Origin of the sequence: Mangrovactinospora gilvigrisea (assembly GCF_001879105.1) — a bacterium.
Taxonomy (GTDB): Bacteria; Actinomycetota; Actinomycetes; order Streptomycetales; family Streptomycetaceae; genus Mangrovactinospora; species Mangrovactinospora gilvigrisea.
The window spans coordinates 1-115,343 of the sequence record NZ_MLCF01000002.1 but is presented as its reverse complement, the minus strand read 5'-3'; the positions used below and the strand labels follow the sequence as shown (position 1 = coordinate 115,343).

Genomic DNA, 115,343 nt, shown 5'->3' with positions numbered 1-115,343 from the left:
GCTCTAGTCTGGTCAACCGACCCCACTTTCACCTACCCGCGCGACGAAATCGGCAAATTTATCGACTCGGACTCGCTCCCGTCACTGTTGTTCCAGAGCCGATATGACTCCTACATGCGCGACGTCAGCTTGGTTGAGCCCGGCCAGGCCGTTGAACTCACACCGACGGGCCTCCGTAAGACATACCTGGATCAAATCTATCTTCAGAATCCCACCGGAGCATCCATCGACGAGGTAGCAAGGGATTTGGAAGAGCATGTGTCTCGTGCCGTCGGGTCACTCGGACAGCAGGGACGCACAGCAGTCGCGCTCAGCGGTGGCATCGACTCCTCAGTTGTACTCTCCGAAGCCGTCCGCCACTCCAGAGATATATCGGCATATCACTTTACGATGCAACAATCCGATGTTCGAGCCGACCTAGCCTCGGCTAGACAGGCGGCGAAGGAATATTCGGCCAACCTGGTCGAAGTTGATCTAAGCGATCTTACCGGACCTGATGGAGCATACGTGCTCTGCGGCAAGGAATGTGTAGCCTACCACCCACACCTTGGGCCTGAGCGAGCTCTCCTGCGCGCTGCAGCCGACAGCTCTCATTCTCCAGTCTCCATGCTTACGGGTCTACTGAGTGATGACCTGTTCGGTGGGGCAGCGGCAGACTGTATATCTTTCAACCCGTTGAGCTTGGACACGGTTTGGAACGGGGCCAGGCGACTCATTGCTGCGCGCAGCAGGTTTGGGCGTCGCATCGCACGCAGTGTGGCTAGAGGTATTATGCGCCCTTCATTTGGAATCCTTCCGATCACGCTGCCGTATCTTGAAACTTTTGGTGGCTCACTGATCCCCGACGAAGCCCGAGAAGAGGCTGTCCTCCACAGCCTGGATTCCGCAAAAAAAGTGGAGGAGCGACTGCACGGCGGGCAGGTGCAGTTCTCTAGATCGGATCGACTTCGCGCCTCGGCGCTCAGTGTTGTCGCCCTAGAAATGAACTCACTTGTCATTGGATCGGCAATCCAAGAACGCGAGATCCCATCTTCGAGCGCATGGCTGATGCCGTTTGCAGACCGACGACTGGTCGAGTATTGCTTGTCGATACCCCATGAGTACCGATCAGGCGAGGTGATGGGAGATCGAATCGAGAAACTGATCTGGCGCTACGCCTTCTTGTCGCGCGCCCCCAAGGCGGCTGTTCGACAGCAGCTCGGAAATGTGATCAACATAGCAAATAACGCCTTCGTGGAGAATAATGTGGGTCCTATATCCTCGATACTTAACTCGGACAGCCTCCTTCACGCTGCAGGTGCGCTGGATGGAAATGAGGCTGTTAAGGTCCTTCGCAACCCAATTTTGAGAGCAAATTATGGATCTGGACTACTTCAGGCTTACCGAATGGAATGCTGGTTGCGACGGCTCTAGCCTCCGGCCGGTTCGCCCCGGGGCCCCATCTCGACGTGCGGCAATCAAGGAGGTGCGGGCGTGTCCATCGATGATCCGGAGTTTGCAGAGGGCCGCCTGCTGGTGCGGTCAGCGGCGAATGGATGCGGGTGCGCCCGACGTCAAGGTGGGCAGGCCGTTCTGACGCGCCGGGTGATCTTCACAAGCGTGTGGGGTCCGCCCGCCGGATCCTGTGGGCGCGAGGTCGGCTTACCCGGCTTCGGGCCGGCGGGGGACACGCATCCGTCACCGATGGTGCCACAGGGACAGGACACGCAGATCGGCCACCACCCGCCAGAGCGCGGCCAGGTGCGGGTGAGCCGCTTGCCCAAGTCCCGCGAATGGATGGACAGTTGAAGTAGTACTAGTCGACTCCGCTTAGTTGCTGTATCCCTGAAATCAAAGTGCTGCAAATGCTTGCAGCACTATCCTCTAGAGGGAGCAGCACTGTGGTGTTCCGAGAGGTTCCTCTGGCGAACGGCCTGCGCACCGACCACCCCGTGCCGGGCCTGCCGTTTGTCGACGACTCCCACATCCCCCTGCCGGACCCCGAGGCCATCGAGGCCGTAGGCCGCCACAAGGGCCAGGGCATGTGGGGCCGCTACGACGACATCCACGATGCCGGCTGGCACGCCTTCACCACCGACCCGATCCGCCACGACCTGGGATGGTCGATCCGCCACCACCCCGAGCACGGCACCAGCGTGTGGCTGATGCGCGACGAGGACATCTCCACCATGCACTACCACTGGTCCAAGGCCCTGCTCTACCGCGCCGGCGGCTACTGGTTCGACGGCGCCCGCTGGTACCGGCCCCGGCAGGTGTGGGACCCGGCCAGCGACGACCACGAGCACCGCCCCGCCACCGCCGCGGTCACCGTCACCGCCGCCGACCTGCTGGACCGCGCCGCCGACGCCGACCGCGCCTGCACCATCAAGATCGCCAACTTCGCTGCGGACGCCCACCTCGACGGCCAGTGGAACGACCACCTGGCCCTGTGGGCCCGGCTGCGCATGCAGCGCAAGGACTCCCGCCCGCTGGATGCGTGCGCGGTCAACCTCGCCACCCCGGAACTGGCGGCCGACCAGATGCTCGGCATGCCGCAGTTCGCCGAACGCGCCCACCTGGCCGCCTCCACCCTGCGCGGCTACCTCGCCCGCAACCAGGGCGATCTGCCCATGCCGCAGGCCGAGATCGGCTCCCGCGCCGTATGGGCCAGGGCCGTCGTCGAGGACTGGATCGAGGCCCGCCACCGCTCCACCGACAGCGTCATGGCCGCCATGGGTGCCGGCGACCCCCACCAACTCCCGCCCGGCGCCGCCGCCCTGCGCGACCGCCTCGCGCAGTCCTTCACCCGCCAGCTGTGGGACCGCCAGGAGGTCCGCAAGCGCTGGGCACTGCGCCACCGCACCGAGCCGGCCGTCACCGAGGTCGCCGAGCAACTCGCCTGGAGCGTGGCCAGCGACCTGAAGCACATCGTGCCCACCGAGCCGCTGTCGGCCACGATGCGGCACGCCGTCCTGGACGCCTTCAGCACCTACTCCACCCTCAGGAAGTCCGCCGCCGTCCGCGCCCACCTGGAGGGCGAGGAGTCCGACGCCGACGACTGGCCGATCCTTGCCCTCGGCATCCCAATCGCCCAGATGCTGGACTGGATGATCCGCCACTATCCCGACACGGCCCAAGCCACCATCGGCGAGATCCAGTTCGAAGCCAACCGGCGCTGGGGCCTCCCGGCCGCACACACGGCGCGCGCCATCCGCCGCTCGCTGGAGTTGGACTCGAAACTGGACGAAGACATCCTGCGGGACTTCCTGGACCGGGTTTTGCCCCGTACCCGGTGACCGAGCAACCGCCCGGGCGGCGGCACCCGATCCTGCCGCCCAGGCCCCGCCCCCGACCAAGCCGAGAGGAAGGCCGGACATGGGCAGCAACGCAAACGTCTACCGTCGGATGGGCACCGACGCCCTCAAGCAGGGGAACAGCGGCTACAGCACTGCCGCCGCGGACCTCGCCGGCCGCGGGTGGGACCCCAAGCTGGTGGACGCCGGGCACGGCCAGATCGACCTCATGCGCGCGGAACTCCAGCGGCGCGGCGAGCTCGCCTGACGCAGCCCGGCGGCCGCGCCGATCGGTGCCCGGCCGCCGCCCGGATGCGCGGCGTGCTCGCGGGAGCCAGCATGGGATTCATGCCCGCAACGATCTTCAAGGGGAGCATCGCTTTCGGCCTCGTCAGCGTGCCTGTACAGCTGATCGCAGCCGCCGAATCGAAGCAGGTCACTCTGCACCAGGTGCACAAGGCGGACGGCGGCCGGGTGCGGAACAAGAAGATCTGTGAGCGGGATGAGAAAGAGCTGGCCAACGATGAGATCGCCAAGGCGTACACGGCTCCCGATGGGCAGGTCGCAGTCCTGACGGACGAGGATTTCGATCATCTTCCGCTCCCGTCGGCCCACGAGATCGCCCTGGAGCGATTCGTGGCGGTCGACGAGATCGATCCGGCGATGTGGTCGACGGCCTATCTGGCGGAGCCTGAACCGAAGCGTCCCGGCAAGCCTTACGTGCTGCTAAGGGACGCCCTTGCGGAGGCCGGTGTCGTGGGCATCGCACGGGTGGCGCTGCGGACGAGGGAGAGCCTGTGTGCGGTCAGGGCCATGGGGGAGCTCTTGGTTGTCCAGTTGCTGCGGTGGCCTGACGAGGTCCGGGACCGGTCGGGGATGCACGTCCCGGACGACACGCTGCACCGCAACGAGCTCCGCATGGCGATGGATCTGATCAAGGGCATGTCGCGCGACTTCAGCATGGACGATCTGCCGCCGGACCACTACCGCGAGGCGCTGGAGCAGCTTGTCGAGGCGAAGCTCGACGACGCCCCGCTGCCCGAGACGCCGAGTGCCGAGGCGCAGGGCGGTCAGGTCATGGACTTGATGGACGCACTGAAGAAGTCCGTGGCGGAGACGAAGGACGGCTCCGGACCGAAGAAGAAGACGCCAGCGAAGAAGACGGCGGCAAGGAAGCGGAAGGCGTCGTAGTCGCAGGCGCCATCACGCGACGACGCCCCGGCCGCAGCGGCTGGGGCGTCGGGGAACGGTCGCCGTCAGTGTGCCGTCTCTGCGACTTCCTTGACCTCGGCATCAGGCGCGTTCTTCTTGATCGAATCGATGCCGTTCAGGCACGCCGCCTTGGAGTTGTATGCCTCGCCGACCGCGATGATCTCTCCATTGCCTGCCTTGAGACGGAAGCGGTAGTGCCCGGACTTGTCGGTGTAGACCTCGAACTTCCCTGCCATGATCACTCCTTGATCGATCCTGGTCCCACCCGCATCGCGAAGGTAGGCACCGCCGCGCGGCGAGCGCTTGCGGACCAGGGCCGGACGGGCGATCCACGGCCCGGCGCCAGCGACCCGGGCGGTCGCCCTTCAACCGGGGCCGGGCCCGCCGCAGTCACCCGTGCTCGGCCCGAGACAGAGCACCTCCGTCTTCGCGCTCGGAAGCCGTGCGCGGCAGCGCCTCCGCCTTGCCGTTGGCGCCGGGCAGCAGAAGGCGGACGGTGCGCTCCCGGGTCGCGCGTCCGCGGCCGGCGATGTGGACGTTGGCAGAGCGGCCGGTCAGCTGTCCCCAGCCTCGGCCGAGGCCCTGCCAGACCGGCTCCGACACCCACCCGTTGAGGGCGGCTCCGGGCCAGGCCCCGTCGACGAGCAGGGCGCAGTTGGTGCGGCGCAGGACGGCGCCGATGCGGCGCGCGGTCTCCTCGCCCACCGCCGGGGGCGGTCCGAGGAGGATCAGGTCGACGCCTCCGGCGAGCGCGGCAATGATCTCCGGCCACTGCTCGGCGGGTTCGTCGACGAGCAGCAGCCGATGGATGCAGCTGGCGGTGGCGGCGTGGTCGACGGCGAGCAGCCCCAGGTCGGGCATGGCGACGACACCGGCCCATCCGTGGTCGCCGAGGGCGGCGGCGGCCAGGGCGACCAGCAGGGCGCGGTCACGGACGGCGGTGGCCGCGCCGACCGGCAGGCCGTCGGGCAGCACGCCGCGCAGCAGCTCGGGGACCGGCAGGCCCGGCGGCGGATCCTGGCGATGGCGGGTGGCCTCCTGCGCCTCGGCGATGCGGGCCTGCAGCTCCTGGACGTCAACGGCGGCCATCGGCGCCCCCTGCGGTGCGCGGGCGGCGCCAGGCCGGCACCTGTTCAGCGGCCCGGCGCGGCCGCGGGTCGGGCGCGCGCAGCGCCTCGACCAGGGCGTCGATCTCGGTGAGCCGGGCGGCGGCCTGCTTGCCGAGGAGCTCGTACAGGACGCGGCCGTGCTCGATCTCGCGCGGCTGCAGGTTGCCGCCGAGGTCCTCGGGCAGCTGGCTCCAGCCGTCGCGCAGGCCGGCCAGGATGCCGATGGTGGTCTTGCGGGCGATGTGGGCGGCCAGGAGGGCGTCGCGGCCGGGGCGGGCGCCGGCGGGGATGAGGCTGCACAGGTAACCGAAGGCCGCGTCCCGCCACCCAGGGGTCTCGGGCTGGGGCACCTGCTGCGGCCAACGATCTTTCATGGTGGCCATGCTGCCACGTGTTCGAATTTATGTTCGACCCGGTGAGCGGACCTTTGTCACAGGCGCGCGGTAACCTCCCCACGCCGCCGACAGCGCCTCGGACGCCGTCTGCCCCACGAACGGGTGATGCCGTGCGCGGCTGCTGGTGATGGATGATGCCGGAGTGGACATGGACGGCGACCGGTGGGAGCGGCTCGCCGCAGCCGGTTCCCGCGTCCGCGCCGTCCTCCTCCGCGCCGACGCCGTCCTTGCCCGCCTCCGCGGCGAGGCACCACCGGTCATCGAGTACATCGGCGGCAGCCTGGACGGCCGCCGCTGCGTGGTTCCGCACGATGCGACGCTGCTGCCCGAGGTCCGGCATGCCACCGGCGTCGCCGACACCGACGACCCCTGGCCGGCCCCGACCGCCGTCGACGTCTACGCCCTCGACCTCGCCGACGGTGCGCCCGCCTACCGCCTGGTCCGGACCGAGGGCCCCTGCGCCTGACACCGCCGCGCCTGCCCACGCGTGTCCGAGGAGGGTCGTAGCCTGCCGCCGTGCCCGAGACAGATGATGTTGACTTCCCGCAGGAGCTGATCGACGCCCAGCGCACCTGGAACCAAGCGATCCAGACGGCGAGGGACTTCGCCGATGCGCACCGCGGTCCCGACGCCCCCTGGGGCGAAGCGGAGCGCGCCGAGTGGAAGAAGATCCAGCAGGACCAGGTGGAGGCGACGCTCGCCCTCCGGAAGGTCCGCGCCGGCACCGACTACGACACCTATCTGATGCGGCAGAAGCTCAAGGATCACGTTCACGCGGTGGACGGCACCACATCGGCCGAGGCGTAACCGGGCCGGAGGCCTGCGCGCTCCAGGAGCACCCGCTCCAAGGCGTCGCCGCGGGGGCGGGGTTTGCTCATGGTGTGCGGGAGCGCCTGCGGGGTGGATGCCGGACGGCCGCCCTGCGGATGCGCGGGCCGGCCGCCGCGGCCCAGGGTGGCGCTGTGCCCCTGGACCCGCCGCTCGAGCCGATGCTCGCCGCCGACCGCGGCGAGCTGCCCGCCGACGGCGCCCTTGCCGGCGGCCTGAGGTTCGAGCAGAAGGTCGACGGCTTCCGCGCCATCCTGTTCGCCCGGCCCGGCCGGGTGCTGCTGCACTCCCGCCAGGGCAAGGACCTGACCGAGGCCTTCCCCGACCTCGCGGCCGCCGCCGCCCGTCTTCGCGAACCGGTGGTCCTCGACGGCGAGCTGGTGGTCTACCACGACGGCCGCCTCGACTTCGCGCAGCTGCAGCAGCGCGCCCGCCGCAGCGCCCGCACCGCCACCCGGGCCGCAGCCGCGCACCCGGCCGCGCTCATCTGCTTCGACGTCCTCGAGCACGCCGGCACCCCGCTCCTTGCCCGGCCCTACCACGAGCGCCGCACCCTCCTGGAGGACCTGTTCGCCCGCCGGATCCTCACCCCGCCCTTCACGCTGTGCCCGGCCACCGCCGACCGGGAGCTGGCCCGCGAGTGGCTGGACCCGGCCTGGGGCGCGGTCGGCATCGAGGGCGTGGTCGCCAAGGGCGCCGAGCAGCCCTACCGGCCCGGCGCCCGCGGCTGGTTGAAGATCCGCAGCCGGTCGAGCGCCGAGGCCCTGATCGCCGGCACCACCGGCAGCCGGAGCGCACCGGCGAGTCTGCTGGTGGCCCGCTACGACGACACCGGCCGGCTGCGCCTGGTCGCCCGCACCACGCCGCTTCCTCCCGCCGCGCGCCGCGACCTCGGCGCCCGCCTGACGCCGGCCGGCGCCGAGCACCCCTGGCACGGACGGCACTTCTCCGCGGGTTGGGGCGGACGCGGCGAGCTTGAGGTGGACTTGGTCCGGCCCGAGCTGGTCGCCGAGTTCCTCGCCGACACCGCGAACGATGCCGGCCGCTACCGGCACCCGGTCCGCTTCCAACGGCTGCGCGAGGACCAACTCCCTGATCAAGTCGCCCGCTTCGACTCCTGAACCGCATCTGGGCCGGCGCCGCCGGCCCGGGCAGGGAGTGGCTGGACGCCGATGAGCAGGCCGCCGCCTTCGCCGACCTCCACGGCGGCGGCGAGGCGCCCGAGGACGCCCCGGAGCTGGCTAGGCCGCAGCGCACCTGGGGAACACCCAAGGCCGCCTCAGCACCCTGCTGCAGCGCTGGCACCCGACCCAATCCGAAGCGGACAATCCTCCGAACCTGTAGTGCGCGCTACAGGGAAGGAGTAGTGTGAGCTTCATGTCTGATGGTGTGCCTCCTGCCCTGAAGTTTGACTCGCTCGCGGACGACCCGGAGCTGGACCAGGCCCGCGACGCGCTGGCGGCCTACGCCCGCGCGCGGGCTCTGCTGGACCACCAGCGCGACGCGATCGTCGCCGGAGCGCTGGCCGCCGGCGTCAGCGCCGCCGAGATCCAGCGCACCACCGCGGTCGCCCGCACCACCGCGGCGGCGATCGCCCAGCGCGCCCAGGCCGCCGGCAGTACGGTCGCCGCCACCGCCTCACCACCGAAGCTGGAGCTCGTAGCGGTGCTGCGGCACCGGGCCGGCCGGCGCGCACACAGCACCGACCACACCGACGCCGGCTACGTCGCCGCATGCCAGTTCGCCGCGAACAGCTTGGAGGCCGGGCTCTCGCCGGAGGTGACCATGGTGCCCACCGAGGACGCCGAACTGCTGACGATGGCGGCCGCCTACCGCTACGACATCGAGCGGGACGCCGGCTACGCGGGGGAGCCGCGCGAGGCCCGCGCCCGCCGCGCGGGGCAGATGGAGGCGATGCGGCAGATCGTCGCCGACCTGGACGCCATCCGCGCCCTGGGCGATGCCTGGCCGCAGACCCTGCCCGAGGACGAGCAGCAGGCCCTCGCCGAGAACGCCGCCCAGGTCAGCCTCCACCTCAAGGCCACCGCCACCGGCCGCACCGTCGCCGAGGTCGCACAGATGAGCCAGGAGGAGTTCCTCGCCGCCCTCGGACCGGACGACCACGACACCGACGACGGCTACGGATCCACCGCCCAGGATCTTAAGGAGCGCGCCTGATGCCGACCGCGAACCCCGCCCCGCACCCGGACGCCGCCGGGGCCGATCCCCAGATGCAGTTTCTCGCGGCCGTGCGGCAGGCGCCGACCGCGCCCGTCTACCGCGCCCGCATCGAGGCTCTGCTGCTGGCCGCCGGCGCCGACCGGCACGCCGAGCAGGTCTGCGCGCTGGCCCGCCGCTACGGCACCACGGCACCCGCGCGGGCGACCGCCTGGGGGATGCTGCAGGTCGCCTCGGGCCTGACCTTTCATGCCCTGCACCGGCACCTGGCGGGCAGCCACCGCCGGGACGCGCTCGCGCTCCTGGCCCCCATCTGGGACCCCGAACGGGCCTGGCACGACCCGACGATGGTCCATGCCGCAATCGGCCTGCGCCGCACCCTGGCCCCCTGCGACCCCGGAGACCCCCGCGACGCCCTGCTGCACGACCTCGCCCGCTACAGCAGCGCCGAGGACCCTGCCGCCTGGCACGCCCGGATCGCCGCCGACGGCGCGCAGTGGCTGCTGCACACCCACCACCCGCACTGGCCGACGCTGAACGATGCCGCCGGCACCGCCCTGGACCACCTGCTGAACCGCACCCCCGGAGGCCCGGTGTGAGTGAGCACGCCCTCGAGACAGACGTCGACCTCGAAGAGGAAGACGACGAAGAGCAGCTGGACCGCGACCAGATCCGGTGGCTCCGCAGCGCGCTGCAATCCTTGCGCGGCGACGCCTACTACCAGCAGCGCATCGAGGCCCTGCTGCTCACCCTCGCCCGCGCCTTCCCCCACGACCCCAGCAGCCGCATCGCGCCCGGCGCGATCCTCCACCTCGCAAGCCGGCTGGCCACCTACGCGTCGGGGCAGGCCGGCAGTATCGACCGCGGCCTGCCGATGGTCGCCTCCGGCGCCGTCTACTACGCCCTGCGCGCCCGCCTGGACGCCACCGATGCGCCCCGTCAACTCCGCACGCACCTGGAAGACATGTCAACCGTCTGGGAGGTCGGCCAACGCGGTCGCGCGCCGGCCGCCCAGCGGGCCGCCGCCGCCCTGCACCGCCTCCGGCCCCGCCTCGCGGACCCGGCCGATGCCCACCTGGTCGCCACGATGAGCCTGTACGCGATCGCCGACAGCCCCCTGGATTGGCACCGGCGGCTGGCCACCGACGGATGGCGGTGGCTGGATGCGCGCGACGATCGCAGCGATGTCGACCGGAAGTTCGCCGACGAGGCCCGGATCGGCCTGCAGCGGCTGCTTAAGGCGACCGGCACACCGTGCGGCCCGTGGCGCGCCGCCGCCCCCGGGACCCGGCCGACGCAGCGGCCGGATAGAGAAGGCGCCGCCGATGAATGCTGACAGCCCGGAGCAGGGCTCCACTGCCGGAACAGGGACTTCGGGGTCGCGCGTGAAGCAGGCCCGCGCGGCCGCTCAGCCGTGCACGGTCTGCCATGAGCGTCCGCCCGTCGCACTCGGCATGTGCCTGCGCTGCTACAAGACGGCTCGCAAGGTGGGCGGGGCCGCCCACGCGCGCCGGATCTGGGACCAGCAGCAGAGCATCGGCCGGCCCGACGGCCACGGCCGGTTCGGAATCCTCGATGCCGACCAGGACGGGCAACAGGTGCTGTGCCACGAGTGCGGCCGGTGGGTGCGGGGACTGGGTGCGCACGCGTGGATGGCGCACGGGATATCCGCTGCGGACTACCGCGCCGCCCACGGCCTTGCCCGCGGCCAGTCGCTGTCGGCCCCGGCGACCCGGGCCACCCAGTCCCAACTGGCCCGCGCACGTGTCGGGAGCGCGGGATGGCGCCGGCTGGAGGCGGCCCGCGATCCCCACGCGGCAGCCGCAGCCCGGGACTTCACGACGCCGATGGCAGCAGCGACGCGCCGCGACGCCGCTCCGCGGGCCGCGCGCAACGGTGAGGCGGCCCGGAAAGGCCGGGTACGGGTCTGCCCGGTGTGCGGCGCGCGCTGGTGCCCGCTGCCCGGCGGCTACCAACGCACCACGTGCGGGGCCACGGACTGCCTGCGGACGCTGGCCGCACGAAACGCACGGGCGGCCGCGCAGCGCCGCACGCCCCCGATCGACCAGGACCGGGCGGCACGGCTGCAAGACGCGCGGGGCGAGGCGCTGGTGGCCGAGGCACGCAAGGTCCACGGCGCCGGGCACAGCCTGGCCCAGATCGCCGCGGTCCTGGGCATCGGCCTGGCCACCGCGCACCGGCTGGTGACCGGCGGGGCGGTGCCGCGGGCCTACCGCACTCCGCCGGCCACGCGGGATGCGGGCACGAGAAGGAAGGAGAATCCGGCGTCGGCTGCTGCGGACCAGGGTTGACGGGACGTCAGCCAAGCCTGAGGATCTTGGTGGTCGGAGAGCGGGGCGCCGCCGGGGCTGCCGATCCCCGCCACCAGGACACCGCCCCGCACTCCGGCCGCGGTCCGCGCCCGACCCGCAGCCGGGCCGGACACCGCGACACCCGAGGCAGTCGGCCAGCCGGCCGAAGCCGGCGTAGAACTCCACCATCTCCCCAGCGGCCGCGTGCGCCTGAGCGATTGCCTGCCGACCGGCAGCCAACCGGCGTACGGTCCCTGACAAGACCCCCATCCTCCGCATGACGGAGCGACAGGAGGCGGTCACCGTGCGGGGAGAGGGGCACAGCGATGGGGCGTGCGGCCACCTACCGGTTGTGGCAGGAGCTCGCCGCCGATCCGGACCTTCCCGAACAGGCACTGGAGGCGGTCCTCGACGCACTGGCGACCCCGGATGTCGGCCGCGACGGCCCGCAGCCCGAGAGGTGGCGGCGCGCCGCCCTCGCCGACGCGCTCCCCGCCCTGCTGGGCCGCACCCAGGAACCCGCGTTGCGCCGCCGACTGCTGGAGCAGACCGACTGCGCCCAGCTGGCCGAGTTCGCCGCCGAACGCATCGTCACCTCCGCCGACCTTCCCACAATCCTGGCCCGCCACCCGGTCACCTCCGGCCTGGTGATCGGCCTGGCCCGGCACCCCGACCAAGTCGCCGACGCCATCAGCCTGCTGCCCGCCCTGGGCGAGCGCGACCTGACGCGCCTCGTCACTGAGTGGGACCCGAGCCGGCCCTTCCCGCACGGCCCGCTCGACCCGCCCGTCCCCGGTCCGCTGATGGACGCCCTGCTGACCCGGATCCTGACCCCGCTGGCCCGCGTGCTGGCCGACCCGGCTGCACCCGAGTGGGGCGAGGTATTGAACGTCGGCCCGGACTACCTGCACCTGCCGCGGCTCTTCGACGACGGCCCAGCCTGGCACATCCTGCAGTCCTGCCCCGAGCGGTGGAAGGACCTGGTCGCTCATCCCGTGCTGGGCACCGCCGTCCAGCACCTGCTCCTGGACCACGCCCAGAACCACGCCGACCCCGTCTCCGCGGACCCGTCCACCAGCGGGAAGAAGGTCGCGCCGAAGGCGCTGGACGAGCAACTGCTCAGGACGTGCCTGCCCGCGCTGTACCTGACTGAGATGGCCAACCTGCCCAAACCGGGCCTTTCCCAGCGGATGCGGCTGCAGCGCATCGCTGAGAGGGTGCGCACCGACCCGCGGCTTGTCGCCCTGGCCGGCGCCCGGCTGGAGGAGGCCGTCGAGGCGTGCGTGCGGCGCGGACGGCTGCTGAACACGGTCCGCGTCGCCGGCGGCGCCCGCAGGATCATCGAGACCGCGCAGACGCTTGCGCTGCTGGGCGCCCACCGCCCCCACCTGCAGCGGGCGTGCGTGCGGCTGGCCGAACTGGAGCCGCCCACCGTCGTCGCCGCCCCCGCCGGCCGGGACTTGACCCGCTGGCACACCGGCACCGACATCGATGCCGCCCACGTGCTGCTGGAGCACCACCAGCAACACGTGCGGGTCCGCACCCTGCTGCAGCTGGCCGCCAACCCCTACACCCCCCGCACCGCGGTGCTGGCCGCCCTGGAGCGCCTGCACCCGATCGAGATGGTGTGGCTCCACCACCAGATCAACACCCCGGCCTGGCTGCGCCCTGAGCTGGACCGGCATCTTCCCGCGGACGAAGCCGCCGCCGTCACCCGGCTGCTGTCGGACGAGGAACTGGACCGCCACCCCGACCCGATGGCCGTGCTGCAGTCCTGGCTGGACGCCCCCGACGACGCCCGGCGCCGCGGCGAGATCTACCGCACGATCCGCGCCTCCCGCCACCGCACCGTTGCTCATCTGCGGCAGTTGCCGGCCCGCGAAATCACCGGCAGCCCCGAGATCGCCCGCCCGCTACTTCTCGCCGCCTGCGGCACCGACCCGGCCCGCTGGGCGGCCCTGCGCATCGCGTTGTCCAGCGAGGACGAGGATTTGACGTTCGGTCAACTGCTGGACGCCCTCGACGCAGAGTCCTCACCCGAACGCGCCCCGGCCGCCGCGGAACGCTAGTCGTCACCTGCAGCGTCCGTCTGCGTCAAGCTCAGGCGCGCCGCTTTTGATGGCGCTTGCCCCTCAGCTTCGTTCTGGCCGGCCAGGACGAGCCCGTACCGGCTGATCGACCAGGCTTTCCGCATCGCCTGCTTCGGTGTCGCGGACGCCGGCCCCAAGGGATCCTGTGCGCACCCAGCGCAGACCCAGGATCCGCAGTGAATCGGGCGGGTGGGTGCGCAGACCCGCGGTCCGCTTCCACACGGCGCGGATCCCCCTGGCCCGCGGCGCGGCTCGGCTGCGCCGCCAGTGCGCCAGGCTTGCCTCCCGGCCCGCGTAGCGGGCGGAGGCGCGGTCGCAGGCCAGCTCGGCCCACCACCGGCGGGCCACCGCGGCTGCGGTGGCGGCGGCCACCACAACCAGGCCGGCACGCAGCGGCAGAACGGCCAGGGCGGCCAGTGCCGCCGACCAGAGCAGCGTGTCGGCTATCAGGTCGCGCAGGTTGTCGTAGCGACGCAGGTGGGCGAGTTCGTGCTCCAGGACCACGGGCAGGTCCTGCCGTTGGGCCGGCATGAACCAGTGGAACCCCAGCGTCATGCTCGCGCGCCGGCCCCACCGCAGGGTGTCCGCGTCGTCGAGCTCGTCGAACTCCTCGACCCCGCCGATGGTGATCCAGACCCGGTCGATGCGATGGCTGCGGCACTCCTGCTCGGCGCGATCCCGGGTCTGCCGCAACGCCGTCCGGATCCAGGCCGTGCGCGGATCGTCGTCGGCCGTGGGACGGTCCGGGTCGGGCAGCCTGCCCAAGGTCATGTCCTGGGTGATCGGCGCCGTGCCCAGATGGCGCTGGATCCGGTCGACGGCCAGCAGTTCGCGCAGCAGGATCAGCACAACTGCTCCTGCGGCCGCCGCCGGGTTGGGCCCGGACGGATGGAGGAGGTAGCGGTCGATGCCGACCAGGGCGACGGCAGCAGCCGAAAGGACCTGCGGCAGGAGCCATTTGGCCGCTGCCGGGCGCTCCATGGTGTCCACGCCCGGCACCGTAGTGAGCGGCGCAAGCGGCGGGCAAGTGAGGCCGGCGCTCTGCCGCGGACCTCCCGGGAGCGGTCGGAGCGAATGCCCTGGGCAGTCCCAGCGGACACGCCTATGCGCCAACGGCTGCGCCGGGGCGGCCTCGTTCGCGGTCCATGCCCCGCCCCGGCCGGCGCGAAGAGCTGCGGACTGCCGACGTCGCCTCGGCCGGGCCCGGCCCGTTCAGGCGGGAGATGCGGGGAAGGGGGTCCCCGCGATGATGCTGTGGGCCAGCTCGCGCAGCGGCTGGCGGCGGGAGCGGGCATGGCCGCGCAGCAGCAGGAACGCAGCGTCGGGCGTGATGCGCAGGCGCTCGGCGACGATCCCCTTGGCCTGCTCGATCAGGACCCGCGAGGACAAGGCGCCCTCCAGCTGACGGCATCTCTCGAGCGCGGCGTGCAACTGCTGTTGGGCGTGGAGCCCGGCCGCTGCCGCCTGCGCGAGAAGTTCCGCCGCGGCCCGCTGAACCGGGTCGGGGGGCTGCGGCTCCGCGCTGAGGACGGTGATGGCACCCAGACCGGCGCCCCGGTGGTGCAGGACTAATCCGGTCGCGGCAGTGAAGCCGTGTTCCTGGGCGCGGCGGCTCCAGGTCGGCCAGCGCAGACGGGCCAACGGATGATCCAGGTGGGCGGCGGGTTGATGGTGCTGGGCGCGCAGGCAGTCGCTGGCGGGCCCGCGCTGCGTTTTCAGGTCCGCCTTCGCCAGGTGGTGGGCGTGCGGGGTGGTGCCGGCCGTCACCGCCGGCCGGGCAGCGTGCGGGGCCAGCAGGCCGCAGGCGGCGGCCGCCCCCAGCACGCGGCAGATCTGGAGGCAGGCCTGCAGCAGGTGGGCGGCGGGATCCGGTTGCGGCTGCGCGAGCTCGAGGGCTGTGGCGGTCAGCTGGTGGGCGGGGTGGACGGGCATGGGCTGGGCCCCCAACGGTGGTTCGGCGGTGGTGGCAGGGGATCGCAGGAGACGGCGGATCCGTGCTGCTGCGGGGGCCGGGCAGCAACGGGTGCGCAGGAACAGCAGGCGCGGGGCTGCTGTGCTCTGCACACTAGGGGGTATCCGCGGCAGTACACATCACTGGACTTGTGAAGGGGTGGCTGCGGTGGATGCACGGTCGGAGTTCGAGCCGCGACTGGACCTGCTTCTTGCCGAGGTGGACACCGCGCCCGGCGGGATTGCGGGACTCGATCGGATCCGGGCGAAACGGTGGGCGGTGCTGGGCATGGATGGCCTGGCCCTGTCGCTTCTGGGCACCGGCCGGCCGGAGTTGGTGTGGTGGCGCGACGAGGGGTGCGACCCGGCGGGGTGGGAGGACGCCCAGTACTTGGTGGGCGAGGGCCCCACCGCGGACGCGGCGGTCAGCGGCTGCCCGGTGGTGGTCGGCGACGTGCAGGGGGAGGCGCAGCGGCGGTGGCCGGTGCTGCTGGCCGATGCCCGGGCCCGGGGGCGGGTGCGCGCCGTGGTGGCGGTGCCCATCGTGTTGGCGGGCACGGTCATCGGGGTGCTGGCCGGGCAACGGCTGCGCCCGGGGCCGGTGGATCCAGACCGGGTGCGAGCGGTCCGTGCGGTGGCGGAAGCGATCGGGGGCCTGGTCGTCCGTTCTCCTGGTGAGGTGCCGCCGCTGCATCGGGCGGTGGTGCATCAGGCCGCGGGGGCGGTAGCAGTGCTCACCGGGCTGCCGATGGAGGCGGCCGCCGATCGCGTCCTGGCCCACCTGTTCGCCACAGGACAGGAGTTGATAAGAGGATCCGCCCGCATCCTCCAGCACCCAAACGTCGCGTGAGCGGCGGGTTCCGACACCGGAATCCCGAGCCGACGGCCCTGCACGGTCGTGGCAGACGTGGCCGGCGCAGGGAGCGAACCGCCGTCGACCGTGCCGACCGTGTGGCCCGACGAGGAAGGGGCAATTCCGTCGGGAGACGAGGGGAACGGGCCGAAGCCGATGCGCCGGCCGCCGGCCGGCACGGCCCGCAAGGCGGCGACGTCGGCCTTGAGCAGTCCAGTGCTCTGCTGGGCACTCGCGCACCGGCACGGTCACGGCCAGGTCGGCCGGCCTGCGCGCGGTGCTCAACCTCGGCGGCTACCGGCGGTCGGCGTCACCCGGCTCGTCGAGGTGGGTGGCATCCGGTGCGGCCTGTGCGACGGCCTCGTCCAGCGCCTCGCGGCGGCGGACGTCCTTGGTGATGATCCGGCCGACCTGCACCTCGGTGATGCCGAGGATGGCAGCCGCCTTCACATTCCCGCCCCGCGCAGGACCGGCGACCTCCCGCATCAGGTTGGCGTAGGTACGCTGCCAGCGGGCATCCAGGCGGGTGACCAGCTCCCGCTCCCTCTTGATCTGGGCGGCTGCCGCGGCCGGGTCGGCGGGCAGTCCTAGGCGGAGGATCGCGGTGTACTCGTCCATGACGTCCTGGTCGTTCTCGGACCGGTCGTGGTCGCCGTCGTACCACTCGGGGTTCTCGAACCGGTCCTCGACCATGTCGATGTAACGGTCGAGGAGTTCGGCGGCCCCCTTGGGGGTCAGCTGCTCGATGGTCCAGCCCGCGACGTCAACGGGTTCGCCGTCCCAGGCGTACCAGACCGTGCGGGTGGCCGGGGCCAGAAGCAGCAGGTGCAGGTCGTCATCCATCTGCGCGGCGAGGGCAGTCAGAGGCTCGGCGCCGTCGCCGGCGTGCTCGGCCAGGTAGGCCTCGGCCTCGTCGCGGTCCGCGACAGATGTCGTAGTGACGGGGGCTTCAGTGCATGTCATGTCGGGTCTCCTCCGCTCGACGACACTCGCTAATGTAACCCACCCAGGTTACATTTTCCAACCCGGATGGGTTAGAAACTGAGGCGAGCGGCAAGTCCGCCAGCGGCCAGGCGAGTTGAAGGGGCGGACCGCTGCGGACGGGGCACGCGGCAGTCCGACGCGCCACGTGGTTTGAGGCGGTCGCTCGATCGGGGCGAGCTGGTCCTTCGTCCGGCGCCTTCCGGAGGAAGGCGTCAGACCTCGTTCCTCCCCTTCCGGGTCTGCGCGTGCGTCTCGTCGGCGAGGAACATCAGCTGCATGGCCTGCTGCTGGAGCCCGTCCACGACCCGTGCCAAGCGCCGCTCGCGCTCCGCGCCGCCACCGGTGTCGTCGTCCAGGACGATGTTGGCGATGTACTTCGTCAACCGCTCCAGCGCGGTCGTCGCCAGGGTCATCTGATCGGCCGGCTCCACGTCCTTGGGCACGACCGTGCCGTGGACCTGGTCCAGCCGGAGCAGGGCGGCGTGCAACCGGCCCAGGTAGACGCTCTGCGCGGCCGGGCCCGGCTCCCGGCCGGGGCCCGGCGCGGCGTCACCGGGAAAGCCCAGGACACCGGGGCCCAGCAGCTCGACGACATCCTCGGTGCACTCCCAGACATCGCTGACGCCGCGCTCGTCAGGCTCCAGCAGCAGCTGGAACTTGTCGCCGCGCCCGGCCAGCATGGTCCGGGCCGGGAAGTGGCGGACGACCGTGGCCGAGGCGCCGAACTCGCGCACGACGGCCGCGTAGAAGCTCTCCGCCATGTTCACCAGCCCGCCGCCGAGCATGTAGTCCGTGCCGATGGCCAGGTGCCCGCCGCCCCGGGTCGGCCACACCCGCAGCCTGACGTGGGTCAGGTGCCCGAGCGCATTCGTGAAGGGCCACACGTGCGCGTCGTACGTCGGCATCAACCGGACGGGCGACGGCAACTCGACTTCGGACAACCGACATTCCTCTCACCGCAGGGACGGGATCACCGGCCACGCTAGCCAGAAACCCGGCCGTACAGGGACGAACACCAGGAGTCCCACCCGGCAGTGCCCGGCGAGCCGCCTCCTCGGGCCGCGCACGGGTCCGCAGGACGCGGCCGGAGGCCTTCCACCGTCCGCTGCGCATACGTCAGGTGCCGCGGGGGCTCCGTCCGGAGACGAGGGCGAGAACGCCGAGGTCGGTGCGCCGGCCGGCGTCCAGCACGCTCTGCAGGGCGGCGATGTCGGCCTCGGGCAGTCCGGTGCTCTGACGGGTGGTGAGGCGCTCGCGCACCGGCGTGGTCACGGCGAGGCGCCCGCCGGGGGCCAGGAGAGTGAGAAGGCGGGCGCGGCCGAGGTCGGTCAGGAACGTCCACACCAGGCGACAGACGATCACCTGGAAGTGGGGGCGGGGCAGGAGCGCGGGATCCTGGGTGTCGGCGTCCCATTGCACGAAGCTGGGGCCGTCGGGGCCGGTGGCTTCCTCGGCGCGTTTGACGGCCACGGCCGACAGATCGGCGCCGGTGGCCTTAAACCCGGATGTGTGCAGATGGCGGGTCAGGTCACCCGTGCCGCAGCCGAGATCCAGCACGGTCCGTCCGGCGGGAGGCCCGAGGTGGTCGGCCAGTGCGGCGCGCTCCTTGTCGGTGATGGGGGCGAAGCCCTTGCCGGCCGCGAACCAGGTGTCCCAGCGATCCACCGCGATTCGTGCCATGACGGCACGCTAGCGGCCGCCACCGACACCCGCCCCGTGTTGCGCCAATCGCCACTCGGACGTGGAGCGGCCCCGGGAGCCTGCTGCAAGCTCCCGGGACCGCCGCTACTGGATGACTACCCGTCGACTACTCGCGGGTCAGGGGCTGTCGACGCACCCCTGGTGGCACTGCGTACAAGTGCCGCCGCCGCCCGACTCGTTGCAGTCCGCGCCGTGCGCGGCCCACAGGTCCTCGTCCACCGGGTAGCCGGTGGCGGCCAGCGCGACCAGGGTGCGCTGCTGCACGACGAGCGGGTCCTCCAGTGGGCGGCCGTCGTCGGTGGGCGCGTGGTGGACCATGCCGCCCAGCGCCCGCTCGCAGAACCGGGAGTACTCGGCGGTGTAGAGGATGAAGGTGTGCCAGCCGATGTCGACCAGCGCTGAGGGGGCGATCGGCTTGCCGCGGTGGGCGCGGTTGCGGGCCGCGGCGACCAGGAAGACCAGCGCCTGCTCGACGATGCGCTGCGCGAGCTCGTCGGGCATCGCGTTCTCGCGTGCCACCCGGCCGGCGAGCCGGGCGAACAGGGGCGCCTCGATCAGGGCGCGAGCGGTGGTGTGGTGCAGGGTCGGAGTGGCCATCATGCCTCCGGCTGGGCTGAGGCGGCGCTGCCCGGGGTTCCGGGGCCGGCCGCACGGTCCCGGATCGGGGCCGCACCACCAGCACACCGCTGGCGTGACCGGGCGTCATTGCCGCACCCGCCGGCGGCTATTGCGGGTGCGCCCGCAATGCATGCGCTCTGCCGATCACCTGCGGGGCCGGGCTACCGTCCAAGGGACAAGCGCCCTCACCGACCCTATCGGGGGTGGCCATGGGGAGTGTGACCCGCGCCCGTCGCATCCAGATCATCCGTGAAGCCGCGCAGATCCGCCGCTGCGGGCAGCGCGACGGCCATGCTGTCGAGCGGATCGTCACCGTGCTGCGCCACAGCGTCCCGGAGGTGACGGCGCTGGAGTCCTGGCGTCTGGCCCTGGGCTGGACGCGGCACGAGACCGTCACCGCGGTCGGACAGCTGTACCGGCAGGACGGGCTGCATCCGCCGGGGCTGAGTGAGGCGATGCTGTGCCGCTGGGAGCACGGCGAGGAACGTCCCGGCGCCGAGTACGCCGAGGCGCTGACCCGCGTCTACGGGGCGACGCTGCGTCAACTGGAGCTGGCGCGCCGGTGCGCCGGGTGCGATTGGGCATGCCCACCCGGTGACAGCGGGTACGGTGCGCTTGGGAGTACCGCACCGTCCCCGGGAGCCGCCGCCGTGACCACCGCCCAGGGCCTGCCTGCCGTCGCCGAGTCCCTGCAACTCGCGGTCGCCGACGCCCCGCGCGGCGGCCCGGCCGTCGTGGCGATCGCCCAGGCCGCCGTCGACCACTACAGCCTCGAATACTCCCGCCACGCCCCCGAGTCGCTGTTCACCGAGGTCCGGCGCGCCCGGCACAGCCTCGCCGGCCCGCTGGCCAACCCCGACGACGAGCAGCTCGCCACCGAGCTGCGCCGCGCCGCCGGATGGATGTCGGCGCTGATGGGCAACCTCGCCCACCATCTCGGTGATCCGACCGGCGCGCGGGTCCACCTGTGCCTGGCCGCCGCCCTGGGCGACCATTGCGGCGACGCGCGGCTGGTCGCCTGGACCCACGGCGCGCTGGCGATGACCGCCAACGCCGCCCGCGAGCACCTGGCCGCCCTCGACCACGCCGAGGCCGGCCTGGCCCGCGCCACCAGCCCGCTGCAGCGCGCCCAGTTGATGGGGTGGGCGAAACTCCCGGCGCTGGCCCAGATGGGCCGGGCTGATGCCGCCCGCGCCACTTTGAACGAGGCCGACGCGCTGCTGGAGACCGCAGGCGATGAGCCGGGGCGGTTCGGCTACGACCGGGCCGAGCATCTGCTGCACACCGCCGAGGCGCAGATGGCGCTCGGACACCTCCATCACGCCGCGGCCGCGGCCGAGGAATCCATCGGCCTCAAGCAGCAGGAGAGTCCGGGCTGGGCTGCGGCGGTGCTCAACCTCTGCCTGGCCGAAGCGGTCCGGGAGCCGGGCGATGCCGCCGGCCGGGCGCTGGAGGTCTTGGACCGCGTGCCCGTTTCCCACCTGCGCATCACCTCCCGAACTCGCCTGCGCCGGTTGGAGCAGACGCTGTCGGCGGATACTGAGGCGGTGCGGGATCTGCGCGAGCGGGTCCGGGCGCTGCCGGCGCCGGTGGATGTCCACGGCCGAGCCGCAGGCTGAGCAGTTCACCGGCGTGCGACGCCTCCGGGGTGCGCCACAGTGCCACGGCTGGCGCCCGGATCCGGTGCTGGAGGTCCCGACGGATGCGGGCCCTACTGCAGTCAGTGGGACGACCCGGCCCGCTCGGTGACCGATTCCCTCGAGATGTTCGACATCGGAGACCTCACCAAGCGAGGCGGTGGCTACAGGGTGTCGAGGGTGACGGTCGGCTGGTCGCCGCTCCAGGAGACGGTGGCGGTGCGGTCCTCGGCCCAGGCCCGCCAGCCGTGCATCCCGGTGTCGAAGTAGGCCTCGACGTCGATGGTCTGGATCCGCACCGGCCGACCCGAGTCGTCGGCCTGAAGGATGGCCAGGACCGGGCGTCCGTCCAGCAGATGCCGGCCGGGCACGGCCACGAGCGTGCCCCAGTCGGCCATCACGCTCAACTCGATGCGCGGCGGCGCGGCGTACTCGACCTTGTAGGAGAAGGTGGCGTGCGGGCCGCGGCGGGCCGGATCGGCGTCGGCGCGGATGTCGACGATGGCGTGCGGGACCTGCGGCACCGTGGTGGCATCGTGGCCGCGCCGGTCCGCCTCGCGGTTGGAGGCGGTGAACGCCGGCGGCGGCACTGCGGGCCCGGCGCTGTGGTGCCAGGCTGCAAAGCCGTCATGGACCAGCACAGCCAGGGCCCGCCCGATTTCGGCGCGCACCGTCGCAACCCGGCGGGGCGCCAGGCCCGGGACGGGGCTTCGACCCGGGACGCGGCGCTCCAGGTGGTGCGCGAGGGTGTCGGCGTCCAGCAGGCTGGCCCAGTCGCCGCCGGCCGGCGGGGCGAGCTCGTCCTCCAGCGCCAGCTCGAAGGACAGGTCCGCGGCCCCGGCCAGCAGAGCGAGCATTCCCGCGCGGTGCCGCACTCCCAGACCGGCGGTGCCGGAATCGGCTTGGGCGGCCGCGGCCAGGTAGCGGCGGGCGGGCTCGGAGACGGTGCAGCCGTGGGAGCGCCAGAACGCCACCAGCTCCCGTCCGACCTCGGCCCGGTTGGCCGGCTCGCCCGCAGCGGGCAGAGCCAGCAGCATCTCCTCGCCCAGCCAGGCGAGCATGCTCAAGCCTTCGCCATCAAGGCTGCGGTGGGGGAGCGCCGGAAGCGGTTCGGTGGAACGCAGCGGGTCGGCGCCCCAGATGTCCATCACGTGCTCAAGGACCTTCGGCAGGTCGAAGTGCCGCACCTGCTCCGCAGGGAGCGGCTCGCCGCGTCGGTAGGGGACCAGCAGGCGGCCGTCCATCAGCGCCCGGACGTGCCCGCCGGCCGCGGCGAGTTCGGCGGCCGCGCGTTCGGCTCTAAACCGGGCGTGCGCAGGCGAGGCGGCGCCACCGCTGGCGTAGGACTGGCGGCCGCGGCCCACGACCGGCCAACCCAACTCCCACCGCCCGCCCGGCCCGCTGGTGGCGCCGGGAAACAGCGCGTCCATCTCCTCGCCATCGTCGTGGCGGGCCGCGACGATAGCGGCCCGCACCGGGGCGAGCGCGCCCGCCAGTGGCACGTCCGCCTCTTGGCCCGCGCCCTCGACGGCGCCACGCCAGGCGAGCGCGGGGGGAACCGGATGCGCGCAGGCCTCGGCGAGCACGATGGCCGCCAGCTTCAGCTGCTCGGCCACCGCCCCGCCCACCGCGCCGGCTTGAGGAGCCGACCATGTGCCTGGATCCGCGGCGGCCGCGGCACTGACCTGGTCGGCGATCAACGCGTCCAGCATCTGCTCGTCGCGGTGCCAGTCCTCGACGCGTCCGAAGGCGGTCGAACCGCTCCGGCGGGTCGCGGAGTGGCGCAGCGCGCGCAGGCGGTACTCGGCCAGCAGGCGCGGCACCGCCAATCCGGCGGCGACCTCGCGCAGCTGATGGGGTGCCAGGCCGGCGGCCAACTGCTCGATCCGCGCCACCAGCATCCGGCCCGCAACAACCGGCGCTCCGCCGCCATCCTGGTGCCCGTCGTCCTCGTCCGGGGCGAGCAGAAGCCGCCGCTCGATCGTGCGGGGATCGGGATCGGCGGGCAATTCCTCGAAGGCCTCCAGCAGAGCGCCCAGCAGCAGTCCGGCGGCGCCGCGGTCGGCCAGTGGAGGCAGCCCGGCATACGGCACCAGCGCCTGGACCACATCCGTGCCGCTCTCGGCGCCAAGTACCTGTCGCCACCGCTCGATGCGCTCCGTGCGCGTCATCCGCCCCGCCTTCGCCCCCGCCGCCCGATTCCACCGGGCCGCCGCCCGATCCCAACGGAACCAGCATTCCACCGAAATGCCTGCGCCACGGGCCGATCAGCAGGCAATCCGCCGAACCTGCGGTGATCGCCAGCCAGTGCCCAGCCCGCTCGCGTAGCGTCAGAGGCGCTGCCCCCGGTCCGGCACCCGCAACCCGGGCCGGGGGCGCGCGTCGCTCGGCCTGGTTGCACGCGCCTCCACGCGACGCCCGGCAATCAGGACGGTTCCCACCGGGCAAAGACGACGAGCACGCTCAGCACCAGCGCGGCGGCCAGACCCGTGGCGAGGTCCTGACCGAGGCCGGCGAGGGCATGGGAGGAGAACAGTGCCTGCACGAGGCCGCCGGCGAGGCCGCAGGGCACGGTCCACGCCAGCGTCCGGGCGGTCCGGCGCGCCAACTGCGCGAAACTGCCGGATCGATGCGGCTCCACCTCGTCCGCGGCGTCGCCGCGCCCTGCCAGGTCCCGAAGGAGGCGGTGGGAGCCGATCAGATCGGTATCGTGGGCCAGGGTGGTCGCAAGGTGCGGTCCGGCCCACTGCGCGAGGACAAGGACCAGCTCGCGGGCGTCCTCAACCTCGTGGCCGACGCGCAGGTAGGCGCCGACGGGCCCGGCGATCTGCGCCCTGCGCGCCGCAGCGGTGCGGGCCGTGCCGGAAGTGATGTCCTCGGCGAGGGCCGCGACGACCTGCATGACGGTGGGGCCGGCCGGATGCGGGTGCTGCTGGTCGGCGCACACCAGGTCCCCGAAGGTGCACAGCCACCGCTCGAACCGCGCCGCGTCCCAGTTGTACTGCTCGAAGGCGGTGCTGCACAGCGCGATCGCCAACCGCCCGACGAGCACCAGGACGTCCCTCTGCAGCGTCCCCGCGGCCTGCCAGGCCTCCAGCGCGTCCGTCACCCGGGCCCGCAGCTCGGACAACTCTGCTGTATCGGCTTCGCCGCTGCGGTGGCGGGCTGCCGCGTCCAGCGCGGTGGTGCGGATCAGGTCGCATGCCAGGGCATGCGGGGCGGGGTGGTCGGTCACCGCGGGACCCCTTCCAGTCCGTGATCTGCGCGCCGCTCGCCTCCGGATCCCTGCGCGGCGCGACCGGCACTCTAGCCTGTCCCACTTGACGCACCGTCGACACGTGCAACCGCGCCCCGTAGGGGGCATATGGCCGCCCCGTCCACGCCGGCCGAGCGCGCGCTTACGGCGCAGGCGGGGCCGACGGAGCGGCCGGCGGCTGGCACCGGCGTCCTCCTCGGAGCGGCGGGCCGACTCGGGGCTGTTCCCGGTGGAGCGGGGAGAATCGGCCGAGGCCCTGCGGCGGTCGGGATGGGATGGGCAGGATGTGCTCCTGTGGAGGAGCCTGAGGAGGATGCCGTCGCGGTCTACTACCGCGCGGAGGTGGCGGACGCGCACAGCAGCTATCGCCTGGTGCCTCCGCACAAGCACCTGGAGAGCGCGCAGGGGCGCTGCGAGACGAACCTGGGCCTGTCCTATCCGGGCGCCGAGGCGGATCTGGAAATCCGGTGGGTCGCCAATGAGGCGGTGCCGCCGCGCAGTTGGCGGATGGAGGTGCGGACTCCGTTGTTGGAGGGGCGGTTCGTGGCGGTCGGCTACTGGGTGACGGTGGTCGGTTCGGCGCTCGAGGGCGTGCCCAAGGCGCTGCCCCGGGGCCCCGCCGGACCGTGACGGCCGCCGGACCCGGGCGCGTCGGCCGGGGTGCGGGCGCCTTGCGCAGCCATCCGGGCTGGTGGTCGGCCTGCCACGCACGGTGCGGCCCCGGCCGACGGTGCTGCGATCGGCCGGGGCCCGGGCCCGGTCCCCGTTGGTTGGCCCAACGCACCCGGAGGAACGTTGTGCCCGACAGGGGGTTGGGTCGGGCTGCCCTTCCGGGGGAGCCGCAAGGGGCCGGTGCCGGGGAGCCTCCGCGCGGGGGATACGGGGGGCTTCAACCGTGGCGGGCCCAGGTGCGGCTCTGGATGCGGACCTTGTGTGGACGCTACACCCGGATCGGTCAACTCATGCCGGATTGCGGGAGTTTCGGCAGTCTGAGGGGCGACGGCCGGACGCATCCGCCCCGATAGGCCGTCAGGCACGGAGCTCCGGCTCTCCGTGCAGCGGGTCGAGGCTCACGCCGATCGCCGCACGCCGGGGCACCGGAATCGCGATCCACGCGATGCGGCGCAAGCCCGAGGGAGCGCGCGGGCGAATTGGAAGTGTCTGCGCCGGCGGACCGGCAGCAGTGATGTCCGGAAGTAGCCCGTGTGCGCGGCCGGGTTGGGGACAGACGCCCGGAGGCTGCCAGCTCCTGGACCCCGAGCGGCGGCCGCGGTGGCCGGGGCCGTCTCGGGGACGCCCGGCCACCGAACAGCGGCACCAGCTCGGGGACGGTGTGCGGCCGCGGCGCCCCCCGAGGGTGCACCACACGCGCCGCGGCCGCGGCGGATGGCCGCATTGCTGGATCCGCCACTGGCGATCCGCCAAGGGTTGGTGACTCTGAACGTCTCCGCGGTCGCCGACGCCTGCCCGGCGCCGAGCCCGAGATCGTGGACTTCGCCCGGACGCTCCTCGCCGTCGACCGCCAGGTTCTGTATGTCTATCCGAGCGCCGGGCGGCGCTGTCATCGCCGACCGCAGACGCCGGGACGGCTGACGGTCGCGTCCGCCCGCGCCCGGCCGCGGCCTCGGCTGAAAAGCCCCAACGAGCGGGAAGCGTCATCGGCTCAGATGTCGGCGTACCACTGGCGTGCGGCGCCGGTGCTGCACACGCCCAGGCTGACATGGTGGATCGACCCGGACCCGGCCACGAGGCAGGTGCCGGTCGACTTGTTGACGAGCTGGTAGCCCAGTCCCACCACGCTGTGCAGGGTCCACAGGGCCGCCTTGTCGCCGGCCACGCAGGTGCGCATCACCGGAACCCCGTTGCGGGCGACCAGGCACAGCCGGTTTCCAACGTTCTGGCGCAGTTCTCCGGCGGTCTCCGGGTCGGTGGCCATGAGCCAGGTCTGGTAGGGGCCCTGGTTGCAGGTGGTGGTGTAGGGGCCGTAGTCGGCGCGGTAATCGAGGCATTCGTTGGTGTTGGCGTAGTTCTCCAGGTGGCGGTAGGTCATCGATGCGGCGTTCGCGGGCGCGGTGGCCAGCGCCCATGCGACGGCGACGGCCGCACCCAGGGCGGCGAGCTTCTTCAGCATGGAGTCCTCCTTGTAGCGGGCGCGCGCAGGCTAGCAGCGGGTGGTGCGGGCGTGGCGGTGCCGCGCCCAAGCTATGGCCGGGCTCCCGGTCCTGACGTCGGGCCAGTGCAGCGAATGGTCGCGAGAGCCGGCCGGGTCCCCGCTCGGGGCGACGGCCCGTCAGAACCCGCGGCTCGCCTCGGTGCCCAGAACCTTGCCGTCCTCGGCCGGGCGCGGGCCGCTTGTTTGCCGGGGCCGTCACCGGTCGGCAAGAGTGCGCCGGTGATGGCGGGGGGCGGGGTCAGGAGCAGGTGTCGAGCATCGAGGAGAGCGCGGTCTTCTCGGGGCTGGTCACGTGGAGCTTCCACACCGACTTCACGTGGGTGTAGTCCTCGGCGTAGGTGCACCAGAAGGCGGTGTTCTTGGGCTTCCACTGGTCGGGGGAGCGGTCGCCCTTGCTGCTGTTGGAGGACTCGGAGGCGATCAGCAGTTGGGGGTCGGTCAGGTCGTTGCCGAAGGCTTTGCGCTGGGCCGCGCTCCACTGGTCCGCACCCGAGATCCACGCGTTTTCCAGCGGGACCATGTGGTCGATGGTGGCCTGTGCGACCACGGTGACCGTGGAGCCGTCGTAGGCGGAGTACCACGAGCCGGACGTCGGCTGGCACCCGTTGGAGCCCTCCACCACGTTCTTGCCGTCGCGGGAGAGCACGTCCTGGCGGGTGGTGCAGTGGTCCGGCTGGGTGGCCCAGATGTCGAACGCGTCCCGGGAGTAGCCGGAGGAGGAGTCGGGGGTGGCCACCGTCAGCGCGGCCAGCTCGGCGCGGGCCGTGGACAGGGAGGGCGGGGCGGGCGGGTCGGCGAGCGCCGGGGCGGCGGCCAGGCCGGTCAGCAGGCCGGCGGCGGCGGTCAGCGTCAGTAACGTGCGGGTGCGGGTCATGTGCTCTCCCCAGGCAGGTGGGTGAGGGGGTGTCAGTCTGGCGTGGGATCCCCTCCCCGAAGCTACGCGCGTTGAAACGGAACATGACAACTCTGCGGTTGGGTCGCCGGCGCCCCGCATCGCCCCGCGGCGGACCCCGGGGTGGTGCGTCGCCTCCTGGCGGTGCAGCAGAAGGCGGTCACCGCCCGCCCCGGCCTGGCGTTCCCCGGACGGTCTAGCGGGCGGCGGTGTGCAGCCACCGGGTGACCGCGGCGACGGCCTCCGACCCGGCCAGACTGAGGGCATCGACCGCCGCCCGGTCACCGGCTTCGGGCGGGACGCCGGCCACGACCAGGGCGGCGTACAGGTCCGCCCGGCGGGCATCGGCCAGCAGGTGGTCGGCGCCCGGCAACTGCACGGTGACGACCCGGTCGGGATCGGGCTCCGGCCCGTGCTCGGTGGCATCCATGCGCTGCCCAACTCCTCGGGCGTGGGCGGGACACGCGAATGCCCCGGCCTCCTACCCAGACGGAGACCGTCCGCCCGCCCGCGGCGGCCCGCACCAGGATTGCGGCGACGTCTCCGAGCTCCTGCTCTGGGCGCAGGGGGCGCCCCTATGGGTTTCGTCAAGGGGAGCCGTGACTGTGGGGCGGCCAGCTGGCAGTCTGGTCGACGTGGAGAATGAGCTCGTGTCGGCGCCTGCAGATGAAGGCATGCGGCCGTGTGAATTCTGTGGCCACCCGGTCGCTGTGAACTCCACCGACGAATACGACTGTCCGGTCTGCGGGGATCCCGAGTCTCGGTGACTCAGGCGGAACCGGCAGGCCGGGAGCCCCATTGCGGGGCCACCAAGAAGGTAATTGGGGGAGCGCCGTGGGACCGCCTGGTTCGGTCATGGCGTGTTCGGCCCGAAGCGGGCGAACAGGGCGGGCAGGAACTGCTCCAGGACTGCCTTGGCGCGGGCGGGGTCGGCGAGTTCGTCGTGGCCGAAGCGGAAGACCTCGTAGCCGGAGACCTTCAGGTCGCGGTCGGCGGCCACCATGCTCGCGTACCTCTCGGTGTCGGCAATGAGCCGCTTGCCCTCGCGGCGGGCGTAGTGCTGGGCGCCGTCGACCTCCAGGACGACGCGCTGATCGTGCGGCAACAGGAGGAGGAAGTCCATGCGAAAGCGCAGCAGGGCTTCGCGGCCCCGCTGTTTGACCGTCTTGGGGTCCCAGTGCAGCCACACCTCGGGCAGCAGCGCCGGCAGGTCGTAGACGGCGTCGCCGAGGATCTGGTGGTACAGCAGGAACAGGTGGCGCTGGCCGGCGGACTCCTTCGGCAAGCAGTTCAGGAGCCGCTGGTAGAGGATCGTCTTGGCCTCGGCCGCGTCCGCAATGCCGCGAGTGTCCTGGAACCAGTCCTGCAGATCGCGCCAACGCAGCCCGTCGCGGCCGATCGGGTGGTCATAGGCCAGGTATGTGTCGGGGTCTCCCATGATCTCGATGTCGTTGTCGAGCGCGTTGGGAAACCGGATATCGGGCTTGGTGGGGGCGGCGAAGATGACGTTCTTGGGCTGCCGGTTGTGTGCCAGGCGCGTGGAGACCAGCCCGAAGCACGGATAGCCCTCCTCGGTGCCCGTCTCGCGCAGTTCGATCCCCGCGGCGCGCAGATGGGCGTTGATCGCCTCCACGAGCCGGCGCTGCCGTGACTCGTCCAGCAGCAGCTCCGCGGAGACCGCGGCCTCCAGGAACCGGGCGAACCGGGCGTCGCTGGCCTCGAAGGTGCCCAGATGCTCGAACAGCTCCTCGCAGGACCAGTCGCCGCGATTGCGGAAGACCTGCTGGTGGATCTGCTGCCGCAGATCCGGTGGTACACCGGAGACCAGCCAATCGAACTGGAAGTGCTGGTGGTCGAGGAGGAAGAAGCGGTCCAGGAGCGCGGTGAACCGAGTCTCGTCCCGGGCCAGGTCCTCAAGGTCGAGGGATTGGGCGAGCTCCCGCCGGATCCGTTTGGGGATGTGGGGCGTCGAGTGCGCCCACAGCAGGTCCTCGACGGCGTTGCGCATCGGCGCGTCGACGAGCTTTTGGGCCAGGATGTTTCCTGCCACCCGGGGCAATGCCTCGTCGGCCACTCCGGCCAGGCTCTGCTGGACGCGCTGGGACTTGCTGCCGGCTTCGGCGGGCACCGGCGGCATCCCCAGTTCCGCGAGCGCGTCGTTGAGCGTGGCGTGCGTGTTGAGGTCGCCGAACGGCGCCACCACGGACTCGATCAGTGTGCGCAGGGCTGAGAAGTCCTTCGCTGCGGTCACGGCCCCTCCCCGATGGTGCGACTGGTGGTCGGATTGCTTCAGCCGAATGGGCGCGCGACATGGAGCGGTGTCCGCTCCGTGTCCCCTGGGGCGCTCGGCCGGCACGGTCAGCCGGAATCTGATCCGGCGGTGGTGGACTTGATGCGGCGGGTGACGGCCTCCAGGACCACGGGGTGGGCCGGCGCATCGAAGCCCTCTTGACGTAGGCGGAAGCGGTGCAGCTTGCCGGGGTCTGCCGGCGTGCCGCCGAAGGTCCGGCCGGTCTGGGCGCTGCGCATCAAGTCGATCTCGACCTCCAGCAGGCCGTAGCGGCGCAGCGCCGCGTGGGCGCGGTAGGCGTCGCGGCCCACACCGAACTGCAAGCGGCGCTCGACTTCGGTGGCGAACACTGGGCCGAAGCCGCGGCGCGCGTGCAGGCAGGCGACCATCAGCAGGAAGACGAGCTCGCTGTCCTCCAGCACGTGGATCCACCCGTGGGTGAAGAGGTTCACCGGAATCGACACCAGCGAGCCGCCCATGGGCGGCAGGTACGGATCCCGACCGTCGGCGTCGTCCAGCAGCCGGAAGTCCTCGAAGGCGCCCTTGGCCCGCGCCCGATGGGGGAGTTGGACCAGGCCCTCGCTGCGCATCCGGTCCAGGGCGCGGCGCAGCTGCTTCTGCTTCACCTCCCGATTGCGGGGGGAGCCGGATTCGGCGGTGGCGTGGGCCACCAGGTCGATCCAGCTGGGGTCCGGATAGCGGTTGATCGGCCACGGATTGCCGGGCCGTGACCCGCGTGGGGGATTCTGCGCCACCAGCAGCGCGGTGAGGTACGTCTGCAGGGCGATGCCATTGGGGGACAGCAGCCGGGCGGCGGGCGGCCGCTCCCGGCGGCGAGGCAGGCTGCGGGTGCCGGAGGTGTCGGGCGCCTTGGTCGGACGCCGCACGAAGCCCTCCCGCAGCACGAAGCTCTTTGGGACCAGTGAGACGAACTTCCCGGACGCTTCCTCTGCGGCCGACTTGACCAGTTCCAGCCGCCGTTGGCGCACCGTCAGCGACTTCACCTCAGCCTTACCCGGAGGCCCCTGATCCGGTGCGGGCCCGTACTCGGACGGCTGCACGAACTCCATCACCACCAGTTCCGCCCCCTTGACCCGCCGCCGCTTGACCCGCCCCAAATACATAAACATGTATGCGACACCGGCTGGTCAAGGGGCCAATCGGCCCCGCTGGACCTCGCCGTCCCGGGCGCCGACTCTGGGCTGCGGTGGCGAACACGCCGTCCCCGCATCGCAGTTGGGCGCCTCGATGCCCGCAGCGGCGGGCCGCATCCTGCCGCAGCCCGGCGGCCGTCAAATGAAAGCAGCAGACGAATGTCTACGCCTCCGACCGACCCGCAGCCGCCCGCCCGCATGCCGAGGCGCTGGGTGCTGATCGTTTTCATCGCAGCGGTCTGCAGCGTCCCGGCCGGCCTGCACAGCGGCCCGGCCGCCGCGGTGGCGGCCTTCTTCGTGGTCGCCGTGGCGCTGCACGTGATGGTGGAGTAACCCGGGTTCTGATCCCGCGCCCGGCTGTGGGCCGCGCCGGTGCGCGGCGGCCAGCATGCCGCGTGCCGCGCACCGATGAGGAACCAGCGCGCGGCACGGGACACGCGACACGCGGTGCGCCGTATGGGCCGCCGGCGAGGCGGTGCGGCGCTTCACGGGCTCCGACGGGCGGTCGGTACAGCTCGACGCAGTCGTAGCTAAAGCCGGAGGAGGGGCCATTCCGGAAAAGGACGGGCGCACACCAGGGCGAGTCGGAATCATGGCTACATGAGCGACGAAGATGAGGCGTGCGTCGACCCCGGGGGCGAGGGTGACGACCGCCCCGAGGCCCGGCCGACACACAGCAGCGCAGCCCGTGCCCGCCAGTCCCTAGCCGGCGGGAGCCTGGCGGACAGCTCGGCGCTCCGCTCGGCGGCGGCCGCAGGGGTGATGGGCAACTCCATCACCCAACGGTTCGTCAGCACCGGCTTCCTCGCGAGCGTCATGAAACTCAACGAGGAGACCCGCCGTCAACTCGTACGCCAAGCGCGGCTCGCGAAGACGGCCGACGACGTCCACCGGAGTGTCCTGAAGACTCTGCCGCCCCGATCCCTCGGCGCCTTCTCGCTGGCCCTCAGCACCCCGTCCTGGCACGAGCAGATCGCCGCGATCGTGCGGATGGCAACCCCGCCCAGCGCTCTGGTCCAGCGGCTGCTGACGAAGCCGTTCACGGACTTCCTCCCCAGCAACCTCCGCGATCTGACGCCGGATGAGCTGGAGGAGCTGTTCACCATCAGCCGGGACGACGGGCTCGGCCTCTCCTGGGCCCCCCACGCAGACCTGGTCAAAGACCTGCTGAAGCTCGGCACGCGCGACGAGCGCTTCACCCTGCTCCGCGACCGGCGCGAGGAGGTCTTCGACGACGTCGCCGCGAGCCTTCAGTCGGTCATCCACTCCGACCTCACCGACCTGGCGGCCCTGACCGCCGCCGCCATCGACGCCGCGCGTGCCGGTCACGACCAAGCTGCCCAGGCGCTGGCCTGCAACGTGCTCGAGACGGCGATGAAGGAGCTCGGCGGCACCTGGATCCGCGGCGCCTTTCCGGAGGTTCCCGAGGCCGGCCACCACAAGACCATCGCCGGGGCGCTCCCGAGCGGCCCGAGCTGGGGCGACCCCACGCTGCTCGAGGTCCGCCGCTACCTGGTGCTGGCGGGCATGAGCCAGGTCTTCGCCCCCGGCACCAGCAAGCAGGACACCCTCAACCGCCACCTCGGTGCCCACAGCGCCTCGGCGTGTTCCTACCGGCCGCAGTTCGTGGTGCCGGCGATCCTCCTCGCCCACGCCCTTCTTCGGCTGCTGGAGCAGGAGCTGGCGTAGGAGGCCGACATGACGGCGGCATCAGTTGGAAGCCGCCGGCCCGTGAGGGAAGGCCCGCAAGCCGTATGACCGCGGCCGGCTGCATTCATGCCGAGGCTCCGGGGTCGTCCTGGTGGCCGGTCACGGGACGGCCTTCGGACCAGTCGGTGATCAGCGGGCGGGCGAGCCGCTCGGCGCACCCGTCCAGGTGCGCGGCCGCAGCACGGATCGCTGCTCCCGCTCGTCCTCGTAGCCCTGGAGATTGCGGTGCTCAGGACCAGGGTTGAGCTCCTGGACGGTGCAGACGGTGTCGGTGACGGCGGCCACCGCGTGGACCAGCGCGGCGGTGTCGGTAGCGGCGATGCCCGCGCCGGCCAGGATCCGGTGCAGGGTCAGTTGGGCGTTGCTGCCGGTGTTGCCGTGCTGCCCGGTACCGGCGGCGATGTACGCGTCGACGCCGTCAGGTCCCTGTCCAGTGCCTGCCTCGATCATGACGGCACCTCCATGCCGGCCTCGGCGAGTGCGGCGCGCTGATCATCGGTCAGCTTCGCTCGCCGCGCGGGGGACTTGATGTTGGAGGCCCATACTCCTAGCCGGATGGTGACGGGTTCGGAGCCGTCGTCGAGGACGACGTGTTCTTCATGGTGACGAGGAATCTTCGCGTTCCCGGTGCGGGCGGTGTACTGGCGCAGTGCGGCCAGGCCCCGCTCAAAGGCGCTGAGCGCCTTCGAGCGGCCGTTGCCGCCGTCGGTGGGCTCGGGTTCCGTCGGGGTGATGCCGAGGCCCTGGAGCAGCTGCTGCTGGCGGTCCGTCAGTGTGTCCCAGACGTCGGGGCGTTGCTGGCGGGTGATCCAGGTGCCGATGTCGTCGCCGAAGACGGTCACCCCCGGCAGCAGCACCTCCAGCTTCTCGCCGTCGTCGATCAGGTGCTTGAGGTGTAGTGGCGCTGCCAGTCCGCCGGCCAGCCCGGGTTCCAGTCCTTGTCGATCGCGGCCAGGGCCTTGGCCCGGTCCGGGTAGCCGTCCAGGGCCCCGGCGCGCCGCAGATTCGACAGAAAGTGCCCGACCTTGACTCCGTCGACCTCGGCGTCCCTGGGGGCTGCGAGTGTCCCGTGGACGTCGCGGTAGGCGCGGGCGGCGGCCAGGCTGCGGTGGAAGCGGGTGTCCGCGACGGACCAGACCATGCCGAGCTCGTCCAGCAGTTCGGCCCGCCAGGCCTTGAGGGCGCCGAGTTTGAAGGCGCGGCGCTGCTCGCTCACCCACGCCCCCAGCGGATACGTCTCGGTGACCGTCGCGTCGATGTCGGCCTCGTCGCGGGCGGTCGCCCCGAGCGGGACGACGGCATCGAGGGGCACTTCGGCGGTGTTGTGGTCGGCGACGAAGTGGCGCAGCGCGTTGTAGCCGGCCAGCCAGACCTCGGAGTCGGGGAACAGGACGCGGGTGCGCAGGAAAGAGGCGATGACGTCGGGGTTGCGGGGCAGGGAGAAGCGCAGCAGCGGCACCGACGGCCTGCGCACCCGCGCCTCCGCACCGCCGCGGGAGGCCGCGGCGTGGCCCGGGCCGTCGCCGGCCGCAGTTTCGCTCGGATCGCCCTCCTCCTGGGCCTCGTCCGCCGCCTGGGCGGCCGACTCGCCTTCCCCTTCCGGTCCTTCACCGTCCGGCTCCTCGTCGTCGGGGCGGTTGGGGTCGAGGGCGAGGACGCCGGTGGCCTGGCCGCCGGCGCCGCGGGCGGCGAGCACCATGGACTCGATCGCCCGTTCGTCGTGCGCTCGGAGGCCTTGGAGGAGGGCTACGACGGGTCGGTAGCTTGGGGAGGCCATCATGTCCTCGGGGTCCTCGCCGGGCTTGAAGAAGACGGGGATGATCAGGCGGGCGACCTTGCCCTCGCCGGGGTTTTGGCGCAGGCCGCGGCCGATGATCTGGACGATCTCCACGGGCGAGCAGCGCGGGTCGGCGAACACCACGCCGTCCACGCCGCGCCTGCCGCGGATGTCGACGCCCTCGCCGAGGACCCGGCAGGAGGCAAGGACGCCGAAGTCGACGACCCAGCCGTCTTCGTCCAGGCCGTCGGCGAACCGGGCGAGGACCTTGCGCCGCTCGGCGGCGGGGTGTTCGCCGCACAGCCAGTCGGCGCCGACCCGCTTCGGGTAGGTGTGCGGGTCGGTTGCGTGGAGTTCGGCGGCGGTCTCGGGCAGGGCCCGGGCGAAGGCGAGGGCGTCCAGGGTGCGGGTGTGGAAGGTCATCAGGGAGCGGGCGCCGACGGTGTCGGCGTGTTTGAGGAGGGCGGCCTGCAAAGCGGCGAGGCGCCGGCCGCGCACCAACTCGGGATCCGCGTCCGGCCCGGGGGCCTGCGGGTCGCGGATCTCCAGGACGTCGATCTCGAAGCCGGCAAGGATTCCGCGCTCGCACGCCTCCATGAGGCCGAGTTCGTGCAGTACCGGGCCGTACACCGCAATATCGTCCATGGAGGCCACCAGCCCCGCCGGCACTCCCGAACCCCCCTCTGGAGCGGCGGACTTGGGCGCCACCCCCGCCAGACGCCCACCGCGGCCGCCGCGGCGCCGGCCTTCCTCCCGCTGCTGCGCCTGCTCGGCGACGCCGGGAGCCGCCTTCCACAGCCGCGGGGTGGCGGTCATGTACAGCCGCCGCACCGCGGGGATGCGGGTCTGGTCGTGGACGGCGGCCCAGGCCTTCGCGGCGTCGCCGGAGGACCGGTGCGCCTCATCGATGATCAACAGGTCCAGCGGGGGCATGCGTTGGCCCCAGGTGCCGCGCGGCGCCTGCTCCAGCACCCCGGGCCCGCCGCCGGCCTCTCCGGGCTGTTCCTCGCCGCCCTCGGCCTGGGGGACGAGGCTGGCGTAGGTGGCGATCACGATCATCGGGCCGCCTGCGGCGGTCCAGAGGGCGAGGCGGGTGGGGTGGGTGGTGCAGCGCACGTCCAGCTGCTCCAGGTAGGGGTCGTCGCCCAGCGAGCAGACGGCGACCATCGGGGCGGTGTGCCCGGCGAGCCGCCACTGCGTCACGGTCTGGGCGATCAGGTCCAGGGTGGGGACGATGATTCCGACTACGCCGCGGGGGACCAGACGCTTCGCGGCGACGGCGGCGGTGACGGTCTTGCCGGTGCCGGTCACCGAGACCAACTGCCCCCGCACGCCCTCCTCCGGTACCCGGCCGCCGGCGGGGAGTTCCAGGCCGCGCACGATCGCATCGATAGCGGCCGGCTGATGCGGATGCAGCCGCAGGCGCGGGCCGATCATGTGGTGCTCCCGGTGGTGCTGGGCGTCGACGGATTGCGGGCGGGGCTCCATTATCGCGGGCCGGGCTGCGGGCCCGGGGGCTGCCCGGGAGATGCCCCGTCATCTGAGGCGGCGTCGGCGTTCGCCGCGGGGCAGGCCGCTGATGCCGCGGCTCCCGCGGCGAGTTTGCGGGCGAGCATCTGGTGCTGTCTGTTCCGTAGCGGTCGGATGATCACTGCGGCTAGGGTCCGGTCGACGTTGCGCGAGGTGAGGAGAGGGCTGTGGCTGCGGAGACTCTGGTTCTGCCGAATGTGTACGGGCTGATCAAGCGTCCGGGTGGTGGGTCGGTGTTGATTCAGCGGCGCTGGAAGCCGGAGAGCGACCCGGACAACCTCGGCAAGTGGGAGCTGCCCGGCGGCAAGTGGCGGGCGCAGGAGACTGCGGCCGAGTGCCTGCGCCGCGAGCTGTTGGAGGAGTGCGGCATCGGGGCCGAGGCGATCGAGGGCCGGTTCGTGCAGCGTGTGCACGGCAGCGAGACGGTCGAGACGTCCTCGCCGACCCTGTTGGTGCAGATGGTGGCGGGCGGCTATCCGTCGCTGCTGGTGGTGTACACCGGGTATTCCGAGGAGCAGCCGGCGGCTGTGGGCGACGGCGCGCGGGATGCGGTGTTCATGGACACGGTGGAGGTCAAGCGGCTGCTGGAGGAGGAGCCGGAGACGTTCACCGCGTTGACCTTCGCCGCCCTGGGCGAGCTGCTCGAGCGCGGCCTGCTGTAGCCGCGGCAGCTGTCTGCCAGAGCTGTGCCTGCTCGGCTGAGGCCCAGGCCGGTCTTGGCAAAGCCGATGTACTGACGGGGCGTCATCTGCGAACGGTATGCACCCCTGCGCGGCGCCGACTGCTGAGGGCCGTACCGCGCTGCAACCGCCGGCGGTGAAGATCGCGTCTCTCGCGCCGGAATGATCAATCGGACGTGGCGGTCCGCCGGCTGCGGTTCGTCGGCGAAGCCGGCTGTCGGGCAGCGGGGCTGGGTCCCGAGTCAGGGAGACGATGGATGACCGAGCATGCGGGTGGGGTGTCGGCTGCGGAGCGGATGGGCGAGGCGCTCCAGGCCGTCGTGGACGGCGGGGGCACTCCGGGTGGGGTGCTGGCCTACGGCATGGTCGATGAGGAGCCCTGGTTCACGGCGTGCGGCCGGGTGGCGCCCGCCGATCCCGACTCCATCCGCCCCGGCCCGGACACCCGCTATGACCTGGCGTCGCTGACGAAGGTGGTGGCGACCTGGCCGCTGGTCGGAGCCGCGGTCACCGGCGGGCTGATGGAGGTGGACAAGCTGGTCCGCGACTACCTGCCGCCCATGGCCTCCGACGCCCCGGGTGGTGCGGCGACGGTGCGTCAGCTGCTGTCCCACACCGCGGGCTTGTGCGCTTCGACCCGGCTGGACCGCTACCGCGATGCGGCTCTGCCGCTGCACGAGCGACCTCACGACCCGTCAAGTGGGCCACGAAGGCGGTGTGCGTGTCCTGGTGGGGCTTGTGCCATGCGGCGAGCTGCGCGGCGAAGGCCGTCAGGGCCTGCGGGTCCGGCTCCTGGTGGTGGGTGTCCAGCCACAGCAGCCTGGCCAGGACCGCGGTGTCGTCGCCGCACGCTTGACTGATCTTCACCCGCGGGAGCCTAGCCGTCAGCCGCAGTCCACCGCCCCGCGGTCTCGTCTCCCGCGCTGTCGGCCGTGGCCTCGGCGGGGCATGCCAGGTACAGCAGCGGCCGGCCGCCTTCCTGGCGCGTGTGGCGGTGGGTGAAGCCCAACCGGGCGGTGAGGCGCAGGGAGGCGGCGTTGTCCGGGCGGACGGTGGCCCAGACTTCGCCGACGGCGCACGCGGTCGCCTCGGCGAGGACGGCCGCCGCCGCCTCGGCAGCCAGACCTCGGCCCTGGTGCGGCTGGTGGATCTCGTAGCCGATCTCCGTGACGGTCGGGCCGGAAGGTCCGGGGAACAGGCCGCAGTTGCCCACCAGCTGCCCGGTTCCTTGGAGGCGCAGCCCGTACCAGGCCAGTCCGGTGTCCGCGAACGCCTGCATCCGGCGCTCGATCCACCGCCGGGTCTGTGCGGGCTCGGTGAAGGCGCCGCCGGTGAAGGTGCGGGTCAGCGGGTCGCTGAAGATCGCATGCAGTTCCTCGGCGTCCCGCGGGCGAAAGCACCTGAGCTCCAGCCGCCGGGTGGTCAGTTGCTCCCGCATCGCCGCATGCTCCTGCCGGCGTTCATGCTCCGGACCGACCTCCATCGAGATGTGCATCGTTGACGGCCGCGGCGCGGCGGCGCGTGCCGCACGCGGACACCGCCGTGTCGTGCAGCACCGCTGTAGCGCCGCATGGTTGATCATCCAAGCGGAGATGCGGCGCGGGAACCAGCCGCCGCCACGGATCGACAAGGCAGCAGCGGCGGCTCCACAAGACCGAGGCGCCGGTTCTCCCCGCTGGTCAAAGGCCCGCCCAGCCGGAAAACCTGTCGTGCCCCACCCGCATCTCTGGCACCATTGGTCACTGCCTCAACACTCCATGCTGAAGAAGGGCTGTGTCGTCATGCTGCGCATCGCCGTCCCCAACAAGGGTTCGCTGGCTACCCAGGCGCAGGCGATGCTGCATGAGGCCGGATACCGGCAGCGCACCGCGCAGAAGGAACTGATCGTCACCGACCGCGCCAACCAGGTGGAGTTCTTCTACCTGCGGCCCCGCGACATCGCCGTCTACGTCGGCTCCGGCCGACTCGATGCGGGCATCACCGGCCGGGACATGCTGCTGGACTCGGCAGCGGCCGCCGAGGAGGTCCTGGCCCTGGGCTTCGCCCGCGCCGCCTTCCACTTCGCTGCGGACCCGGGCACCGCCGCCGACGTCGCCGACCTGGCGGGCAAGACCATCGCCACCTCCTACCCCGGCATCGTGGAGAAGCACCTGGCCGAGGCCGGCATCGCCCCGGCCGGCATCGTCGCCCTGGACGGGGCCGTGGAGACGGCGCTGCGGCTGGGCGTGGCCCAGGCGATCGCGGACGTGGTGGAGACTGGCACCACGCTGCGCCACCTGGGGCTGACCACGATCGGCGAGCCCATCATGGAGTCCGAGGCGATCGTCGTGCGGCCCGCCCGCACGGACCCGGCCACCGACTTGGCCGCCGAACGGCTGCTGCGCCGCCTGCGCAATGTCCTGTTCGCCCGCGACTACGTCCTGGTGGACTACAACATTGAGGTCGGCCGGCTGGAGGCGGCGATCGCGCTGACGCCGGGCATGGAGTCCCCGACCGTCTCCCCGCTGCACAGCGACGGCTGGGTGGCGGTCCGCGCGATGGCGCGGGTCGAGGACTGCCACGCCGTCATGGACCGGCTGAGCGCGGCGGGAGCCAGGGCCGTCCTGGTCACCCGGATCGAGGCGTGCCGCATCTGACGGCGCGTCCGTGCGCCACGGTGGCGGTGGTGGGTGCCGCGGCCGCGTGTGGGTCTGCCCGGGGCCGCCTCGGCGGGGTGCGGTTGGATGACTGTATCCGCGAACGGCCCAGGCGCCGTCAGATACAGCGAGGAGTGCGGCCGGTGGAGCAGGTGCATGAGGTGCTGGCGGACAATCGCTACCCGGGCCGGGGCGTGCTGTGGGCGCGCACCCGCGGCGGACTTCTGTGCGGCGGCTATTTCCTGACCGGGCGCAGTGCGGCCTCCAAGGAGCGCTTCCTGCGTCAGGAGGAGCATGCGCTGAGCGTGGTGCCGACCGGAGAGTCCGGCCACGATGCCCTTCGCCACTACCTTGCGGCGCGCGAGCGCGGCGGGTGGCTGGTGTTCGGCAATGGCGAGCAGGTGGCCGTGGTCTCGGACCGCCTGCATCAAGGAAACGGCCCCTATCAGGCGATGGAGGGGTTGGAGTACGAGCCCGACCCGCCGATCTGCACACCCCGCATCACGGTGGTGGCCGACCTGCGCACCGAACCGCATGCCTGGTTCGGCGCCGCGCGGCGCCCACGGGGGCATCGGACGGGGGCCGACCTGCTGACGCTTGCGGTCCGGGAGCTGAAGCCGGGGGATGCCGTGCTGATGACGACCTACCGCTCCGACGGCGAACGGGTCGAGGCCGTCGCGCCGTTGGTGGAGGCGCGCACCGAGGCGGGCGACCGGCAGGAGCTGCTGGCCGAGGTGTGGGCCGGCCTGAGTCCCGAAGTGCGGGTGGCGGCGGCCGTCTTCGAGCCTGGGCGCCTGGCCGACGCGGCAATCGTCCACCAGCGGTCTGGCACGACGCAGCCGGTCTAGTCAGCCCGCCCGGACCGGCCTGGTCCGCTACCGCTGACACTCCGTCCGGGACTGCGGTCAGGAGCAGCATCACCGGATGGGAGCGACAAGGCGGGGCGGGCCCAATCGATGCTTTGAGGGCCGATGGGCTGGGGGGTACAAGCCGATGCCGACAAGGTTGCGACCCAGCTGTTTCCAGCATGGCACCACGGCACCTGCGGCCGAGCGCGCATCTGTGAAGACGCCTCGTGCCGCGACGCCGCCCCCCAGACTCACGGCCAACCCCACCCTCGGAGGCGTCACATGCGTACCGTCTGGACCCTGGTGGCCCTGCTGTGATGGTTCCTGTCCATCGGCGGAGCCATCAGCGCCATCCATCGCACCGACACGGTGAGCGCCGTCGGCGACGGAAGCCTCGCCCTCGCGCTCACCATCGGCGGCGCCTTCGCCTGGAGAGCGGCGACCCGGCCGAAGCCGGACCCGAAGTAGCAGCGACCCCTCGGGTGGCGAACAGCGCGGGGCCAGGCGGCCAGAAGCCTGCGGACACCGCCTGCGGCATCCTCGGCCCCGGCCGATCGATCTCCAGGTCCATGACCACACCCTGACGAGGGCATGCAACGTTCGAGCCCCCGTTCTTCGGCCCGCCAGACACGGGGAGCTGGTCGGACATCAGGCATGGTGCATCGCCGTGCCGTTGAGGCGGTGGGTTGCGATTGGCGGCGCGAGCATCCGCTTCGAGTGTGGCCACCGGATGGGACTCGCGCGTTCGCCGGCGCCGAGCCGCTGGCATTTTCGTCACCGCATCGGGTCGACGAGGATGAGGTGGAGGGAGCGCCCGGGAGCCGGCCGCCGTGCGCGATCACACCAGTTCGGGGAGGAGGTTCCGCACCTCATCGACGACGCCGGTGCGGTCCCCGGTCGCGTCCACCCTGCGCACCACGCCGGCGATCCGGTCGCGGACCTCGGCCTCACCGAGGCGGGCCAGCGAGTCGGCTCCGCCACTGCGCCTCTGCGCGGCGAGGTGGCGGGCGAGCACGGCATAGACGGACGCGGTGGCGCCCCGGGCGCCCCACATGCTCTTCGCGTGGCGCCTGAGCCGGTACTGGCCTCCCGGCAGGTTGGCGAGCTCGCCGACCTCGTCCAGGCGCAGCCACAGGTCGTAGTCCGAGGCGTATCGGAACGCCGGCCGGTATCCGCCGACCCGCTCGAGCGCGTCACGGCGGAGCATCACCGACCCGCCGATCATCGGGTTGCGTCCGGGGAGCATGGCGCTGATCTCCTCCGGCGTGCACGGGTGGTGGGCGTGCGGCCATCCGTCGGCCGGGCGGCCGATGGCATCCGAGTCCTCGTCGATCACCACTGAGGTGATGCCCACCGCGCTGATGGCCGGGTTGTCCTCCAGGAAGCGGAACTGCTCCTGGAGCCGGGTTGGTGTCGAGACGTCATCGGCGTCGTGCCGGGCGATGTAGCGTCCGCTCGCGTGGGTGACGCCCAGGTTGATGGCGGCGGCCACGCCGAGGTGCGGGGTGGCCACGACGGTTGCTCCCGCACGGCGGGCGACCTGTGCCGAGTCGTCACTGGAGCCGTCGTCGACGACGATCAGCTCCATGGCCAGCGTCTGCGTCGCTATTCCGTCGAGCGCCTCGGCCAGGTACGGCATGCCGTTGTGGACGGGCATGACCATCGATACGTCGACCATGGTGGTGTCGTGTGTCCTTTGCGTGAAGGGGCCGCCCCCCCCGTGGGGGCGTTGCCGGGGCCGGGTGGCGGGCAGGGGTGGTGTGCGGGAGTGGTGGGGTCCGGTCGGGGTGCGCCGGCTAGGTGTAGGCGCGTTCCTGCAGGCCGTACAGGTCGGCATACAGGCCGCCGTTGGCCATCAATTCGGCATGGCTGCCGGCTTCCGCGATGCGGCCGCCGTCCAGGACGACGATGAGGTCGGCCATCCGGATGGTGGAAAAGCGGTGCGAGACCAGCAGCGTGATGCCGCGGGTGGAGTGCCGGTAGGTGCGGGCTGCCGCCGCGTACTGCTGGTAGACGGCGTGTTCGGCGGCCGCGTCCAGGGCAGCGGTCGGCTCGTCGAGCACGGCCAGCAGCGGGCGTTCGCGCAAAAGTGCGCGGGCCAGGGCGAGTTTTTGCCACTGCCCTCCGGACAGCTCCGTGCCGTTGCCGAAGGTCGTGCCCAGCTGTGTCTCGCCGCCGTGGGGGAGTTGGTCCACAACGGGGGCGGCGCCCACGCGGGCGGCGGTCCTGGCGATCGCCGCGGTGTCGTGGATGCGGGGCAGGTCGCCGACGCCGATGGTCTGGCGGGCGCGGAACTCCCAGCGGGAGAAGTCCTGGAAGGCCGCGGTGGTGCGCCCGCGCCAGGCGGCCTGGTCCAGATCCTCAAGCGGGATGCCGTCCACGGTGATGCTGCCGGTGGTCGGCCGGTAGAGCCCGCACAGCAGTTTCACCAGGGTGGTCTTGCCCGATCCGTGCTCGCCGACCAGGGCGACGGTGCTGCCGGCGGGGATGGACAAATCGATGCCGTCCAGGACCTTTGGTCCGCCGGGGGTGTAGGCGAAGCCGACACCGGTCAGGGTCAGACCGTCGGTGAGGCGGGCGGGCACCGGGGCGCCTGCCGTCTGCCGGCGTGCGGGGTCCGGGGTCTGGTCGAGCAGCCACCGGTAGGCGTCGAGGGAGTCCATCGCCTCCAGGGACCGCCGCAGCCCGGAAAGGATCGCGGCCATCTGGCCGCGCAGCTGGCTTCCGAGGCCGGCCACCAGCAGCACGGTGCCCGGGCCGGTCGCCCCGGCGCGGGCCAGCTGGTAGGCCAGGGCGGTCGCCGCGGTGCAGCCGGCGGCGAACACCAGCCAGCCGGCGGACTCCCGCCGGGCCTGGGAGAGCCCGGCCCGCAGCATGCGGTCGGCCGTGCGCCGCAGGCGCTGCTCCCCGCGGGCGCGGACCAGGCCCGCGCCCCCGCCGAGCGCCAACTCCTTGGCGGAGGAGGGGGCCAGGGCCGCGTCGAACAGCCGGGTGGCCATGCGGGTGTCCTCGGCCACCTGGGTGCGCACGGCGCGCATCGCGCGCTCGCCGCGGCGGGCCAGCCACAACGAGGGCAGCGCGGTCAGCGCGAGCGCGGGCAGCCACCACGAGGTGCGGGCCAGCAGGATCAGGCTCAACAGGACCTGCAGCCCCAGCGGGCCGACCTTGAGCAGCAGCAGGGCGCCGCTGACCATCCGGATGCCGGGGACCCGCGCCTGCTCCAGGCGGTGCAGTTGACCGGGATCCTCCAGCGCCCCGTACGGCAGGGCCGTACTATGCCGCAGGACCTGGTGTTCCATTGCGGCGCCGACCGCTTCGGCCAGTACCGCGTTCAGTGATTCGGCGACCCGCCCGCCCATCGAGGACAGTGCCAGGGACACGGCGCCGACCAGGGCCCCGGTGACGGCCGCGGCGGTGTTGTGGTGGGCCAGGCCGTCCACCAGGTCGCGCATGCCCACACCGATGCCGAGGGAGGCGAACGCGCCGAGCACGCCCAGCAGCAGCGACCATGTCAGCTGCCGCGGGGCGATGCGACGGCACAAGCCGAGTACGACACCCAGCAGCCGGAGGTTCCTCATCGCGTCGCCTCCGGGACCGCGGGGGTGGGTTGGGTTTGGTCGAACTGGGCGGCCTGGAGGGTGAACATCTCGGCGTAGGTGCCGCCCGCGGCCAGCAGGTGCTCGTGGGTGCCGCTCTCGGTGATCCGGCCGCCGTCGAGGACCACGATGCGATCCGCCTTGCGGACGGTGGACAGGCGGTGGGAGATCAGCACGACGGTCGCGGTGCCCCGGGCGGCCACGATCTGCTCGTAGGCGGCGAGTTCGGCGCGGATGTCGAGGTTGGCGGTGGGTTCGTCCAGCACCAGGACGCGTGCGCCGTGCTCGGCTGCGAGTGCGGCGCGGGCCAGGGCGATGCGCTGCCACTGGCCGCCGGACAGCTCCACCCCGCCCGTGTAGCCGCGGGCCAGGATCGTCTCCCAGCCGTGCGGCAGCGAGTCGATCAGGGTGTCGGCGCCGACCAGGGCGGCCGCCCGGCGCACCTGGGCGTCGCCGGCCTCGGCCGCGGCGATGCGGATGTTGTCCGCGGCGGACATCTCCAGGTGCGCGAAGTCCTGGAAGACGGCGTGGACCTGACGCCGCCACCAGGTCTGCGGCAGCTCCTGCACCCGGGTGCCCTCGACCGTCACCCGGCCGCCGGTCGGCTCGTACAGGCCGGCCAGCAGCTTGGTGAGGGTGGTCTTGCCGGCCCCGTTGACCCCGACGACCGCCAGTACCTCGCCCGGGACCAGCTCCAGGTCGACGCCGTGCAGGACCTCCCGCGGTGCTCCGGGGTAGCCGAAGCGCACGGCATGGAAGCGGATGCGGGGCGGCCGGGCCGCAGCCGCGCCTTCGAGGGCGGCCGGACGGCGCCCCTTGTCCTGGGCCGCGCGGGCCCGCATCCGGTCGAGGGCCCCGACCATCGGCAGGGCGGCCTCGATGCTCAGGGCGCTGCCGAGGCCGAACCCGGCGCCGATCATGGCGGTCGCGGCGCCCAGCACGGTCGCGATCCGGCCCAGCGGCACCGCACCGGCCAGCCCGGCACCAGCCACGGTCAGCTCCACGGCCACCACGACGGCCAGGCAGACCGCAAACCGCCCGGCCTGGGTGCGGACCATGGCCTGGCGCTTGGCCAGGAAGGCGGCGAGGCGCTCGGCCTGCGCCTCGTCCGAGCGCTCAAGCAGCCAGTCCCCGAGGGCGAAGACCCGCACCTCCTTGGCGTCCCGGCGGCCGGCGATCAGCTCGCCCCAGGCCCGGGTGCGGCGGGTGGCGGCCCGGTGCGCGGTCTGCAGCCGCTCGAAGCCGATGACCTCGCGCTCGGTGCCGATCCGGATGCCGATCGAGATCAGCAGCAGTGCCGGGCCCCACCACCAGGTGATGCCGCTGAGGACGGCGGCGGGCAGCAGCAGCGCCGGGTAGTAGGCGGCCTGGCCCAGCTGCGCCAGAGCGCCGCCGCCGATGCCGGAGTTCATCCAGGCAATCGCCCCGGTGCGGAACTGCGCCAGGTCGTCCTGGAGTTGGGGATCCTCCAGGCGATCCAGCGTGGGCAGCGCGTCCACCAGGACGGAGATCTCGGCGCGCAGCACCAGGTCCACCCGCCGCTCGGCGAAGGCCGTCAGCGGGACCTGCAGCAGCTGCAGCACCTGCTGTCCCAGCAGGGCCGCGCCGATCGCCGCAAGGAGACCAAGGACCGCCCCGACCTCCTCGCCGCGGACCAGCCGGGTGACCAGCATGCCGAGCGCGACGGAGCTGACGGTGGGCAGGAGGACCTGGCCGAGCTGGCAGGCGGCGACGGCGATCAGCAGGGCGGGCCCGGCGTGCCGGGCCTCGCGCAGCAGCCGCCACCGGGACGGCGGGCGGCCGCCGCCCCCGGAGCCGATGTCCCTCACGCACCGTCCCCCTTCACCGGCCGGATCCCGCACGAGTCCGCGGGCCCGGGATCCGGCCCGCCGCGCGCACCACCGGCGCCGGCCGTCGAGGGGACCGTCCAGCCCTTTGCCGCCCGGCCGGCGATCGAGGCGCAAGCGGCTGCGGCGGCCGACGGGGCGCCACCCCGTGCCACGGTGCGACGACGGCGGAGGCGAACGCCGAGGAAGTGTCCGGTCATGCGAGCGAGATTCGCGTCCGCCGGCAGAAGGAATCAAGAAGGACCCGCGGCTCCTTCCCCTGCGGCCGCGGTGGAGGCGCGCACCGCCAGCCGGGGCCGCACCCACACCTGCTGCACCTCCGCGTCCGGCTCCGCCAGCCGCCGCAACAGCGCCTCCACCGCCAGCCGGCCCAGCCGGAACTTCTCCGGCACCACCGACGTCAACGCCACCGATCCCGTCACGGCACGCCAGTCCTCGCAGGCGATCACAGACAACCCGCCCGGGATCGCCAGCCCGGCCCGCCGGGCCGCTTCGATGACCATCGTCGCCTCGTTGTCCCCGAAGCAGACCGCCGCCGTGGCGCCCGCCGCCCGCAGCACCCGCAGTGCCCGCTCGCCCAGCGGCGCCAGCGTGGGCATGTGCCCGGTCCCGAACCGGCGCTGATGCTCGATCTCCACGACGGCCACCGCATCCAGCCCGAGCTCGGCGGCCCCCTTGGCGAACCCCCGCACGATCTGCGCACTGGGCGGCGCACCCGGCCGGCACACCAGCCCCACCCGCTGGTGACCCAGCGCGGCCAGGTGCTCCAAGGCGATGAACACCCCGGCCACCCGATCGGTGGACACATGCTCACTGGGGTCCCCGGGATCCACCGGCGCACGCTCCAGCAGCACATAAGGCAGCGTCAGCTCCCGCAACCACCGAGCCCTGTCGGCAAGGGCGGGCCCGGAGCCGCTCGGATGCGACAGCACCAGCCCGTCCACGCCCTCCAACCGCGCAAGCAGGTCCTCCAACCGCTGCCAGCCCCGCGCCCCGTACCCCGTGCAATGCACCTGCAACGCCACCCGCCCCCGGGCCGCGGCCGCCTCGATACCCTCCAGCAACGGCGGGAAGTACCACTGACGCTCCGGCAGCACCGCCGCAATCCGCCACCGGCGCCCGTGTGCCGCGCCCGGCACCGCCCGCACGAACGTCCCCGCGCCCTGCCGCCGCTCCACCCACCCCTCAGCCGCCAAAACCTCCATTGCACGCCGCACGGTGTTGACCGAGACCGCGTGCGAGGTAGCCAGACCCGCCTCGGTCGGCAACTGCGATCCCGGCGGCCACACCCCGTCGCGGATGCCGCGCTGCAACTCCTGCGCCAGCGCCCGATACTTCAGCTGCCCCATGCGGGCCATTCTCCGACCCGGGAGTGATCTTGGGAACCCTCGCCGGAGCAGCGAAAAGCCTGGGCGGCACCGGCCGCACGCTGCTGGAGCGCACTGGCCTCCACCTCAGCTCCGCGCTCAAACCGCCGAAGCCGTTGACAAGCAGCCTGCACTGATCGACACACCCCTCGGGATCGCCCCACTCGGTCACGGCGACTGTGCGATCCAGACAGACGTTCATCATTGGCGTCCCCTGCCCGATCGAAGCCAACCGCGCGCCGCACACGGCCTGACTCAGACTCAGGTCGCAAGCGCGCTCGAGGTGCGGGTAGCTACCGTGCAGGCCTGGGGGGCGGGACGGACCGAACCACGAGGTCCGCAGCGCAAGGCCTACGCCCACCTCCTGACCGAGCTCGTCGACCTCTATCCGGCCGCGCGGGCCCCCGGCCGCGGCGCTGGAGGAACTGGCGGACCGCAGCGGGGCTCATGTCGCGAGCGCGGAGGGGAGTTCGTCGAGGGAGTGGATGACGCCGATGCCGTCCTCGGCAGTCTGCCCGCTGCCGGTCCTCGCCCGGTCGAGCCAGTAGGCGTGCAGGCCCGCGTCGTGGGCTCCCTGCGCATCGAGGGTGTACTTGTCCCCGACGTAGGCCACTTCGTGCGGCGGGAGGCCGAGGGAATGGCAGCCGGCGAGGAAGATGCTCGCCGCCGGCTTGGCGGCGCCGTGCTGCTCGGAGCAGACGAGCGTGTCGCCGAGGTAGGGCAGCAGGCCGATGGCGTGGAGCTTGGCGCGCTGGTGGTCGGCCGAGGAGTTGGAGACGATCCCGAGCCGGTAGTCGGACGCGAGCGTGCGCAGGACGGGTTCGGCGTCGGGAAAGGCCGCCCAGGCGGCGTTGCGGTGGGCCTCGTACGCGGCGAACCAGGCGGTGACCTCGTGGTCCGACAGGCTGTGGCTGTCGTGCCCGAGGTGGGCGAGGAACTGGCGGGTGCGTGCGCGCCGCTGCTCGGTGAAGGTGATCTCGCCGTTGAGGAAGCGCGCGTACTGCGCCTCCATGATCTCCCGCCAGAGGGCGAATGCCGTCGCAGGGTCGGGGAACCGGTTGAGGATGCCTTGTGCCCGCAGGTGGGCGAGCACGCCGACCTCCTCGGAGGTCGAGTAGTCGAACAGCGTGTCGTCCACGTCGAAGAGCACACCCTGGATCGGCATGAGACCGTCCCTTCAGGCCGTGGTGGGAGCTGTTTCCCGCGTGGGTGATCATGCCATGGGCGGGGCATCGACCGTGGGCGGCCCGGCATTTGGACAAGGCAGCCCCCGCTCGCCGCGTCCGTGCCGCTGCGCACCATGGACGCGGCGGTGCTGTCCGCGGCCGCACTCCGCGCGCTGGCGCGTGCCCGGGGTCGCGGCATGGACGTCGCGGCAGCGCGATCTGGGTGTCCGGCAGCCTGCGTCGCAGGGCTATCGGTTCCGATGGGCTGCTGGAACGATCACCGGCATGGACTCTGGTGAGACAGCAGCCTGGCCCACCGTCGTGGAGACCGACCGCCTGCGGCTGCGTCCGGCCCAGGAGGAGGACTTTGCCGCCTACGCCGAGTTGTGGACCAATCCCGAGGTCCGCCGGTTCGTGGGCGGCCCGCTGGACCCGCAGGAAGTGACCAGGCGCCAGGAGACCTTCCGTCCTACGCCCAACGCCCAACGCCTTCAGCGTCGTGCTGCGCGAGCAGCAGACGGTGGTCGGGTCGCTCTCGATCGACTCGCCTTCGCGGTTCGAGGGGCGCCGCGAACTCGCGCTGTCCTTCCTGCCGGAGCACTGGGGCCACGGCTACGCCCGCGAAGCAGTGTCCGCGCTCATCGACTGGGCCTTGATCGCGATCCCCAACGACACCCCCACGGTCATCGCGGCGACCCAGGTGGCCAACCACCGCAGCCGCCGGCTGCTGGAGGCGGTCGGGATGAAGGAGATCGACCGCTTCGAGAAGTGGGGCGCTGCGCAGATCATGTACTCCACCGACCCCGACCGCCCCTGCGACCGAACAGCCGGCGCCGGAAACTCCAGCTCGCGACCGTAGCAGCGCGCCTTCACCTCCCCCTATGGCCCGGAGGATCATCACCCCGGGCCGCCGGGTTCACCGGCCGACCGCTCGGGAAGGACCAACCGTGACCGGCAACCAGGTACTGCTGTGGGACTTCGACGGAACCCTGGGTCAACGCCCCGGCCGCTGGTCAGGAACTGTCCTTGAGGTACTCGACGCCGAGTATCCGGGCCACGGCTACCAGCGGGCCCAGATCGCCGCGGTCCTTTCCTCCGGGTTCCCCTGGCACACCCCGGACACCGCGCACCCGCACCTTGCCGATTCACGTGCCTGGTGGCACCACCTGACCGGCGTCCTGTCCGAGGCACTCCTGCGCCTGGGGCTGTCGCCGTCCCACGCGCAGAGCGCGGCCCGGCTCGTACCCGTGCGCTACACTGACCCCGCCCGCTGGGAGGTGTTCGCCGACACCGTCCCCGCCCTCGCCGAGCTGACGCGGCAGGGCTGGCGTCACGCCGTCTTGTCCAACCATGTCCCGGAACTGCCCCGCATTCTTCAAGGCCTCGGCCTGGATCTGCACGTGGACGCGGTCGTCAACTCCGCGGTCACCGGCTACGAGAAGCCCCACCCCGAGGCGTTCCGCCTCGCCCTGGCCGCCACCGGTCACCCGGACCGGGTCTGGATGATCGGCGACAATCCCGCCGCCGATGTCGCCGGGGCCCACGCGGTCGGCCTCAATGCGATCCTGGTGCGCACCCCGAACCCCGGCGTCCCCCACTATGCACCCGACCTGGCCACGCTCCCTGCACTCATCGCCGCCACGGAAACCGAGGAGCCTTCCCGGCCGGAGCACTAACCCGGGAGAGAGACGATCTGCGGTCTGGGCCACCCGTCATCGTTGGCGGGAAGCGCGTATGCAGAGGTTTATGGTTTGTCTCTAGGATCAACCAGTGAAAGTTGGTAGTATGCAAGGCGTCAAGACTCAAGGTTCGAATAAAGTTGCCGTTCTGGTGAATGGCGTTCCTGGATCGGGTAAGTCTACCCTTGCTCGTGAGCTGTCAAATGTACTTGGCATCCCGCTGGCGAGCAAGGATGTCATCAAGGAAGCGCTTGCCGATACAATCGGCATTCGTCCTTTCGAGGACTGGTTGGGTCTGTACTGGAATAAGATGTACGGTGCGGCGGCGAGCGAGACCATGTGGTCGTTCCTGAGAGACTCTCCCTGCGGAATGGTTCTCGAATCTACGTGGCCCGGGGATGAGACTTGGAAGTTCGTCCAGCCTGGTCTTGAGCGCGCCGGCGTAGACTCGGTGTTCCAAATTTGGTGCAGCGTGCCGATCGCTCTCGCGCGATCTCGCTGTGAAGCCAGATTCTCATCCAGGCATAGAATTCACGGCCCTCTTATCGAGGGCGATGAATGGTCGAACCGGTGGGCCAAAGCAGAAGCCCTGCCGATCTCAGAGACCCTCGTGGTCGACACGTCGAAACCGGTAGATATAGATGATATTCTCACGTGGATTGAAGAGAATCATCCTTAGTGGTGGAGGTCAACCTCGGGCAGGCCAACCTGGACTGGGAGGACTACGCCAACGACACCGACCCGGACGGGGTCTACCGTCGGTCCACCTGACCGGCGGCAGGCACGCGGGCGCCTCACGCGAGCTCCAGGCCGGCCTTGGCGAGCGCGTCACGCTGATGTCCACGAGTCCTGAAGTTGATCAGACGTCACCGAGCTGACCTGGCCTGATCAGTTGATGGGAGTCGGTGGGCCGGCGTGGCGGGGGACTTCGGTCACTCGGTCCGGCTCTCGCTGAAGGTGTGGGTCCTGTGATCTGAAGATTGTTCAGATCCAGTGCGTGCTGCTCATGTTGGAGCAAGATGAGTGCGCGTTGATCAGCTTCATGGACCATTGGCATGGTTGCAGGCGCGGCTGGCGAGCGGCCGAGCTGGGCGGGGCCCTGGCGTCGACGTCGTTGCCCAGGTTGCGGCCGCCTCCATTGCGCGGTGGGATTGGCTGTCACCTCGGGAGGAGTGTCAAGGTGGCGGCCTGCGCCTGCGGCTGGAGCATGGGCTCCAGGTAGCTGCCGGCATAACGCCGGTACTTGAGCCGGTAGGCCTCGTCGATGGCGGCGACCAGGGAGGTGTCGGCCTCGACGAACCGCACGTCCTTGGTCAGTTCGGCGGCGCTGATGCGCCCGGTACGGGTGCGCTGGGCCGCCCGGTACCAGTGGCCGCCGGCGCCGCGCCAGGAGCGGACGTAGATGTCGTCGCCGACGCGGACGCCCCAGATGGTGGTGGGGGTGCGCAGCGTTGTGTCGCGGCGGTGGGGGGCGAGGCCCCATTCCTCGGTCTCTGCCAGCGCGGTGAGTTCCTGCGGGGTCCAACCGGTCATCGTGGCCTCACTTTCATGACCGTGGTGGGTGGGTGGCGTGGGCGGACCGGGGATGGGGTCCGGTGCGCTGTCGGCGGGTGTGTGCGGATGTGTCGGGCGCGGGCGGCTATCTCTGGGCGGCGTGCTCGGCCAGCCAGAGGGGGAATCCGGTCGCCGCGGGCCGGTCCGCCTGCTGGTAGGCGGTGATCCAGGCGTAGGGCAGGAAGTGCTCGAACCGCATCGAGGCGGCGTCGAAGGGGGAGCGGGGGCGGCGGAAGGCCACCCGGCCGTCGTTGAACGCGGCATCGGTGACCAGCCGGTTCTGAGCGCGCACCGGGTGCCTTGGGCGTGGGCGAGGGCGTCGGCCGCCTGGTGGAACGTCAGGTCGTGCGGGCCCTGCACTTCGCGGATCCCCTCGATGGCGCTGCCGGGGCCGGTGAGTTCCTCGGCGGCCGCGCGGGCCAGGTCGGCGGTGGCCACCAGCGGCAGCGGCAGGTCCGCGCGGATCGTCGAGGCGAGCATGCTGAAGCGGGCGACCGTATCGAGGTGGCCCAGGAAGTTCTCCATGAACCAGCCGCCGCGCAGGTGCACCTGGTTCAACGCCGTTTCCAACTGCTTGAAACCGTGCGTGGTAAACCGGTGCCGTGGGCGGCGCCGACATCCGACCTCGCGAAGTCTGCCGGCATCTGGGCATCGGCGCTGCCTGGTGAAGCCGCGGCGCAGCAGGTGGCGGGCGCGGCCGCATCATTGCGGCAGCCGGAGGAGGACATCCCGACCTGCGGGACAGTCCTGACCTTGTGTTTGCCCCGGTCTGACCCGGATGGCATGAGGCACCGTCTCCGCCGGGAAGGATCATGATGGGCAGCAGCTACGAGCATCCCCACGAGATCGGCGAGCAGCAGGTGGGGGCGGAAGTGGCGCGAACGCAGGAACTAGAACAGCAACTGACGGACCGTCAGATCGAGCGGACCCGGCGCGACGGCGCCGGCCTGGTGGGCCGCGACGGACTCCTGGGCGACCTGGTCAAGCGGGTCATCGAGGGCGCGTTGGAGGCCGAGATGGCCGACCACCTCGGCTGCGAACGCGGCGAACGCCCGTCGGCGGGCGGCAACATCCGCAACGGGAGTTCGAAGAAGACCGTGCTGACTGACGTCGGCCCGGTGGAACTGGACATCCCCCGCGACCGCGCCGGCTCCTTCTCCCCGAAGATCGTGCCCAAGCACACCCGCCGCCTGGAGGGCTTCGACCAGGCGGTTGTCTCCCTGCATGCCAAGGGGCTGACGACGGGTGAGATCCAGGCCCACCTCGCGGAGATCTACGACGTCGACGTCTCGCGCGATCTGATCTCCCGGGCGACGGAGAAGGTCAGCGAGGAGTTGGATGTCTGGCGGATGCATCCGCTGGACCGCGTCTACGCCGTCATCATGATCGACGCGATCGTGGTCAAGATCCGCGACGGGGCGGTGGCCAACCGCCCGGTCTACGTGGCGGTCGGCATCAACCTCGAGGGCGAGCGGGACGTTTTGGGCATGTGGGTGGGCACCGGCGGCGAGGGCGCCAAGACCTGGATGACCTGGCTGACGGAGCTGAAGAACCGCGGGGTGGAGGACGTGCTGATCGCCTGCTGCGACGGGCTGAAGGGGCTGCCGGACTCCATCGCCGCCATCTGGCCGCTGGCCGACATGCAGCTGTGTGTGGTCCACATGGTCCGCAACTCCCTGTAGTACTGCTCGACCAAGCACTGGTCGCAGATCGCCAAGGAACTGCGGACGGGCTACACCGCCCCGACCGCGGAGGCGGCCGAGGCCCGGTTCGCCGAGTTCGAGCAGGCCTGGGGCGAGCGGCATCCGGCGGCGATCGCGGTCTGGCGCCGCAACTGGGAGCACTTCACCGTCTTCCTGCGGTTCCCGCCCGAGATCCGCAGAATGGTCTACACGACCAACATGATCGAGTCTCTGAACTCCCGGTTCCGGCAGGCGACTCGGCGGCGGGGGCACTTCCCGGACGAGCAGGCCGCGTTGAAGGTGCTCTACCTGGTCATCCGGGACCGGCAGCCCAACCGGGTCAATCCGACCGGGCGGACCTACGACTGGAAGGAGGCGATCAACACCCTGGCCGGCTTCTACGGCGACCGCATCACCGACTTCTAGACACCACACCAGACACGGGGCACCCACAAAGAATCAGACACTCTCAGCCGGGAGGTAGAATTGTTCCGTCGCACGAAAAGACTCTGTGGTCCTGAATCCGTCGCTGGGGTATGGATGGTGGCGGTACTGAATGGGGATTCGAAAAAACTCCATCGCGTCAGCGAAGGTGATCGGCGGCTACTCAAGGAGCAGGTATATGTCGCCGCTGAAACCTTCACCAGCATAATGCGTCGACGATTCAAATCCCCGCCCGAGGCGGACGCCATCCGAGAGTTTGCCTGCAGAGTCGCCGAGCGTGCGGAGAGAAGTGGAGCCACTGTCGATCAGCGGCTTGCTCAAGGACTCATTCGGATCGCGATCACGGGAGAAGAGCCAGAGGACATCGGTTTTCCTTTGGTACCCTCTGCCGAAGCAATGCGAATTCACGTCATCGGAAGCTGTATTGGCACGGAAGATCTCGATCTTGACCGTGCGGCGCGAGCGGAAATCGTTTGTGAGGTAGAAGATATTCTTGCCGCCGATGGTGTGGAGCTCCTCAAAACGTAGGCGTTTCTCTGGGTAGGCCGCCGCCGAGTAGCACGGGTTCCAACATCACCTACACCTACCCCACCCAAGGCACGGCCGGCGACCAGGCCCACACCCTCATCAAGACCACCGCCACCGGCGCCAACGCGGATGCGCGCACCGCCAACTACCAATACGACGCCTCCGGCGACACCACAGCCATCACCACCACCGAGGGCACCCAGAACCTGAGCTGGGACAGCCAGGGGCAACTCGCCTCGCGGTACGAGCGCTGCGATGGTCCACCAGCCCCCACAAGCCCTGTCTGCGATAGGCCAGGCGTGGCCCGCGATACCTGCTCGAAGCCGCTCGCGGTCAGCTCCTCGGCCTTGGCCTGCTCCCGCTCGGCCAGGGTGAACCGGCCCGGATCGTAGGCGGGGCGCACCGTGTCCGGCGTGCCGGGACCTCGGCTATACCATCGAGCGGCGCCAGGCCGCCTACGACCTGGCAGCCGTGCGAGCCGACGTGGACCGCCAGCACCATCCGGGCGCCGCATGGATGAAGGGCAAGTTCCCCGACCCGGTCTGACGCTGCGGCACTTGTTGGCGGCCGCGGCTCAGGCAGGTGCTGGGCAGGCGGGGTGGGTGAGGTCGGCCAGGACGGCGGTGTGGTCGGAGGGCCAGGTGCCGTCGACCGGCCGGTCCCCGGCCCGGCGCACTGCGGTGACGTGGCCGAGGCCGCCGGGTCCGGGTGGGCCGAGGTGGATGTAGTCGATGCGGGCGCTGGGCTCGTGCCCGGCGGCGACGTGGGGGTTGGCCCGGTCCCAGGTCGCCGCGGTCTGGCCCAGGGCGGCGTACTCCCGGGCGTCGAAGAAGACCTGCCCGGGCACGGCCGGCGCGGTCTTGTAGCCGCCGAGCAGCCGGACCTCGTCGGAGTCCGGCCAGGCGTTGAGGTCGCCGGTGAGCACCGGGGGGAAGGCGGTGCCGGATTGGTGGGTGGCGACGAAGGCGGCCAGTGCGCGCACCTGTCGGCAGCGCAGCGCGGAGGCGTCGAGCATGGAGCTCAGCTGGGTGGTGAACATCGGCACCGCATGCGTGGGCGCGGCGATCTGCGCGTACAGCGCGAGCCGGCCGTCATCCTCCTGCTGCGGTGGGGCGGGCAGTTGCAGGACGGCCTGCTCGGTGATCGGCCAGCGGCTGAGGATCGCGTTGCCGATGTCGAGGCCGCCCTGGTCGATCCGCCGCTGCCATCGCCCGGGTGCGCGCGAGGGCGCCCACACGCAGTGCATGCCCAACTTCTCGGCGAGGTCGCGGGCCAGGTTCGCCCCGCCGTCCGCCCAGACCTCCTGCAGGCCGACGAGGTCGGGCCTCAGCTCGTGCAGCACGGCGCTGATGGCGCACCGCCGCTGCTGCCAGGGGCCGAAGCGCCACCACAGATTCCATGTCATGACCCTCATGCGGCCTCCGGCGTCGTCACTGCGCGCATCGTCACCGCCCCTGTAGACGCCCTACCCCGATGCAGGCGGGCATGGCCACCTACGAGGCCAACCTGCTGACCGTGCACGCTGATATCTGCGGCTGCCTGGAGTGTGAGGGACGTTTGTGTCGGGCACGGCTTGCACCAACGTCGGCCGTCTCCGCATCCGTCCCGGCACAAGCTGCTGGCTACGTTTGCCACGTGCCGACCGCTCCCGCTCCGCCCGCCTGTCCCTCCCGGCACGCCGCGCCGGCCGAACCGGCCCGACCGGAGCGCAGTCGGGCTGAGCGGTCCAAGGTTGCCTTCAGGTCAACTTAGACCCATGTATATGCCATGTCCCGGGCGTGCCCCGACCGGCTCGGGTGCGGAATGGTGCGCCTGGACCTGGAGTGATGTGGCATCACTTGTGGTGGCCGGGAAGCGCTGTGACGGTATGGATACTGTCTGGATGGCGAACGCATGTTCCAGTACGGTCCGGTGCTCGTGCGTGTACGGCGCACAGAAAGGGCACAGGTTCCGTGTCTTCACCTACCAAGCACCGCCACAGACGCCCCGTCAGTTGGGCCGCGGCCGCAGCGTTGATCGCGACGGCCGCCGCCACGGTGAGCACCGCGTCGGCGCACGCGACAACCCGCTCGGCAGACATCGCGCCGGGACCGATATCCCGGGCGATCGCCACGGCCAAGCACACGCACAAGACCGTCGCGCTTCCGCAGGCGACCACCGCAGATTCCACCACCGTCGTCAACCCGACCGGCACCCTGACGACGACGCTGACGTCCGGCCCCACGCGGCTGAAGCGGGCCGGCCGCTGGATTGCACTCGACCCCACGCTCCGCCGAAACGCCGATGGCGCCGTCACGCCGAGGTCGGCACCTGAATCGCTGTCTGTCTCGGGCGGCACGGGCACCCTTGCCCAGACTCCGTCTTCCTCGGGCCGTTCCACGGCTCCACTGGTCACCCTGGGACACGGCACCCAGAAGGTCACCATCGGCTGGAAGGGCCATCTTCCGAGCCCGGAGCTGCACGGGACGAGGGCGACCTACCGCAGCGTCGGACCCGGATACGACCTGCGCATCGAAGCCACCCGCACCGGCTTCGAGCAGTTCGTAGACCTCAACAAGCGCCCCGGAGCCGGGTTCTCCTACACGCTCCCCGTCGACACCGGGAAGCTGAAGGCCTCGGTGAGCAAGGGCGGGCAGGTCCAGTTCGCCGACGCCGCCGGCAGGGTCAAGGCCGCCCTGGCGGCCCCGAGGATGTGGGACACCCACACCAACAAGGCCGGCGTGCACGACCACACCGCACCGGTCACCGTGCGGGCGACCAACAGCCGGCCCGGCCACGTCGACCTCGTCTACACCCCGGACGCAGCCTTCCTCGCCGCACCCTCAACCCGCTACCCGGTCACCGTCGACCCCAGCACGCAGAATCTGGGCAACCTGGTCGACACCTACGCCCAGCAGGGCGAGAGCGGCGACAAGTCCGGCGAGACCGAACTGGACTTCGGCAACCCCGGCACCACCAACGCCGACGGCACCGCGCGCACAGCACGATCCCTGATCGCGTGGAACACCAAGCCGTTCGCCAACGCAGTGGTGGAAAGCGCGCAGCTGTCCCTGTGGAACTTCCACTCGGCCGCCACCGACGGCCACGGCCACCCCTGGGACGTCTACGCCACCTCCTCCTTCGACCACACCGCCAACTGGGCCAAGCAGCCCTCCTGGCTGCAGTCCTTCGTCACCTCCTACAGCACGCTCGGCAACCCCCCGTACAACGACGCGGGCTGGATCCACGCGGACGTGACCAACCTGGTCTCCTACTGGTCCGGCCAGCAGGCGACGACCGGCTACATGGGATTGCGGGCGACCGACGACAACACCATGTCCTGGAAGCGGGTCAACTCCTCCGAGGCCGCCTCGAACCCACCGACCCTGAAGGTCACCTGGGACTTTCGGCCCGGCAACGTACACGACCTCAAGGTCGGGCCGTCCGCGACGCAAACCAACGGCATCTGGCAGGTCAACTCCCTCACCCCGACGCTCCAGGCCACCATCGACGACGGGGACAACGACAAGGTCGACGGCACCTTCGTCATCGAGGACACCGCGAGTCCCGGAACCACTGTCGGCGGCCCCCTGGTCTCCTCCTTCGCCGCCGCCGGAACCCCGGTGTCGGTCCAGGTACCCGCGAACCTCCTCAAGGACGGCCACACCTACCGGTTCCGCGCCTCGGGCTACGACGGTGACCTGTACCAGACCGACTGGTCGGACTGGGCGCAGTTCCATGTCACCGCGGCGCCAACCGGCGGCCATGCCGTCGATCTGACCCTTCCCGACAGCAACGCCGCCGCCTCGGTCAACCTCAAGGACCAGGCACCGGACAACCAGTCCCACCCGCCCTACGACCCGGGGATCTCATCCCTCCGCAAGTCTGCGCCGCAGCTCGCCGGTCCTCAGCAGCAGCCGAAGTGCACCCCCAGCTCCGACGGTGGCAAGGACTGCGCCTGGTTCGAATACCCCGCGAAGAAGACGGGCGCCACGGACCCGCACCTCGCCAAGCCCCAAGCCGCTGCCGACTGGTGCTCGCCGAACATCCCGGACAACTACACCTGGCCGTGCGCGACGAGGCGTGCTCCTACCCACTGCTGAACCTTGCGCACGCCGACGTCGACGGGAATCTGACCACAGCGGTCTTCCAGGTCACGATCCGCGCCGTGCTCAGCGCGAACACCGTCACCACCGACTGGACCTTCCAGCCGAAGTCCGTGCCCGCCAGCATGTGGCCGATCGAGTTCCCCGGCCTCACCGTGTCGTGCCCGGACTGCTCCGTGGTCTCCGGATCGGGCTCGGGATGGGGCTCGACGCTCCCCAAGTGGACCTCCGCGGCCGACCCGTCCGCGACCTACCACGAGGTCCTGTCCTGGGACGGCGGCTCCGCCGCCGACGTGAACACCACCTTCCACCTCAGCGACGCCCTGAACGCACAGACCGCCCTCGGCGGCATGGACGTGAACTGGACGGACAACACCGAACTGTCGGAGATCCGCTGCGACACCGTCCTCAGCGGACCTCCCGGGAAGTGCGTGTTCGACAACTACGCGCCCACCTACACCCTCAACGCAGGCAAGTACCCGATGCCTGCCGCGCACGCATGGCTGATCCAGCACAAGCTGCCGAGCCACGACGGGCAACCCGGAGAGCCGGGCCAGGCCTCACCGATGTACTACCTGCCCGGCGGCGACAACGGACAGGGCAACAACCGGGACCTGATCTGCCCAAGTGGTTGGGCGGCTGCCAAGGGCAACCCCAACGCGACGCCCGCGGGCATTACGGACACGCTGAGCTGCGACGAGTACGCCTTCAACGCCTCCTACAACAGCGCGGGCATGCCGGCCAGCCTGGGCGGACTCAACGCGGTGGGCTCGGGTGACGAATGCGTTCAGACCTACGTGACGAAGGTGAACAACACCACCTGGCACCTGTACAACGACGAGCGCGACATCGATCCGACGTGGACCGAGAAGTGCGGCCGCTCGGTGATGTCCAGCAGCCAAAACAGCGGTGTGATGTCACCGTTCGGCGGCTTCATCACGAATATGCGGCTCCTCAAGGGAGACGCCTACTGGATGGACCCCAATCTCGCCGCCGACTGCTCAACAGACGCCCTGGCCGTGAAGTGCACGATGTCCGCAATTCTTCAGTGACGCGGGCGTAGTTGGAGGGGGTGGCGCCTCAAGGAGGCGCCACCCCGCAGCCGCTAGCGCATGAAGCTGGGAATGACCGCGGCAGGCAACTGCCCGTCGACGACCGACAGCCTGGGCACGGACAACCCGAGGTGGGCGCCTATCGCCGTGAACGCCTCCCGGGTCCAGGCGCGGCGCTTGGGCCAGTTGTCCCTGGGATCATCCGAGAAGTCCGGGCGATCGCCGAAGACGGCCCCGCCGGCGCGCATCGCCGCATCCAACGCGGCGACCTTCCCGCTGGGATCGGGGCGGGGCGGCCGGTAACCGGCGCGAAGACTCTCGCCGAAGTCGGCGGCGTGCCAGGTCTCGCCGTTGCCGGGACAGTAGGACAGCGCGGGGCGGCCCGCGGGCAGGCCCCGGTGGAAGCAGACGAGCTCCTCACCCTCCCGGCCGGCCGCGGATGCGTCACGCGCGATACTCAGCCAGTACCAACTGGCCGCCCCGATGCCCTCGATGACGTAGGACCACTCGCCGTGCGTGCCGTACATGCACAGAGAGTCGTCATCCTCCACAGGCCAACGCTCCGACGCCTCCCGGTAAGGAAGCTCCTGGTCGATCAGCTGCCGGTCGGCCCCGAGTCGTTCCAAAAAATCCGCGACTTTGGTTCCACGGAACGCGGTGAGAGAGATATCTCCGGACATTCCCGGACCGTGAGGGCTCTTCTCAAACCAGCTGTCGCCAACCCACGCAATGTCGTCTGCCATATCGCAGTCTAACTGGGGCGCCCGGCACTGCGGGGGCCGGCCGGTGCTGCCCCTGACCGTGCGTCACCACCCCGACGACGCCGGCGAAGGCCCGGCGCGGTGAACCCCGCCGGCAACCCCGGCCCGCTGCGGGCCGCCCGCCGCCAGGCCAGTATCGAGGCCCGCCACCGCGCCCGCACCGCCCTGGCCGCCCTGGAGGGCGCCGGCGAGCGCATCACCTTCTCTGCGGTCGCCCGCAAAGCCGGCGTCTCCACCTGGCTGACCTACCGCCCCGGCATCCGCGAGTACATCGACGATGCCCGCCTGCGCCAACAGACCGCCCTGCGCCCCCACACCCGATCCGGCGGCCCCACCGCCGCCACCCTGCGCACCGACCTGGAACACGCCCGCACCACCATCACCGCTCTGCGCGCCGAACGCGACGAATTGCGCACCGCCCTGCGACATCAGCTCGGCCGCCAACTGGACGAGGCCAGCCGCCCCGACCTGACCGTCCGGGTCGACGACCTGACGGCCCGCAACCAGCAGCTCGCGGACCAACTGAAGCAGGCCACCGAGCACAACACCGCCCTCGAGGCGCGGGTTCGCGCTCTGGAGGAGGACCTGACCGCGGCCCGCACCAGCCTGCGCCGCATGATCCGCACCGAGAACCGGCTCCGCTGACGCCGCGCCCGCCGACCCGCAGCGGTCCGCATCACTCCCGCAGCCCGACACTGCCGTGGCCGTCCGCGACTCCTCCGCATGATCAATTCTCTTGCGTCCTGGCTGCCGGGCTGGTTGACTCGGCGCCGCTTTCAAGATCGCAAGTGGGCCCTCCGCGGCAGCCTCCCGAGCGGAGAGGCCGGCTGCGGGGATGAGCCGGACGGAGCACTGGATGTCCCTGATCTACGTCACGGGCCTGTCGGGGACCGGCAAGTCGGCGGTGCTCAAGGAGCTTCGGGCCCGCGGGTTTTGTGCACGGGGCGTGGACGAGGACGCCTTCGCCGACTGGATCAGCCGGGCCACGGGCGAGCGCGCCGAACTGGACCGCGACGATCCCGACCTGGACCGGCACGTCTGGTTCGCCGCGCACGACTGGGTGCTGAGCGTGGAGCGGATCACCGCTCTGCACGCCGAGGCGCAGCGCTTGGGCGAGCCGGTGTTCCTGTGCGGCGTCGCAGCCGGCGACGACAAGGTCTGGCACCTGTTCGCCAAGGTGGTGGCCCTGGTGGCCGACGCGCCGACCGTGACCGCGCGCCTTGCGGCGCGCGGCGAAGGATACGGCAGCTCCCCGGAGGAGCTGGCGGCGATCCTGGGCTGGCACACCACCTTCGAGGCGAACTACCGCCGCTTCGGCGCCACCATCGTCGACGCCGTGCAGCCGTTGGGCCGGGTGGTCGACCAGGTGATCGCGGAGGCGTCGTCGTAGCGCGGGGGTATCAGCTCTGGCGGGGGTCCTGCGGATCGGCCGGCTGCCATCCGATGGTGATGCGGCAGCTGGGCCGCTCGATGACCGTCCCCGCAGCCGGGATGTCCGCGGCCGCGCCTGCGGCCGCGGTGTCGGCTGGGCGGGGGTGGACCTGGATGTGCGGCATCGTCTGGGCGCGGGGGCCGGCCTGCCATGCGGCGATCACTTCGGCGACGTGTTCGGCCAGGGCGGCGCCGGTAGGTCCGTGGCCGCGGACCCCGAGCTCGAACGGATTCCCCGCCGCGTCGCCCATGCCGCGCCGGTTGGTCAGGTAGGCGAGGCTGGCCCGGTCGTGGACGGCGGGTGCGCCCCAGCCGTTGAGCGGCGCGAAGGTGCCGTCGGCGACCCGCTCAGGCGTCATGACGGCCTTGCAGAAGCCCGGCAGACGGTCCGTCAGCCACCAGAAAAGGTGATCGTAGCTGGGCCCGTCACCCACGACGGCGCCGGTGAAGGCGGTGTGCCCGGCGTGGTCCAGGACGTCGGCGAGCGCGTCCTCGTCGAGCGCTGCACGGTCCTCGGCGACCAGGCGGATCGCGCCGTGGCCGGCGGAGACGATGCGACGGGGGTGGGCGGTCGATCCTTCCATCGCGATGAACCCGCAGGTCTGGTAGGCGAGGGCGTGCAGCACTCCGTCGCCGGCGGGGGAGTGCTGGAGCGTCAGGGAGGTGGGCCAGGGCAGGTCGGCGGGGACGATCAGGCGCCCTTCGGGGGCCAGCTGCTCGCGCCAGGCGGCGGGGATGTCCCAGGCGCCGGCGGTGACCAGGATGGTGTCGTAGGGGGCGCCGGCGGGGTGGCCGAGGGCCCCGTCGCCGGTGATCACCTGGACGGTGTCGAAGCCCGCCGCCGGGAGGGCGGTGCGGGCGCGCTGCGCGGTGTCCGGGTCGTACTCGATGGTCGTCACCCGGCCGGTGGGGCCGACCAGGTGGGCCAGCAGGGCGGCGTTGTAGCCGGTGCCGGAGCCGATCTCCAGGATGTGCTGACCGGGGCGGGGATCCGCCTCTTCGAGTTGGCCGGCGACCACGGAGGGGGCGGAGGCGGAGCTTATCGACCTCCCGGCCGCGTCGGTCTTGGTCACGTACGGGCGGGTCGGCTGGTAGGCGTCGGCCAGTGGCGCCTCGGGGATGAAGACGTGCCGGGGGACGCTGCGCATCGCCTCTTCGACGCGGGTGGTGCGGATGGCCCGGTACTTGAGGAGGGTGTCGACCATGGCGGCCTGGTGCTGCGCGGCGGGCTGGGTCTGTTCGCTGGAGGTGGCAGGCATCCGGGCAGACTGCCACCCGCCTACGACAAAGATCCGATGACCGAGGAGGCGGCCGACTCAGCCGAGTTCGAGGCCGGCCTCGGCGAGCGCCGCGCACTGATCGTCGGTCAGCTTCGCCCGCCGCGTAGGGGACTTGATGTTGGAGATCCAGACCCCCAGCCGGACCTCGGCCGTGGTGCCGCCGGCCAGGACGATGCTCTCCACGTGCGGGCAGGAAACCTTGGTCCTCGCGGTGCGGGCGGTGTACTGGCGCAGCGCTGCCAGGCCCCGCGCAAAGGCGCTGAGGGTCTTCCCGCGGCCGCCTCCGCCCTCGGTTACATAGCCAGGCCGATACCGCGGGCTTCTCGTGGTGCGTCCTGCTGCTGATGGTCAGCGGTGTGGTGATGGTCGTCCTGGCCAGATCCGGGGGCCGGCAGAGCAGGGGCTGGCGGGTCGTCAACGCCCTCTTCGGGCTGGCGTTCGCGGGGTACGGCGTCTATCTGGCCTTCGTCTTCCAGGGCGGCACCTACTTCATCTTTGTCAAGGCCTTCATCCTGCCGCTGCTGCTGGTCGTGAACTTCTTCCGCTCCCTGGCCGCCCGCCGCCGCGGCGTCGGCCAGCCGGGCTGACCCGCTCCCACACGGCGCCGGGCTCTGTTAGGGTCCGGCGCCATGTCGTTTCCGGTTCCGGTGCAGGACTTGTTGGAGTGCCACTGGCGGCTCCGCGATCCCCAGGTCGTCCCGCTGCGAGGTGGCATGAACTCGGTTGCCTGGGAGGTGCGGTGCGGCGGCGGGCATTGGGCTGTCAAGGCGGTGCCGGACGGCGCCGAGGCGGAGCGCTTCCGCCGCGGGCTTCGGTTCGCCCTGGATGTCGAGGAGTCCGGCGCCGCTGTCGCCTGCGGTGCGCCGGTGGCCGCGGCCGACGGCCGACGCGTCGTCTCCGCCGCCGGCCATGAGGTGGCGCTGCTGCGCTGGGTGCCCGGGCGGGAGCCGGACCACCGGAGCGACGCCGACCTCAAGGCGGCGGGCGCGACGCTGGGCCGCGTCCACCGCGCGCTGGGCACCGAGGCGGTGACGCCGCGTCAGGCGCGGCTGCACCTCCTCGGGCTGCTGCCCGCGGGCGCGGACCCCGCGGTGCTCGGCCTGCGCCCGTGGATCCGTCCCGCGCTCCGGCGGGTCGCCGACGACCTGGAGGCGATGCGGGCGGAGACGCTAACCTGGGGCCCGGTCCATGTCGACCCGGCGCCCGAGCACTTCCGCCTGGACGACGCCGCCGGTGCCTGCGGTCTCCTGGACTGGGGCTCGGCCGACCTCGGCCCGCGCGTCTTCGACCTCGCCACCGTGGTGATGGACGTGGGCGCCCCGCAGGGCGAGGCGGCCCCGCTTGTCGACGCCTACCTTGCCGAGGGCGCACTCTCCCGCGCCGAGGCGGAGCGCGCGCTGGAGGTGTTCCTGGACTTCCGGTACGCGGTGAACATGCTCTACTTCGCCGACCGGATCCTGCGAGGCGACGCCACCGGCCTGGACGATCCCGCCGGGAACGAGGAACGACTGGAGTTCGCCCGCCGCCGACTCCAGCGACCGGGCTGAGCGGGCGTCAGGTGTCCTCCTCCGAGGCGCCCCGGCTCCGGCGGGTTCAGGGTGGCCAAAAGCACCGTCAGGAGCGCGACCAGGCTCGCGGCTCTCGGGTTGGCGAACGCCTGGGGTGACGAAGCGAGCCCTGGAGGCGACGCATACCGCCGACTTCGTCCGCGCCATGCCCGACGGCCTGGATCCCCAGGTGGGGGAGCAGTGGGGCGGGGTGGGCATCTCCGGCGGGCAGTGGCAGCGCCTGGCGCTGGCCCGGATCCATCTGCGGCGGGCGCCGATCTGGATCCTGGACGAGCCCACCCCGGCGATCGACGCCGAGGCCGAGCAGGAGGTGTTCGCCGCACTGGGCCGCACCCGCACCCTGCGCCTCATGATCGTGGTCTCGCACCGGGCCTGGACGCTGTGGGCGATGGACCGCATCCACGTGATCGACGGCGGCCGGGCCTTCGCCCTACCGGTGCCTTGCTCAGTCCGACGCAGGGCGCCACTCGTCCTCGAGGATGCTGAACAGCTCCGAGTCGCGCCATCCGTCGCGGATCCTCAAGGTCTGGCGCATCCGCCCCTCGTAGGTCATACCGGCCTTGGCCAGGACGCGGGCGGAGCCGACATTGCGCGGGTCGCAGGTGCCCATGATCCGGTGCAGTCCCAACTGGTTGAACCCGATCTCCAGCAGCTGCTGCGCAACAGCGGTGCCGATCCCCTTGCCCCACACCCGCGGGTGGAGGCCGTAGGAGAGCTCCCCATGGCGGTGAGCCGCATTGCGGATGTTCAGCTCGGCGGTCCCCGCGGCTTGGCCGTCGACACTGACCAGATACGCGTAGCGGATCTGGGGCGCGGCCGTCCAGGCGGCGGCGGCTTCCGCGACGAAGGCCCGGGACTCGTCCTCGGTGTCGGGACCCCAGGGCTGAAAGCGGCAGTAGTCCAGAAGCCGGCCCCAGGTGTGCACCACCGGCCAATCGTCCGCCTCGAGCTGCCGAAGGGTCACCGACACTGCCGCCTCAGACTGATCACTAGTCACACGGGGAGTTTCACGGCCCGCTTCTGCCTGGTCAACCGAGAATCAACGGCGAGACCAACGCCTTCGACCCCCGCCAACACCTCTGCTGATTGACCGTCAGGCCTCCATGCGTCGGAAGGTTGCCAGCGGATGATCCAGAAGCCCAATGTCGTCGCGCTGACACCCGTCTCATCTCGTCGTCGCGCGAGCATGTACGGCGGATACGAAGATCGGCGGCGTTGGGGGGTTACCTTGCGTCTCCGGATGATCGATGATCGGGTCCATGGTGCAGCCATCGTCCTCGGACGACGATCCGACCTGAAGGCCCTGGCCCGGTACGGGCGTCGACGCGGCGCAGGTGCGCCGCCGACGCCTGTGCCGCGTGACCCCGGCTGAACCGATCCCCGCGCCGGCGGCCTGCGCGCCGCGTGGTGCGGGGCGGTCGGTGCTGCCGCGCCTGTAGGGCGAAACCGTCGCGTTGAGCCTGTTCGCATGCCGACCGCGTGCCGTGGACGGGCTCTGTCGGCACGCCGCTTCGGCGGCCTGCCGCTTCGCCGTGAAGCGGCTGGCTGCGGGTGCTTGTTTTTCGCCGGGTCACGTCATGAACCCCTCGCCTGTCGGCGGGCGCACGCGGTGCGCCCGCCGGCGCCTTCGTCGTGGATCAGAGAGGCAGTCATGCACACCTTCGTCCTGCGCGGACCGGCCGGAGCGGGCAAAACCACCCTGGGAGAGGCGCTGCGCGCCGAGCTCGGCTATCCCTGCGCGCACATCGACACCGACATGTTCAACTGGCAGACCGTGCCGGGCGAGTACAACAAGCGCGTCGTGTTCGACGCGATGCGCAGCCTCGCGGAGGTCTACCTCCGCAACGGCTACCACGTCGTGGTCAGCGGGCTGATCCTGTCCAGCGAGGACCACGGCGGCGTGGAGCTGCTCGCCGCCGCCTCCCGCTTCTACGGCCACACCTTCCACGACTTCTACTGCGGCATCGACCTGGGCACCGCGCTGGAGCGTGCCGGCGCCCGCGACCGCGAGGTTCCCGCCGAGAACATCGAGGCGTGGTGGTCGATGGCCGCCGACGACCTCGCCCGGATCCCGTGGAACGTCCACCGGCTCGACATGACCCGCAGCGTGAAGGCCCTGGTGGGCGAGGTCCTTGCGCACGCCCGCGGCCAGGGGTCCGCCGCGCGGTAGCGCGGCGCGGACCGGCCGCCGCTTCCCCTCTCCCCGCGTGCCGCATGGCGGCAGGGCCCCGTACCCGGGGGCCCTGCCGCCATGCGCGCACGGCCCGATCCCTCTTTTCCCTGTCTGCGAAAGGAGCGCCGACCCCTAATGTCAGCCAAGGCCTCCACGATGGTCTGCCGCCCAGGGTTTGCCGCCCTGCTGTGCGGCTCGACGATCTCCAAGTTCGGCAGCACCTTCACCGCCATCGCCCTGCCCGTCCTGTCGCTCACCGCGCTCCACGCATCCGCCTTCCAGGTCTCCCTGCTGACCGCAGCCGCATGGCTGCCCTGGCTGGTGATCGGCCTGCCCGCCGGAACACTGGTCGACCGGTCCCAGCCCAGGACGCTGATCCTGGCCTGCAGCGCCGCGGCCATGCTGGCGGTGGCTGCCGTTCCGGCCGCGTCCGCGACCGGCCGGCTGACGATGCCTTTGATCGTGTCCGTCGCCCTGGTCGCCGGGGCGTGCAGCGTGGTGTCGGAGACCTCCTACCAGGTGCTGCTGCCCCGCCTGGCCCAACCGGAGGCGCTGGCCGCGGCCAACAGCCGCATGCAGGCGGGGAACGCGGTGGTCAGCGTGGCCGGCCCGAGCGCCGGGGGAGCGCTCGTGCAGGCGGTCGGAGCCGCAGCGACCGTGGTCTTCGACGCCCTGTCCTACCTCATCGCCTTCGGCCTGGCCGCCCGGCTGCCCACGCTCGACCGGAGCCCGGCCGGGGCGGGAGCTGTCACCCCCCAATCCTTCCGCCGCTCCGTCGCGGACGGCGTCCGGATGATCGCCCGCGACCGGTACCTGCGCTCGCTGACCGCAGTAAGCGCGGTCATCAACGTCGGGCTCACCGCCTACCAGGCGATCCTGATCCCCTACCTGGTCCGCAGCGCGGGCATCGCCCCCGGGGTGATCGGAGGGGCGATGGGGATGATGAGCGCCGGCGGCCTGGCCGGAGCGCTGCTGGCCGGGCGGCTGGCACGCCGGTTCGGCTCCGCGCGGGCCCTGCTGGTCACGCAGGCGCTCGCGACGGCCCCCGCGCTCCTGATCCCGCTGACCACCTCCGCCTCGACGCTGCCGTTCGCCGTCGCCGGGGGAGCGCTGGCGGCCACCGGCCTGGCGAGCAGCAGCGTCATCAAGTCGACCTTCCGCCAGCAGTACTGCCCGCCGGAGCTGTTGGGCCGCGTCACGGTCAGCATGCAGTTCTTCACCTACGGCGCCACACCGCTCGGCGCGCTTGCGGGCGGTGCACTGGCCTCGGTGATCGGCCTGCGCTCCGCGGTGGCACTCGGCGCGATCTGGGTGACCGTCTCGTGGGCGCTGTTGTTGGCCGGCCCGTTCAACCGGCGCCGTGACCTGCCCAGCTCACCCGCGGCCGGCGAGCCGCCCGGTTCGGGCCCCGGGTAGGCACCGGGTGGGCCCTGGGCGGGCGGCTGCCGACCGGAGCCACGCCAGGGCACGAGCACCGGGCAGCGGGAATGCGCGGCCCGCCTCTTCTGTGGTCGTTGGCATGGCGGCGGGTAGGGGTTCGCGCTGTCGGGTGCGGGGGCCCGTCCCAGCTCCTTCGCTCACCTCAGCGGCCGCGGAGTGCCGCAGGCCAGGTGATGGCGAGTTGGGTGTGGCGTTTGGTGATGATCCGCCGGTCGGGTTGCGGGGTGATCCGGGCGGTGGCGGGGTGGGCGGTGTAGACCGGCCCGGGGCCGCCGCGCTGCTGCTGGTCCCAGCTCCGGACGTGCTCGGCGATCTCGCGGGCCAGGGCGGCGCCGTGCGGTCCCAGGGCGTGGGCGCCGAGCTCCACCCGCGGGCCGGCACCATTCGGCCGGCGCCGCCAGGTGAGGTAGCCGAAGGCGCCGCCGGACACGGCGGCCAGGCTGAAGGCGGGGCTGGCCGCGTCGACGAGGCCGGCATCGCGGGCCTGGTCGACGGCCATGGTGCAAAAGCCGTCCAACTGGGTGGCCAGCCACATCTGCAGCGCATCGAACGGCTCCTGCACACCCAGGCTCACCCCGGTCCACACCTCGGACCGGGACCCTGCCGCGGCGGCGCGAAGGGCGGCGGGGTCGGCGTCGGTCGCGTCGTCGAAGGCGAGGCTGACCCCGGGGGCGCCAGGGACCGGCAGGAGGCGGGTGGGGTGTGCGTCGCGGCCTTGCATCGGCACGAACCCGCACAGGTGCGCGGAGCGGCTCTCCAGGTGCCCGTCGCGGCGGGTGAAGGCGATCGAGCGGGTCAGGCCGCGCAGGCGCAGCGGCAGCACCAGGCGCCCGCCCTCGGCCAGTTGCTCGTGCCAGGCCGAGGGAATGTCCCAGGCTCCGGCCGTCACCACGATGGCGTCGAAGGGGGCGTGGTCGGGCAGGCCGCGGAAGGCGTCGCCGGTCGCCACGCGCACCGCCGGGTAGCCGTGCCGGGTCAGCAGCTGCTTCGCCCGGTCGGTGACGTGCGGGTCGATGTCGAGGGTGGTGACCTGGCCGCCGGCGCCGACCAGCTCCGCGATCAGCGCGGCGTTGTAGCCGCCGGATCCGATCTCCAGGACCCGCATTCCGGGTGCCAGGTCGGCCTGTTGGAGCATGAGCGCCTGGACCTGCGGCGCGGAGACCGAGCTGGTCGGGGTGCCGGCGGCGTCGAGTTTGGTGACCACGGCGTCGAAGGGGCGGTAGGCCCTCTCCGGGTCGGCCTCCGGCACAAAGGCGTGCCGGGGAACGGCGCGCATCGCGGCCTCCACCGCCGGCGAGGTGAGGTCCCCGGCGGCCTTCAACTCGCAGATCATTTTCTCGCGCAGGTCCGCCGCGTCCGCGGTCGTGGTCGACTCGGCCATCGAGGCTCCTTGGGATCGGGAAAGGACCCAGTATTCGGGCCGCCACCGACAACCCGGGAGGCTCTTGGTGGCTCGTGGCTCGTGGCTCGCGGCGAGGCCCGCCGCGGCAATGGGCGCGGCCGCCGGGTTGCGCCGCGCCGCACGTTGGAGCCTCAACGCGCCGGACTCCGCGGGCGGCCCGGACATCGGCCCCAGATACCCCCGCATGCGACCGGAGGGGCGCGCGGGGGCTGACCGGGAGTGCGGCTAGACCGCGCGCCACATGTCGCGGAAGGCCTCGCGGTCGGCCGGGCCGCGATCGGCCCGGCGGTCGGCGTACAGCACCCGCCAGGCCGTCGCCTCCACATCGCGCAGCCACAGCTCGCCCAGCTGCCCGGGCGGGTCGCCGCGGAAGTCGGCCTCCGCGAGCAGGCCCTCGCCGATCACCTCGGCGGCAGCCTTGCGCTGCGCCTGGTCCATCTCCTGCAGCGCCCCCAGCCACTGGCCGGCCAGCCCCGCCTCGCCGCGCAGCGCGTACAGCAGCAGGCCCTTGAGGTTGGCCGGCAGCAGCATCGCGGTGCCGGAGGCATGGAACAGCCGGAACCAGAACTCCTCCCGGTCGCCGCTCTCCTGGCCGTCGGCCTCGGGGGCCGGAAGGCCGGCCATCAGGTCCAGCAGGTGGCCCTGGTCGGCGTAGCGGGCGTTGAGGGCCGCTGACAGGGCGGCCACCTGGGCGATCTGTTCGACGGTCAGCTTCTCGGCCGGGTAGTCGACCGGGAGGTTCAGCTGGTGCCTCAGGTAGTACGCGAGCGCGTCCCGGTCGTGCGGGAGGTAGTCGGGCAGCACCATCATCGGCATCCTCGCCTTCTCGGGCGGGGCCCGTCCCCGCCCGTGCGCCGATCGTTCCAACTGCCGGAGGCCGGGCATCGCCGATCAGAGCTGATTGGCCGATGCGCGACGGACGAGGGCGCGTTCCCCGCCATGAGAGACACCCCGACAGCTTGCCCGCCGCACGGACGCTGCGGTTCGACTTGGACCAGGGCCGCGGCCACCCTGAGGGCACGGACCGGCGTGCACGGGGACACCGCCTGCCGCGCGGTTACCGCCGTGCCCACCCGCGCGATGGCCGATCTCCTGCTGCAGCGAGCGGAGCTGACGGACCGGCAGGCGGCGGGCCTGGGGATGGCCCCTTTCGGGCCGCTCGGTCGGCTCTGAAGGCCGCGGAGCCGCTCGCACGGGCCGGGCGCGGGCCTGAACTGCGGGCCGTGGTGCTGGCGCTGGCCGACGCCGCCGTCGGGCCCGTCGCGGCGCGCCCGGCCATAGCCGCGGCCGCGGCCGTACGCCTGGAGGCGGTGGCGTCCGCCCGGATGCTGGAGTGGCGCGCGGGCGACGGCTGGCACTGATCGAGCTCGCGCAGCCCCAAATCCACCTGCCGCGCGCTCCGGTCCGGCGGCTGCCGGCGGGGCTGCGGCCGGACCCGGAGGCGCTGGCGCGGGCCGTCGCCGCGACCGGCTGCGCTCTCGTCAGTGTGAGTGGACCCACCAGATGATGCCGGTGACCGCGGCGCTGCCCACGGTGCTCGCGGCGCCCTTGAGCGCGGCGCCCTCCATCTCGCGCAGGCGTCGGCGGATCCAGTCCGGAAAGTGACGCATCCTCATCTCCCATGTCCATCAGCGGGGTGGTGTCGCAACGGCTGTTGCACCACCAATGTGCAAGCGCCACGTCGGCCCCACCAGACCCCTGAACAATCCGCCAAGTTGGGCGGAGGCACTGGTTCTGACCTGGGACGACACCGGCCGGTGGGAGGACAATGCCAGAGCGGCTCCGGACGGATACGGACGGCCGCGGACACTGGGCCGAGGGGGCGCGAATGGGCAGGCGCGGCGAACTGAGGATGCCCAATCTCCCGCAGGGACCGCACCGCCGGTTCAACCGGGCGCTCCACCAGCTCCACCTGGCGGCAGGCCGTCCCAGCCTGTCCGCCATCTCCCAGGTCTGCGTCTACCAGCGGTCCGCGATCAGCACTGCGATGAGCAGCACAGTGATCCCCAGCTGGACGGTCGTCGACGCTCTGGTCACCGCGCTTGTCGAGCTGGCCCCCATCGCCCTGGACCGCGACGAGCACATCAAGGATCTGCACCAGCTGTGGATGGCGGCCGCCTCGCACCAGCACGGCGACCTCCAGGACGAGGACCCCCAGGACGACGACCTCGACGCGTCCGCAACAAGCCCGCTGGGGCGCGCGATGGCCCACGCCGACCCCCTCCTGACCGTCAAGCAGGTGGCCGCGCGTCTCGGCGTCGAGACGGCCCGCGTGAAGTGGATGCTGCTGCGGCACGAGCTGCCCTACTACCAGGTCAGCAAAAGGATCAAGAAGGTTGCCGAGTCCGCCGTGGACGACTACCTCCGCCGCCGCGATCTCGGCGCGTAGCGGGATCTTCTGACGGACACTCCGAGTGCCCGCCGCGACCGCCGCGCACTGCCCACCCGGCGCTGGGCATGACGGCCCACCACGTCCCCCGAGCCGACGTTCAAGCGCGGATCCGCCGGGAGAACGGAACCAGGGCGTCGCCGAGCAGCTCCTCAACGCCGCGCGCACCGGCGTGCCGCTGTGTCGACGGCCGCAGCCGCTTCCCGATGGCGCTGTCTTCGGCACCGACCAGACCACCGCACTGCGGAAGCCGGCCGACGGTGTCGAGGGGGGCTGGTTGCGTCGGCCCCGGGCTCGCCGCCGCATCCCGCAAGGGCGCCGACGGCATCGCGTCGATCGGCGCCACCGCGCGCCGCGAGGACGGGGATCCGCAGGTGATGGAGCAGCAGGTGCGCCGGGTCGCAGGCGGCTGGGACGGGGCCCGGGTCTTGGGGGCATCCGCTTGCGCGGCTGGGTGCTCGCCAGCGCGACGTTCTCCGGCCCACCGGCTGCACTCGCGGCTCTTCCGGTAGCTCCGTCGTCTCCGCCGGGTTCCAACTGGCCGGTGCGGTAGCGTCGTTACCGGGACGACCAGGACGCCGCTTCCGCACCGCACGCCACTAACTGTGACACAAGTCACAGGATGCGGATTGTCGGAAACTGGTCCTCCCAAGCCCGAAGGGCAGGAAGCACCCTTCGAGTTAGGAGACACCATGTCCGACACCATCAGCCGGACGCACACCCCGAGGACCTCTTCCGCGACCGGATCCCCGGTGATGCTGCATCACCAGGCCGCGCGGATCGTCGGCCCCAAGTTCTTCAGCACCGCCTTCGTCGCTCCCAACATCCACGCCGGGCTGATGGAAGCATCTGGCCTGCAGGAGACGCTCGCGCGCACCCTCCGCCCCTTCATCCAGTTCCAGGTGGAGCAGCGCAGGATGCTCGACGAGGTGTCGCGGATCGCCGAAGGACCCATCCGCGACATGATGAACTCCGGGATCGGCCGCCAGATGGAAGACATCTCCCGGACGTTCACCTCCCTGGCGCCGCTCGCCCGCTACCAGAGCGACCTGATGCGGATCCCCCGGCACCTGCAGGTCCGCAACCCGCTCGCCGAGTCCGTGCGGAAGTTCTCGCCCCTGCTGCTGCCGTCCAGGGCCTTCGTGCGGACCGTCCGACAGGCCGTTGACGTGGTCTTCGGGCCGGTTGCGGACATCGTGGCGAAGATGTTCTCCGGCGGGCTGCGGTTCGGGTGCCGCTGCTACCGCATCGCGTGTATCGCCTACCGCGCGCTGAACGATGACCCGGTGGCCGTCGAATGGTTGATCGCGGAGGTTCTGAATATCCGCGAGCCCAGCAGGGACGACGTGAGTGCGGTGGCGTTGGCTCTGATGGAGTTGATGCTCGCAGACTCGGCCGTCAACCCCTTCGATCCGGACGCCGTCCGGGCTGCGCTGCGCCGCCACATGACGACCGCGAGCGGGCACTTCCCGCTGCACGAGCGGCGCGCCGGAGGCCTTCGCACGCTCTCGCTGGACGGCCCCGGCTTCCGGATAGTGGCCGGCGCGGAGCGGACCGACGAGCTCGGCCTGCCGTGGACCGAGCGGTTCGACGACGACCGGATCCGGCTCGCCCTGGAGTGCCTGGAGCCCGACGAGTTCGAGATCGCCCGGAACTGGGCGGAGACCGGGGAGCGCTGGGTGAACCTGGAGCGGACCGGGGCCTGGGCGCCCGGGCGGGTGGAGCGCACCCGCCGCAAGCTGCCGCGGATCGGCGCCGACCTGCTGCGCAAGATCACCGAGGGGCAGGCGTGAGCTCCGCGGGCGGCCCGGGGCCGCTGCTGAGCGTGCGGGCCGCGGTGGTGCTGCTGTTCGCGGCGCTCGTCGGCGTGACAGCCGGCGGGCTGACCTGGTGGACCTCCCGATCGTCGGCGGCGGCCCTGCTGGCCGCCGGAGGCGCGGCGGGCGCCACCATCGCCCTGTCCGACAAGGTGATCGGCTGACGCCGGCATGACGACGCCGTCCGCTGCGCTAGACGCGGCGGACGGCGCTCATTCCGAGGCTCCGGGGCCGGCCTGATGCCCGGTCACGGGACGGCCGCCGGACCAGCCGGTGATCAGCGGGTGGGCGAGCCGCTCGGCGTACCCCCAAGGTGCGCGCCCGCGGCACGGATTGCCGCGTCCCACCCGTCCTCGTAGCCCGGGACACGGCGGCACTCGGGGCCGGGGCCGATCTCCTGGACAGTGCAGATGGCGTCGGTGACGGCGCCGGCCGCCACAGCGTTGACTAGCGCGGTGGCGTCGCGCTCGGTGACGCCCGCGCCGGCCAGGATCCGGTGCAGGGTCAGTTGGGCGTTGCCGCCGGTGATGCCGTGCTGCCCGGTACCGGCGGCGATGTACGCGTCGGCGCGGTGATCCTGTCCAGTGCCTGCCTCGATCATGACGGCACCTCCATGCCGGCCTCGGCGAGTGCGGCGCGCTGATCGTCGGTCAGCTTCGCCCGCCGCGCGGGGGACTTCACGTTGGAGGCCCATACCCCTAGCCGGATGGCGACGGGTTCGGCGCCGTCGTCGAGGACGACGTGTTCTTCATGGTGGCGAGGAATCTTCGCGTTCCCGGTTCGGGCGGTGTACTGGCGCAGTGCGGCCAGTCCCCGCTCGAAGGCGCTGAGGGCCTTCGAGCGGCCGCCTCCGCCGTCGGTGGGCTCGGGTTCCTTCGGGGTGATGCCGAGGCTGCGGAGCAGCTGCTGCTGGCAGTCCGTCAGTGTGTCCCAGACGTCGGGGCGCCTCTGGCGGGCGATCCAGGTGCCGATGTCGTCGCCGAAGATGGTCACCCCCGGCAGCAGCACCTCCAGCTTCTCGCCGTCGTCGATCAACTGCTTGACGTAGACGTAAGCGCGCTGCCAGTCCGCCGGCCAGCCCGGGTTCCAGTCCTTGTCGATCTTCCTCAGGGCCTTGGCCCGGTCCGGGTAGCCGTCCAGGGCCCCGGGGCGCCTCAGGTTGGACAGAAAGTGCCCGACCTTGACGCCGTCGACCTCGGCGTCCCTGGGGGCCGCGAGCGTCCCGTGGATGTCGTGGTAGGCGCGGGCGGCGGCCAGGCTGCGGTGGAAGCGGGTGTCCGCGACGGACCAGACCATGCCGAGCTCGTCGAGCAGTTCGGCCCGCCAGGCCTTGAGGGCGCCGAGTTTGAAGGCGCGGCGCTGCTCGCTCACCCACGCCCCCAGCGGATAGGTGTCGGTGACGGTCTCGTCGACGTCGGCTTCGTCGCGGGCGGTCGCCCCCAGCGGGACGACGGCGTCCAGCGGCACCTTGGCATCCCCGTGGTCGGCGACCCAGTGGCGCAGCGCGTTGTAGCCGGCGAGCCAGACTTCGGAGTCGGGGAACAGGACGCGGGTGCGCAGGAAGGAGGCGATGACGTCGGGGTTGCGGGGCAGCGAGAAGCGCAGCAGCGGCACCGACGGCCTGCGCACCCGCACCGCTTCCGCGCCGGCGGCACCGGCGCTCGAGGCGCTGCCCGACCCGGCGTCGGCCGACGGCGGCTTGTCCGCGTCGGCCTCCGCCCCGATGTCCTGCGCGGCCTGGCCCGGGACGGCGGTGTCCGACTCGTCCGCGGCGTCGGCCTCTTCGTCGTCGGGGCGGTTCGGATCGAGCGCAAGGACGCTGGTGGCCTGGCCGGCGGCGCCGCGGGCGGCGAGCACCATGGATTCGATCGCCCGTTCGTCATGCGCTCGTAGGCCTTGGAGGAGGGCTACAACGGGCCTGTAGGAGGGGGAGGCCATCATGTCCTCCGGGTCCTCGCCGGGCTTGAGGAAGACGGGGATGATCAGGCGGGCGACCTTGCCCTGGCCGGGGTCCTGGCGCAGGCCGCGGCCGATGATCTGGACGATCTCGACCGGCGAGCAGCGCGGGTCGGCGAATACCACCCCGTCCACGCCGCGTGTGCCGCGGATGTCGACGCCCTCGCCGAGGACCCGGCAGGAGGCAAGCACCCCGAAGTCGACGACCCAGCCGTCTTCGTCCAGGCCGTCGGCGAAGCGGGCCAGGATCTCCCGCCGCTCGGCGGCGGGGTGTTCGCCGCACAGCCAGTCGGCGCCGACCCGCCTGGGGTAGGTGTGCGGGTCGGTTGCGTGCAGCTCGGCCGCCGTCTCCGGCAGGGCCCGGGCGAAGGCGAGGGCATCGAGGGTGCGGGTGTGAAAGGTCATCAGGGACCGTGCGCCGACCGCGTCCGCGTGCTTGAGGAGGGCGGCCTGCAGCGCGGCGAGGCGCCGGCCGCGCACCAACTCGGGATCCGCGTCCGGCCCGGGGGCCTGCGGGTCGCGGATCTCCAGGACGTCGATCTCGAAGCCGGCAAGGATGCCCCGCTCGCACGCCTCCATGAGGCCGAGTTCGTGCAGCACCGGGCCGTACACCGCAACATCGTCCATCGACGCGACCAGCCCCGCCGGCGCCCCCGAACTCAGGGCCGAACCCCCGTCTGGCGCGGTGGACTTGGGTGCCACTGCTGCCCCGCGCCCACTGGGCCCGCCGCGGCGCCGGCCTTCCTCCCGCTTCTGTGCCTGCTCGGCGACGTTGGGGGCGGCCTTCCACAGCCGCGGGGTGGCGGTCATGTACAGCCGCCGCTTGGCGGGGATCCGCTGCTGGTCGTGGACGGCGGCCCAGGCCTTGGCGGCGTCGCCGGAGGAGCGGTGCGCCTCGTCGATGATCAACAGGTCGAGCGGGGGCATGGTTTGGCCCCAGGTGCCGCGCAGCGCCTGCTCCAGCACGCCGGGCTGCTCCTCGCCGCCTTCGGGCTCGGGTTGGGGGACGAGGCTGGCGTAGGTGGCGATCACGATCATCGGGCCGCCGACGGCGGTCCACAGGGCGAGGCGGGTGGGGTGGGTGGTGCAGCGCACGTCCAGCTGCTCCAGGTAGGGGTCGTCGCCCAGCGAGCAGACGGCGACCATCGGCGCGGTGTGCCCGGCGAGCCTCCACTGGGTCACGGTCTGGGCGATCAGGTCCAGGGTGGGGACGATGATGGCGACCATGCCGTGGGGGACCAGACGCGTCGCGGCGACGGCGGCGGTGATGGTCTTGCCGGTGCCGGTCGCCGAGACCAACTGCCCCCGCAGCCCGCCGTCGGGGACGCGGCCGCCGGCGGGGAGTTCCAGGCCGCGCACGATCGCGTCGACGGCCGCGGGTTGGTGCGGCTGCAGGCGCAGGCCGGTCATGAAGTTTCTCCCGGTGGTGCTGGGTGTCGGCGGCGATCGGGTCGAAGCCTTCATTATCGACGGTCGGAGCGCTGGCGCGGGCCGATGTGTCGGTTCGGTGAAATGGTGCGATCGGTCGCCCGAAGTCCACGACGCGGCCGCTGCGGAAGTGAGAACGCATGAATGCAAACCCTGCCTCCAGCATTTTGACCCGCCTGCTGACGGGGCGGTGCGGAGATTTCTTGGTTAGTTCAGGCGACCCCTAGCTACTCCGGCAACGCACGGTGCACATCGGTCCGTCTAATCTGTCTCGGCAACATCAGCACCAATATTGAAGTGATTTCGCGCAAGCGATCCTGAGTACCGGACCGTCTCTACCTGGAGCGACGTGCATATGTGCTGAACATGTCGGACATGCACGCAGGTTCTTCGGAATCTCTTCTGGGTAGCCTCTGCAAACGGTCTCGAACTCGATACCGGTGGACAGGAAATTACTGGAGGGGAACGACTTCATGGCGGTCGAGCGGTCAGCGGTCCCGGGCGCGGCGGAAAGCAACTCCAAGGACCTGCACCTGACGCATCCCGACACCTACCAGCGCTACTCCGAAAAACGCATCCAGCTCGCGGCTGAGGCGACCGCGGGGGAGTGGCAGACGGTCGACTTCCAGTGGCGCCGCTACAACACCGACGCCGAGTCGGGCTGGGTGCAGATCCCGGCTGAGGACCTGGCACCCAGGCCCGCCCAGTGGCCGGCGCCCGTGCTGCCGGCACCGGCCGATGATGGGCCCGGGGCGGCTGCTGGCGGCGTGGTGAGCCCGACCTACGACTGGGACGCGGTGCGCACCGTCCCCACCGACGGTCAGATCCAGGTGCGGGCGCGGTTCTTCACCGACGACGGCTACGATCCGGGGCCGGTCGCGGACGGCCACTGGCCGTTGACCGAAGGAACCGGGACGATCGCCAGCGACGTGATCGGCGGCAACAATGGAGTCCTCAGCGGCTCCGGCGCCAGATGGTCCACCGAGCGCGGCGGATCCATCGCGTTCGACGGCACCGGCGGCCAGGTCCTGACCAACACCACGGCCGTGGACACCACGAGCAGCTTCAGCGTGGCCGCGTGGATCAAGGCATTCGACCACAACGTCGAGTACGACTTCCTGACCCAGCCGGCCACGCACACCTCGGCATTCGCGCTGGCTCTCGGCAGGAGGGGGAAGATCCTCTTCTCCCGCCCTCTGCGGGATGTGCGGGACGAGCCGATGCCGACGGCCGAGTCCCAGGGCCAGGCGCCGTTGAATACCTGGATGCACCTGGCCGGCGTGTACAACGCGGACACCCGTGAGCTGTCGCTGTATCTCGACGGCGTCCACCAGCAGACCGTCGCCTACGACTCCGCCGGGTTCCCCTCCGGCTCGTTGACCCTGGGCCACACCATCGATGGCCTGTGGCCGGCGAAGGGGCTGATCAGCGATGTACGCACCTACCGCTACGCGCTGACGGCCGAGCAGGTCGCCGCTCTCGTCCCGGTGCCCGTCGCCGACGGGCACTGGCCGCTTGCCGAAGGGAGCGGAACAGTCGCCGGCGATACGGTGGGCGGCAACAACGGGACGCTCTCCGGCGGGGCGACCTGGAGCGATGAGCGCGGCGGGGCGGTCGCCTTCGACGGGACGGGCCAGATCGTCACCAATGCCCCGGCGGTCGACACCGCCGGCGCGTTCAGCCTGTCGGCGTGGATCAAGGCGGACACGGGTACCTCCGGCACCCACACCTTTCTGATCCAACCGGGCACCCACGTCTCGGGGTTCTACCTGGAGTACCGGTCCGCGGGGGAGTTCGTGTTCCTGCGGCCGCTGGCGGATCTGGTACCGGGCTCGGTGAGCGTGCGCGGGCCCTTCCAGGCCGGCCGCTGGACGCACGTGGCGGGCGTCTACGACGCGGCCGCCAACACCATGACGCTCTACCTGGACGGTGTCGCCCAGCAGACCGTGGTGTTCACCGGCACCGGGTTCGCCTCCGGGGCGTTGACGATGGGGCACGGCTTCGTCGACGACCAGGTCAACAACTGGGCCCACGGGTCGATCAGCGACGTCCGCGCCTTCCACTACGCCCTGTCCTCCGCCGAGGTCGCCGTCCTTTACGCGTTCCCCGATGCCCGGCCGCCCGAGGCACCGGGCGTCACGGACCCGGCGGAGGTGACCTTGGACCGGTTCGGCTTGGCGGACTCGCACGCCACCACGACGCTTGCTCCCGGTCGACTCAGCCTGCTGACCGGGGCGTTTGAGGTGACCGATCCGGATGTGAGCATCGGCAGCCACGGCGGTGGGCTGGCTCTGTCGCGCACCTTCGTCTCCGCCGATCCCGCAAGCCAGGAGTCGGGGCTGTTCGGCCCGGGGTGGCGCTCGATCATCAAGGTGCCCGGTGCCGGCGCGGACTATCAGGCGCTGACCGACACCGGACCGGGTGCGGTGACGATCCGTGAAGAGGGCGGCAGCATGCTGCCGTTCGTCCAGGAGACCGGGACGATGACGGGACCGGCCACGTACACCGGCGTGTCGGATGCCGCCTCGATGCACCTGAAGCTGTCCTTCGACGGGCAGCGCACCTACACGCTGACCGACCGCGGCGGCAACACCGTCACCTTCGTGCGCCGCTCCGGCGTCGGGCACGGCGGGCCCTCGGTGCCCGCCTACTTCCTGCCGCGCACCGTCACCCTGGCCGCCGCCGACGCGGCCGCCGCGGCGCTGTCCCAGGTCACCTACGACGAAGCCACGGGCTGGCCGACCGAGGTGGACGCCGCCAACCCGGCCGGCGGGCTGTGCAGTCCGGGAAGCTTCATGGCCGGCTGCCGCGCCCTGGTCTTCACCTACCAGGACCTGCCCGCCGGCAGGCGCTGCACCCGGGTGTCCTACAAGCACCAGGACAACGGTTCCGGTGGCGCCGCTCCCGCCCCGATCCTCATCCCGGTCGCCGAGTACGCCTACGACGACGAGCACGGCCGGCTGACCACGGCCACCGACACCCGCACCAGCCTGGCCACCGCCTACACCTACGACGACGGAGGCCGCCTGGAAACCGTGACCCCGCCCGGCGAGGCACCCTGGCACCTGCAGTACACGCCCGACCCGCAAGACCCGGACCATCACGCCCGGTTGACGAAGGTCGTGCGCACCCACAACGCCGAGCACGGCGGCACCTCGGAATCCACTGCCGTCGTCTACGATCTGCCGCTGTCCGGGCCCGGGCTGCCGGACCTGTCCGCCGCCTCGGTGGCCCGCTGGGCGCAAAAGGACGCGCCCACCGACGTCTCGGCGGTCTTCCCGCCCGGCCACAACCCGGCCGGCACCGCTCCGACGGACATCACCCCGGATGAGTTCAGCTGGGCGGACATCGTCGGGATCGATGTCAACGGCCGCGCGGTCAACCATGCCGCCTGGGGCGGCACGGCCGACCCCGACACCGGGGCGGAGATCGAACCCGACTGGCGGATCACCACCACCGAGTACGATGCGCGCGCCCTGGGCAACACCGTGCGCACCCTGAGCGCCAACAACCGCTACCGGGCACTGCGCGAGGACCCCGACGGCACCAGGGGAACCGCAACCCAACTGGACACCCGCCGCTACTACAGCGCGGACGGCAAGGAACTGCTGGACACCTACGGTCCCGCTCACCTGGTGGCCGACTCCCATCCCGGCCCGCCGCCGGCAACCGACCTGACGGGACGGTGGATGCTGAACGAGGGCGGCGGCCGCACTGCCTACGACGCCTCCGGGCTGGGACACCCCGGCACCGTGCACGAAAGCGTCGGTTGGCAGCACGACCCCGTCCGCGGCATCGTCGCCACCTTCCCCGGCTCGGCCGATGCTGCCGTGGTCATCGACGAACCGCTGATCGAGGCAGGACGGGACGTCTCGCTGACCGTGTGGGCCCGCCTGGCGCGCACCGACCGGGACGCCATCGTCGTCGGCCAGGTCGGCCAGCACAACGACCACCTGCGCCTGGGCTACTCGGCCGCGCACAACACCTGGGTGTGGTGCATGACCGATCGCGACGCATCGGAGGCGTCCAGCGCCTGCGCCATCGCCGCCGCCCCCGCGGAGGCCGGCATCTGGACCGGACTGGTGGCAACCTTCCGCGCCGCAACCGGCGAGCTGCACCTGTATGCCGACGGACGCCCGGGCAGCACCGGAGTCCTGACGGCGCCTCAACCGCGCACCGGCAACCGGTTCGAGATCGGCGGGCCCGGCTATGCGGGCGCGGGCTTCGCAGGCGAGATCAGCGACGCCCGCATCTACGACCGCGAGCTGAACCCCGGCGAGATCCCCCTGCTGCCCGCCGCCCCAGCCACCGGACAACCAGGCGTATGGGCGCGGGAGCACGCCCACACCGCCTACGACACCGGCACCGAGGAAGGCCACCCCACAGGCGGCAGCCTCCACCTGCCGCTTCGCACCAGCAAGGACGCGGTGGCCGCCAACCTCACTCCGCCCACCGGCTGGTGGCGACTGAACGACGGACACGACCACACCGCCCCCGACACCCTCGGCACCAACACCGCCACCACCTCCCCGCAGGGCGTGACCTGGTCCACCGACCACGGCGGCTGCGCCGTCCTGGACGGAAAGACGGGCCACATCACCACCCTTGGCCCAGCAATCACAACCAGCGGCTCCTACTCCGTAGCCGCCTGGGTGAAAACCAACACCGCCGACCCCCAAAACAGCTACCAGACCGTCCTGGCCCAACCCGATACCGCCACCTCCAGCGTCTTTGTGCTCCGCTACGCCAAAGACACCGACCGCTGGCAGTTCGGCCCCCCGACCGGCGAACACGCGGTCTCCCCGCACCCGGCCCTCACCGACACCTGGACCCACCTGACCGGCGTCTACGACACCGCCACCGCGACAGTCGCGCTGTACGTCAACGGCGCCCACGCCGGCAGCGCCCCGGCGCCGGCCCGCAGTGAGTCGACCAGCGCCATGGAGATCGGACGCGGCTTCCTCGACGACGCGTTCACCGACTACTTCCACGGGTCGGTCGCCGACGTCCGCGCCTACGACCGCGCCCTGACAGACGCGGAGATCGCCGCGCTCCCGGACGCCGACGGCGGAATCGGCCTCCCGGCGATCGGCGACCGCCAGGACAGCACCCGCATCTACACCCTGGGCACCGATCACTCCGGCTGGGCGCTGCGCACCCCGCTGGTGGCCACCTTCGACCCCGACGGACTGCGCCTGGCCACCACAACCACCTACAGCCCCAGCGGGCAGCTCGCCGCCGCCACGATGCCCGCGGCCAACGCCGTCGAACCGGTCGCCGATTCGCACGACCCGCGCACCACGCGCAGCAGCTACTACGGGGACGCAGACAGCACCGACCCCGACACCGCCAACCACCCCGCCTGGGGCGGCCTGCCCTGCAAGGTCTTCCGATCCGGGCAACCCAATGTCCCCGGGTTGCCCGACCTGCCCACCCACCACACCACGGCCTACACCGTCTGGGGCGCTCCCACCGAGGTCACCGACACCGTCACCGACGCCGCCGGCCGCGCCCAGCACCGCACCGCCACCACCACCTACGACCCGCAGACCTGGCGGATGACCCAGGTCACCACTACCGCCACCCTCGGCACGGCCCTGCCGGCAGTCACCACCCGCTACGACGAGGCCACCGGGCAGGTCACCGCGACCTCCACCACCGTCGACAAGGTCACCCGCACCATCACCCGGGCCTACGACGACTTCGGACGCCGCACCACCTACACCGACGCCGACGGCGCCACCACCGCCACCACCTACGACGCCGACGGACACGTGGCCTCGGTCACCGACCCACAGGGGACCCGCACCCAGACCTGGTCCAGCCAGGCCGAGCACCGCGCGTTGTGCACCCGCATCACCGACACCGGCATCGACGGTGCGTTCGCCGGCGCCTACGACCCCGACGGCAACCTCACCACCCAGACCTACCCCGGCGGCCTGACCTCCACCGCACTGACCGATGCGGCCGGACGCCTCATGCGGCTGGTCTACCACCGCGACGGCACCGTGCTGCTGGTCTTCACCCGCTCCTACGACGGCTTCGGCAAGGTCTGCGAAACCGCCTCCCGCGACTCGCGCCAGCTGTACCGCTACGACCACGCCGGCCGTCTGCAGACCGTCCTGGACACCGACACCACCAGCCCGGAACCCAAGACCATGGCCCGCACCTACAGCTTCGACGCCAACTCCAACCGCACCGCCCTGACCACCGCTGCCCCGGGCGCCAACGGCCAGGCCTCCACCACCTCCGCCAGCACCCAGCACACCTACGACACCGCCGACCGACTCCAGCCGCAAGGCTCCGACGCGGGCCTGGCCTACGACGCCTTCGGCCGCATCACCCTGCTGCCCGCCGCCGACTCCCCGACCGCCGGAAGCCCCGGCGCCGCCGACACCGTCCTCGGCTTCTACCTCAACGACCTGGTCCACCTCCAGCGGCAAGCCGGCCGCACCATCGCCAACACCCTGGACCCCGCCCACCGCCCGGCCCACCGCACCGACACGGCAAACCCCGGACGCACCCAGATCAACCACTACCCGGGCACCAGCGACTCCCCCAGCTGGGTGGAGGAACTGGACGGCACCACCACCCGCAACCTCACCGACCTGACCGGCAGCCTGGCCCTGACCGCCTCCAGCAGCGGACACCTGCTGCTCCACCTCGCCTCCCCGCACGGCGACACCACCGCCACCGCGGCCCCGGACTCAGACGAGCTGATCACCTATACCGAAACCACCGAGTACGGGCTGCCCCGCACCCCCACCACGCAGCCCGAGCGGTACGGCTGGCTCGGCGCCCACCAGCGCCAAACCGACACCCCCACCGGCCTGCTGCTGATGGGCGCACGGTTGTACAACCCGGCCCAGGGCCGCTTCCTGCAGACCGATCCCAGGCCCAACGGCACCACCGGCACCTACATCTACTGCGACGGCGACCCGGTCAACAGCCTCGACCTGAACGGACAGTTCAGCCTCGGCGGCCTGTGGCACGACGTCGAACACATCGCCTCCGACGTCACCAAGTACGCCAAGGCCGCAGCGCCGTTCTTGGACGTCCTCGCGCTCGCCACTGCGGAGATCCCGGTCCTCGATGCCGTCACCGGCGCGGCCGCGCTGACGGTGGACATCATCTCCGCCGCCGACGATGTCCATCAGGCACTGAAGAAGAAGAACCGGTCGAACCCCGCAACGTATGTCGGCCTGGCCCTCGACGCCTTGGGCTTCGTCGCAGGCCACGAGGACAGCGCGAGCGGCAAACAGCTGATGAAGGCGGAGAAGGAGCTGCAGAACCTGTTCTCGGCCACGCGGCGATCCCCCCGGGGCGCTCAGATCCTCGCCGCCAGGAGGCTGGAACAGGAAATCGCCCACCTAAGCCACCGACACGTCAACTGGAAGGCGTTCGACGTAGCAGCGACAGCGGCCGGCTTGTCCTGGGGCCTCATCCAGACGATCGAGGGCCACTGACGGCGGGTGGGCGCCGCTGTCGGAGGCCCGAGAGCGGCGACCACCCGAAACTCGGCGCGCGAAGGCGCCCGACATGGCGAACCGCGCCCTGAAGCTGGACCGATCTGCCAGCGACACAAGGACTCAATGTGCATTCTTCGGCTGCCCGGAGCGGGCCGTGACCTCGCACTCGGTCGCTGTTGTGAGGATGCCCCAGCGCGGTCGCGGCGGCTTGTGTGCGAACCGGCGTCGGCGGTGTTCCCAGTGCACCCCCGCGGCGGCCACTCGAGCCTCCCTGGCCAGCTCGGCGTCATCCAGGTGCGCTGCCCGCCTCGCCCGGCCCTTGATCTGCGCACCAATGACCTGGTCGATCCATGAGTGCAGCTGTTGCTGCATGTCCGTGGCACGTCTTCCACCGGGGCCGTCGCTCGCGAAGCTGTACCGGTTTCCGATGGGAACACTTACCGCTGTGATACGGGATCGGCGCAGCCGGCCGCGGCGGCCACACCAGTACAACCTCCCGGCCTCGACGCCCAGGACATCGCGGATCGGGACGCGGCGGGTCCACAGGTAATTCCTGATCACCACGGACCCGTCGGTGCTGTAGACGGCCGCCCGGGAGACCCGGATCCCCAGCACGAGCCCTGCCAGGACCGCGCAAAAGCCCCCGATCACCACCACAAGGACGCTGCCGTGCTGTCGCGCCAGCTCGATGGTCGGCAGCACGGCCACCACGAGCCCCACGGCCGCCGCCACGGTGTACCGGGTGGCCGCTGACCGTTCCAACCACAGCGGTGGCGTACTCACTGCTGGCCTCGTGCACGTGGGGCCAAGATCGCCGACCTCCGAGCTGAAGACTCATCCCACGGCACTGCAAAGAAAGAAGGCTCTGGGGCGATGGAGTGAGCACCGTCCGCACCAGGTGAGGAAAAAGGAGAGGGAGAGGCCAGCGCGAGGTCGAACATCCGCTTATCGTGCGCAGTAGAAGAATTGAAGTCAATTCCGCCCGCCGCTTGAGGCCCAAGCGCTCGGACTGGGCATGCCTTGTGGACATCCAGGACGTGCGACTGCTCTCCGCCAGCCCGGAGCGCATAGCTTGGCCCACGGATGGGTATTTCGCTCGACCTGGTTGGTGACCCCTATCGTCCTGCCCTGTCATGGCAGTCGGCGGTCTTGGTGCGCTCGGCGAAGCGACAGGCGTGGAAGACCCGCACGTGAGCGCCGAGGACGCGTGTGACACTCTGCTGCGCATAGTCGTTGGCTGTGAGCGCTGTGTAGATCGGACGGTCGGCGGCCGGGTTGCGCCAGCGGGGATCCATGTCGATGACCAGCACCCGGCGATAGCGGTGCCACACGGGTTGGAGCCGGGAGATGGGCCGTGAATACCCGGTGAGTGTGTCGGATCGGGCCGGCGACACTGCGAGCTGGACGTCCGCAAGGTGCGCGAAGGCCTGGGGGTAGTCCAGCTCGGCGAGCCGCATCCGGTCGGAGATGAACAGCGCAGCGTCACCGCGCTGCGCCTGCCGTGCGACGGTCGCGGCGACGGCGCGCACGTCGACGTCGCGGTAATCGGGCACCCGCACGCCCGCCTGCTGGGGCACGTGCAGCGCCACGATCGCGGCGCCGATTGCAGCCAGCGGAAGCGCCGAGGGCAGGCGGACGCCGGGTAGGTGCTGGAGTCCCGCTTGGATGCGCTCGGCCCCGCCGACGGCTCCGGCGCCCACCAGCAGAGCCAGTCCGGGCAGCGCGAGCAGGACGTACCGAAGTTGGTAGACCGGCGTCAGCCAGGAGGCCGCAAGCAGCAGCGCGGGTGGCAGCAGGCACCAGTTGAGGGCCACTGCTCGCAAAGACAGCGCGCCTGGGCGCCGATGCGGTGCCAGGGTCGTTCCCACGGCCGCACACCCGAGGGTGAAGATGAGAGCCGGACGGCCGGCGCCGGCGAAGGCGGAAGTCAGGTGAGCGATGTCCGCCCAGGACGGCGGGTGGATCCAGCCGACCTGGGCCGCTTCGGCCTGGCTGAGGAGGATCAGCGGAAGGGCGACGGCGACGGTCGTCGCGGCCGTGATGAGCCAGGGCCGCCAGACACGCCGTCCTGCACGGGAGGAGGCCAGCGCCGCGGCCATGACCGCGAGGATCGTGATCGAGAAGATGTGGAGGGTGACCGTCGCGCAGGTCGCCGCGGCCAGCGCGCCCCACCGTCCGGTGCTGTGCGGCCGCTCCACCGCACGGCACAGCAGCAGGACCGCGACTACGGCGCCGGCGGTGACCAGGGCGTAGGAGCGGGCTTCCTGCCCGTAGCCGGTCGCCAGGGGCGAGGCGGCATACGCCAGGCCGGCCGCCAGGCCGATCCGTCGACTGCCGAGCCGGCTGCCGATGGCTGCCGTTCCCGCGGTGGCTGCGACCAGGGCCGCGACGGACACGGCGCGCATCAGCAGCATCGTGCTCTCCACCTCGCCGAGTGTCCCTGTGGCCAGGGCGAGGGTGCGCATTGCGAGGTAGTAGGCGCCGTGGACGGCGTCGACGGTGCCCAGCATGCCCCACAGTTCGCGGTAGGAGCGGTGGATCGATGCATAGGTGTAGCTCTCGTCCATCCACGGGCCGCATCGGCCCAGATTCCATAGCCCGAGTGCCAGAGCGAGCGCAGCGGGGATCGCCGTGTTCCAGGGCCTGGAGCGATGCGGTCGTGGCAGAGCGGTTCGCGGACGGCGGTCCGGACCGAGTGTTGCCGTGGGGGTTGATGGGGGTTCCAGCACCCTTGGTCAACGCGCGAGGTAGGCGAAATGTAACGAATACTCGAAAAGTCATCTATGCGGGAGGCGACCGAGTCCGCCGGCCCTTCGGGGAGCCTCGGCCCGTCTGGGATCTTCAACCAGCCGTGATCCAGTCGGTCCTTCTGTTCGCTGGGCTGCAGACGCATCAGGAGGACGCCGAGCCCACTGATCGGACAACTCGGGACCGCAGCTCGGCCGGGATGGCCGTGAGGCTGCAGGCGTTTGAGCCTGGACGGCTGCCGCGAACCGGTCCGGCGCGCCGAGCAGTTGCTCGCCGAGGTGCGGCACGCCACCGGCACCCGCCACCATCCCGACGACGCGTGGCCCGAGTCGGCCGTAGTCGACGTCCACCATGCCGACCTGATCGACCAGCAGCCGTTCCACCGGTACGTGCGGATTGAGAGGATGCGGCCGTAGCGGCTGTCGCGGCGGCCTCCCGGCCTGGCATCCGAGCGGGGCGCGGCCGCGGCCCCCGGGGTGCACAACGTGGGGCCGCGTCCGCGCGGAACGGGGAGTCCCGTCCCGTCCGTGATCTCCAACTCCAGCCCGTGCGGAACCGTCACGCCATGCCACGCGAACGAGGCGCTCCGCTCCCGCGGTCGGTTCGTGGCGGATCCGGGGCGGCTGCGGTCCCACCCGGGGTTGCACGCCAGTGGGACCGCGGCCGCCCCGGATCGGCAATTGCCTTTCCGTCGCGGCCTGTCCAACCGCCGGCAGCGGGGAACCGTCACGCCGCTTCAGGCGAACGAGGCGTTCCACCGGCTCCGGGGCCCGGGAAGCCCCCTCCCTCCGCGGGGGCTGTTCAGCGGCGCAGGTCGGCTTTGCGCCGTCCGAGGGTGAGCTGGCCGACGAAGGTGGCCGTGATCGGGTGGCCGCCGCGCGCCTGCAGCCGGTGGTGCACCCGCTCTAGCAGCTCGGCCGAGCGGTCCGCGCCGAGGCTGCGGATGCCGGACTGAGAGGCGAGGTTGGCCAGGTAGTCCTCGGGCCGGTAGGTGCGGGCGAAGGGGTAGCGCGCAGCGACCACTTCGTAGAAGTGCTCTTCGGCTTCGGGCGGCAGGTGCCAGGGCCCGATCGCCTCGGGAGTGAGCATCTGACCCCCTTCGCCGCCAACAGCCCGGTAGTCGTCGGGGACTTCGAACCAGAAGGAGTCGGCGTCGGCCGGCCGCGCCCAGTGGCAGGTGCCGACGGCCAGGAGGCCGCCGGGGGGCAGGAGGGCGGCGGGTTTGGCGTAGCGCAGGTGGGGGTCGATCCAGTGCAGGCAGTTGAAGGCGGCGACCGCAGCGAACGGAGCGGCCTCTGCGGGCTCGAAGTCCTCGAACGCGGAGGTCACCACGGCGGCGGAAGAGAAGGGAGCCAGTCGGCGCCGTGCCAGGGCGGCCAGGTCGGCGCCCAGTTCGACGGCGGTGACAGCCAGCCCGCGCTGCGCCATGGGGACGCTCGCCTGCCCGGTGCCGCAGCCGATCTCGACGACGCGGTCGCCGGGGGACAGGCTCCCCGCGTCCATCAGGTCGTCGAACAGCTGCGGCGGGCACACCGGCCGACTCCGCTCGTACGCCTCCGCCGTCTCGTCGAACCCTGTGCGCAACCGCCGGCGCTGCCCGTCGTCGTCCATGCCGGCCATCCTTGCATCGCGGACCGATGGGGCCAGCGGTCTTCGGGATCCGGCTTGACCGCAGACGGCCCGAACCGCACGGCGGCCCCACCGGCACCGAGCAATGCCACCGTGCCGGCGACGGATCCCGGCGCCGCGGCAGGGCGTTCATCCTTGTGAGGGCCCGCACGCACGCCGTCCAGCTCCGCGCCCGCGCCGTGCAGGCCGCCTGCGCCGGCGGGCGTACCCGGTGGTCTCGATAACGCCGTTGCCCCGGCGGCGTGTTCATCGGGGGAGGGGGCGGCCGAGGTCGGCGAGCAGGCCGTCGGGGAGGCCGGAGCGCAGCAGGTGGTGGAGGAACGGCGGTTCCTGCAGCAGGCTGCGACCCAGGAGGGGGTGGGGCCACATGGCGGGGTCGGCGAAGGGCAGGCCGAGGAAGGCGGTGCCCGGCTCGTGGGGCCAGGTGGGGTCCAGGGCGGATCCGTCGGGGGTGGCGGCCCAGGCGTGCGGGGTGTGCAGGGCCTGGCCGGCGGCGATCGGGGCGCTGCCGTAGCCCTCGGCGTAGGTCAGCTGCAGGTCGGGGTGGTCGGTGGCCAGCTGGGCGGCGTTGGTGAAGCACCAGCCGGGGTCCAGCTGCTCGGTGCCGTCGGGCAGCGGGGCGGGGGTGAACAGGCGGCCTTCGCGCAGCAGCAGGTCGAACTGGCTGGTGTAGACCCAGCGTTCCTCGACGGCGCGCGCGGGCGGGCCGAGGGCGTCGGCTGTCTGGCGCAGGTAGGAGACCAGCTGCTCCTCGGCCCGGGTCAGGGATGCCGGTTGCTCGGTCGTCACGAGGCCTCCGTTTGATGGCCGACCGGCATCGACCGGTCCGGCGGCCCGGCCCCGCGACCGGGCCCGGGTTGCTGTGCGACCGCGGGGGTGAGGACTCGACGTCAGCCTCGGTGCCCATGCGGTAGTGCCGGCCGTGCCGTCCGGCTTTTTGCGGGGCACGGCTAGGTGGTGCGGGTCCAGGTGCGCAGGGTGTGGGCGATCTGGCGGACGCCGAGCGTTCCGCCGTGGGCCTGCTGCACCAGGCGGACCGCCTCCTCGGGCCGGTAGTCCAGACGGTGGCCGTTGACGGCGAGGAAGGCTGCGGCCGCGGCCCAGGCGTAGCGCAGGTTGGAATGCTCCAGGCACCAGACGCGGGCCAGCTCGTGCAGCAGCGCCGCGGCCTTGAGGTGGTCCGAGGCGTACACGTCCTGCCCCATGGCGTGCGCCGCATGGCGTCCGCACGCCCCGAACAGCACGCCGAGCTCGTCGACGGACGGATCGTCGGGCAGCGTCTCGGCCAGCCGCAGCAGCCACTGCACGTCGGCCAGGTGTGCGGTCACGCCGCGGCGCCCGGGTCCTTCGCCAGCGCCTGGGCGGCGCGCTGCTCGGCGGCCCGCAGGTGCGGGGTGCCGGCGCGGTCCTCGGGCGCGAGGTGGTCGAAGGCATCGCCGGTGAAATCGAGCGCCGCCAGCCCTGCGGCGGCGAACTGCTCGGGCAGCTGGTCGGCCACCCCGAGGGCGGCGTCGTGGATGAAGGCGCGCACGCTGACGCCCTTGTCGTGGGCGGCGCGCTTGACGCGCTCCAGCTCTGCGGGATCGAAGGGGATGTTCATTGCCTTGTCCGCCATGGCACCGATGGTACTGCCGGTACCTGCCTGTGGGAGGCGGATCCGGGCAACCGGCTCTGGACGGCTCCTGGTGCCAGGCTCGGGCGGGGTGCGGCGGCGCGTTCCGGTGCGGGGGCTGGAGGGCGTGCGGTGCGCCGCGAGCCGGCCGGCGGGTCAGTGCCTCCAGTCGCCGCGGTGGGTGTGGCGGTGCATGTGTGCGCGCAGTTGGGCCAGGGCGATGGCCTCGCGTGCGGAGCGGCCGTAGCGGTCGGCGAGCCAGGCGGTGAGGGCGGCCAGGGCCAGGAAGCCGAGGTCGGGGCGGTGGTGGTGGGCCAGGCCGTCGATGCCGGCCGCGGCGAACAGCAGGGCGGCGGCCAGGTCGATGGCCTGGATGCCGCGGGCGGCCTGCCAGGGCCAGCGGCCGGTGCCGATGCGGCGGTTGGCGGCGCGCCCGAGCAGGAGGAAGGCGAGCAGCAGGGCGGCGCCGGAGGCGGCGAGGGCGGGTATCACGAGCAAAATCCTTGCATAGGACATCTATTTGGGTACGGCGGGGCGGTCAGTTTCATCGGCGCAGTGGTGGTGGCGTGGTGCGGTGCGGCGGTGGGGCCGATCGCGGGAGCCGGCGGCGCCGGTGGGCGGTCCTCGGCCCGGTGCACCTGGATGTCCGCCGGCGGCCCGGGCGGGGTGCGGCCAAGGCGGCGCGCGCGGGTGAGTCCATGGTGCGCCGCGGGCGGCGTGGGGGGCCGGGTTCCGGCTGGCCGCCTGCGGTCGGTGGCCGCAGGCGGCCACCGCGGTGGCCTGCGACCTGGGTCTTTCGTGTCACCGGCGGCCGGTTGAGCGGGGGGCACGCCTGTTCGCTCCATGATGCGGGGGAGCGGGATGCAGGGAGTCGGTGGGGCGGGGGTGCCCGGCCGGGCCGCGGTGGCGGGACGGCCGGACACCCCGGGGGCGGGCTAGTTGATCTGCTGGTCGAGGGCTTGGACCTGGGTGGGGGCCAGGGTGTAGTTCCAGGTCTGGACGTCGCTGATCTGGCCGGGGAAGTAGTCGGTGGGGTTGGCGTCGTACTGGCCGCGGCCGAGGGCGAAGGGTCCGCCGGAGGTGAAGGGGGTGACCTGGTTGGCCACGCCCTGAAGGGTGCCGTTGACGTAGAGGTAGGCGGTCTGGGTGGTGGCGTTGTAGGTGGCGACCAGGTGGGTCCAGGTGCCGGCGGTCACGCCGGTGGCGGTGGCGTTGGCGAACTGGGCGTTGCTGGTGTCGGTCTGGGCGAGGGCGAAGTCCCATTCGGGGCTGCCGTTTTGGGCGTAGTTGTACTGCAGGTCGAAGGCGCTGTTGGTGGTGGCGTCCTGGCTGGCGATGGTGGCGTTGTGGGTGGGCAGGCTGGCGGGGTCGACCCAGGCGGAGAGGGAGAAGCTGCGGGTGGTGTCCAGGACGGGGCCGGCGCTTTCGGCGGCGCCTGTTTGTCCGTCGAAGGCCAGGGTCTGGCCGCGGGTGGTATCGCTCGTCCAGGTGGTGGTGCCGGACAGGGTCAGCGGGTTGGCGCCGACGGTGGCGTCGTCGGATCCGTAGGGGGTGCCTTGGGGGGCGGTGTCGGTGGCGGTGGTGAAGCCGGCTCCGTCGTCGAGGTTCCAGGTGTCGTGCGGGGCGAGCAGCAGGTTGGTCTCGGCGCCGAAGGCGGGGTCGGTGAGGTTGGCGTGGTCGCCGGTGTCCGCATTCGTGTGGAGTTTCTCCGCACCGCTGGTGGCATCGGTGACGGCGACGGTGGAATCAAGGTCGACGAAGTAGGACGGGACCGGGTCGAAGGGGGTGCCGAGGCTGTCGTCGGCGAGGAAGGCGTTGACGTCTTGGCGGTTGGCGTCCACGGCGGCGCTGCAGGGGTCGTTGGCCGACGCGCCGTCGCCGGCATAGCCCTGGCAGGGGGTCAGCGAGGCGTAGGTGGCGCTGATGTTCCAGCCCTTGAGCTGCTGGCTGAGGGCGGCGTAGGCGTTGCCGTCCAGGGCGCCGGGGTCGGCGCCGCCGAGCAGGTCCTCCAGGCCCTCGTTGACGATGACGCTGGAGATGCCGGGCTGGTCCAGGATGTCGCGGTCGATCCGGGACAGGGCGGAGGGGCCGCCGATGGCCGAGCCGTTCAGAGTCTGGGGGTTGTCGGTGGCCAGGTTGTTGGCCTCGATGCCCTCGGCGAGGGTGCCATACGGGTGGGGGGTGGTGGGTTCGGCGGCGGCCAGGGCTTCAGGGATGCGGTGGCCCCACAACACGGCCTTGGAATTGGGCTGGGCGGGGTCGATGAGTCCGTCGCCGAGGACGGCCTGGGTGGGGGTGCCGGCGCTGGTGACGTCCAGGCCGGTCAAAAGGTTGGTGTACCAGCCCTGGTAGGTGCCGCTGCCGGTGAAGGGGGTGCCGGTGGTGTCGGTGGTCTTGTCCCCGGATCCGGCGGCGCTGACGTATTCGTAGGCGCTGTCGGCGTAGGTGTGCTCCACCAGGTAGGGGGTGGAGCTGGCCAGTTGGTAGGAGAGCAGCAGGTAACGGTTGGCGGTGACGGGGAAGGAGATCGGGTCGCTGTAGACCGATCCGCCGGCGGGGATGGTCACCGCACTGCTGCCGCCGAACGTGAGCCCGGTGGGGGTGGCGGTGGGTTGGTCGGTGGGGGTGCCTTGGCTTTCGTTCATCACATCGGTGGCCACGGTGGCGTGGCCGATGCTCAGTTTGCTGGTGGCCAGGGCGTTGTCGAGCTTGACGCGCATCGTCGTCCCCGACAGCGTCGGCTTGAGGGCGATGCGGAAGGTCTGGTTGGAGAAGTTGCTGCCCTGGAAGTTGAAGCTGCCCTCGGTGGGATCGGCCCAGCTGCCGGTCCAGCTGGTGCCGCTGGCGGTGGCGGCCGAGGAGCCGTCGGCCTTGGGGGTGGCGGTGGTGGTGTTGCGGGTGCCCATGGAGAAGATGTGCAGCGCCTGCGATTCGGCCGAGGTGCTGTTGCCGACGTCCGGCAGCGTCACCGAGGCGATGGTCTTGGAGGAGTCGATGGGCACCGAGAAGGCGTAGAGCATGTGCGGTTTGGTTTCCTGCCCGCTGGTGTTGTTGCGGTGCGGGAGGGTGAGGGCGGCCAGCGACTGCTCGGGCACGGTCCAGCCCGGGACGGTCAAGTAGTACGGCGCGGTGCTGCCGTCGGTATAGGTGATGACGCCTGTGGAGGGGCAGTAGGCATTGGCGTCCGGTCCGGAGAAGCAGTAGGAGCTGGCCACCCAGGTGCCTGCGGGCACATAGGGGGCGGTGTAGTCGCCGTCGATGGCGCCGGGCGTGGTGCTGAGGTTGGACCAGGTGGAGGTGGCCAGGAAGGTCAGGGCCGAGCCGGACCCGGTGAAGTTGACGGTCTGGTTGTGGGCCAGAACGTTGTCGGCCTGGCCGGAGCCGAAGGCCGGCAGGGTGAAGGTGGTGCCGTTGATGGTCGCCTTGCCGCCGCTTGCCCAGCCGGCGCCTGCCAGGTCGGTGGCGGAGAAGCTGTCGCCGCTGCCGTCCAGGTCGGCCTTGCTGGGATCGGAATCGGGGCTGATACCGGTGTTGTCGTAGCAGCTCGCCAGGCTCGAGCAGGTCGTGCTTGCGTCGCCGGCGGCGACGAACCGGTAGGCGCTGGTGCCGGAGATATCCCCGGCGTCGTCCACCGCGTAGACCCAGACGGTGTGTGGCCCAGGCGACGGCGGGGTCTCGTACATGGCTCCGGCGTTGCCGCTGGCGAGGGTGACGTCGGCGTTGGGCGGGTTGGTGGTGGGCGGGGGGACGTCGAGGGAGAAGACGAACTCCTGCACGCGGGTGGTGCCGCTGGACTGGGCCGCGAAGTAGCCCTCGGTGCCGGCCGCGGCCCCCACGGCGCCTCCGTTGTCCGCGTCCGGGTACTTGCTGTCGTAGGAGCTGACGACCGGGGCGTCGGGGGCGGTGGGTTCGGCGGTGAAGTGGCAGGTGGGGGACTGGCCGTAGGAGGTGGTGGCCTGCCCGTCGGTGATCTCGAGGTTCCAGTCCACGGTCTGACCGTTGGTCAGGGAGGAGACGAAGCTGGCGGGCAGGGAGTAGGTGGCGTACGAGCCGCTGGCCAGGTTGTCGCCGCTGGTGCCGGTGTGCATCGTGGTGGTGCCGTCGATCCAGTACTGGAAGGTGGCCTGCAGCTTGTCGCCGTCCTTGTCGCTGACCTTGGCTTTGAGCACCGGCGGGGTGCTGGCGAGGGTCTTGCCCATGAACGGGTAGTCGCCGGAGGTCACGCAGGCGGCGTTGTCCGCTCCCGAGACCGCCGCCATCGTCGAGGAGGTGGGGGCGTTGGGGGTGTGGTTGTAGAACACCTCCAACGCGGGGTTGTCGGCAAAGCGGGCGAAGCCGGAGTCGTCGTGGCTGGACTCCAGGGAGTCCTCCGAGAGGGTGGCGGTGAACGTGGAGGCGTTCTCGGCGGCGTTGTGGGCGATCGGGCTGGTCACGCTCAGCCCGTGGCTGACCGTGCCGTTGCCCGAGCAGTAGGTGGGGTTGTAGGAGGGGCCGTAGGAGGCGGAGGTGGAGTAGCTGAGGTAGCCGGGCCGGTTGCTCCAGTCGGTGTTGGAGTGCAGGCCCCCGGACCAGTGCAGGTTGACGGTGTGGCTGCCGGAGCAGCCGGCGGTGTAGACCTCGCTGGCCTCCACGGTGGCGCTGTTGATGTGCGCGCCGTAGAGGGTGGAGGACAGGTTCCACTGGTAGACCGCGTGCTCCCGGCCGGTGTAGCAGTAGCCCTCCGGCCAGCCGTTGTAGCCCACCCCGAGCCGTCCGCCGTCGGCCAAGTCGCTGGTGCTGTTGTAGAAGGAGTTGCCGGGGCAGCCCTGCTTGACCTCGTCGAACGCGGGCGCGGACGGGTCGTAGGGATGCCAGTTGAACGTGGGGTCCACATACAGCGGGAACCGGGTCGAGGAGGCGGCCAGCAGCTTCGCGTTCGGGACGAGCGTGAGGGTATGGGCCGTCACCTTCGCGGCGACAGGGGCCAGATGGGCCGCGAGGCCGGGGTGGCCCGCATCGGAGGGGTCGGCGGCCACCTTCGCGGCGGAGGCCTTCTTGGCGGGGGTGGGCAGGGTGGTGTTGGAGTCCCACATCATCGGCGTGGGCGCGTCCATGATCTCCCGTCCCCGGTGGTCCAGGACGGCGAGGCTGCCGCCGCGGCTCGCGACCTGCGTGCCGCCGGAGACCGTGGTCGCCAGCCGGAGGTGTGCCAGGCCCGGGTCGTGGGCGGCCTTGGCCGAGGTGACCACGAGGGTGTCGGTGAATCCGCCGGAGGCGGTGGCGGCGACGACCAGGTTCACCCCCGGCAGCACCGCCGTGTAGGTCAGCCGGGCTCCGGAAACCGTCGGCTTGGGAAGCTTCGTCGGCCAGCCGATGGCCATGCCGGTCGTCCCGTAGCGGGTGGTGACCAGCGGACCGGTGCCGCCGGGGGAGAAGCGGACCGTGCCGTAGGCGGTGGCGGCCGGCGCCCAGCTGCCGTCGGCCGTGCGGTGCAGGCGGGTGTCGACCGGCTTCCACGATCCGTGCTGCTTGGTGCGGACCGGCTCGGGGTTGGCCCTCAACTCAAAGCCCCCGCCGGGCTGGGCGAGAACCTGCTGGACCGGGCTGGTCAGGTCGGCAACCGCGGTCGCCTTCCCGGTGGCGCGGGCGGTGGCCAACGCCTTGTCCATCGCGGCCTGCTGAGCGGCCGTCGGGCCGTAGCCGTTCGCCAGCGCCGCGGCGCTGGCCTTCGCAGAGGGACTGGCGCTTGAGCCGGATGCGCCGGCTTCGGCGGCGCCGGTGGAGTAGTGGGCCTGGGTGCCCGAGGGCGGGTCACCGACCGCAGCCCGGGCGGCGGTTGCCGGCGCGAGCAGGGCGATGAGCACGGCGATGACGCCGGTGATCGCAGTCGTTGCGGCTCTCGCGCCCATGCGCGCACGCCGGTTCATCGGATGGTGCCCCCCTCGTGGACTGGCCGGTGCATCCGGTCGGCGACGACGGTAAGAGCCTGATGCAGTCGAACACCAGGGGGAAAGTGGTGACGGAGGTGAGAATTCCGCCCTGTTGGGTTGGATTTCCACTCATGTGCCTGTGTAAAGGTTTGACCGACCATGCAAAGGTTTCCCCACGAAACTTCTTCACGCGGGGTCAGTGATCGTGCGGTGGCTGTAGTTTCCGCTCGGCTCGTGTGTTCGAACATCGATCGCACTGTTGAGTGGGGGCGCTGTGTCTGCAGGGAACGGCTCGGGAACCATGCACGTCTCGCCGCGCGGTCGTGCACGCATCCGGCCGCGAAGAGCTGCGTGGGACGTGATGACGGTCTTTGCCGTCCTGTTCGTCCTGCTCACCGGCTGGATGCCGGGGAGTCAGGGGGCGCAGGCGGCCACCGGCCACCACCAGCCCGGCTACAAGAAGACCAAGGCGATCCCCGTGCACGCCGTCGCCTCGCACTACCGCAAGCCCAAGGCGATGCCGCAATACCACTCGAACACGCCCACCTGGCCCGCCGGCACCGCCGAGGTCGCAGTGACCGCGCCCGCCTCACCCCGCACGGCACCTGCCCCGCAGCGGGCCGGCCGCCTTCCGGTCTGGCTCGCCCCCGCCAGGGGCAGCGCCGGCGTGCGGTCGGCGCGGGTTGCGGTCGGCTCCCGCTCGGCCGCGAAGGCCGCAGGCGTCAACGGCGTCCTGATCTCCCTCACCCCCTCGGCCGCCACCAGCAGCAGCCGGCTCGGGGTGAAGCTGGACTACACCCCCTTCGCCGACGCCTACGGAGGCGACTGGGCCACCCGCCTCCACCTGGTCGCCCTCCCCGCCTGCGCCCTGACCACCCCTCACCAGGCCGCCTGCCGCCGCCAGACCCCGCTCGCCACCCACCTGGACGCCGCCGCCCACGCCCTCAGCACCACTACGACCCTGCAGGGGACGGCGACCGGTCAGCCGGCGCCCGCCCTGACCGGATCGGCGCCCCGCAGCGCCCTGGGCCTTGCGGCCGACTCCACGCTGGTGCTCGCGGCGACCTCCTCGGCCGGCGGCGGGGGCGGCGACTACACCGCCACCTCCCTCAAGCCCTCCGAATCCTGGCAGGCCGGCGGCTCCGCCGACGCCTTCACCTGGAACTACCCGATCGACACCCCGACCGTCCCCGGCGGGCTGGCCCCGAAGATCGACCTGGACTACAACTCCCAGGCCCAGGACGGCCTGACCTCCTCCACCAACAACCAGGCCTCGGCGATCGGCGACGGCTTCTCCTACACCCCCGGCTTCGTCGAACGCTCCTACTCCTCCTGCCACCAAAACGCCGCAGGCACCACCAAGACCTACGACAACTGCTGGTCGGACAACAACCAGGTCACCCTCTACCTCGGCGACCACTCCAGCACCCTGGTCAAGGACGATTCCACCGGCACCTGGCACGCCGTGGACGACGAGAACGAGCGGATCGACTACAAGACCGGCGCCCCCAACGGCGCGCACAGCGGCGAGTACTGGGTCGTGACCACCGACAACGGCACCCAGTACTACTTCGGCCAGAACCAGCTGCCCGGCTACGCCTCCGGCGACGACGCCACGAACTCGGTGTGGACCGAGCCGGTCTACGCCACCGACTCCAGCCAGCCCTGCTACAACGCCACCTTCGCCGACTCCTGGTGCCAGCAGGCCTACCGGTGGAACCTCGACTACGTCGTGGACACCCACAAGGACACGATCTCCTACTTCTACGGCACCGAGACCAACTACTACGCCCGCGACCTCGGCTCCACCGCCGACACCAGCTACACCCGCGGCGGCTACCTGAAGAAGATCATGTACGGGCAGCGGGACGGCTCGGTCTACTCCACCTCGCCCGCAGCCCAGGTCTCCTTCACCTACAACGGCCGCTGCGACACCTCCAGCACCGGCTGCGACACCTCCACCCTCACCACCGCCACAGCCAAGGACTGGCCGGACGTCCCCTACGACCTCAACTGCGCCAGCGGCGCCTCCTGCTCGATCAACTCGCCCACCTTCTGGAGCGAGTACGAGCTGACCGGGATTCAGACCCAGGCACTGGTCGGCAGCACCGAGACCGACGTCGACGCCTTCGCCTTCACCCACAGCTTCCCGACCACCGGCGATGCCACCACCCCGGCGCTGTGGCTGTCGACCATCACCCGCACCGGCCAGGACACCTCCGCCGGCGGCTCCTCCTCCTCAATCGCCATGCCGCCGATCACCTTGACCGGCACGCCGATGTCGAACCGGGTCGACACCACCGACGGCTACCCGCCCATCACCCGCCACCGGTTGACGACCATCACCACCGAGACCGGCGCGATCGTGGACGTCGCCTACTCGGCACCCGGCTGCACCGCCAGCAGCACGCCGAGCGACGCCAGCAAGAACACCACCCTGTGCTACCCCTCCTACTGGACCCCGGACGGGCAGACCGCACCCACCGAGGACTGGTTCAACAAGTACATCGTCACCGGCGTCACCCAGCAGGACCCCACCGGCGGCGGCGTCAACGACACCATCACCACCCACTACACCCCCATCGGCGACCCCGCCTGGCACTACGACGACAACCCGCTCACCCCGGCGGGCCAGCGCACCTGGAACGAGTACCGCGGCTACAGCGGGATGAAGGTCACCGAGGGCACCGCCCCGGACCCGGTCACCGAGACCGACTACACCTACTTCCGCGGCATGGACGGCGACACCCTCCCGAGTTCCGGCACCCGCAGCGCCAGCGTCTCCGACTCCCGCGGCGACCCGGCCGTCACCGACGCCGACCAGTACGCCGGCCAGACCTACGAAGAGATCAAGTACAACGGCGCCAGCAGCGGCAACGCGGTGACCGACACCATCACCGACCCCTGGAGCTCGGCCGCAACCGCCACCCACGCCGTCTCCGGCCTGCCCGACCAGCACGCCTACCACACCGGAACGGCCAAGGAACGCATCTACACCCCGCTGTCGACCGGAGCCACGCAGGAGGCCGAGACCGACTACGGCCACGACGCCTACGGCCGGGTCACCCAGACCAACGACCTGGGCGATGTGACCACCGCCGACGACGACCGCTGCACCACCACCAGCTACGCCGACAACACCAGCAGCTGGATCATGGACGCCGTCGACGACACCGCCACGGTGGCCGTCAACTGCTCCACCACACCCAGCTACCCCGGGGATGCGGTCAAGGACGAGCGCACCTTCTACGACGGCGCCACCACCTTCGGCACCGCCCCCACCACCGGCGACGCCACCCTGGTCCAGGACGCCTCGTCCTACTCCGGCTCCACCCCCACCTACACCACCACCTCCACCACCACCGTCGACGAGTACGGCCGGCCGCTGACGGCCACCGACGGCGACAACCGCACCACCAAGACCGCCTACACCCCCGCCACCGGCGCCGAACCGACCTCGATCGCCGTCACCGACCCCAAGTCGCTGACCACCACCACGACCTACGACCCGCTCACCGACCAGCCGCGGCAAAAGACCGACCCGGCCGGCTACATCACCAAGCAGCAGTACGACGCCCTCGGCCGGCTGACCGCCGTCTACCTGCCCGGCATCACCACCGCCTCCGACACCTACAGCTACACCCTCTCCGCCACCGCCCCCTCCGTCGTCACCAGCAGCACCCTCAACGACGACGGCTCCTACCGCACCACCACCACCCTCTACGACGCGCTGCTGCGCGAGCGGGAGAGCCAGGAAGGCACCGAGGACGGCGGACGCGATGTCACCGACACCGTCTACAACACCGACGGGCTGAAGGCCAAGGAAAGCGACCAGTACTACACCACCGGCGCCCCCGACGGCACCCTGGTCCAGGCCCAGGACGGCGACATCCCCTCCGAGACCGGCTACCTCTATGACGGCGCCGGACGCCAGACCGCCGAGATCGCCTACAAGCTGGGCAGCGAAACCTGGCGCACCACCAGCAGCTACGGCGGCAACGTCACCACCACCGTCCCGCCCAAGGGCGCCACCGCCGAAAGCGTCTTCACCGACGTGCGCGGCAACCAGACCGCCCAGTGGCAATACCACGACCCCACCAAGGCCGACCCCGACACCGCCGCCCCCGCCGACTACTCGGCCACCACCTACACCTACACCCCCACCGACCAGAAGGCCGGCGAGACCGACGCCGCCGGCAACACCTGGTCCTGGACGTACGACCTGCTGGGCCGTCAGATCAAGGCCGACGACCCGGACACCGGCACCACCACCTCCAGCTACGACAACGCCGGGCAGCTGATCACCGCAACCGACGCCCGCGGCAAGCAGATCACCTACAGCTACGACACCGACGGCCGCAAGACCGCCAGCTACGACACCACCGGCGGCGCCACCGCCTCGGCCGGCAACCAAGTCGGCGCCTGGACCTACGACACCCTCAAAAAGGGCTACCCGACCGCCTCCACCTCCTACCAGAAGGGCACCACCAGCCCCTCGGTCACCAGCCAGATCCTGGGCTACAACGGCTACAGCAAGACCGAAGCCGTCCGCGAGACGCTCGCCAACCTGCCCTCCAACGAGGCCGCCCTGGAGCCGTCCGGCGGCTACACCACCTCCTACGACTACACCATCACCGCCAAGCTGCGGACCCTGGGCGACTACGCCGCCGCCGGCCTGCCCGCGGAGAACATCGACTACGGCTACGACACCTACGGCGACCCGGTCTCCACCACCAGCGGCGGCGCCTCCGGCGGCTGGTCCTACCTGACCGCCGTCGGCTACGACGACTACGGCCACCCCCTGCAGTACACCCTCGGCGGCGGCGCCCGATGGGTCGACCTCAACCTCACCTACGACCCCCAGACCCAGGACGTGACCGACTCCCAGGTCACCGACGTCAACGCCAGTACCGTCGTCGACCACACCCACTACGCCTACAGCAACAGCAGCGTCTCCCAGGGCGCCGGCCTGATCACCTCCATCACCGACCAGCAAAACGGCAACACCACCACCGACACCCAGTGCTTCGCCTACGACTACGCCACCCACCTGTCAGGCGCCTGGAGCGCCACCGACAACTGCGCCGCCACCCCCACCGCAGGCAGCAGCGCATCCGTGGGCGGACCCGACCCCTACTGGCAGTCCTTCACCTACGACGCCGCCGGAGACCGCAAGACCGAAACCGACCACGACACCTCGGGCAACACCAGCAACGACACCAACATCACCTACACCTACCCCACCCAAGGAACCGCCGGCGACCAGGCCCACACCCTCACCAAGACCACCGCCACCGGCGCCAACGCCGCCGCCCACACCGCCTCCTACGCCTACGACGCCTCCGGCAACACCACCGGCATCACCACCAGCAGCGGCACCCAGAATCTGACCTGGGACAGCCAAGGCCAACTCGCCTCCCTCTCCGACAGCGCAACCGGCGGCACCACCAGCTACCTCTACGACGCCGACGGCAACCTCGCCCTGCGCACCGACCCCGGCCAGGCCACCCTCTTCGTGGGCGATGAGCAGATCGTCGAAGACCTCACCAACCAGACCGTCACCGGCACCCGCTACTACACCCTGTCCGGCGACGACCAGCCCATCGCCGAACGCTCCAGCAACGGCGACGTCCAGTACCTGATCCCCGACCACCAGAACACCGACCTCCTGGCGATCGACTACCAGACCTTCGCGGTCACCCGCCGCCAGTACACGCCCTTCGGCCAAACCCGCGGCCAAGACGCCTCCGCCACCTGGCCCGGCGACAAGGGCTACGTCGGCGGCACCCCCGACGCCACCACGGGCCTGGAGAACCTCGGCGACCGCGAATACGATCCGGACACCGGACGCTTCCTGTCCGCCGACCCCGTCCTGGAGGCCAACGACCCCAACCAACTCGCCGGCTACGACTACGCCGGCAACGACCCCATCAACCAATCCGACCCCACAGGAGACAGCTACGCCGACCCCTTCGGAGGCCATGCCTGCGGCAACGCCCACGCCTGCGAGGACTCCGATCACGTCCGCGGCTACACCGACGGCCACGGCCGCGTCACCCACAAGGGCCGGGTGTATGAGCAGCAGGAACGCCGCTCCTACAACAGCTACCTCCGCTCGTCCTACTACCGCACACAGACTCGCGCGTTCTACAACTGGCTCTACCACCGTCCCAGTCACACGGTTCACATACGGTATTCTGCTGCTTCCTATAACCGCCCCTCACCGAAGCCTCACCGCTCCTTTTTCTCGTCGATAGTTCATTCGGTCAGCAAAGAATTTTCTAACCACTGGCGAGAAATCGCTTCAATAGCCGCAGGAGGTGTATTCGTTATAGCCTCGGGGGTGTGTGCGGCAAGCATCGTATGCGGAGTAGCCTTGGGTGTCGCGGGGGCGCTCGCCACCTATACGGCCTCCACTCTGCTTACGAAGAGTCGGTGGAGTTGGAGCTCTTTTACGCTCAACGGAGTGGGTGGTGGAATCATCGGCGGTGCGACTGTCGGAGTAGGAAGGGCTGCGAACATTCCGATCTTCAGAAAGCCTGTCGAGGTGGGTCTAGATGATACCCTGAATGCCTTGGGGAGGGCTATTGAGAAATAAATGTCGGCTTCGCGGGTGAACGACTCGGGCGCGACACTGCGCCGCTACAAGCACCTGGTTGAGAGGATTCTTTTGAAGGTCCGATGGCAGTTCGCGGCCGTCATCGCGACGTCCGCGTCCGCGATTGCAGGTGCTTACATGGCGGGCGATCGGGCTCTGGCGGCCGGCCTGGCGACCGCGACTGCCGTAGGCGTTCGAATAGCAGTCAGGCGTCCGCGCATGCCCGACGTCGAGAAATTGCGTCGATATTCGTCCGACGTGCGAAAGGTGCCGTGGTCCTACGCTCAGAGGTATCTAGTCAAGCATTTCCCGAAACATGGGAACATCGTCGATATTTTGCAGAAAGCTGCCGAAGCAAATGGTTTGTTCATCGCTACCGCCGAAAGCGAGGCTGGCGCGGGGCGGAGAGTCAAGTGCTACGTTCTCGCATTCATGGAAGATCGCGACCTTATGTGCTTCCCCGTACGCATTCCAAATTCGGTCTATCCGTGGAATGCTTTGAGGGTAGACTCGCGCGTGTTCGGAGACGCTATCCTTCCGTATGCCAAACTGCGCGCGAATATACGTCGTTAGTTAATTCTTGGTGCGCTACTGCGTGACGGTTTGGGCGATCAGGTCCAGGGTGGGGACGATGATGGCGACCATGCCGCGGGGGACCAGGCGGTGGGCGGCGACCGCTGCGGTGATGGTCTTGCCGGTGCCGGTGGCCGAGACCAACTGCCCCCGCACGCCCTCCTCCGGCACTCGGCCGTCGGCGGGGAGTTCCAGGCCGCGCACGATCGCATCGACAGCGGCCGGCTGATGCGGATGCAGACGAAGGCGCGGGCCGCTCATGTGGTGCTCCCGGTGGTGCTGGGCGTCGACGGAATGCGGGCGGAAGCTCCATTATCGCGACCCGGGCTGCGGGCCAGGGGGCTGACCCGGAGATGCCCCGTCATCTGAGGGCGGCGTCTACACCGCGTCGCCGGCATCCCCGGTTGGTGCTGCTGCCGCGGCGAGGGACTCAAGGCGGCGGATAACCGTCGGACCCTCGCCCCAGGCGTCGTCGGCTGCTTCCCACAGCAGCTCGAGGCGGCGATACCGCCGTGCCCGGGCGCGCACACCCGGGCCGGCGGGCCCGCGGTAGTGGCTCAGGAGGAGGTCGAGGAAGGACTGCCCGAAGTCCCCGGCGATCTTGGCGAAGTCCAGGGCGGGGTCATCAAGGGTGGCGTCCCCGAAGTCGATCACACCGACCAGATCGCCGCGGGCGTCGAGGTACAGGTGCTCGGCCCTGACGTCGCGATGGACGACCGCCTGCGGCACCTCCTGGCCTTCGAGGCTGCTGATCTCCTCATCGAGCCAGCCGCGCGCCGGTTCGGTGAGCAGGTCCCAGACGGTCGCGAGGTGCTGCCGGGCGTCCGCCGCGACCGGTGCACTGGTCATTGCATGGGATCGGGCGTCGCGGACCGGGAGATGGTGGAGGCCGGTGAGGAACTCGGCGAGCTGCCGGGCCAGCCGGTTGTGCTGCTCGCCGTGTGGAGGTGATGCCGGCGGCCGGCCGGCCACCCGGCGCTCCACGATCGCGACCGGCAGTCCGCCGGCGCCGGCGATGGCGAACGGATCGCGCGGCACCGGCAGTCCGCGGGCGGCCAGCGCGTGCAGGAGCGGCACCTCCCAGGAGCGCCCGCCGCGCCGCCGCCAGGGGTGGGGGAAGTCGCGGGCGACGCGCGCGACCCACGGTCCGGAGGGGTCGTTGATCTGGTAGGCCCGGGTGGCGATCCCCTCGCCGATCAGACACGCCTGCGCGAGGTCGGCGGCGGGCAGCCGCTCGAGGACAGCCGGGCGGAGGCCTGCAGGCAGCCGCTGCGCCTCGTCTGCCATCACCGCGGCACGCTAGCAACGTCGCCACTCGCGGGATAGGTGAGTGTGTATGCCGGGCGGCGGCCGGAGCGGCGGCGTCTGCCCTGTGGGGGGCGCCCGGGATCGGCCGCGTCACGGTCCGCTCTTGTTGAAGTACTGGTTCAGCGAGCAGGTGTCACCGAAGGCCGAGCTGCACAGTTCGGTTCGACCGTCGCGTTTGCGTACGTCGAGGTTGATCGAGCATGCGCCCACTGAACGTGCGTCGCCAAAGGTGATCCCCACGGAGATTCCCTCGGCGGCGGACGGATCGCCATATGCGTACTCTCCGTCGGCGCTCTCCAGGAAGAACTGCCACTGTCCGTCCTGCTCCTGGTTCGTGCAGGTCTCCATCCCCGGGGACCGTTGCGCCAGTTTGAGGTTGCCGGCGGTGAAGGTGCGGTCCTTGCGGAACACGATGCGTCCGCCGTCGGAGTCGGTCCAGGTGCCGACCAACCCGGGCACGGCGAGGGTTGCGTCGACGCCGTGGTTGGCGCACGCGGTCGCCGTGAGGAGAAGGCCCACCGCGATGGCGACAACTGGGCGGCGCCTTCGCCTGCTTGCCACGGTGATCCGCCGCGCGTCCGGGAACGCCGGGGAACGGCGCGCCGAGCGGGTCAAGCGCACGTCGGCGTCCGCGGCCTCGCGGCGGGCGTCGATCTCGTCGTCGTCCCCCATGGGGATGTGGCCGGGCGGCAGGGTCTCGGTCATCGGATCAACCTAGCCAAGATCCGAGGCGACCCACCCGATACCACGGCATAGTCGCGCGGGCGGGATGCCGACATGCGGACGCTGCCAGAGCAGGCCGCCGCGCATGCTGCGGATAACCCCTGTCGGCGACTACCTGGGCTCGCTCAAGGCCCTGGTGCGGGCGGCGTGGTTGCGGGTAGCGTGATCGCATGCTTTGACGCCCTTCCCTTTGGCCCCGCGGACCTCCTTCACCGGCTGAGCTGACGCGATCCCGTTCTGCGCAAGCCACCTTGTGAAGGAGTTTTTCGTGCGCCCGCTGTCCCTGGCCCTGTTGCAACTGGCCCCGGCACAGGCCGATCTGGAGGCCAACCTCGCCGCCGGCGAGGATGCCTGCCGCCGGGCCCGCGCGCTCGGCGCCGACCTCGCGCTCTTCCCCGAGCTGTGGAGCAACGGCTACGCGTCCGCCGTTCCCGACGGCCTGCACGAGGATCTGTTCCGCCACCCGCAGCGGTGGGAGGGCGTCGACCGGCTGCCGCCGGTGCCCGGGCCCGAACAGGTCTGGCGCGGTCAGCCGGTCGGCCAGGACTCGCCGTTCGTCCAGCACTTCTGCGCGCTGGCCGAACAGCTGGAGATGGCGATCGCCCTGACCTACCTGGAGGCCTGGGACGGCCCGCCGCGCAACACGCTCGCGCTGATCGATCGCCGCGGCCGGATCGTGCTCCATCAGGCCAAGGTCCACACCTGCGCCTTCGGCCTGCCTGAGGCGCTGCTGACGCCCGGCGAGGAGTTCGGGACGGCCACGCTCGACACAGCCGTGGGCGAGGTCCGGGTGGGGGCGATGATCTGCTACGACCGCGAGTTCCCCGAAAGCGCCCGGGCGCTGATGCTCGGCGGCGCCGAGCTGATCCTGGTGCCGAACGCCTGCGACATGGAGATCAACCGGCTCGCCCAGCTGCGCGCCCGGGCGTTCGAGAACATGACGGCCGTGGCGATGGCCAACTACCCCGGTCCCGGCTTCGGGCATTCGGTCGTCTTCGACGGCATGGCCTTCGGCGACGCCGGCTCCCGCGACATGCGCCTGGTCGAGGCCGGGGAGCAGCCGGGCATCGTCGTGGCGGAGCTGGACCTGGCCGCGCTGCGCGACTACCGCCGCCGCGAGACCTGGGGCAACGCCTTCCGACGCCCCACCGCCTACCGTGCCCTGACTGAGGATCGGATCGAGCCGCCGTTTGTCCGACGCGATCAGGACGGCCGCCCCTCGCCGGCCGCGCCCCGCACCCCCGTCGCGGCCCAGGCCTGTACGGATGCCCGGCCGACGCACCCGCACTCCGTCGTGCAGCGCTACCTCGACGAAATCACGCCGCAGATCGTCGAGGTCGTCACCTTCGAGCAGGGCGGCACCAATGTGCTGCGACTGCGCGACCGCGAGGGGGCCTTCAGCGTCCTGAAGTGGTACCCCGTCCAGCAGCGGTCGCTCGCCGAGCTGCAGGGCGCCGCGGATCGCGCGCGGCGGCTGCGCGAACTGGGCTGGCCCCTTCCGCGGATCCTGGCCGTGGAGGAGTTTGGCGGACTCGTCCTGGCCCGCGAGGAGTTCCTCGACGGGGAGCATCCGTCGCAGATCACCGAAGCCGCGCTGCACACCATGCTCGACCTCTCCCGCGCAGGCCGCGGCGCGGCCACCGAGCGCGCCACCGGCTGGCTCCGCTCCTTCGCCGACGACCTGCACACAGGTGGCCGCAAGGTGGAGCCGCCGGTGTTGACGCGGCACCGGTATGCCGCGTCCGTCCTTGCCCGCGCCCGCGCCGCCTTCGAGACTCTGCCTGCCGAGCCGCGCGCCTTCGACGACCTGATCCACGGCGACTTCAGCCCCGGCAACGTCCTCGTCCAAGACGGGCGGCTGCTGGGTGTCGTCGACTGGGAGGGCGTCACCGCCGGCGGCGCCGCCCTGGACCTGGTGACGCTGGAGTGGGACCTGGAGCTGTGGGGGCGTTCGGTCCGCCATGCACTCCCGTCCGTCCGGGCCGAGCTGGACCGCCTGGCGCCTGCGCCGCTGCGGGACGCCTACCGGCTCTACCAGACGTGCCGCAACCTCTCGTGGGCGCTGGGGACACCCGAGGAGGCCGACGTCGTCCGCACCGCCCAGCGGATCACGGGTGCCCTGTCGTGAGCGTCCGGCCGTGGGGGAGAAGCCGCTTGAACTGCGGGTGACTACTGCCTCTGGGGTCGGCGCCGGGTGATCGCCGATGCACGATCCGGCCGTGGTTCTGGACCTCCTCGATGTTCGGGATCCCCATGGGGCCATGGCCATCTACCTCGGGCCGGGTGGAAAGGGCGTGGCGGCTCGTCAGATGGCCGGGTAGGTTCCGGCGGTGACTTCGACGACGACATCCGGCCGCGCTCCGATGACCGACGGGGCGACGATTTCCTGGACCCGGCTGGAGGGGACCGTCGAGGCACCGCCGGTGGTGCTGCTGCACGGCGGCCCGGGCTTGGCGGACGGGCTGCGCGACGTCGCCCCGCTCGTGGAAGGCCTGGCGCCGGTCTACCGCTACGACCAAAGGGGCACCGGGGGCTCTCCCTGGGAGGGCCGGCACACCTTCGCCCTGCACATCGCCGACCTGGTCGAGCTGCTGGACCAGTGGGGCGCCGAGCGGGCCGTGCTGATCGGCCACTCCTATGGCGCCAGTCTGGCCAGCCGCTTCGTGCTGGCCCACCCCGACCGGGTCGCCGCGCTGCTGCTGCTGTGCGGCCCGAACGTCGGCGACTGGCGCGCCGGCTACCAGGCCGAGCGCGACCGCCGCATGACCGCGGTCCAGCAGGAGCGCCTCCGCACCCTGCAAAAGCTGCCGGAACGCACCGAGGAGCAGGAGACCGAGCTCCTCACGCTGTCATGGTTCACCGACCACGCCGACCTCGAACGCGGCTGGGAATGGGCCGCCCAGAGCGCCGCGACGCGCCGCGCCAACCGGCCCATGAACGCCGAACTCGGCAAAGAAGGCCACGCCGACCTGCTGGACGATCACCTCGACGAGATCCGCGCCTGTCTGCCGGCCAAGACCGAGATCCTCAGCGGTGTCTGCGACCCGCGGCCGATCGCCTGCCTGGAGGAGCTCGCGGCCCGCTGGCGGGTGCCGCTGACCCGGATCGAGGACGCCGGGCATGAGCCCTGGCTGGAGCAGCCCGAGACCGTGCGCGGCCATCTGCGCCGCTTCGTCCACACGGCGGTCACCGAATAGGGCCGCAGTTGTCGGCGGCCGTGCAGATGCCGTCGCAAGACCGGCACCGGCAGACGGCATGGCCGTGCCCCGTACTGGTGGTGATGCGGAAAACCGGTTCGCGTTCGCGGACGTCGGAATCTAGCCTCCGCGGGTGAGTCCTTTGGAATCGGTGAAGTACTCCGAGCGGCTCGGTGTGATCGAGCCCGCGCAACTGCAGGCGGTTGCCGAGCGGTTCGATCTCGGCCGGGTCACCGACGCGTGCCCCCTTGCGGGCGGCCTGTTCGGTCAGAACCTGATGCTGGAAACCACCCGGGGCCGGTTTGTGCTGCGCGGCCGTCCCCACGGCCCGGCGCAACTGGCCAAGGAGCGGCGGGTCGCGTCCCTGATCCATGAGCGCTCGTCGCTGCCGGCGCCGTGGCCCTACCGGGTCAGCGAGGACACCGCGGTGTTCGGCTGGAGCTACGCGGTCATGCCGATGCTGCCCGGCAGGTCCGGCCAGGATCTGTGGTCGGCCGCAGGCGAGAAGCAGCGTGTGGGGCTGGCTGGTTCCTGCGGGAGGGCGCTGGCAATGCTGCACGAGGCGGGCTGGGCGACGCCCGGCGCCTACGACGACACGATCGATGACTTTGTGCCGGTGAAGGACCCCGAGGCGTGGTGGCTGGCGCGTCTGGAGGCGGTCCGCGGCCAGTGCCGCGCCGTGGGCGCGCTGACGGTGGAGGACGAGCGGTTCATCGACGGCGTCCTGGAGCAAAACCGTGCGGCGCTGCGCGAACCCTTCCGGCCGGTGCTGGTCCACCACGACTTCAAGCCCGGCAACCTCAACTTCACCAAGAACGGCGACTCCTGGGAGCCGTCGGGCGTGTTCGACCTGTTCGAGGCCTATATCGCCGATCCGGACGAGGACCTGGTCCGGATGCTTCGCATTGTGGAGACCGAGGAAGAACGTCGGGCGTTCCTGAGCGAGTACGTCGGCGCTCGAGGCGGGCTGCGTGCCGGTGCGGCCGAGCGGCTCGAGCTGTATGCGCTGGCCGACTGGCTGGTGATCTGGGAGTACGGCAGGCGCAACCGGGTGTGGTTCGAGGGGGTCGCGTTCATCGACAGCGTCCGGCCCCACCTGGCCGCCGCACGGCGCGTCGTTTCCTAGAGCCGGGTCGGGGCCCCGCACGGTACGCGCCCGAATCATCGTGTGTCAGGAACGGAGGGGACTCTCGTGGAGGAGCCCTGGGAGTTTGTGAAGGACCGGACCGCTGCTGTCGGCGGCGCGGTGTGGCGCTCGCCCGACGGGCGCCGGTTCAAGCGCACCGGCGGCGCCGAGCTGCGCGTGGAGGCCGACTTCCAGCAGCGTCTTGAGCAGCTCGGCTACCCGGTGCCGCACGTCGCCGACGCCGGAATCGACGGTGAGGGGCGGGCGTACTTCGTGGAGGAGTCGCTGGGCGCCGCCTCGTTGCACGACGCGGCGCTGGCCGCGACCGGCGGCCGCAAGGAGCAACTTCCCGGGGCGGTGGTCGAGGAGGCGGTGGCGGTCGCGGGTCGGCTCCTTGCGGCCCAGGCCGCCCATCCGCAGGCGGCGCCGCCCGACGCACTGCGCGCGTGGTTCGACACGGCCGGGTTCACCGGCCACGTGTTCACGGAAAACCCCGACCTTAAGACCCCGCGCGTGCGGGACCTGACGGGCCGCGCGCTGCGGCGGCTTGAGGACGTGCCGCTGGTGTGGGCGCACTTCGACTACGGACTGCCCAACACGTTCCCGGCGGGCGTCATCGACTGGCAGCACCACGGGCTCGCGCCGCTGGGCTACGACGTCGTGCCGGCCCTGGAGGTCATCGCGTTCAAGGGCGGCGCCAAGGGCTACACCGCCGGCGCCGCGCAGCGTGCCCGCTACCTCGCCGGGCTCGACGAGGTGTCTCCCGGGCAGACCGAGCCCTCGATCCCATCGATGGCTCACGGCAACTCCAGCTCGGCCTTGGCGAGCGCGGCGCGCTGACCGTCGGTCAGCTTCGCGTCGAGGACTTTGACGTTGGAGACCCAGACCACCAGCTGATGGCCGCCTTCGACATGTTGGAGAGGTACTCGGGAGTGGCCGAAGCGGGCGGTGTACTGCCGCAGCGCGGCCAGGCACTTGTCGAAGGCGCCGAGGGCCCTCGTGTCGGCGCTCAGTAGATCCGAGCAGGCGGTATGTCTATGAGCTGTGACTGTTCAGGCTGATCGGCCCTGTAGAGCGCGTTGTTGAGTCAGTTATCCTGCGCAGTTAGGGGCAGCCCTGCCAGGACATTGCTCGGGTAGTTCGGCCAGTGGTGCAGCTTGGTGCTGGTGCGCAGTTTCGCTGGCCATTAGTAGGTGCTGGCCTATGGAGTGTTGTTGTCCTCCTCGGGAAGCCAGCTGGTGGGGATGAGTTTTTCTCCGTTGCGCCAGTTGTAGCGAACGGCTGCTTGGTACCAGTCGTGGGGGAGGTCAGCGTGGTCGCTGACGATCATCTGGAACTCGGGGGAGAGCTCGGCGACGACTTGATGCATGAGCCGGAAGAGGCGGGTCACGGCCACGCGGTCCTCGTCGTCGGCCAGGTCTTCGAGGCGACCGCCTCGCTTCGCCATGTCGGAGGGGTAGTAGGGCTGGGTCGGCTGGTCGAGCATGAGGAAGCGCGGGACGGGGCGATGGTTCGCGGCGAAGTACTGATGGAGGGCCAGGTGCGCGGCAAGGTGGTAGCCGACGTGGTTCTTCGCGCTGCCGATGCGCAGGAGTTCGGTGATCCCGGCTGGAGTGTCGGTGACGACGGTGAGCTTTTTTGGGTTCAGGCGGACCAGGCCGTCCCCATGCTCGAGTTTGAGGGCGCGGGCGTGATCGGTCATCTTGCCGCTGAGATAGCCGATACTGTGGGTTAGCTTTTCCTCGATGGCTTCGGCGTCGAGTTGTTCTTCGTGGTCGCGGACGAGCTGCCGGTAGACGGCGATATCAGATTCGAGGTGTTGAACGGCACTGCTGTCGGCCGTGGTGCTGATCTGGCCCAGGTAAGCGCTGATTCGACCGCGAGTGAAGGCCTGGGCTTCCGCCTGCCCCAGCAGTCCTGCCTCCCGGGTACGTTCCTCAGCGATGACACTGAGGGCTCCTTCGATTCCGCGGAGTTGTTCGCGCAGCTCTGCGGCGCGTTCCTCGACGTCGCGGAGAGCCTGCTCGCGGCGTGGTTGTACCGCCTGCACACTGTCGAGCTGGCCTTGAAGATCGGTGAGGGTGCTGTGCATGGCGGCGACCGTCGGATCGGGCTCGGCCAACTCGTTCCCGCACAGGGGGCAGCTGTTATGGGGCGACGCGGTGTCGGGTACGAGGCTGAGCGCTGACAAGCGGGAGATGCCGCGGGTGACAGCGCCTCTGTAGCCGGTGGCCTGGGCCTCCAGGTCGCTGAGGAGCTGGCGCTCTTCCGAGAGAGAGCGCAGTTGCCGGCGCAGGGTAGTTGCTTCCTGGCTGAGGATCAGCTCCTGGCGGCGTTGCTCCTCGTCACCGTCAGGTCTGGTGGGTTGGAAGGAGGAGGCCTGCTGGAGAGCCTCGATGACCGCGGTCCTGTTGGAGGTGTCAATGCCGTCCTCCGTGATCAACCCGTGGACGCGGGCTTCGCTGAGAAGGGACTGCAGGCGGGAGTCCGACCCTTCGGCGGTCTCTTGCAGGGCTTTGAGATCGTTCTCGGCTCTGCGCAGGGCTCTTTTGGCTTGGGTGAGCTGCTGTTGAAGAGATGCCTGGTCCTCAGGGACCGCGCCAAGGAAGTAGGGGAGAGTGGCCTTGAGGCTTTCAAGGATGCCGCGCTCGTTTTGTCTGTGGAACAGGACGCGCTTGGAGGCAACTTCGTCCTGGTTTTGAAGGCAGAGCAGGACGGCATGACCGAGGTTGGCGCTGAGCGGGGATGCCAGGCTTCCAGCGGGCGGCTCACTGCGTGCATCACCGATGCCGATCCGACGGCCGAGCTGCTGGCGTAGCTGTGTCGAGTCGATGTTGGTGCGCATATCGGACAATCCGGGGATACCGAGGTCTGCCCCGACCTCGAGCATAGCGGTGGAGACAGACCGCGCGCCGGGCGCGGGAGCGGGACGCGCCGCGAGAATGCGGGTGCCGGGCAGCTGCAAGATGACGGCATACCAGGCGACTGTGTTAAAGATCGGGCTGATCGGGAGCGTCGCTTCGTCTCTGCCGAGGCAGAAATCGACGATGTCGAGCAGCGCACTCTTGCCCGTCTGCGAAGTTCCAGTGACGATGTTGAGCTCGCCAAGCCGGAAGTCCAGGACGCGCTTCTCGCCGCTCTTGCTGTAGAGGATGACCGACCGGATCTGCACCCGCTTAGGGTCTCACGCCCAACAGCGAAAATACGGTGGAAGGGTTGTCGGAGCGTGCAGTCCAACGGCCAATGAGAGAAGCCGCCTTGATCAACTGCGCCAGCTCGCCACTGCTCCGGGAGTTCGCCACGGTACCTTTGAGGTGGCCCTGCTCCACGGCGAGCATCTGGTGGCGAAGGCCGAAGCGCAGGCCTTCACGTACGGCGGGGATCAGCGAGGCGCTACGGGCGGCGATGCCGGCGACGAGTGCGGGATGGTCGGCTATCCAGTTCGGCAGGTGAGTCCGTGTCGAGCTGGGTAGCGCCTGTCGTGTGGGTCTGTGCAGAACCATCGGAGCCACCAGGAAAGCCATGGGCCAGGGCATGAGCCTGCCGGAGGACTCGCGTTCGAAGTCCCGTGCTGCGGTGGCTTCGACCACAGCCACGAGCGCTGGGTTGAGGAAAGCGGCGCTGGCCTGGGGCCGCTGCGTCCAACTAGCCATGTGCGGCTCTGATCAGGCTCTTTACCCGCGCCTCGAAATCGGGATGCCAACCGACTCGGCCGCGGTCGGCTAGCTCATGGTGCTTGCCCCGGGAGAAGAACGCTTCGTCGTATGCCTCACGGATCCGATAGCGTGTCTGGTCCAGGGTCTTGCGAAGAAGAGCTTTGCCCGCCTGCTCCTGCTCCCGGTCGGTGGCACCATCCCCCAGCTCGTCCAGCATCCAGTCGAACTCCCGCTGCCATTCATCGGCCAGGTTTCCCTCGAACCGTGCCAGATCGTCGAGATCGACCAAGTCGTCCTCGATCCATGCCACGGTTTGGGTGTAGGCACGGTAGTAGTCCACCATCGCCTTGTTCAGCTGCCGATGGGCACCGACCCATCGCAACTGATGGACGAAACAGGAGTCCGCCAGCTCAGTTTCAGCCTCCGCAGAGAAGTCCTCACGCTCGACCAGCGTAGGTAGCCGGTCAGAGGTGTAGTCGTCCCGGATACGGCTGATGCGCTGCATGAGCCGGGTGACAGAAACACTGGTGTGCCTCTTCTGCAGCATGTCCACGGTCTGCTCGTACCACCAAGCCCAAAGCTGCCGCATGAACGAGTCAGCGTGCCCGTCCGGGAGCGCGGCCCTGAGCTTGATCCGGACCTGCTCGTCGAGATCGTCGATGGACGAGGCACCGTCGATGACTCTCATCCGTTTCACGAAGACGGCCCGCTGGGTCGCCGGAATCCCTAAAAACGCCCGTCGGGCGGCTCTCGTGTCCTTGTTTGTTGACTCCCGTGCTGCCGCGTTCAGCAGGGCCAGAGCCTCAGCCGGCGAGGTGACGGGACCTTTGAGTGCTGCCATGGCGCTGCCCGGCCGGGCATTTTGGGTGGTGACCAGGGTCAGCATCGGACCGTACTCATCACCGGGGGTGTGGGTGTCCATCCACGACTGGATGGTCCTCCACACGTCGTCGTCCTTGTCACCTAGCGTGCGAACACTGCGGATATGGTGCTTAACCTGCAGGAGTTCGACAGGCTGCCCGTCCTTCTCCCACGCCACATCGTCGTGGAGCTCCAGACTGATCGACCCGTCTGGCCGTTCCTCTCGCCCGCGCAGCAATTCAAGCAGGGCAAGCTGCGCCTGGAAGAGATACCCCAGAGCCGATGCTGATGCCTCGTGCGGGGAGGACGCCATGTCCACAGTCTCCGATCCCGATGTTGCTCTGTCCAGAACGGCACACTAATCAAACACGATTACGTAAGGCTGGCCAATCGCTGGGCGAGGCCCCTGCCTGTGGTGAGGGTTGGTGGTTGGGGTGGCGTCAGACTCGCGGCATTGGGGTGCCGCCACCGTCGAGCGGTGCATCAACCGCCTCAAGTAGTGGCGTGGCGGGTTGGTGGATAGGGCCTGGCCGAAGTGGTCGGGGGTGGGGCGGTGTCGTGGTGGTGGGTGTTTTCCGGGTCACGCTGGGCGGGGCGGGTTGATGCACGCTCCTGAGCGTGTGCGATCCGCCCGGCTTGTGCTGGATGATCGGTTCGGCGTCAGGGGGTTGGTTGTTTCTGCGTCGCGGTGGTGCGCGGGGTGGTGGGTGGGTGGTCCGTTTCTCGGTTTCGGGCGGGGAGGGGTAGTGGGATGGCCGGCGGTGTGGGCTTGCCGCTCGCGGTGGTCGGCGGGCCGGGGTGCCGGCGAGGGAGGAAACGCGGGCGGGGCCGATTCTCGGGTTGACACATCGCCAGGTTTTCATGATCACTGGTTGAACCAATTTTCGCCTTACGCGGGCGCCGGTAACGGAGCATTGTGTTACTGAGAGCAGTTCGGTTCGAGGTCGGCGCGGAGCGTCGGCCGATGCCGGGATCCGCTGCATGGCCAGTGTCTTGGAGGCGGACCGGCGGCTCGTTTTCCTGAGCATTGCTCAAGGCTGGCCTGTGACCGTCTAGTTAGCGACCATCCTGGCCGGCTTGTAGCCAGCCAGGCGCGTCTTCCGTAGGCGCGGAGCGCCGGAGGAAGACGCGTCGCCCCCGGAGGGGGCGGCATCCCGGCGCGCGTTAGCGCGCCACGGCTACGCCGCGTAGCGGCGTGCGCGGT

100 protein-coding genes and 4 pseudogenes (1 of these 104 running past the window's edge) are annotated in these 115,343 nt (G+C 71.0%); 51 read left to right on the top strand and 53 right to left on the bottom strand.

All coding sequences use genetic code 11. From position 1 onward, the window contains the following. From BIV57_RS00570 to ku, 4 genes are all read left to right on the top strand, one after another. A protein-coding gene (locus tag BIV57_RS00570; protein WP_175548614.1) for an asparagine synthase-related protein crosses the window boundary here: on the top strand, positions 1-1,413 show its 3' portion. It extends 264 nt beyond the left edge of the window; the window shows 1,413 of its 1,677 coding nt (coding positions 265-1,677); its start codon lies off the left edge, out of view; it ends in the stop codon at positions 1,411-1,413. Positions 1,414-1,880: 467 nt separating this feature from the next. Next, the gene (locus tag BIV57_RS00565; RefSeq protein ID WP_245797362.1) at positions 1,881-3,275 is read left to right on the top strand and encodes a hypothetical protein; all 1,395 of its coding nucleotides are present in this window, start codon (positions 1,881-1,883) and stop codon (positions 3,273-3,275) included. Between the two features lie 79 nt (positions 3,276-3,354). After that, positions 3,355-3,540 (top strand): hypothetical protein, encoded by a 186-nt coding sequence (locus BIV57_RS00560; RefSeq protein WP_071654563.1) that lies wholly within the window; start codon positions 3,355-3,357, stop codon positions 3,538-3,540. An 80-nt stretch (positions 3,541-3,620) separates the two neighbouring features. After that, entirely contained in the window at positions 3,621-4,463 is an 843-nt protein-coding gene (gene ku / locus BIV57_RS00555; RefSeq protein WP_071654712.1) for a non-homologous end joining protein Ku, read from the top strand. A gap of 65 nt (positions 4,464-4,528) precedes the next feature. Here the strand turns inward: ku and BIV57_RS00550 are convergent, their stop codons facing one another. The 3 genes from BIV57_RS00550 to BIV57_RS00540 all read right to left on the bottom strand — a co-directional run bounded on the left by BIV57_RS00550 (position 4,529) and on the right by BIV57_RS00540 (position 5,967). Beyond that, positions 4,529-4,720 carry a YegP family protein gene (locus BIV57_RS00550; protein ID WP_071654711.1) on the bottom strand — a complete coding sequence of 64 codons (192 nt, stop codon included), beginning with the start codon at positions 4,718-4,720 and terminating at the stop codon, positions 4,529-4,531. A gap of 154 nt (positions 4,721-4,874) precedes the next feature. Continuing rightward, positions 4,875-5,573 (bottom strand): hypothetical protein, encoded by a 699-nt coding sequence (locus BIV57_RS00545; protein ID WP_071654562.1) that lies wholly within the window; start codon positions 5,571-5,573, stop codon positions 4,875-4,877. Next, a complete protein-coding gene (locus BIV57_RS00540; protein ID WP_139275349.1) occupies positions 5,560-5,967 on the bottom strand; it encodes a hypothetical protein in 408 nt (135 codons plus the stop codon). The genes BIV57_RS00545 and BIV57_RS00540 overlap by 14 nt, the downstream gene beginning before the upstream one ends. A 148-nt stretch (positions 5,968-6,115) precedes the next feature. Here BIV57_RS00540 and BIV57_RS00535 point away from each other — a divergent pair, with 148 nt between their 5' ends. From BIV57_RS00535 to BIV57_RS00500, 8 genes are all read left to right on the top strand, one after another. Further along, on the top strand, positions 6,116-6,454 hold the full coding sequence (locus BIV57_RS00535; protein ID WP_139275347.1) for a hypothetical protein: 339 nt from the start codon (positions 6,116-6,118) through the stop codon (positions 6,452-6,454). Positions 6,455-6,504: 50 nt separating this feature from the next. After that, a complete protein-coding gene (locus tag BIV57_RS00530; protein WP_071654559.1) occupies positions 6,505-6,795 on the top strand; it encodes a hypothetical protein in 291 nt (96 codons plus the stop codon). 155 nt (positions 6,796-6,950) lie between these two features. Continuing rightward, positions 6,951-7,937 carry an ATP-dependent DNA ligase gene (locus BIV57_RS00525; RefSeq protein WP_071654710.1) on the top strand — a complete coding sequence of 329 codons (987 nt, stop codon included), beginning with the start codon at positions 6,951-6,953 and terminating at the stop codon, positions 7,935-7,937. 256 nt (positions 7,938-8,193) lie between these two features. Beyond that, complete coding sequence (locus tag BIV57_RS00520; protein WP_139275345.1) at positions 8,194-8,994, top strand: hypothetical protein; 801 nt, start codon at positions 8,194-8,196, stop codon at positions 8,992-8,994. Then, positions 8,994-9,593 carry a hypothetical protein gene (locus BIV57_RS00515; RefSeq protein WP_071654557.1) on the top strand — a complete coding sequence of 200 codons (600 nt, stop codon included), beginning with the start codon at positions 8,994-8,996 and terminating at the stop codon, positions 9,591-9,593. The genes BIV57_RS00520 and BIV57_RS00515 overlap by 1 nt, the downstream gene beginning before the upstream one ends. Then, entirely contained in the window at positions 9,590-10,330 is a 741-nt protein-coding gene (locus BIV57_RS24765) for a hypothetical protein (RefSeq protein ID WP_071654556.1), read from the top strand. The genes BIV57_RS00515 and BIV57_RS24765 overlap by 4 nt, the downstream gene beginning before the upstream one ends. A 49-nt stretch (positions 10,331-10,379) precedes the next feature. Then, entirely contained in the window at positions 10,380-11,306 is a 927-nt protein-coding gene (locus BIV57_RS00505; protein ID WP_175548613.1) for a MucR family transcriptional regulator, read from the top strand. A gap of 326 nt (positions 11,307-11,632) precedes the next feature. Next, a complete protein-coding gene (locus BIV57_RS00500) occupies positions 11,633-13,375 on the top strand; it encodes a hypothetical protein (RefSeq protein WP_071654554.1) in 1,743 nt (580 codons plus the stop codon). Positions 13,376-13,438: 63 nt separating this feature from the next. Here BIV57_RS00500 and BIV57_RS23740 read toward each other — a convergent pair whose 3' ends face one another. Together BIV57_RS23740 and BIV57_RS00490 are read right to left on the bottom strand one after the other, a co-directional pair. Further along, positions 13,439-14,377, bottom strand: coding sequence for a M48 family metalloprotease (locus BIV57_RS23740; protein ID WP_245797375.1), 939 nt, complete (start codon positions 14,375-14,377; stop codon positions 13,439-13,441). A 231-nt stretch (positions 14,378-14,608) separates the two neighbouring features. Then, complete coding sequence (locus BIV57_RS00490) at positions 14,609-15,328, bottom strand: ANTAR domain-containing protein (protein ID WP_079169883.1); 720 nt, start codon at positions 15,326-15,328, stop codon at positions 14,609-14,611. A 178-nt stretch (positions 15,329-15,506) separates the two neighbouring features. On the opposite strand from BIV57_RS00490, the gene BIV57_RS00485 reads away from it, so the two are divergent. Next, positions 15,507-16,196 (top strand): GAF domain-containing protein, encoded by a 690-nt coding sequence (locus BIV57_RS00485; protein WP_071654551.1) that lies wholly within the window; start codon positions 15,507-15,509, stop codon positions 16,194-16,196. A 297-nt stretch (positions 16,197-16,493) separates the two neighbouring features. Here the strand turns inward: BIV57_RS00485 and BIV57_RS00480 are convergent, their stop codons facing one another. The 4 genes from BIV57_RS00480 to BIV57_RS00465 form a co-directional block, all read right to left on the bottom strand. Further along, a complete protein-coding gene (locus BIV57_RS00480) occupies positions 16,494-17,162 on the bottom strand; it encodes a hypothetical protein (protein ID WP_071654550.1) in 669 nt (222 codons plus the stop codon). Positions 17,163-17,395: 233 nt separating this feature from the next. Continuing rightward, the gene (locus tag BIV57_RS00475; protein ID WP_071654549.1) at positions 17,396-18,124 is read right to left on the bottom strand and encodes a hypothetical protein; all 729 of its coding nucleotides are present in this window, start codon (positions 18,122-18,124) and stop codon (positions 17,396-17,398) included. Positions 18,125-18,299: 175 nt separating this feature from the next. Beyond that, positions 18,300-18,863 carry a class I SAM-dependent methyltransferase gene (locus tag BIV57_RS00470; RefSeq protein ID WP_079169881.1) on the bottom strand — a complete coding sequence of 188 codons (564 nt, stop codon included), beginning with the start codon at positions 18,861-18,863 and terminating at the stop codon, positions 18,300-18,302. 138 nt (positions 18,864-19,001) lie between these two features. Beyond that, positions 19,002-19,481, bottom strand: a complete 480-nt coding sequence (locus BIV57_RS00465; protein WP_071654709.1) for a glycine-rich domain-containing protein — start codon at positions 19,479-19,481, stop codon at positions 19,002-19,004. A gap of 230 nt (positions 19,482-19,711) precedes the next feature. On the opposite strand from BIV57_RS00465, the gene BIV57_RS00460 reads away from it, so the two are divergent. Beyond that, positions 19,712-21,121 (top strand): helix-turn-helix domain-containing protein, encoded by a 1,410-nt coding sequence (locus BIV57_RS00460; RefSeq protein WP_245797374.1) that lies wholly within the window; start codon positions 19,712-19,714, stop codon positions 21,119-21,121. 182 nt (positions 21,122-21,303) lie between these two features. Here BIV57_RS00460 and BIV57_RS00455 read toward each other — a convergent pair whose 3' ends face one another. Next, positions 21,304-23,310: a hypothetical protein gene (locus BIV57_RS00455; protein WP_139275343.1), complete on the bottom strand. Its 2,007-nt coding sequence runs from the start codon at positions 23,308-23,310 to the stop codon at positions 21,304-21,306. 254 nt (positions 23,311-23,564) lie between these two features. Next, positions 23,565-24,374 (bottom strand): hypothetical protein, encoded by an 810-nt coding sequence (locus tag BIV57_RS00450; RefSeq protein ID WP_071654546.1) that lies wholly within the window; start codon positions 24,372-24,374, stop codon positions 23,565-23,567. 315 nt (positions 24,375-24,689) lie between these two features. Between BIV57_RS00450 and BIV57_RS00445 the strand changes: the two genes are divergently transcribed. Beyond that, on the top strand, positions 24,690-25,025 hold the full coding sequence (locus BIV57_RS00445; protein WP_071654545.1) for a hypothetical protein: 336 nt from the start codon (positions 24,690-24,692) through the stop codon (positions 25,023-25,025). A 1,033-nt stretch (positions 25,026-26,058) separates the two neighbouring features. Here BIV57_RS00445 and BIV57_RS00440 read toward each other — a convergent pair. The 5 genes from BIV57_RS00440 to BIV57_RS00420 all read right to left on the bottom strand — a co-directional run bounded on the left by BIV57_RS00440 (position 26,059) and on the right by BIV57_RS00420 (position 30,874). Continuing rightward, entirely contained in the window at positions 26,059-26,526 is a 468-nt protein-coding gene (locus tag BIV57_RS00440) for an RICIN domain-containing protein (RefSeq protein ID WP_071654544.1), read from the bottom strand. A gap of 280 nt (positions 26,527-26,806) precedes the next feature. Further along, entirely contained in the window at positions 26,807-27,442 is a 636-nt protein-coding gene (locus BIV57_RS26300; RefSeq protein ID WP_071654543.1) for an HNH endonuclease family protein, read from the bottom strand. Between the two features lie 214 nt (positions 27,443-27,656). Further along, positions 27,657-27,890, bottom strand: coding sequence for a hypothetical protein (locus BIV57_RS00430; RefSeq protein WP_071654542.1), 234 nt, complete (start codon positions 27,888-27,890; stop codon positions 27,657-27,659). Positions 27,891-28,313: 423 nt separating this feature from the next. Further along, a complete protein-coding gene (locus tag BIV57_RS00425) occupies positions 28,314-29,711 on the bottom strand; it encodes an AbiJ-related protein (protein ID WP_071654541.1) in 1,398 nt (465 codons plus the stop codon). A 107-nt stretch (positions 29,712-29,818) separates the two neighbouring features. Next, positions 29,819-30,874: a hypothetical protein gene (locus BIV57_RS00420; RefSeq protein WP_139275341.1), complete on the bottom strand. Its 1,056-nt coding sequence runs from the start codon at positions 30,872-30,874 to the stop codon at positions 29,819-29,821. 189 nt (positions 30,875-31,063) lie between these two features. Between BIV57_RS00420 and BIV57_RS24760 the strand changes: the two genes are divergently transcribed. Both BIV57_RS24760 and BIV57_RS00415 read left to right on the top strand, forming a co-directional pair. After that, entirely contained in the window at positions 31,064-31,237 is a 174-nt protein-coding gene (locus tag BIV57_RS24760; protein ID WP_175548612.1) for a hypothetical protein, read from the top strand. Between the two features lie 267 nt (positions 31,238-31,504). Then, positions 31,505-32,593, top strand: coding sequence for a hypothetical protein (locus tag BIV57_RS00415; RefSeq protein ID WP_139275339.1), 1,089 nt, complete (start codon positions 31,505-31,507; stop codon positions 32,591-32,593). 150 nt (positions 32,594-32,743) lie between these two features. Here the strand turns inward: BIV57_RS00415 and BIV57_RS00410 are convergent, their stop codons facing one another. The 3 genes from BIV57_RS00410 to BIV57_RS00405 are packed head-to-tail and all read right to left on the bottom strand — an operon-like array spanning position 32,744 to position 35,828. Next, positions 32,744-33,064, bottom strand: coding sequence for a hypothetical protein (locus BIV57_RS00410; RefSeq protein ID WP_071654538.1), 321 nt, complete (start codon positions 33,062-33,064; stop codon positions 32,744-32,746). Further along, positions 33,061-33,471 carry a helicase associated domain-containing protein gene (locus BIV57_RS26590; protein WP_336444821.1) on the bottom strand — a complete coding sequence of 137 codons (411 nt, stop codon included), beginning with the start codon at positions 33,469-33,471 and terminating at the stop codon, positions 33,061-33,063. The genes BIV57_RS00410 and BIV57_RS26590 overlap by 4 nt, the downstream gene beginning before the upstream one ends. 23 nt (positions 33,472-33,494) lie before the next feature. Further along, entirely contained in the window at positions 33,495-35,828 is a 2,334-nt protein-coding gene (locus BIV57_RS00405) for a DEAD/DEAH box helicase (protein WP_336444819.1), read from the bottom strand. A gap of 260 nt (positions 35,829-36,088) precedes the next feature. Between BIV57_RS00405 and BIV57_RS00400 the strand changes: the two genes are divergently transcribed. Both BIV57_RS00400 and BIV57_RS26690 read left to right on the top strand, forming a co-directional pair. Beyond that, a complete protein-coding gene (locus BIV57_RS00400; protein WP_079169878.1) occupies positions 36,089-36,583 on the top strand; it encodes an NUDIX hydrolase in 495 nt (164 codons plus the stop codon). A 275-nt stretch (positions 36,584-36,858) separates the two neighbouring features. Next, on the top strand, positions 36,859-37,461 hold the full coding sequence (locus BIV57_RS26690; protein ID WP_071654536.1) for a serine hydrolase: 603 nt from the start codon (positions 36,859-36,861) through the stop codon (positions 37,459-37,461). Between the two features lie 17 nt (positions 37,462-37,478). Here BIV57_RS26690 and BIV57_RS00390 read toward each other — a convergent pair whose 3' ends face one another. Then, entirely contained in the window at positions 37,479-38,039 is a 561-nt protein-coding gene (locus BIV57_RS00390; RefSeq protein WP_175548611.1) for a GNAT family N-acetyltransferase, read from the bottom strand. Positions 38,040-38,382: 343 nt separating this feature from the next. Between BIV57_RS00390 and hisG the strand changes: the two genes are divergently transcribed. After that, positions 38,383-39,237 (top strand): ATP phosphoribosyltransferase, encoded by an 855-nt coding sequence (hisG, locus tag BIV57_RS00385; protein WP_071654534.1) that lies wholly within the window; start codon positions 38,383-38,385, stop codon positions 39,235-39,237. A gap of 143 nt (positions 39,238-39,380) precedes the next feature. Further along, positions 39,381-40,085 carry an IMP cyclohydrolase gene (locus BIV57_RS00380; protein ID WP_245797361.1) on the top strand — a complete coding sequence of 235 codons (705 nt, stop codon included), beginning with the start codon at positions 39,381-39,383 and terminating at the stop codon, positions 40,083-40,085. Between the two features lie 838 nt (positions 40,086-40,923). Here the strand turns inward: BIV57_RS00380 and BIV57_RS00375 are convergent. The 5 genes from BIV57_RS00375 to BIV57_RS00355 form a co-directional block, all read right to left on the bottom strand. Then, the gene (locus BIV57_RS00375) at positions 40,924-41,763 is read right to left on the bottom strand and encodes a glycosyltransferase family 2 protein (RefSeq protein ID WP_071654533.1); all 840 of its coding nucleotides are present in this window, start codon (positions 41,761-41,763) and stop codon (positions 40,924-40,926) included. A 118-nt stretch (positions 41,764-41,881) separates the two neighbouring features. Continuing rightward, the gene (locus BIV57_RS00370) at positions 41,882-43,663 is read right to left on the bottom strand and encodes an ABC transporter ATP-binding protein (protein WP_071654532.1); all 1,782 of its coding nucleotides are present in this window, start codon (positions 43,661-43,663) and stop codon (positions 41,882-41,884) included. Beyond that, on the bottom strand, positions 43,660-45,510 hold the full coding sequence (locus tag BIV57_RS00365) for an ABC transporter ATP-binding protein (RefSeq protein WP_079169875.1): 1,851 nt from the start codon (positions 45,508-45,510) through the stop codon (positions 43,660-43,662). The genes BIV57_RS00370 and BIV57_RS00365 overlap by 4 nt, the downstream gene beginning before the upstream one ends. Before the next feature lie 251 nt (positions 45,511-45,761). Then, positions 45,762-46,877: a GntR family transcriptional regulator gene (locus BIV57_RS00360; protein WP_175548610.1), complete on the bottom strand. Its 1,116-nt coding sequence runs from the start codon at positions 46,875-46,877 to the stop codon at positions 45,762-45,764. Between the two features lie 463 nt (positions 46,878-47,340). Next, the gene (locus BIV57_RS00355; protein ID WP_071654530.1) at positions 47,341-48,060 is read right to left on the bottom strand and encodes an HAD family hydrolase; all 720 of its coding nucleotides are present in this window, start codon (positions 48,058-48,060) and stop codon (positions 47,341-47,343) included. On the opposite strand from BIV57_RS00355, the pseudogene BIV57_RS26685 reads away from it, so the two are divergent. The 5 genes and pseudogenes from BIV57_RS26685 to BIV57_RS26680 all read left to right on the top strand — a co-directional run. After that, a pseudogene (locus BIV57_RS26685) lies at positions 48,059-48,466 on the top strand (GNAT family N-acetyltransferase); the annotation flags it as partial. The gene BIV57_RS00355 and the pseudogene BIV57_RS26685 sit on opposite strands and share 2 nt — an antisense overlap. A gap of 94 nt (positions 48,467-48,560) precedes the next feature. Continuing rightward, complete coding sequence (locus tag BIV57_RS26295; protein ID WP_071654529.1) at positions 48,561-48,920, top strand: GNAT family N-acetyltransferase; 360 nt, start codon at positions 48,561-48,563, stop codon at positions 48,918-48,920. Between the two features lie 88 nt (positions 48,921-49,008). Next, entirely contained in the window at positions 49,009-49,737 is a 729-nt protein-coding gene (locus BIV57_RS00340) for an HAD family hydrolase (RefSeq protein WP_071654528.1), read from the top strand. A 94-nt stretch (positions 49,738-49,831) separates the two neighbouring features. Then, positions 49,832-50,419: a P-loop nucleotide/nucleoside kinase family protein gene (locus BIV57_RS00335; RefSeq protein WP_139275335.1), complete on the top strand. Its 588-nt coding sequence runs from the start codon at positions 49,832-49,834 to the stop codon at positions 50,417-50,419. Then, positions 50,419-50,511, top strand: a complete 93-nt coding sequence (locus BIV57_RS26680; RefSeq protein WP_419185672.1) for a DUF6924 domain-containing protein — start codon at positions 50,419-50,421, stop codon at positions 50,509-50,511. The genes BIV57_RS00335 and BIV57_RS26680 overlap by 1 nt, the downstream gene beginning before the upstream one ends. A gap of 387 nt (positions 50,512-50,898) precedes the next feature. Here BIV57_RS26680 and BIV57_RS00330 read toward each other — a convergent pair whose 3' ends face one another. After that, the gene (locus tag BIV57_RS00330) at positions 50,899-51,273 is read right to left on the bottom strand and encodes a DUF2255 family protein (protein ID WP_071654526.1); all 375 of its coding nucleotides are present in this window, start codon (positions 51,271-51,273) and stop codon (positions 50,899-50,901) included. A gap of 106 nt (positions 51,274-51,379) precedes the next feature. Next, complete coding sequence (locus BIV57_RS00325) at positions 51,380-51,586, bottom strand: hypothetical protein (RefSeq protein WP_071654525.1); 207 nt, start codon at positions 51,584-51,586, stop codon at positions 51,380-51,382. 14 nt (positions 51,587-51,600) lie between these two features. Here BIV57_RS00325 and BIV57_RS00320 point away from each other — a divergent pair, with 14 nt between their 5' ends. From BIV57_RS00320 to BIV57_RS24405, 3 genes and pseudogenes are all read left to right on the top strand, one after another. Continuing rightward, the gene (locus BIV57_RS00320) at positions 51,601-52,110 is read left to right on the top strand and encodes a hypothetical protein (RefSeq protein WP_071654524.1); all 510 of its coding nucleotides are present in this window, start codon (positions 51,601-51,603) and stop codon (positions 52,108-52,110) included. Continuing rightward, positions 52,110-53,402: pseudogene (locus BIV57_RS25510) on the top strand (IS256 family transposase). Before BIV57_RS00320 ends, BIV57_RS25510 begins: the two are co-directional and overlap by 1 nt. Positions 53,403-53,516: 114 nt before the next feature. Continuing rightward, a complete protein-coding gene (locus tag BIV57_RS24405) occupies positions 53,517-53,948 on the top strand; it encodes a hypothetical protein (RefSeq protein WP_139275333.1) in 432 nt (143 codons plus the stop codon). Between the two features lie 574 nt (positions 53,949-54,522). On the opposite strand, the gene BIV57_RS00305 is transcribed toward BIV57_RS24405, so the two are convergent. Next, on the bottom strand, positions 54,523-55,362 hold the full coding sequence (locus BIV57_RS00305; RefSeq protein WP_071654522.1) for an endonuclease/exonuclease/phosphatase family protein: 840 nt from the start codon (positions 55,360-55,362) through the stop codon (positions 54,523-54,525). A gap of 622 nt (positions 55,363-55,984) precedes the next feature. On the opposite strand from BIV57_RS00305, the gene BIV57_RS00300 reads away from it, so the two are divergent. Further along, a complete protein-coding gene (locus tag BIV57_RS00300) occupies positions 55,985-58,030 on the top strand; it encodes a DNRLRE domain-containing protein (protein ID WP_139275331.1) in 2,046 nt (681 codons plus the stop codon). Continuing rightward, positions 57,997-59,085 carry a hypothetical protein gene (locus BIV57_RS00295; protein ID WP_071654520.1) on the top strand — a complete coding sequence of 363 codons (1,089 nt, stop codon included), beginning with the start codon at positions 57,997-57,999 and terminating at the stop codon, positions 59,083-59,085. Before BIV57_RS00300 ends, BIV57_RS00295 begins: the two co-directional genes overlap by 34 nt. 53 nt (positions 59,086-59,138) lie before the next feature. Here the strand turns inward: BIV57_RS00295 and BIV57_RS00290 are convergent, their stop codons facing one another. Continuing rightward, the gene (locus BIV57_RS00290) at positions 59,139-59,765 is read right to left on the bottom strand and encodes a hypothetical protein (protein ID WP_079169873.1); all 627 of its coding nucleotides are present in this window, start codon (positions 59,763-59,765) and stop codon (positions 59,139-59,141) included. 162 nt (positions 59,766-59,927) lie between these two features. Here BIV57_RS00290 and BIV57_RS00285 point away from each other — a divergent pair, with 162 nt between their 5' ends. Next, positions 59,928-60,491, top strand: a complete 564-nt coding sequence (locus BIV57_RS00285; protein ID WP_175548609.1) for a DUF6262 family protein — start codon at positions 59,928-59,930, stop codon at positions 60,489-60,491. Between the two features lie 211 nt (positions 60,492-60,702). Then, on the top strand, positions 60,703-61,236 hold the full coding sequence (locus tag BIV57_RS00280) for a hypothetical protein (RefSeq protein WP_071654518.1): 534 nt from the start codon (positions 60,703-60,705) through the stop codon (positions 61,234-61,236). Positions 61,237-61,246: 10 nt separating this feature from the next. Here BIV57_RS00280 and fxlM (BIV57_RS00275) read toward each other — a convergent pair whose 3' ends face one another. Together fxlM (BIV57_RS00275) and BIV57_RS00270 are read right to left on the bottom strand one after the other, a co-directional pair. Beyond that, positions 61,247-62,536, bottom strand: a complete 1,290-nt coding sequence (gene fxlM, locus BIV57_RS00275; RefSeq protein ID WP_071654517.1) for a methyltransferase, FxLD system — start codon at positions 62,534-62,536, stop codon at positions 61,247-61,249. Between the two features lie 57 nt (positions 62,537-62,593). Continuing rightward, positions 62,594-62,803: pseudogene (locus BIV57_RS00270) on the bottom strand (helicase associated domain-containing protein); the annotation flags it as partial. Between the two features lie 98 nt (positions 62,804-62,901). Here BIV57_RS00270 and BIV57_RS00265 point away from each other — a divergent pair. The 3 genes and pseudogenes from BIV57_RS00265 to BIV57_RS26675 form a co-directional block, all read left to right on the top strand. Then, positions 62,902-63,144, top strand: coding sequence for a hypothetical protein (locus tag BIV57_RS00265; protein WP_071654516.1), 243 nt, complete (start codon positions 62,902-62,904; stop codon positions 63,142-63,144). A gap of 42 nt (positions 63,145-63,186) precedes the next feature. Then, positions 63,187-64,104, top strand: a complete 918-nt coding sequence (locus BIV57_RS00260) for a phosphotransferase enzyme family protein (RefSeq protein WP_079169871.1) — start codon at positions 63,187-63,189, stop codon at positions 64,102-64,104. Between the two features lie 166 nt (positions 64,105-64,270). Continuing rightward, positions 64,271-64,393, top strand: a pseudogene (locus BIV57_RS26675) (ATP-binding cassette domain-containing protein); the annotation flags it as partial. 177 nt (positions 64,394-64,570) lie between these two features. Here the strand turns inward: BIV57_RS26675 and BIV57_RS00250 are convergent. After that, on the bottom strand, positions 64,571-65,089 hold the full coding sequence (locus BIV57_RS00250) for a GNAT family N-acetyltransferase (protein WP_245797360.1): 519 nt from the start codon (positions 65,087-65,089) through the stop codon (positions 64,571-64,573). A 162-nt stretch (positions 65,090-65,251) separates the two neighbouring features. Here BIV57_RS00250 and BIV57_RS24400 point away from each other — a divergent pair, with 162 nt between their 5' ends. The 3 genes from BIV57_RS24400 (at position 65,252) to BIV57_RS00240 (ending at position 67,714) form a co-directional block, all read left to right on the top strand. Beyond that, positions 65,252-65,497: a hypothetical protein gene (locus tag BIV57_RS24400; protein WP_139275329.1), complete on the top strand. Its 246-nt coding sequence runs from the start codon at positions 65,252-65,254 to the stop codon at positions 65,495-65,497. Between the two features lie 279 nt (positions 65,498-65,776). Beyond that, positions 65,777-66,295, top strand: coding sequence for an AAA family ATPase (locus tag BIV57_RS00245; RefSeq protein WP_071654513.1), 519 nt, complete (start codon positions 65,777-65,779; stop codon positions 66,293-66,295). Between the two features lie 138 nt (positions 66,296-66,433). Next, positions 66,434-67,714: an MFS transporter gene (locus BIV57_RS00240; RefSeq protein WP_175548608.1), complete on the top strand. Its 1,281-nt coding sequence runs from the start codon at positions 66,434-66,436 to the stop codon at positions 67,712-67,714. Positions 67,715-67,880: 166 nt separating this feature from the next. On the opposite strand, the gene fxlM (BIV57_RS00235) is transcribed toward BIV57_RS00240, so the two are convergent. Both fxlM (BIV57_RS00235) and BIV57_RS00230 read right to left on the bottom strand, forming a co-directional pair. Further along, positions 67,881-69,119, bottom strand: a complete 1,239-nt coding sequence (gene fxlM / locus BIV57_RS00235; protein WP_071654512.1) for a methyltransferase, FxLD system — start codon at positions 69,117-69,119, stop codon at positions 67,881-67,883. Between the two features lie 246 nt (positions 69,120-69,365). Continuing rightward, positions 69,366-69,956: a hypothetical protein gene (locus BIV57_RS00230; protein ID WP_245797359.1), complete on the bottom strand. Its 591-nt coding sequence runs from the start codon at positions 69,954-69,956 to the stop codon at positions 69,366-69,368. Between the two features lie 407 nt (positions 69,957-70,363). Here BIV57_RS00230 and BIV57_RS24750 point away from each other — a divergent pair, with 407 nt between their 5' ends. Beyond that, complete coding sequence (locus tag BIV57_RS24750) at positions 70,364-70,501, top strand: hypothetical protein (protein WP_175548607.1); 138 nt, start codon at positions 70,364-70,366, stop codon at positions 70,499-70,501. Positions 70,502-70,621: 120 nt separating this feature from the next. Here BIV57_RS24750 and BIV57_RS26290 read toward each other — a convergent pair whose 3' ends face one another. Further along, positions 70,622-70,750 (bottom strand): hypothetical protein, encoded by a 129-nt coding sequence (locus BIV57_RS26290; protein WP_265736973.1) that lies wholly within the window; start codon positions 70,748-70,750, stop codon positions 70,622-70,624. Positions 70,751-70,992: 242 nt separating this feature from the next. On the opposite strand from BIV57_RS26290, the gene BIV57_RS00225 reads away from it, so the two are divergent. Continuing rightward, positions 70,993-71,529 carry a helix-turn-helix domain-containing protein gene (locus BIV57_RS00225; RefSeq protein ID WP_071654511.1) on the top strand — a complete coding sequence of 179 codons (537 nt, stop codon included), beginning with the start codon at positions 70,993-70,995 and terminating at the stop codon, positions 71,527-71,529. Between the two features lie 100 nt (positions 71,530-71,629). Here the strand turns inward: BIV57_RS00225 and BIV57_RS00220 are convergent, their stop codons facing one another. Beyond that, positions 71,630-71,875 carry a hypothetical protein gene (locus BIV57_RS00220; protein ID WP_071654510.1) on the bottom strand — a complete coding sequence of 82 codons (246 nt, stop codon included), beginning with the start codon at positions 71,873-71,875 and terminating at the stop codon, positions 71,630-71,632. Positions 71,876-72,221: 346 nt separating this feature from the next. Here BIV57_RS00220 and BIV57_RS00215 point away from each other — a divergent pair, with 346 nt between their 5' ends. Together BIV57_RS00215 and BIV57_RS00210 are read left to right on the top strand one after the other, a co-directional pair. Continuing rightward, the gene (locus tag BIV57_RS00215; protein WP_071654509.1) at positions 72,222-73,322 is read left to right on the top strand and encodes a hypothetical protein; all 1,101 of its coding nucleotides are present in this window, start codon (positions 72,222-72,224) and stop codon (positions 73,320-73,322) included. After that, positions 73,319-73,510, top strand: a complete 192-nt coding sequence (locus BIV57_RS00210; protein WP_071654508.1) for a hypothetical protein — start codon at positions 73,319-73,321, stop codon at positions 73,508-73,510. Before BIV57_RS00215 ends, BIV57_RS00210 begins: the two co-directional genes overlap by 4 nt. Positions 73,511-73,623: 113 nt before the next feature. On the opposite strand, the gene BIV57_RS00205 is transcribed toward BIV57_RS00210, so the two are convergent. Both BIV57_RS00205 and BIV57_RS00200 read right to left on the bottom strand, forming a co-directional pair. Next, positions 73,624-73,947: a hypothetical protein gene (locus tag BIV57_RS00205; protein ID WP_071654507.1), complete on the bottom strand. Its 324-nt coding sequence runs from the start codon at positions 73,945-73,947 to the stop codon at positions 73,624-73,626. Then, positions 73,944-76,712 (bottom strand): DEAD/DEAH box helicase, encoded by a 2,769-nt coding sequence (locus BIV57_RS00200; protein WP_071654506.1) that lies wholly within the window; start codon positions 76,710-76,712, stop codon positions 73,944-73,946. The genes BIV57_RS00205 and BIV57_RS00200 overlap by 4 nt, the downstream gene beginning before the upstream one ends. 458 nt (positions 76,713-77,170) lie before the next feature. Between BIV57_RS00200 and BIV57_RS00195 the strand changes: the two genes are divergently transcribed. Continuing rightward, complete coding sequence (locus BIV57_RS00195; RefSeq protein WP_139275328.1) at positions 77,171-84,196, top strand: LamG-like jellyroll fold domain-containing protein; 7,026 nt, start codon at positions 77,171-77,173, stop codon at positions 84,194-84,196. Positions 84,197-84,319: 123 nt separating this feature from the next. On the opposite strand, the gene BIV57_RS00190 is transcribed toward BIV57_RS00195, so the two are convergent. Continuing rightward, the gene (locus BIV57_RS00190; RefSeq protein ID WP_139275327.1) at positions 84,320-84,931 is read right to left on the bottom strand and encodes a hypothetical protein; all 612 of its coding nucleotides are present in this window, start codon (positions 84,929-84,931) and stop codon (positions 84,320-84,322) included. 383 nt (positions 84,932-85,314) lie between these two features. Beyond that, positions 85,315-86,766, bottom strand: a complete 1,452-nt coding sequence (locus BIV57_RS00185; protein WP_071654503.1) for a hypothetical protein — start codon at positions 86,764-86,766, stop codon at positions 85,315-85,317. A gap of 402 nt (positions 86,767-87,168) precedes the next feature. Here BIV57_RS00185 and BIV57_RS00180 point away from each other — a divergent pair, with 402 nt between their 5' ends. Continuing rightward, positions 87,169-87,363: a hypothetical protein gene (locus BIV57_RS00180; RefSeq protein WP_071654502.1), complete on the top strand. Its 195-nt coding sequence runs from the start codon at positions 87,169-87,171 to the stop codon at positions 87,361-87,363. A gap of 385 nt (positions 87,364-87,748) precedes the next feature. On the opposite strand, the gene BIV57_RS00175 is transcribed toward BIV57_RS00180, so the two are convergent. The 6 genes from BIV57_RS00175 to BIV57_RS00150 form a co-directional block, all read right to left on the bottom strand. Next, positions 87,749-88,558 (bottom strand): methyltransferase domain-containing protein, encoded by an 810-nt coding sequence (locus tag BIV57_RS00175; RefSeq protein ID WP_071654501.1) that lies wholly within the window; start codon positions 88,556-88,558, stop codon positions 87,749-87,751. 264 nt (positions 88,559-88,822) lie between these two features. Continuing rightward, the gene (locus BIV57_RS23720) at positions 88,823-89,365 is read right to left on the bottom strand and encodes a hypothetical protein (protein WP_071654500.1); all 543 of its coding nucleotides are present in this window, start codon (positions 89,363-89,365) and stop codon (positions 88,823-88,825) included. 161 nt (positions 89,366-89,526) lie between these two features. Then, positions 89,527-89,904 carry a fic family toxin-antitoxin system, toxin component gene (locus tag BIV57_RS00165; RefSeq protein WP_071654499.1) on the bottom strand — a complete coding sequence of 126 codons (378 nt, stop codon included), beginning with the start codon at positions 89,902-89,904 and terminating at the stop codon, positions 89,527-89,529. Next, positions 89,901-90,191: a hypothetical protein gene (locus BIV57_RS00160; RefSeq protein ID WP_139275326.1), complete on the bottom strand. Its 291-nt coding sequence runs from the start codon at positions 90,189-90,191 to the stop codon at positions 89,901-89,903. Before BIV57_RS00160 ends, BIV57_RS00165 begins: the two co-directional genes overlap by 4 nt. A 153-nt stretch (positions 90,192-90,344) precedes the next feature. Continuing rightward, positions 90,345-90,680 (bottom strand): hypothetical protein, encoded by a 336-nt coding sequence (locus BIV57_RS00155; RefSeq protein WP_071654497.1) that lies wholly within the window; start codon positions 90,678-90,680, stop codon positions 90,345-90,347. Between the two features lie 443 nt (positions 90,681-91,123). After that, positions 91,124-96,076 carry a LamG-like jellyroll fold domain-containing protein gene (locus BIV57_RS00150; RefSeq protein WP_245797358.1) on the bottom strand — a complete coding sequence of 1,651 codons (4,953 nt, stop codon included), beginning with the start codon at positions 96,074-96,076 and terminating at the stop codon, positions 91,124-91,126. Between the two features lie 382 nt (positions 96,077-96,458). Here BIV57_RS00150 and BIV57_RS26285 point away from each other — a divergent pair, with 382 nt between their 5' ends. Together BIV57_RS26285 and BIV57_RS24395 are read left to right on the top strand one after the other, a co-directional pair. Continuing rightward, the gene (locus BIV57_RS26285; protein WP_071654496.1) at positions 96,459-102,695 is read left to right on the top strand and encodes an RHS repeat domain-containing protein; all 6,237 of its coding nucleotides are present in this window, start codon (positions 96,459-96,461) and stop codon (positions 102,693-102,695) included. A 15-nt stretch (positions 102,696-102,710) separates the two neighbouring features. Next, positions 102,711-103,268 carry a hypothetical protein gene (locus BIV57_RS24395; protein ID WP_139275324.1) on the top strand — a complete coding sequence of 186 codons (558 nt, stop codon included), beginning with the start codon at positions 102,711-102,713 and terminating at the stop codon, positions 103,266-103,268. Positions 103,269-103,283: 15 nt separating this feature from the next. On the opposite strand, the gene BIV57_RS00140 is transcribed toward BIV57_RS24395, so the two are convergent. The 3 genes from BIV57_RS00140 to BIV57_RS00130 all read right to left on the bottom strand — a co-directional run bounded on the left by BIV57_RS00140 (position 103,284) and on the right by BIV57_RS00130 (position 105,281). Continuing rightward, positions 103,284-103,529 (bottom strand): DEAD/DEAH box helicase family protein, encoded by a 246-nt coding sequence (locus BIV57_RS00140; protein WP_071654495.1) that lies wholly within the window; start codon positions 103,527-103,529, stop codon positions 103,284-103,286. A 117-nt stretch (positions 103,530-103,646) separates the two neighbouring features. Then, positions 103,647-104,555, bottom strand: coding sequence for an aminoglycoside phosphotransferase family protein (locus BIV57_RS00135; RefSeq protein WP_071654494.1), 909 nt, complete (start codon positions 104,553-104,555; stop codon positions 103,647-103,649). A 111-nt stretch (positions 104,556-104,666) separates the two neighbouring features. Next, positions 104,667-105,281, bottom strand: coding sequence for a hypothetical protein (locus BIV57_RS00130; RefSeq protein WP_071654493.1), 615 nt, complete (start codon positions 105,279-105,281; stop codon positions 104,667-104,669). Positions 105,282-105,567: 286 nt separating this feature from the next. On the opposite strand from BIV57_RS00130, the gene BIV57_RS00125 reads away from it, so the two are divergent. The 4 genes from BIV57_RS00125 to BIV57_RS00110 all read left to right on the top strand — a co-directional run bounded on the left by BIV57_RS00125 (position 105,568) and on the right by BIV57_RS00110 (position 110,462). Continuing rightward, the gene (locus BIV57_RS00125; protein ID WP_071654492.1) at positions 105,568-107,427 is read left to right on the top strand and encodes a nitrilase-related carbon-nitrogen hydrolase; all 1,860 of its coding nucleotides are present in this window, start codon (positions 105,568-105,570) and stop codon (positions 107,425-107,427) included. 202 nt (positions 107,428-107,629) lie between these two features. Further along, positions 107,630-108,496: an alpha/beta fold hydrolase gene (locus BIV57_RS00120; protein WP_245797357.1), complete on the top strand. Its 867-nt coding sequence runs from the start codon at positions 107,630-107,632 to the stop codon at positions 108,494-108,496. 133 nt (positions 108,497-108,629) lie between these two features. Beyond that, on the top strand, positions 108,630-109,622 hold the full coding sequence (locus BIV57_RS00115) for a phosphotransferase family protein (RefSeq protein WP_139275322.1): 993 nt from the start codon (positions 108,630-108,632) through the stop codon (positions 109,620-109,622). Between the two features lie 87 nt (positions 109,623-109,709). Next, positions 109,710-110,462 (top strand): phosphotransferase, encoded by a 753-nt coding sequence (locus tag BIV57_RS00110; RefSeq protein ID WP_175548606.1) that lies wholly within the window; start codon positions 109,710-109,712, stop codon positions 110,460-110,462. Here BIV57_RS00110 and BIV57_RS26670 read toward each other — a convergent pair. The 4 genes from BIV57_RS26670 to BIV57_RS00090 all read right to left on the bottom strand — a co-directional run bounded on the left by BIV57_RS26670 (position 110,420) and on the right by BIV57_RS00090 (position 114,452). Next, positions 110,420-110,584 (bottom strand): helicase associated domain-containing protein, encoded by a 165-nt coding sequence (locus tag BIV57_RS26670; RefSeq protein ID WP_419185675.1) that lies wholly within the window; start codon positions 110,582-110,584, stop codon positions 110,420-110,422. The genes BIV57_RS00110 and BIV57_RS26670 overlap by 43 nt on opposite strands. 239 nt (positions 110,585-110,823) lie before the next feature. Next, the gene (locus tag BIV57_RS25670) at positions 110,824-112,794 is read right to left on the bottom strand and encodes a DUF3732 domain-containing protein (protein WP_071654488.1); all 1,971 of its coding nucleotides are present in this window, start codon (positions 112,792-112,794) and stop codon (positions 110,824-110,826) included. 4 nt (positions 112,795-112,798) lie between these two features. Then, positions 112,799-113,275 carry a three component ABC system middle component gene (locus tag BIV57_RS00095; RefSeq protein WP_071654487.1) on the bottom strand — a complete coding sequence of 159 codons (477 nt, stop codon included), beginning with the start codon at positions 113,273-113,275 and terminating at the stop codon, positions 112,799-112,801. Beyond that, complete coding sequence (locus BIV57_RS00090) at positions 113,268-114,452, bottom strand: ABC-three component system protein (RefSeq protein ID WP_071654701.1); 1,185 nt, start codon at positions 114,450-114,452, stop codon at positions 113,268-113,270. The genes BIV57_RS00095 and BIV57_RS00090 overlap by 8 nt, the downstream gene beginning before the upstream one ends. Between the last annotated feature and the right edge of the window lie 891 nt (positions 114,453-115,343).

Coding starts and splice junctions, on each gene's coding strand:
- BIV57_RS00390 (WP_175548611.1), bottom strand. CDS start 38,039: ATGCGGGAGCAACTGACCACCCGGCGGCTGGAGCTCAGGTGCTTTCGC.
- BIV57_RS00470 (WP_079169881.1), bottom strand. CDS start 18,863: ATGGCACGAATCGCGGTGGATCGCTGGGACACCTGGTTCGCGGCCGGC.
- BIV57_RS00520 (WP_139275345.1), top strand. CDS start 8,194: ATGTCTGATGGTGTGCCTCCTGCCCTGAAGTTTGACTCGCTCGCGGAC.
- BIV57_RS24760 (WP_175548612.1), top strand. CDS start 31,064: ATGTCTACGCCTCCGACCGACCCGCAGCCGCCCGCCCGCATGCCGAGG.
- BIV57_RS26300 (WP_071654543.1), bottom strand. CDS start 27,442: ATGACCCGCACCCGCACGTTACTGACGCTGACCGCCGCCGCCGGCCTG.
- BIV57_RS00265 (WP_071654516.1), top strand. CDS start 62,902: ATGGTCAGCGGTGTGGTGATGGTCGTCCTGGCCAGATCCGGGGGCCGG.
- BIV57_RS00440 (WP_071654544.1), bottom strand. CDS start 26,526: ATGCTGAAGAAGCTCGCCGCCCTGGGTGCGGCCGTCGCCGTCGCATGG.
- BIV57_RS00095 (WP_071654487.1), bottom strand. CDS start 113,275: ATGGCTAGTTGGACGCAGCGGCCCCAGGCCAGCGCCGCTTTCCTCAAC.
- BIV57_RS00515 (WP_071654557.1), top strand. CDS start 8,994: ATGCCGACCGCGAACCCCGCCCCGCACCCGGACGCCGCCGGGGCCGAT.
- BIV57_RS00240 (WP_175548608.1), top strand. CDS start 66,434: ATGTCAGCCAAGGCCTCCACGATGGTCTGCCGCCCAGGGTTTGCCGCC.
- BIV57_RS00545 (WP_071654562.1), bottom strand. CDS start 5,573: ATGGCCGCCGTTGACGTCCAGGAGCTGCAGGCCCGCATCGCCGAGGCG.
- BIV57_RS00375 (WP_071654533.1), bottom strand. CDS start 41,763: ATGGTCGACGTATCGATGGTCATGCCCGTCCACAACGGCATGCCGTAC.
- BIV57_RS00410 (WP_071654538.1), bottom strand. CDS start 33,064: ATGATCGAGGCAGGCACTGGACAGGGACCTGACGGCGTCGACGCGTAC.
- BIV57_RS00130 (WP_071654493.1), bottom strand. CDS start 105,281: ATGACCGAGACCCTGCCGCCCGGCCACATCCCCATGGGGGACGACGAC.
- BIV57_RS26285 (WP_071654496.1), top strand. CDS start 96,459: ATGACGGTCTTTGCCGTCCTGTTCGTCCTGCTCACCGGCTGGATGCCG.
- BIV57_RS00185 (WP_071654503.1), bottom strand. CDS start 86,766: ATGGACGAGAGCTACACCTATGCATCGATCCACCGCTCCTACCGCGAA.
- BIV57_RS00430 (WP_071654542.1), bottom strand. CDS start 27,890: ATGGATGCCACCGAGCACGGGCCGGAGCCCGATCCCGACCGGGTCGTC.
- BIV57_RS00175 (WP_071654501.1), bottom strand. CDS start 88,558: ATGGACGACGACGGGCAGCGCCGGCGGTTGCGCACAGGGTTCGACGAG.
- BIV57_RS24405 (WP_139275333.1), top strand. CDS start 53,517: ATGGTGGCGGTACTGAATGGGGATTCGAAAAAACTCCATCGCGTCAGC.
- BIV57_RS00225 (WP_071654511.1), top strand. CDS start 70,993: ATGCCCAATCTCCCGCAGGGACCGCACCGCCGGTTCAACCGGGCGCTC.
- BIV57_RS00205 (WP_071654507.1), bottom strand. CDS start 73,947: ATGATCGAGGCAGGCACTGGACAGGATCACCGCGCCGACGCGTACATC.
- BIV57_RS00465 (WP_071654709.1), bottom strand. CDS start 19,481: ATGGCCACTCCGACCCTGCACCACACCACCGCTCGCGCCCTGATCGAG.
- hisG (WP_071654534.1), top strand. CDS start 38,383: ATGCTGCGCATCGCCGTCCCCAACAAGGGTTCGCTGGCTACCCAGGCG.
- BIV57_RS00150 (WP_245797358.1), bottom strand. CDS start 96,076: ATGGGCGCGAGAGCCGCAACGACTGCGATCACCGGCGTCATCGCCGTG.
- BIV57_RS00330 (WP_071654526.1), bottom strand. CDS start 51,273: ATGACCGGTTGGACCCCGCAGGAACTCACCGCGCTGGCAGAGACCGAG.
- BIV57_RS00305 (WP_071654522.1), bottom strand. CDS start 55,362: ATGAGGGTCATGACATGGAATCTGTGGTGGCGCTTCGGCCCCTGGCAG.
- BIV57_RS00535 (WP_139275347.1), top strand. CDS start 6,116: ATGGATGATGCCGGAGTGGACATGGACGGCGACCGGTGGGAGCGGCTC.
- BIV57_RS23740 (WP_245797375.1), bottom strand. CDS start 14,377: ATGGAGCGCCCGGCAGCGGCCAAATGGCTCCTGCCGCAGGTCCTTTCG.
- BIV57_RS00360 (WP_175548610.1), bottom strand. CDS start 46,877: ATGGGGCAGCTGAAGTATCGGGCGCTGGCGCAGGAGTTGCAGCGCGGC.
- BIV57_RS00415 (WP_139275339.1), top strand. CDS start 31,505: ATGAGCGACGAAGATGAGGCGTGCGTCGACCCCGGGGGCGAGGGTGAC.
- BIV57_RS00420 (WP_139275341.1), bottom strand. CDS start 30,874: ATGTATTTGGGGCGGGTCAAGCGGCGGCGGGTCAAGGGGGCGGAACTG.
- BIV57_RS26690 (WP_071654536.1), top strand. CDS start 36,859: ATGACCGAGCATGCGGGTGGGGTGTCGGCTGCGGAGCGGATGGGCGAG.
- BIV57_RS00135 (WP_071654494.1), bottom strand. CDS start 104,555: ATGGCAGACGAGGCGCAGCGGCTGCCTGCAGGCCTCCGCCCGGCTGTC.
- BIV57_RS00405 (WP_336444819.1), bottom strand. CDS start 35,828: ATGATCGGCCCGCGCCTGCGGCTGCATCCGCATCAGCCGGCCGCTATC.
- BIV57_RS00460 (WP_245797374.1), top strand. CDS start 19,712: ATGGGGAGTGTGACCCGCGCCCGTCGCATCCAGATCATCCGTGAAGCC.
- BIV57_RS00290 (WP_079169873.1), bottom strand. CDS start 59,765: ATGTCCGGAGATATCTCTCTCACCGCGTTCCGTGGAACCAAAGTCGCG.
- BIV57_RS00480 (WP_071654550.1), bottom strand. CDS start 17,162: ATGACATGCACTGAAGCCCCCGTCACTACGACATCTGTCGCGGACCGC.
- BIV57_RS00355 (WP_071654530.1), bottom strand. CDS start 48,060: ATGCCGATCCAGGGTGTGCTCTTCGACGTGGACGACACGCTGTTCGAC.
- BIV57_RS00280 (WP_071654518.1), top strand. CDS start 60,703: ATGTCCCTGATCTACGTCACGGGCCTGTCGGGGACCGGCAAGTCGGCG.
- BIV57_RS00540 (WP_139275349.1), bottom strand. CDS start 5,967: ATGAAAGATCGTTGGCCGCAGCAGGTGCCCCAGCCCGAGACCCCTGGG.
- BIV57_RS00090 (WP_071654701.1), bottom strand. CDS start 114,452: ATGGCGTCCTCCCCGCACGAGGCATCAGCATCGGCTCTGGGGTATCTC.
- BIV57_RS00200 (WP_071654506.1), bottom strand. CDS start 76,712: ATGACCGGCCTGCGCCTGCAGCCGCACCAACCCGCGGCCGTCGACGCG.
- fxlM (WP_071654512.1), bottom strand. CDS start 69,119: ATGGCCGAGTCGACCACGACCGCGGACGCGGCGGACCTGCGCGAGAAA.
- BIV57_RS00215 (WP_071654509.1), top strand. CDS start 72,222: ATGTCCGACACCATCAGCCGGACGCACACCCCGAGGACCTCTTCCGCG.
- BIV57_RS00455 (WP_139275343.1), bottom strand. CDS start 23,310: ATGACGCGCACGGAGCGCATCGAGCGGTGGCGACAGGTACTTGGCGCC.
- BIV57_RS00490 (WP_079169883.1), bottom strand. CDS start 15,328: ATGCCCGTCCACCCCGCCCACCAGCTGACCGCCACAGCCCTCGAGCTC.
- BIV57_RS00260 (WP_079169871.1), top strand. CDS start 63,187: ATGTCGTTTCCGGTTCCGGTGCAGGACTTGTTGGAGTGCCACTGGCGG.
- BIV57_RS00160 (WP_139275326.1), bottom strand. CDS start 90,191: ATGGCGGACAAGGCAATGAACATCCCCTTCGATCCCGCAGAGCTGGAG.
- BIV57_RS24400 (WP_139275329.1), top strand. CDS start 65,252: ATGATCCAGAAGCCCAATGTCGTCGCGCTGACACCCGTCTCATCTCGT.
- BIV57_RS00245 (WP_071654513.1), top strand. CDS start 65,777: ATGCACACCTTCGTCCTGCGCGGACCGGCCGGAGCGGGCAAAACCACC.
- BIV57_RS00500 (WP_071654554.1), top strand. CDS start 11,633: ATGGGGCGTGCGGCCACCTACCGGTTGTGGCAGGAGCTCGCCGCCGAT.
- BIV57_RS00140 (WP_071654495.1), bottom strand. CDS start 103,529: ATGAGCGGCCCGCGCCTTCGTCTGCATCCGCATCAGCCGGCCGCTGTC.
- BIV57_RS00230 (WP_245797359.1), bottom strand. CDS start 69,956: ATGCCGATGATGGTGCTGCCCGACTACCTCCCGCACGACCGGGACGCG.
- BIV57_RS26290 (WP_265736973.1), bottom strand. CDS start 70,750: ATGCGTCACTTTCCGGACTGGATCCGCCGACGCCTGCGCGAGATGGAG.
- BIV57_RS00370 (WP_071654532.1), bottom strand. CDS start 43,663: ATGAGGAACCTCCGGCTGCTGGGTGTCGTACTCGGCTTGTGCCGTCGC.
- BIV57_RS00550 (WP_071654711.1), bottom strand. CDS start 4,720: ATGGCAGGGAAGTTCGAGGTCTACACCGACAAGTCCGGGCACTACCGC.
- fxlM (WP_071654517.1), bottom strand. CDS start 62,536: ATGCCTGCCACCTCCAGCGAACAGACCCAGCCCGCCGCGCAGCACCAG.
- ku (WP_071654712.1), top strand. CDS start 3,621: ATGCCCGCAACGATCTTCAAGGGGAGCATCGCTTTCGGCCTCGTCAGC.
- BIV57_RS00560 (WP_071654563.1), top strand. CDS start 3,355: ATGGGCAGCAACGCAAACGTCTACCGTCGGATGGGCACCGACGCCCTC.